Annotated in this window: 106 protein-coding genes, 1 tRNA gene and 1 pseudogene (1 of these 108 running past the window's edge); 59 read left to right on the top strand and 49 right to left on the bottom strand. The window is 41.5% G+C overall.

Features of this window, described 5'->3' with window-relative positions:
• The 20 genes from BLR84_RS28055 to BLR84_RS27960 form a co-directional block, all read left to right on the top strand.
• Nucleotides 1–253, top strand: the end of a protein-coding gene (locus BLR84_RS28055; protein WP_176852176.1) for an NADH-quinone oxidoreductase subunit D. Its footprint begins 959 nt before the window's first position; only the last 253 of its 1,212 coding nucleotides appear in the window; its start codon lies beyond the left edge, outside the window; the stop codon is at nucleotides 251–253.
• Nucleotides 246–770, top strand: coding sequence for an NADH-quinone oxidoreductase subunit NuoE family protein (gene nuoE / locus BLR84_RS28050; RefSeq protein WP_090473569.1), 525 nt, complete (start codon nucleotides 246–248; stop codon nucleotides 768–770). The genes BLR84_RS28055 and nuoE overlap by 8 nt, the downstream gene beginning before the upstream one ends.
• Before the next feature lie 117 nt (nucleotides 771–887).
• A complete protein-coding gene (nuoF, locus tag BLR84_RS28045; RefSeq protein WP_090473568.1) occupies nucleotides 888–2,252 on the top strand; it encodes an NADH-quinone oxidoreductase subunit NuoF in 1,365 nt (454 codons plus the stop codon).
• A gap of 177 nt (nucleotides 2,253–2,429) precedes the next feature.
• On the top strand, nucleotides 2,430–3,419 hold the full coding sequence (locus BLR84_RS28040; RefSeq protein ID WP_369829207.1) for an NADH-quinone oxidoreductase subunit G: 990 nt from the start codon (nucleotides 2,430–2,432) through the stop codon (nucleotides 3,417–3,419).
• A complete protein-coding gene (gene nuoH, locus BLR84_RS28035) occupies nucleotides 3,419–4,465 on the top strand; it encodes an NADH-quinone oxidoreductase subunit NuoH (RefSeq protein WP_090473566.1) in 1,047 nt (348 codons plus the stop codon). Before BLR84_RS28040 ends, nuoH begins: the two co-directional genes overlap by 1 nt.
• Before the next feature lie 4 nt (nucleotides 4,466–4,469).
• Nucleotides 4,470–4,967, top strand: a complete 498-nt coding sequence (locus BLR84_RS28030) for a NuoI/complex I 23 kDa subunit family protein (RefSeq protein ID WP_076375866.1) — start codon at nucleotides 4,470–4,472, stop codon at nucleotides 4,965–4,967.
• A gap of 58 nt (nucleotides 4,968–5,025) precedes the next feature.
• On the top strand, nucleotides 5,026–5,523 hold the full coding sequence (locus BLR84_RS28025; RefSeq protein WP_090473565.1) for an NADH-quinone oxidoreductase subunit J family protein: 498 nt from the start codon (nucleotides 5,026–5,028) through the stop codon (nucleotides 5,521–5,523).
• A gap of 2 nt (nucleotides 5,524–5,525) precedes the next feature.
• Entirely contained in the window at nucleotides 5,526–5,855 is a 330-nt protein-coding gene (gene nuoK, locus BLR84_RS28020) for an NADH-quinone oxidoreductase subunit NuoK (RefSeq protein WP_090473564.1), read from the top strand.
• 112 nt (nucleotides 5,856–5,967) lie between these two features.
• Nucleotides 5,968–7,884 carry an NADH-quinone oxidoreductase subunit L gene (nuoL, locus tag BLR84_RS28015; protein ID WP_090473563.1) on the top strand — a complete coding sequence of 639 codons (1,917 nt, stop codon included), beginning with the start codon at nucleotides 5,968–5,970 and terminating at the stop codon, nucleotides 7,882–7,884.
• Nucleotides 7,885–7,907: 23 nt separating this feature from the next.
• The gene (locus BLR84_RS28010; RefSeq protein ID WP_090473562.1) at nucleotides 7,908–9,380 is read left to right on the top strand and encodes a complex I subunit 4 family protein; all 1,473 of its coding nucleotides are present in this window, start codon (nucleotides 7,908–7,910) and stop codon (nucleotides 9,378–9,380) included.
• Nucleotides 9,381–9,460: 80 nt separating this feature from the next.
• Nucleotides 9,461–9,727 carry a four helix bundle protein gene (locus BLR84_RS28005; protein WP_218128518.1) on the top strand — a complete coding sequence of 89 codons (267 nt, stop codon included), beginning with the start codon at nucleotides 9,461–9,463 and terminating at the stop codon, nucleotides 9,725–9,727.
• 186 nt (nucleotides 9,728–9,913) lie between these two features.
• Nucleotides 9,914–11,290: an NADH-quinone oxidoreductase subunit N gene (locus BLR84_RS28000; RefSeq protein WP_090473561.1), complete on the top strand. Its 1,377-nt coding sequence runs from the start codon at nucleotides 9,914–9,916 to the stop codon at nucleotides 11,288–11,290.
• 57 nt (nucleotides 11,291–11,347) lie between these two features.
• On the top strand, nucleotides 11,348–11,989 hold the full coding sequence (locus BLR84_RS27995; RefSeq protein ID WP_090473560.1) for a DedA family protein: 642 nt from the start codon (nucleotides 11,348–11,350) through the stop codon (nucleotides 11,987–11,989).
• A gap of 19 nt (nucleotides 11,990–12,008) precedes the next feature.
• Nucleotides 12,009–12,554, top strand: coding sequence for an inorganic diphosphatase (locus tag BLR84_RS27990; protein ID WP_090473559.1), 546 nt, complete (start codon nucleotides 12,009–12,011; stop codon nucleotides 12,552–12,554).
• A gap of 7 nt (nucleotides 12,555–12,561) precedes the next feature.
• Nucleotides 12,562–13,902: a hemolysin family protein gene (locus BLR84_RS27985; RefSeq protein WP_090473558.1), complete on the top strand. Its 1,341-nt coding sequence runs from the start codon at nucleotides 12,562–12,564 to the stop codon at nucleotides 13,900–13,902.
• 88 nt (nucleotides 13,903–13,990) lie between these two features.
• A complete protein-coding gene (locus BLR84_RS27980; RefSeq protein WP_090473622.1) occupies nucleotides 13,991–14,698 on the top strand; it encodes a 16S rRNA (uracil(1498)-N(3))-methyltransferase in 708 nt (235 codons plus the stop codon).
• A complete protein-coding gene (locus tag BLR84_RS27975) occupies nucleotides 14,695–15,357 on the top strand; it encodes a DUF4159 domain-containing protein (RefSeq protein ID WP_255367064.1) in 663 nt (220 codons plus the stop codon). The genes BLR84_RS27980 and BLR84_RS27975 overlap by 4 nt, the downstream gene beginning before the upstream one ends.
• 113 nt (nucleotides 15,358–15,470) lie before the next feature.
• Complete coding sequence (locus tag BLR84_RS27970) at nucleotides 15,471–15,968, top strand: acyl-CoA carboxylase biotin carboxyl carrier protein subunit (RefSeq protein ID WP_090473557.1); 498 nt, start codon at nucleotides 15,471–15,473, stop codon at nucleotides 15,966–15,968.
• Nucleotides 15,969–16,095: 127 nt separating this feature from the next.
• Nucleotides 16,096–19,194 (top strand): SusC/RagA family TonB-linked outer membrane protein, encoded by a 3,099-nt coding sequence (locus BLR84_RS27965; RefSeq protein WP_090473556.1) that lies wholly within the window; start codon nucleotides 16,096–16,098, stop codon nucleotides 19,192–19,194.
• An 18-nt stretch (nucleotides 19,195–19,212) separates the two neighbouring features.
• Nucleotides 19,213–20,586: a RagB/SusD family nutrient uptake outer membrane protein gene (locus BLR84_RS27960; protein ID WP_090473555.1), complete on the top strand. Its 1,374-nt coding sequence runs from the start codon at nucleotides 19,213–19,215 to the stop codon at nucleotides 20,584–20,586.
• Nucleotides 20,587–20,905: 319 nt separating this feature from the next.
• Here the strand turns inward: BLR84_RS27960 and BLR84_RS27955 are convergent, their stop codons facing one another.
• Nucleotides 20,906–22,570 carry an SUMF1/EgtB/PvdO family nonheme iron enzyme gene (locus BLR84_RS27955; protein ID WP_090473554.1) on the bottom strand — a complete coding sequence of 555 codons (1,665 nt, stop codon included), beginning with the start codon at nucleotides 22,568–22,570 and terminating at the stop codon, nucleotides 20,906–20,908.
• 241 nt (nucleotides 22,571–22,811) lie between these two features.
• Between BLR84_RS27955 and porV the strand changes: the two genes are divergently transcribed.
• Together porV and ispF are read left to right on the top strand one after the other, a co-directional pair.
• Complete coding sequence (porV, locus tag BLR84_RS27950; protein ID WP_090473553.1) at nucleotides 22,812–23,993, top strand: type IX secretion system outer membrane channel protein PorV; 1,182 nt, start codon at nucleotides 22,812–22,814, stop codon at nucleotides 23,991–23,993.
• Complete coding sequence (gene ispF / locus BLR84_RS27945; protein WP_090473552.1) at nucleotides 23,993–24,475, top strand: 2-C-methyl-D-erythritol 2,4-cyclodiphosphate synthase; 483 nt, start codon at nucleotides 23,993–23,995, stop codon at nucleotides 24,473–24,475. The genes porV and ispF overlap by 1 nt, the downstream gene beginning before the upstream one ends.
• Nucleotides 24,476–24,490: 15 nt before the next feature.
• Here ispF and BLR84_RS27940 read toward each other — a convergent pair whose 3' ends face one another.
• From BLR84_RS27940 to BLR84_RS27925, 4 genes are all read right to left on the bottom strand, one after another.
• Nucleotides 24,491–26,401 carry an alpha-L-fucosidase gene (locus BLR84_RS27940; RefSeq protein WP_090473551.1) on the bottom strand — a complete coding sequence of 637 codons (1,911 nt, stop codon included), beginning with the start codon at nucleotides 26,399–26,401 and terminating at the stop codon, nucleotides 24,491–24,493.
• A gap of 299 nt (nucleotides 26,402–26,700) precedes the next feature.
• Nucleotides 26,701–30,084 carry a glycosyltransferase gene (locus BLR84_RS27935; RefSeq protein ID WP_090473550.1) on the bottom strand — a complete coding sequence of 1,128 codons (3,384 nt, stop codon included), beginning with the start codon at nucleotides 30,082–30,084 and terminating at the stop codon, nucleotides 26,701–26,703.
• Between the two features lie 66 nt (nucleotides 30,085–30,150).
• Nucleotides 30,151–30,312, bottom strand: a complete 162-nt coding sequence (locus BLR84_RS27930) for a FeoB-associated Cys-rich membrane protein (protein WP_090473549.1) — start codon at nucleotides 30,310–30,312, stop codon at nucleotides 30,151–30,153.
• A 68-nt stretch (nucleotides 30,313–30,380) separates the two neighbouring features.
• Complete coding sequence (locus BLR84_RS27925) at nucleotides 30,381–31,574, bottom strand: ATP-grasp domain-containing protein (RefSeq protein WP_090473548.1); 1,194 nt, start codon at nucleotides 31,572–31,574, stop codon at nucleotides 30,381–30,383.
• Between the two features lie 501 nt (nucleotides 31,575–32,075).
• On the opposite strand from BLR84_RS27925, the gene BLR84_RS27920 reads away from it, so the two are divergent.
• The 3 genes from BLR84_RS27920 to BLR84_RS27910 are packed head-to-tail and all read left to right on the top strand — an operon-like array spanning nucleotide 32,076 to nucleotide 33,827.
• The gene (locus tag BLR84_RS27920; RefSeq protein WP_090473547.1) at nucleotides 32,076–33,083 is read left to right on the top strand and encodes an NAD(P)H-dependent glycerol-3-phosphate dehydrogenase; all 1,008 of its coding nucleotides are present in this window, start codon (nucleotides 32,076–32,078) and stop codon (nucleotides 33,081–33,083) included.
• 40 nt (nucleotides 33,084–33,123) lie between these two features.
• Complete coding sequence (locus BLR84_RS27915) at nucleotides 33,124–33,459, top strand: hypothetical protein (RefSeq protein WP_090473546.1); 336 nt, start codon at nucleotides 33,124–33,126, stop codon at nucleotides 33,457–33,459.
• Nucleotides 33,460–33,500: 41 nt separating this feature from the next.
• Entirely contained in the window at nucleotides 33,501–33,827 is a 327-nt protein-coding gene (locus BLR84_RS27910; RefSeq protein WP_090473545.1) for a hypothetical protein, read from the top strand.
• Between the two features lie 204 nt (nucleotides 33,828–34,031).
• On the opposite strand, the gene BLR84_RS27905 is transcribed toward BLR84_RS27910, so the two are convergent.
• Both BLR84_RS27905 and BLR84_RS27900 read right to left on the bottom strand, forming a co-directional pair.
• A complete protein-coding gene (locus tag BLR84_RS27905) occupies nucleotides 34,032–35,888 on the bottom strand; it encodes a DEAD/DEAH box helicase (RefSeq protein ID WP_090473544.1) in 1,857 nt (618 codons plus the stop codon).
• Nucleotides 35,889–36,124: 236 nt separating this feature from the next.
• Nucleotides 36,125–36,592: a DUF4293 domain-containing protein gene (locus tag BLR84_RS27900; protein WP_090473543.1), complete on the bottom strand. Its 468-nt coding sequence runs from the start codon at nucleotides 36,590–36,592 to the stop codon at nucleotides 36,125–36,127.
• A gap of 131 nt (nucleotides 36,593–36,723) precedes the next feature.
• Between BLR84_RS27900 and BLR84_RS27895 the strand changes: the two genes are divergently transcribed.
• Nucleotides 36,724–37,254 carry a DUF892 family protein gene (locus BLR84_RS27895; protein WP_090473542.1) on the top strand — a complete coding sequence of 177 codons (531 nt, stop codon included), beginning with the start codon at nucleotides 36,724–36,726 and terminating at the stop codon, nucleotides 37,252–37,254.
• Between the two features lie 108 nt (nucleotides 37,255–37,362).
• Here the strand turns inward: BLR84_RS27895 and BLR84_RS27890 are convergent, their stop codons facing one another.
• Entirely contained in the window at nucleotides 37,363–37,656 is a 294-nt protein-coding gene (locus BLR84_RS27890) for a hypothetical protein (protein ID WP_143014013.1), read from the bottom strand.
• A 241-nt stretch (nucleotides 37,657–37,897) separates the two neighbouring features.
• Here BLR84_RS27890 and truA point away from each other — a divergent pair, with 241 nt between their 5' ends.
• Together truA and BLR84_RS27880 are read left to right on the top strand one after the other, a co-directional pair.
• Complete coding sequence (gene truA / locus BLR84_RS27885) at nucleotides 37,898–38,710, top strand: tRNA pseudouridine(38-40) synthase TruA (protein ID WP_090473540.1); 813 nt, start codon at nucleotides 37,898–37,900, stop codon at nucleotides 38,708–38,710.
• Nucleotides 38,711–38,875: 165 nt separating this feature from the next.
• Nucleotides 38,876–40,624, top strand: a complete 1,749-nt coding sequence (locus tag BLR84_RS27880; RefSeq protein ID WP_090473620.1) for an ABC transporter ATP-binding protein — start codon at nucleotides 38,876–38,878, stop codon at nucleotides 40,622–40,624.
• 44 nt (nucleotides 40,625–40,668) lie between these two features.
• Here BLR84_RS27880 and BLR84_RS27875 read toward each other — a convergent pair whose 3' ends face one another.
• A complete protein-coding gene (locus BLR84_RS27875) occupies nucleotides 40,669–40,902 on the bottom strand; it encodes a hypothetical protein (RefSeq protein WP_090473539.1) in 234 nt (77 codons plus the stop codon).
• A gap of 248 nt (nucleotides 40,903–41,150) precedes the next feature.
• Here BLR84_RS27875 and BLR84_RS27870 point away from each other — a divergent pair, with 248 nt between their 5' ends.
• The 10 genes from BLR84_RS27870 (at nucleotide 41,151) to BLR84_RS27825 (ending at nucleotide 52,677) form a co-directional block, all read left to right on the top strand.
• A complete protein-coding gene (locus tag BLR84_RS27870; RefSeq protein WP_090473538.1) occupies nucleotides 41,151–42,029 on the top strand; it encodes a cell division protein FtsX in 879 nt (292 codons plus the stop codon).
• 86 nt (nucleotides 42,030–42,115) lie between these two features.
• On the top strand, nucleotides 42,116–42,382 hold the full coding sequence (locus BLR84_RS27865) for a DUF3098 domain-containing protein (RefSeq protein ID WP_090473537.1): 267 nt from the start codon (nucleotides 42,116–42,118) through the stop codon (nucleotides 42,380–42,382).
• Between the two features lie 34 nt (nucleotides 42,383–42,416).
• The gene (locus BLR84_RS27860; protein WP_090473536.1) at nucleotides 42,417–43,211 is read left to right on the top strand and encodes an undecaprenyl-diphosphate phosphatase; all 795 of its coding nucleotides are present in this window, start codon (nucleotides 42,417–42,419) and stop codon (nucleotides 43,209–43,211) included.
• A gap of 617 nt (nucleotides 43,212–43,828) precedes the next feature.
• Nucleotides 43,829–44,551, top strand: a complete 723-nt coding sequence (truB, locus tag BLR84_RS27855) for a tRNA pseudouridine(55) synthase TruB (RefSeq protein ID WP_255367063.1) — start codon at nucleotides 43,829–43,831, stop codon at nucleotides 44,549–44,551.
• 119 nt (nucleotides 44,552–44,670) lie between these two features.
• Complete coding sequence (locus BLR84_RS27850; RefSeq protein ID WP_090473535.1) at nucleotides 44,671–44,943, top strand: GIY-YIG nuclease family protein; 273 nt, start codon at nucleotides 44,671–44,673, stop codon at nucleotides 44,941–44,943.
• A 389-nt stretch (nucleotides 44,944–45,332) separates the two neighbouring features.
• Nucleotides 45,333–46,256, top strand: a complete 924-nt coding sequence (locus tag BLR84_RS27845; protein WP_090473534.1) for a bifunctional riboflavin kinase/FAD synthetase — start codon at nucleotides 45,333–45,335, stop codon at nucleotides 46,254–46,256.
• A gap of 172 nt (nucleotides 46,257–46,428) precedes the next feature.
• Nucleotides 46,429–49,737: a preprotein translocase subunit SecA gene (secA, locus tag BLR84_RS27840; protein WP_090473533.1), complete on the top strand. Its 3,309-nt coding sequence runs from the start codon at nucleotides 46,429–46,431 to the stop codon at nucleotides 49,735–49,737.
• Nucleotides 49,738–49,953: 216 nt separating this feature from the next.
• Nucleotides 49,954–50,415, top strand: a complete 462-nt coding sequence (locus BLR84_RS27835; protein WP_090473532.1) for an SPOR domain-containing protein — start codon at nucleotides 49,954–49,956, stop codon at nucleotides 50,413–50,415.
• Complete coding sequence (locus BLR84_RS27830) at nucleotides 50,408–51,592, top strand: M20 metallopeptidase family protein (protein WP_090473531.1); 1,185 nt, start codon at nucleotides 50,408–50,410, stop codon at nucleotides 51,590–51,592. The genes BLR84_RS27835 and BLR84_RS27830 overlap by 8 nt, the downstream gene beginning before the upstream one ends.
• 158 nt (nucleotides 51,593–51,750) lie before the next feature.
• Entirely contained in the window at nucleotides 51,751–52,677 is a 927-nt protein-coding gene (locus tag BLR84_RS27825; protein WP_090473530.1) for a hypothetical protein, read from the top strand.
• Between the two features lie 5 nt (nucleotides 52,678–52,682).
• On the opposite strand, the gene BLR84_RS27820 is transcribed toward BLR84_RS27825, so the two are convergent.
• Complete coding sequence (locus tag BLR84_RS27820) at nucleotides 52,683–53,690, bottom strand: AraC family transcriptional regulator (protein WP_090473529.1); 1,008 nt, start codon at nucleotides 53,688–53,690, stop codon at nucleotides 52,683–52,685.
• 83 nt (nucleotides 53,691–53,773) lie between these two features.
• On the opposite strand from BLR84_RS27820, the gene BLR84_RS27815 reads away from it, so the two are divergent.
• From BLR84_RS27815 to BLR84_RS27805, 3 genes are all read left to right on the top strand, one after another.
• Nucleotides 53,774–54,358, top strand: coding sequence for a nuclear transport factor 2 family protein (locus tag BLR84_RS27815; protein ID WP_255367062.1), 585 nt, complete (start codon nucleotides 53,774–53,776; stop codon nucleotides 54,356–54,358).
• 133 nt (nucleotides 54,359–54,491) lie between these two features.
• On the top strand, nucleotides 54,492–54,965 hold the full coding sequence (locus BLR84_RS27810) for a response regulator transcription factor (RefSeq protein WP_090473528.1): 474 nt from the start codon (nucleotides 54,492–54,494) through the stop codon (nucleotides 54,963–54,965).
• 118 nt (nucleotides 54,966–55,083) lie between these two features.
• Nucleotides 55,084–55,626, top strand: a complete 543-nt coding sequence (locus BLR84_RS27805; protein WP_090473527.1) for a DUF4199 domain-containing protein — start codon at nucleotides 55,084–55,086, stop codon at nucleotides 55,624–55,626.
• Nucleotides 55,627–55,782: 156 nt separating this feature from the next.
• On the opposite strand, the gene BLR84_RS27800 is transcribed toward BLR84_RS27805, so the two are convergent.
• The 12 genes from BLR84_RS27800 to BLR84_RS27745 all read right to left on the bottom strand — a co-directional run bounded on the left by BLR84_RS27800 (nucleotide 55,783) and on the right by BLR84_RS27745 (nucleotide 64,118).
• The gene (locus BLR84_RS27800; RefSeq protein ID WP_090473526.1) at nucleotides 55,783–56,076 is read right to left on the bottom strand and encodes a GIY-YIG nuclease family protein; all 294 of its coding nucleotides are present in this window, start codon (nucleotides 56,074–56,076) and stop codon (nucleotides 55,783–55,785) included.
• A gap of 192 nt (nucleotides 56,077–56,268) precedes the next feature.
• The gene (locus BLR84_RS27795) at nucleotides 56,269–56,631 is read right to left on the bottom strand and encodes an isochorismate lyase (RefSeq protein WP_255367061.1); all 363 of its coding nucleotides are present in this window, start codon (nucleotides 56,629–56,631) and stop codon (nucleotides 56,269–56,271) included.
• Nucleotides 56,632–56,633: 2 nt separating this feature from the next.
• A complete protein-coding gene (locus tag BLR84_RS27790; protein WP_090473525.1) occupies nucleotides 56,634–57,122 on the bottom strand; it encodes an OsmC family protein in 489 nt (162 codons plus the stop codon).
• Between the two features lie 131 nt (nucleotides 57,123–57,253).
• Nucleotides 57,254–57,853, bottom strand: coding sequence for a hypothetical protein (locus BLR84_RS27785; RefSeq protein ID WP_090473524.1), 600 nt, complete (start codon nucleotides 57,851–57,853; stop codon nucleotides 57,254–57,256).
• Nucleotides 57,854–57,995: 142 nt separating this feature from the next.
• Nucleotides 57,996–58,400 carry a tautomerase family protein gene (locus BLR84_RS27780; RefSeq protein ID WP_090473523.1) on the bottom strand — a complete coding sequence of 135 codons (405 nt, stop codon included), beginning with the start codon at nucleotides 58,398–58,400 and terminating at the stop codon, nucleotides 57,996–57,998.
• Nucleotides 58,401–58,593: 193 nt separating this feature from the next.
• A complete protein-coding gene (locus tag BLR84_RS27775; protein ID WP_090473522.1) occupies nucleotides 58,594–59,373 on the bottom strand; it encodes an N-acyl homoserine lactonase family protein in 780 nt (259 codons plus the stop codon).
• Between the two features lie 11 nt (nucleotides 59,374–59,384).
• Nucleotides 59,385–60,353, bottom strand: a complete 969-nt coding sequence (locus tag BLR84_RS27770) for a zinc-dependent alcohol dehydrogenase family protein (protein ID WP_090473521.1) — start codon at nucleotides 60,351–60,353, stop codon at nucleotides 59,385–59,387.
• On the bottom strand, nucleotides 60,353–61,360 hold the full coding sequence (locus BLR84_RS27765; protein ID WP_090473520.1) for an aldo/keto reductase: 1,008 nt from the start codon (nucleotides 61,358–61,360) through the stop codon (nucleotides 60,353–60,355). The genes BLR84_RS27770 and BLR84_RS27765 overlap by 1 nt, the downstream gene beginning before the upstream one ends.
• 181 nt (nucleotides 61,361–61,541) lie before the next feature.
• On the bottom strand, nucleotides 61,542–62,444 hold the full coding sequence (locus BLR84_RS27760) for a helix-turn-helix domain-containing protein (RefSeq protein ID WP_090473519.1): 903 nt from the start codon (nucleotides 62,442–62,444) through the stop codon (nucleotides 61,542–61,544).
• 75 nt (nucleotides 62,445–62,519) lie between these two features.
• Nucleotides 62,520–62,966 (bottom strand): nuclear transport factor 2 family protein, encoded by a 447-nt coding sequence (locus tag BLR84_RS27755; RefSeq protein WP_090473518.1) that lies wholly within the window; start codon nucleotides 62,964–62,966, stop codon nucleotides 62,520–62,522.
• An 80-nt stretch (nucleotides 62,967–63,046) separates the two neighbouring features.
• Nucleotides 63,047–63,658, bottom strand: coding sequence for a hypothetical protein (locus tag BLR84_RS27750; protein WP_090473517.1), 612 nt, complete (start codon nucleotides 63,656–63,658; stop codon nucleotides 63,047–63,049).
• Nucleotides 63,642–64,118, bottom strand: a complete 477-nt coding sequence (locus BLR84_RS27745; RefSeq protein WP_090473516.1) for an RNA polymerase sigma factor — start codon at nucleotides 64,116–64,118, stop codon at nucleotides 63,642–63,644. The genes BLR84_RS27750 and BLR84_RS27745 overlap by 17 nt, the downstream gene beginning before the upstream one ends.
• 167 nt (nucleotides 64,119–64,285) lie before the next feature.
• Between BLR84_RS27745 and BLR84_RS27740 the strand changes: the two genes are divergently transcribed.
• The 3 genes from BLR84_RS27740 to BLR84_RS27730 all read left to right on the top strand — a co-directional run bounded on the left by BLR84_RS27740 (nucleotide 64,286) and on the right by BLR84_RS27730 (nucleotide 66,876).
• Nucleotides 64,286–65,527, top strand: coding sequence for an RNA polymerase sigma factor (locus tag BLR84_RS27740; protein WP_218128517.1), 1,242 nt, complete (start codon nucleotides 64,286–64,288; stop codon nucleotides 65,525–65,527).
• Between the two features lie 122 nt (nucleotides 65,528–65,649).
• Nucleotides 65,650–65,997, top strand: a complete 348-nt coding sequence (locus BLR84_RS27735; protein WP_090473515.1) for a TfoX/Sxy family protein — start codon at nucleotides 65,650–65,652, stop codon at nucleotides 65,995–65,997.
• Nucleotides 65,998–66,174: 177 nt separating this feature from the next.
• A complete protein-coding gene (locus BLR84_RS27730; protein WP_090473514.1) occupies nucleotides 66,175–66,876 on the top strand; it encodes an NUDIX hydrolase in 702 nt (233 codons plus the stop codon).
• Between the two features lie 245 nt (nucleotides 66,877–67,121).
• Here the strand turns inward: BLR84_RS27730 and BLR84_RS27725 are convergent, their stop codons facing one another.
• The 6 genes and pseudogenes from BLR84_RS27725 to BLR84_RS30640 all read right to left on the bottom strand — a co-directional run.
• Nucleotides 67,122–68,333 carry an efflux RND transporter periplasmic adaptor subunit gene (locus BLR84_RS27725; RefSeq protein ID WP_090473513.1) on the bottom strand — a complete coding sequence of 404 codons (1,212 nt, stop codon included), beginning with the start codon at nucleotides 68,331–68,333 and terminating at the stop codon, nucleotides 67,122–67,124.
• Nucleotide 68,334: 1 nt separating this feature from the next.
• Nucleotides 68,335–72,711: a CusA/CzcA family heavy metal efflux RND transporter gene (locus BLR84_RS27720; RefSeq protein ID WP_090473512.1), complete on the bottom strand. Its 4,377-nt coding sequence runs from the start codon at nucleotides 72,709–72,711 to the stop codon at nucleotides 68,335–68,337.
• Between the two features lie 79 nt (nucleotides 72,712–72,790).
• Nucleotides 72,791–73,105 (bottom strand): DUF6660 family protein, encoded by a 315-nt coding sequence (locus BLR84_RS29825; RefSeq protein WP_143014012.1) that lies wholly within the window; start codon nucleotides 73,103–73,105, stop codon nucleotides 72,791–72,793.
• A gap of 196 nt (nucleotides 73,106–73,301) precedes the next feature.
• On the bottom strand, nucleotides 73,302–76,475 hold the full coding sequence (locus BLR84_RS27715) for a TonB-dependent receptor (protein WP_090473511.1): 3,174 nt from the start codon (nucleotides 76,473–76,475) through the stop codon (nucleotides 73,302–73,304).
• Between the two features lie 371 nt (nucleotides 76,476–76,846).
• On the bottom strand, nucleotides 76,847–77,092 hold the full coding sequence (locus BLR84_RS27710) for a GIY-YIG nuclease family protein (protein WP_090473510.1): 246 nt from the start codon (nucleotides 77,090–77,092) through the stop codon (nucleotides 76,847–76,849).
• A gap of 86 nt (nucleotides 77,093–77,178) precedes the next feature.
• Nucleotides 77,179–77,367 (bottom strand): annotated as a pseudogene (locus BLR84_RS30640) (GIY-YIG nuclease family protein); the annotation flags it as partial.
• Between the two features lie 335 nt (nucleotides 77,368–77,702).
• Between BLR84_RS30640 and BLR84_RS27695 the strand changes: the two are divergent.
• Nucleotides 77,703–78,959 carry a tyrosine-type recombinase/integrase gene (locus tag BLR84_RS27695; protein ID WP_090473509.1) on the top strand — a complete coding sequence of 419 codons (1,257 nt, stop codon included), beginning with the start codon at nucleotides 77,703–77,705 and terminating at the stop codon, nucleotides 78,957–78,959.
• A 96-nt stretch (nucleotides 78,960–79,055) separates the two neighbouring features.
• Complete coding sequence (locus BLR84_RS27690; protein WP_090473508.1) at nucleotides 79,056–80,312, top strand: site-specific integrase; 1,257 nt, start codon at nucleotides 79,056–79,058, stop codon at nucleotides 80,310–80,312.
• A gap of 59 nt (nucleotides 80,313–80,371) precedes the next feature.
• Here the strand turns inward: BLR84_RS27690 and BLR84_RS27685 are convergent, their stop codons facing one another.
• On the bottom strand, nucleotides 80,372–81,604 hold the full coding sequence (locus tag BLR84_RS27685; protein ID WP_090473507.1) for a site-specific integrase: 1,233 nt from the start codon (nucleotides 81,602–81,604) through the stop codon (nucleotides 80,372–80,374).
• A 26-nt stretch (nucleotides 81,605–81,630) separates the two neighbouring features.
• Complete coding sequence (locus BLR84_RS27680; protein ID WP_090473615.1) at nucleotides 81,631–81,918, bottom strand: helix-turn-helix domain-containing protein; 288 nt, start codon at nucleotides 81,916–81,918, stop codon at nucleotides 81,631–81,633.
• A gap of 122 nt (nucleotides 81,919–82,040) precedes the next feature.
• On the opposite strand from BLR84_RS27680, the gene BLR84_RS27675 reads away from it, so the two are divergent.
• Nucleotides 82,041–82,256, top strand: coding sequence for a helix-turn-helix domain-containing protein (locus tag BLR84_RS27675; protein ID WP_090473506.1), 216 nt, complete (start codon nucleotides 82,041–82,043; stop codon nucleotides 82,254–82,256).
• Nucleotides 82,257–82,313: 57 nt separating this feature from the next.
• Here the strand turns inward: BLR84_RS27675 and BLR84_RS27670 are convergent, their stop codons facing one another.
• Complete coding sequence (locus BLR84_RS27670; protein ID WP_090473505.1) at nucleotides 82,314–83,009, bottom strand: hypothetical protein; 696 nt, start codon at nucleotides 83,007–83,009, stop codon at nucleotides 82,314–82,316.
• 126 nt (nucleotides 83,010–83,135) lie between these two features.
• A complete protein-coding gene (locus tag BLR84_RS27665) occupies nucleotides 83,136–84,050 on the bottom strand; it encodes a hypothetical protein (protein WP_090473504.1) in 915 nt (304 codons plus the stop codon).
• Nucleotides 84,051–84,200: 150 nt separating this feature from the next.
• Between BLR84_RS27665 and BLR84_RS27660 the strand changes: the two genes are divergently transcribed.
• On the top strand, nucleotides 84,201–84,827 hold the full coding sequence (locus BLR84_RS27660; protein WP_090473503.1) for a sigma-70 RNA polymerase sigma factor region 4 domain-containing protein: 627 nt from the start codon (nucleotides 84,201–84,203) through the stop codon (nucleotides 84,825–84,827).
• Between the two features lie 40 nt (nucleotides 84,828–84,867).
• On the top strand, nucleotides 84,868–85,527 hold the full coding sequence (locus BLR84_RS27655) for a hypothetical protein (protein ID WP_143014010.1): 660 nt from the start codon (nucleotides 84,868–84,870) through the stop codon (nucleotides 85,525–85,527).
• Between the two features lie 212 nt (nucleotides 85,528–85,739).
• Here BLR84_RS27655 and BLR84_RS27650 read toward each other — a convergent pair whose 3' ends face one another.
• The 5 genes from BLR84_RS27650 to BLR84_RS27630 form a co-directional block, all read right to left on the bottom strand.
• Nucleotides 85,740–86,648, bottom strand: coding sequence for a DUF5655 domain-containing protein (locus BLR84_RS27650; protein WP_090473501.1), 909 nt, complete (start codon nucleotides 86,646–86,648; stop codon nucleotides 85,740–85,742).
• 118 nt (nucleotides 86,649–86,766) lie between these two features.
• A complete protein-coding gene (locus BLR84_RS27645; protein ID WP_090473500.1) occupies nucleotides 86,767–88,563 on the bottom strand; it encodes a DUF262 domain-containing protein in 1,797 nt (598 codons plus the stop codon).
• Nucleotides 88,560–89,396: a hypothetical protein gene (locus BLR84_RS27640; protein WP_090473499.1), complete on the bottom strand. Its 837-nt coding sequence runs from the start codon at nucleotides 89,394–89,396 to the stop codon at nucleotides 88,560–88,562. The genes BLR84_RS27645 and BLR84_RS27640 overlap by 4 nt, the downstream gene beginning before the upstream one ends.
• Nucleotides 89,397–89,410: 14 nt before the next feature.
• Nucleotides 89,411–90,802: a restriction endonuclease subunit S gene (locus tag BLR84_RS27635; protein ID WP_176852175.1), complete on the bottom strand. Its 1,392-nt coding sequence runs from the start codon at nucleotides 90,800–90,802 to the stop codon at nucleotides 89,411–89,413.
• A gap of 32 nt (nucleotides 90,803–90,834) precedes the next feature.
• Nucleotides 90,835–92,940, bottom strand: coding sequence for a type I restriction enzyme HsdR N-terminal domain-containing protein (locus BLR84_RS27630; protein ID WP_090473497.1), 2,106 nt, complete (start codon nucleotides 92,938–92,940; stop codon nucleotides 90,835–90,837).
• Nucleotides 92,941–93,506: 566 nt separating this feature from the next.
• Here BLR84_RS27630 and BLR84_RS27625 point away from each other — a divergent pair.
• Genes BLR84_RS27625 through BLR84_RS27610 form a run of 4 tightly spaced genes read left to right on the top strand, consistent with a single transcriptional unit; the run spans nucleotide 93,507 to nucleotide 100,737 of the window.
• Nucleotides 93,507–94,502 (top strand): ComEC/Rec2 family competence protein, encoded by a 996-nt coding sequence (locus tag BLR84_RS27625; protein ID WP_090473496.1) that lies wholly within the window; start codon nucleotides 93,507–93,509, stop codon nucleotides 94,500–94,502.
• Nucleotides 94,486–96,882, top strand: coding sequence for an RNA-directed DNA polymerase (locus BLR84_RS27620; protein WP_090473495.1), 2,397 nt, complete (start codon nucleotides 94,486–94,488; stop codon nucleotides 96,880–96,882). The genes BLR84_RS27625 and BLR84_RS27620 overlap by 17 nt, the downstream gene beginning before the upstream one ends.
• 2 nt (nucleotides 96,883–96,884) lie before the next feature.
• On the top strand, nucleotides 96,885–98,324 hold the full coding sequence (locus tag BLR84_RS27615) for a DNA polymerase (protein WP_090473494.1): 1,440 nt from the start codon (nucleotides 96,885–96,887) through the stop codon (nucleotides 98,322–98,324).
• A 40-nt stretch (nucleotides 98,325–98,364) separates the two neighbouring features.
• Nucleotides 98,365–100,737 (top strand): hypothetical protein, encoded by a 2,373-nt coding sequence (locus BLR84_RS27610; RefSeq protein ID WP_090473493.1) that lies wholly within the window; start codon nucleotides 98,365–98,367, stop codon nucleotides 100,735–100,737.
• A 376-nt stretch (nucleotides 100,738–101,113) separates the two neighbouring features.
• Here the strand turns inward: BLR84_RS27610 and BLR84_RS27605 are convergent.
• Nucleotides 101,114–101,187 (bottom strand) — tRNA-Ala (locus BLR84_RS27605).
• A gap of 722 nt (nucleotides 101,188–101,909) precedes the next feature.
• Here BLR84_RS27605 and BLR84_RS27595 point away from each other — a divergent pair.
• The 4 genes from BLR84_RS27595 (at nucleotide 101,910) to BLR84_RS30170 (ending at nucleotide 103,854) form a co-directional block, all read left to right on the top strand.
• Nucleotides 101,910–103,106: an MFS transporter gene (locus tag BLR84_RS27595; RefSeq protein WP_255367060.1), complete on the top strand. Its 1,197-nt coding sequence runs from the start codon at nucleotides 101,910–101,912 to the stop codon at nucleotides 103,104–103,106.
• A gap of 217 nt (nucleotides 103,107–103,323) precedes the next feature.
• A complete protein-coding gene (locus tag BLR84_RS30175; RefSeq protein WP_176852174.1) occupies nucleotides 103,324–103,494 on the top strand; it encodes a hypothetical protein in 171 nt (56 codons plus the stop codon).
• 29 nt (nucleotides 103,495–103,523) lie between these two features.
• Nucleotides 103,524–103,652: a hypothetical protein gene (locus BLR84_RS30465; RefSeq protein WP_255367059.1), complete on the top strand. Its 129-nt coding sequence runs from the start codon at nucleotides 103,524–103,526 to the stop codon at nucleotides 103,650–103,652.
• 40 nt (nucleotides 103,653–103,692) lie between these two features.
• Entirely contained in the window at nucleotides 103,693–103,854 is a 162-nt protein-coding gene (locus BLR84_RS30170) for a hypothetical protein (protein WP_176852173.1), read from the top strand.
• Between the two features lie 52 nt (nucleotides 103,855–103,906).
• On the opposite strand, the gene lpxB is transcribed toward BLR84_RS30170, so the two are convergent.
• From lpxB to rpmB, 9 genes are all read right to left on the bottom strand, one after another.
• On the bottom strand, nucleotides 103,907–105,019 hold the full coding sequence (gene lpxB / locus BLR84_RS27590; RefSeq protein WP_090473491.1) for a lipid-A-disaccharide synthase: 1,113 nt from the start codon (nucleotides 105,017–105,019) through the stop codon (nucleotides 103,907–103,909).
• Nucleotides 105,016–105,285: a hypothetical protein gene (locus BLR84_RS27585; protein ID WP_090473490.1), complete on the bottom strand. Its 270-nt coding sequence runs from the start codon at nucleotides 105,283–105,285 to the stop codon at nucleotides 105,016–105,018. The genes lpxB and BLR84_RS27585 overlap by 4 nt, the downstream gene beginning before the upstream one ends.
• The gene (gene surE / locus BLR84_RS27580; RefSeq protein WP_090473489.1) at nucleotides 105,278–106,051 is read right to left on the bottom strand and encodes a 5'/3'-nucleotidase SurE; all 774 of its coding nucleotides are present in this window, start codon (nucleotides 106,049–106,051) and stop codon (nucleotides 105,278–105,280) included. Before surE ends, BLR84_RS27585 begins: the two co-directional genes overlap by 8 nt.
• A 196-nt stretch (nucleotides 106,052–106,247) precedes the next feature.
• Nucleotides 106,248–107,897 (bottom strand): bacillithiol biosynthesis cysteine-adding enzyme BshC, encoded by a 1,650-nt coding sequence (bshC, locus tag BLR84_RS27575; RefSeq protein ID WP_090473488.1) that lies wholly within the window; start codon nucleotides 107,895–107,897, stop codon nucleotides 106,248–106,250.
• A gap of 46 nt (nucleotides 107,898–107,943) precedes the next feature.
• The gene (gene rimO / locus BLR84_RS27570; RefSeq protein ID WP_090473487.1) at nucleotides 107,944–109,281 is read right to left on the bottom strand and encodes a 30S ribosomal protein S12 methylthiotransferase RimO; all 1,338 of its coding nucleotides are present in this window, start codon (nucleotides 109,279–109,281) and stop codon (nucleotides 107,944–107,946) included.
• A 124-nt stretch (nucleotides 109,282–109,405) separates the two neighbouring features.
• Complete coding sequence (ftsY, locus tag BLR84_RS27565) at nucleotides 109,406–110,371, bottom strand: signal recognition particle-docking protein FtsY (RefSeq protein WP_090473486.1); 966 nt, start codon at nucleotides 110,369–110,371, stop codon at nucleotides 109,406–109,408.
• Nucleotides 110,372–110,547: 176 nt separating this feature from the next.
• On the bottom strand, nucleotides 110,548–110,712 hold the full coding sequence (locus BLR84_RS27560; RefSeq protein ID WP_076376000.1) for a DUF4295 domain-containing protein: 165 nt from the start codon (nucleotides 110,710–110,712) through the stop codon (nucleotides 110,548–110,550).
• Between the two features lie 82 nt (nucleotides 110,713–110,794).
• On the bottom strand, nucleotides 110,795–110,977 hold the full coding sequence (gene rpmG, locus BLR84_RS27555) for a 50S ribosomal protein L33 (RefSeq protein ID WP_022830075.1): 183 nt from the start codon (nucleotides 110,975–110,977) through the stop codon (nucleotides 110,795–110,797).
• Between the two features lie 108 nt (nucleotides 110,978–111,085).
• A complete protein-coding gene (gene rpmB, locus BLR84_RS27550; protein WP_090473485.1) occupies nucleotides 111,086–111,319 on the bottom strand; it encodes a 50S ribosomal protein L28 in 234 nt (77 codons plus the stop codon).
• Nucleotides 111,320–111,560: 241 nt separating this feature from the next.
• Here rpmB and acs point away from each other — a divergent pair, with 241 nt between their 5' ends.
• Entirely contained in the window at nucleotides 111,561–113,462 is a 1,902-nt protein-coding gene (gene acs, locus BLR84_RS27545) for an acetate--CoA ligase (protein WP_090473484.1), read from the top strand.
• A 49-nt stretch (nucleotides 113,463–113,511) separates the two neighbouring features.
• Nucleotides 113,512–114,093, top strand: coding sequence for a hypothetical protein (locus tag BLR84_RS27540; RefSeq protein ID WP_143014009.1), 582 nt, complete (start codon nucleotides 113,512–113,514; stop codon nucleotides 114,091–114,093).
• Here BLR84_RS27540 and BLR84_RS27535 read toward each other — a convergent pair whose 3' ends face one another.
• On the bottom strand, nucleotides 114,094–114,540 hold the full coding sequence (locus BLR84_RS27535) for a DoxX family protein (RefSeq protein WP_090473482.1): 447 nt from the start codon (nucleotides 114,538–114,540) through the stop codon (nucleotides 114,094–114,096).
• A gap of 58 nt (nucleotides 114,541–114,598) precedes the next feature.
• The gene (locus tag BLR84_RS27530; RefSeq protein WP_090473481.1) at nucleotides 114,599–115,165 is read right to left on the bottom strand and encodes a Crp/Fnr family transcriptional regulator; all 567 of its coding nucleotides are present in this window, start codon (nucleotides 115,163–115,165) and stop codon (nucleotides 114,599–114,601) included.
• Between the last annotated feature and the right edge of the window lie 178 nt (nucleotides 115,166–115,343).

Genomic DNA, 115,343 nt, shown 5'->3' with positions numbered 1-115,343 from the left:
TCACTTTAAAATTGTGATGGGCGAAATTCCTACTCCGAATACCGAAGTATATCATTCGGTAGAAGGTGCCAATGGCGAGCTGGGCTTTTATCTGGTGAACGATGGTGGGCGCAGCCCATACCGTTTGCATTTCCGCAGACCAAGCTTTATCAATTACCAGATGTATGCGCCAATGAGCCGTGGTATGTTATTATCAGACGCTATTATTAATATGAGTAGTTTAAACGTTATAGCCGGAGAGTTAGATGCTTAAAGTGGAAGATACTCAGGTGCCGGTTGATTTTTCGCCGGAACTGATCAGTAAATTTGATGATATCGTAAGCCGTTATCCGCTGGGGAAACAAAAATCGGGCTTACTGCCGATACTGCACCTGGTACAGGCCGAATTTGGCTGGACAAGTGTACCTGCAATGGATAAGGTGGCTGCCTATTTGGAGATATTACCAATTGAGGTATATGAAGTAGCTTCATTTTATAGCATGTACTTTTTACGCCCGCAGGGTAAATATGTATTGGAAGTTTGCCGTACCAGCGGTTGCTGCCTGGTAGGTGCCGAAAAAATCATGGATCATATTGAGCAGAAGCTGGGGGTAAAAGAGGGTGAAGTTACTGCCGATGGCCTGTTTAGCTGGCGCGGTGTAGAATGTTTGGCCGCTTGCGGTTTTGGTCCGGTTTTACAAATTGGCCCTGAATATACTTTTTACGAGAATTTAACTAACGATTCGGTAGATAAATTGATCGGCGATTTAACAGCAGGAAAAAGAGATTAAGGATTTAAAGACAAAGGATTAAGGACTAAAAATCTGGGTTTAGAATTTAGTAATTAAAGTTTAGAATTTAGAGACTAGTATTTAGCTTTTAGAATTTAGAGATTAGAATTTAAACAAATGGGTCGCAAATTATTATTAGAACATATAAACGTACCCGGCATCAACACTTTTGATGTTTACCGCTCCAAGGGTGGTTACGCTTCTGTTGAAAAAGCTTTGAAAACCATGTCGCCAGAGGCGGTGGTTGAAGAAGTGAAGAAATCGGGCTTGCGTGGCCGTGGTGGCGCGGGTTTCCCAACGGGTATGAAGTGGAGCTTTTTGGCTAAGCCAGAGGGTGTGGCACGTTACCTGGTTTGCAACGCTGATGAATCGGAACCCGGTACTTTTAAAGACCGCTACCTGATGACCTATATTCCTCACCTGCTCATTGAGGGTATGATCACATCGAGTTTTGCATTAGGCGCCAATACTTCATTTATCTACGTTCGCGGCGAAATGATGCCGCAGATCAGGATCCTGGAAAAAGCCATTGCCGAAGCAAAAGCAAAAGGGTTTTTAGGTAAAAATATTTTAGGCTCGGGTTATGATCTGGAGCTTTATGTACAGCCCGGTGGTGGTGCCTACATTTGCGGTGAAGAAACCGCTTTGCTGGAATCATTGGAAGGCAAACGTGGTAACCCGCGTATTAAACCACCATTCCCGGCTATTGCTGGTTTATATGGTTGCCCAACGGTAGTAAACAACGTAGAATCGATAGCAGCAGTAGTACCTATCATAAACGAAGGTGGCGACGAATACGCTAAACTAGGTATCGGCAGGAGTACAGGAACCAAGCTGATATCAGCTGGTGGTAACCTGAAAAAACCTGGTGTTTACGAAATTGATCTGGGTTTACCTGTTGAAGAGTTTTTATATTCTGACGAATATTGTGGTGGTATTGCCAACGGCAAACGCCTGAAAGCGGTTGTTGCGGGTGGTTCATCAGTACCTATTTTACCAGCTAATCTTATTCTGAAAACCATTAATAACGAACCTCGCTTAATGAGCTACGAATCATTGGCTGATGGTGGTTTTGTAACGGGTACCATGATGGGTTCGGGTGGTTTTATTGCTTACGATGAGGATGCTTGTATCGTTCGTAATACCTGGAACTTTGCCCGTTTTTATCATCATGAAAGCTGCGGACAATGTTCGCCATGCCGTGAAGGTACGGGATGGATGGAAAAAGTATTGCACCGTTTAGAGTACGGTCATGGTAAACAAAGTGATATGGACCTGTTGGTTGATATCTCTAAAAAAATTGAAGGAAACACGATTTGTCCGCTGGGCGACGCGGCAGCATGGCCGGTGGCCAGCGCTATCCGCCACTTCAGGGATGAGTTTGAATGGCACGTGACTAATGCAAACGAAGCAACAACAAGGAATTACGGTTTAGCACATTACGCAGATCCGTTGCCGAAATTGGAATCTGTAGCTGGATAAAAAATAAAACCACGCGTCATTGCGAGGTACGAAGCAATCCCCGATTTACAGAGTCGTTCTGTATAGTATAGAGATTGCTTCGTACCTCGCAATGACGGGAAGAAGATAAGTTTCTAAAACCTTAGGATTTAGAAAGTAGAATTTAGAGTTTATACAAGGACGTTATATAAAATGTCAATGAAAGTAACCATAGACGGAATACCCGTTGAAGTAGAACCGGGAACAAGCATTCTGAATGCCGCAAGGCAGATCGGGGGCGATATTGTTCCACCTGCGATGTGCTATTACTCCAAGCTGGAAGGCAGTGGCGGTAAATGCCGTACCTGTTTGGTTAAGGTAAGCAAAGGCTCTGAAAAAGATCCGCGCCCGATGCCTAAACTGGTAGCATCATGCCGTACCACGGTAATGGATGGTATGGAAGTGCAAAATATTACCTCGCCCGAAGTGATTGAAGCCCGCAAAGGTGTGGTTGAAATGTTATTGATCAATCACCCGCTGGATTGCCCGGTATGTGACCAGGCTGGTGAATGCCATTTGCAAGACTTAGGTTTTGAACATGGCGCTGCTAAAACCCGTTACGAGTTTGACCGTCGTACATTCGAAAAGATTGATATCGGCGATAAGATACAGTTACACATGACCCGTTGCATCCTTTGCTACCGTTGTGTGTTCACCGCCGATCAGATCACCAATACTCGTTTACATGGTATCCTGAACAGGGGCGATCATTCGGAGATCTCCACTTATATATCAAAAGCTATTGATAACGATTTTTCAGGCAACGTGATCGACGTTTGTCCGGTAGGAGCGTTAACCGATAAAACTTTCCGCTTTAAAAACAGGGTATGGTTTACCAAACCAGTAGATGCGCATCGTGATTGCGATAAATGCTGTGGTAAAACTACTTTATGGTACAAAGGCGAGGATGTGATCAGGGTAACCGGCCGTAAAGATGTTTATGGCGAGGTAGAAGAGTTTATTTGCAATACCTGCCGTTTTGATAAAAAGAAAACAGCCGACTGGGTAATTGAAGGCCCACGCAAGATATCGCATAAATCAGTGATCAGCTCAAATCACTACGAATTTATACCGCTGCCGGTGGTTAAAACCAACCCGGTACTGATGGAAGCGAATAAAGAACAATTTGAACGAGACACACGCTTATAATGGGATCGACTGCAGATATACTGATTAAAATTGGCCTGATACTGATCATTTTCGTTATCAGCCTGGTGATGGCTATGTACTCCACCTATGCCGAACGTAAAGTTGCCGCGTTTTTCCAGGATAGGATAGGCCCTAACCGTGCCGGTCCATGGGGTATTTTACAACCTCTGGCCGATGGTGGCAAAATGTTTTTAAAAGAAGAGATCATCCCAACCAATGCAACGCCTTTCCTGTTTATTGTTGGGCCTTCCCTGGCTATATTGACCGCCTGTATAGGTTCGGCTGTTATTCCATGGGGGCAAACAATGGTTATCGGCGGTCATAGTATTGATTTGCAGGTAACCGATATCAACGTAGGTGTACTGTACATTTTTGGCGTAGTATCATTAGGTGTGTATGGCGTAATGATAGGTGGCTGGGCATCAAACAATAAATACTCCTTATTGGGTGCTATCCGCGCGGCATCGCAAAATATCAGCTATGAAATTTCGATGGGTTTATCCATCATCGCTTTGCTGATGTTAACCGGTACTTTAAGCATGCGCGAAATTGCCGAGCAACAACACAGCTGGCACTGGAATGTATTAAGGCAGCCACTTGGTTTTATACTATTCATCGTATGCGCCTTTGCCGAAACTAACCGTACGCCCTTTGATTTGCCCGAGTGCGAAACTGAGCTGGTTGGCGGTTATCATACCGAATACTCCTCCATGAAATTAGGTTTTTACTTGTTTGCAGAGTATATCAATATGTTTATCTCATCGGCGGTTATGGCTACCTTATATTGGGGTGGTTACAACTATCCGGGTATGGACTGGGTATTGGCCCATACAGGTCCGGCTATAGGTCCGCTGATCGGGGTTGGTGTATTCTTTATAAAAATTATCTCATTCATCTTCTTTTTCATGTGGGTGCGCTGGACTATCCCACGTTTCCGTTATGATCAGTTGATGGATCTGGGTTGGAAAATATTGATACCATTGGCCATTGCCAACATTGTGCTTACCGGTATTGGTAGTACATTACTTACACACTTTGGATTTTAATAAAATGGAATCATTAAGCAATAAGAAAAAAGTACTGGAAGTAAAGCCACTCAATTTTATGGAGCGTGCTTACCTACCGGCTATTGTTAGTGGCCTGGCTACTACCATGAAGCACTTTTTCAAGAAACCGGTAACCATCAGTTATCCGGAAGAGAAGCGCGAATTTTCTGAGAACTTTCGTGGTATGCACTCCCTGAAACGTGATGAGAATGGTAAGGAACGCTGCACCGCCTGCGGATTGTGCGCGCTTTCATGCCCGGCCGAAGCCATCACCATGACGGCAGCAGAGCGCCAGCCAGGTGAAGAAAACCTGTACCGCGAAGAAAAGTATGCCGCTGTTTATGAAATAAACATGCTGCGTTGCATTTTCTGCGGATTGTGTGAAGAGGCTTGCCCTAAAGAAGCTATCTATCTTGACGGTGATATTGTACCTGCCGACTATTTGAGGAAGGATTTTATTTACGGTAAAGACAAATTAGTAGAGGCCCCCTTAAATCAATAAAGAAGTTTTATACCTTTGCCCAAACTTTAATGGGAAAGGGTATTTTGTAAATATAAACATGAGTACATTTTACTTCATCGCGTTTTTGTCCATATTCTTTTCGATACTGGTTATCTCGGCCAAAAACCCGGTACATAGTATCCTTTACCTGATACTTACCTTTTTTACGTTCACCATTCACTATATTTTATTGAATGCCCAGTTTCTGGCCATCGTTAACTTTATTGTGTACATGGGGGCTATCCTGGTATTGTTCCTGTACACGCTGATGCTCATCAACCTGAACAAGGAAAGTGAGCCAGTAAAGCCATTTATGATAAAAATAGCAGGTGTGTTTGGCGGAGGTATCCTGGCGGTAGCTTTGGCATCGTCATTAAAACTGATAGCCACATCAAACCCGGTGATATTAAAAAACCCTGACCTGGGCCTGGTGAAAAACCTGGGTAAAGTATTGTTTAATGAATTTTTATTGCCATTTGAGGTATCGTCTGTATTGCTGTTATCGGCAATGGTAGGCGCTGTTTTATTGGCTACTAAAGACCCTAAAACTGCATAATAATGGATAGTTTAACAAATACCCTACACGCGGTACCGCTTAATCATTATATATTATTAAGCGCCATTATTTTTTCGATAGGGGTAATGGGCGTATTGATACGCCGCAATGCTATCGTGATTTTCATGTCGGTTGAGCTGATGCTTAACGCGGTTAACCTATTGCTTACCGCTTTCTCGGTTTACCGGGGTGATGCCAGCGGACAGGTTTTCGTGTTCTTTATTATGGCATTAGCTGCCGCGGAAGTTGCGGTAGGATTAGCCATCATTGTGATGATCTATCGTAATACCAACTCGGTTGACATCAACGTACTGAACAGGCTGAAATGGTAGAGTGATTTTGGATTTCGGAATTTCGATTTCGGATCTGTCATCTATAAAAATATAAACGCGTTACGTAGAATACACGTATCACGTACAACATAAAACGTACAACGTATAAAACATGAATCAATACATCTGGCTTATTCCCATATTACCGTTAGCCGGTTTTATTATTAACGGACTTGGCCGCAATTCATTATCAAAAAACGTAATTGGCTTTATTGGCAGCCTGCTGGTACTGGTGTCTTTTGGTTTAAGCCTGGCAGTTTTCTTCCAGATCAAATCAAGCGGTCATCCTATTAATGTTACTTATTTCGATTGGATCTCTGTTGGTTCGCTTAAAATACATTTCGCGTTCCTGGTTGACCAGTTGAGTGCTATCATGCTGTTGATTATTACGGGGGTTGGCTTCCTCATCCACCTGTATTCGATAGGTTATATGCACGATGATAACGGTTTCGGTAAATTCTTTGCTTACCTGAACCTGTTCGTATTCTTTATGCTTTTACTAGTGATGGGTTCAAATTACCTTATCATGTTTATCGGTTGGGAAGGCGTAGGTTTATGCTCCTACCTGCTTATCGGTTTCTGGTATACCAATCCAAGCTATGCCGATGCCGCAAAAAAAGCCTTTGTAATGAACCGTATTGGCGACCTTGGCTTTTTGTTAGGTATATTTTTGATCATACATTTTTTTGGCAGCATTGATTTTGCTACCATATTTCCTAAGGCGGCGGCTTTAACTGGCGATCAAACAATACCCTTAACGGCTATAACTTTACTGCTTTTTGTAGGTGCTGTTGGTAAATCGGCCCAGTTGCCCTTATTTACCTGGCTACCCGATGCCATGGCCGGCCCAACACCGGTATCGGCGCTGATACACGCGGCTACCATGGTTACAGCTGGTGTATACATGATAGCGCGTTCCAATATTTTCTATTCCCTGTCTCCGTTTACTATGGAGGTAGTAGCCATCATTGGTTTGGCAACGGCATTGTTCGCTGCATTAATTGCATTAACACAAACAGATATTAAAAAGGTACTGGCCTATTCAACCGTATCGCAATTGGGCTATATGTTTTTAGGTTTGGGTGTTGGTGCTTACACAGGCGCTTTCTTCCACGTATTAACACACGCTTTCTTCAAAGCTTTATTATTCCTGGGCGCGGGCTCGGTGATCCATGCTATGAGTGGCGAGCAGGACATGCGCAAAATGGGTGGCTTGAAAGGTAAGATCAAAATAACCTTTGCTACCATGCTGATAGGTACTATCGCGATATCGGGTATCCCTCCATTTTCTGGTTTCTTTTCAAAAGACGAAATCCTAGCTCATGCTTATGCGCATAGCACCACATTTTATGTGATTGGTGTATTTACCGCTATGCTGACTTCATTCTATATGTTCCGGATGTTGTACCTTACTTTTTATGGAAAGTTCCGCGGTACACATGAGCAGGAGCACCATGTACATGAGTCGCCGGCAACCATCACTATCCCGTTAATTGTACTGGCCATTCTTTCGATGATCGGTGGTATGATCGGTGTGCCCGAAGTTTTGGGCGGTCACCATGAGCTGGAACATTTCCTGGCGCCGGTGTTCGAGAAGTCAAATGCTATTTTGGGCGAACATCATTTACAGGCCAATACAGAATTTATACTGATGGGTACATCGGTACTGGTAGCTTTAATCGCGTTGGCTTATGCTTACTTTAAATATGTAAAGGGCGGAAGTCTGCCGGTAGCAGATACCGAAGAGCGTCCGGCACTGACCAGCATATCCTATAACAAATTTTATATCGATGAGCTGTATGATCTAATCATCCGTAAACCTTTGGATTTTCTTTCCACTTTCTTTTATAACGTGGTGGAACGCCTGGGTATTGATGGTTTGGTGAATGGATTAGGCAAGGGTACTATTGAAACCAGTAAAGGTTTGCGCTTACTGCAAACCGGTAATGTGGGTTTCTACATATTTATCATGGTACTTGGAATTATTGCTGTATTGGCGTATAGCATATTTGGATTAACTAAAATATAAACGATAAGCGTTTACCATATAACATGACCGTTAGTATATTAATATTTTTACCAGTAGTAGCCGCAGTTATAGTAGCCTTATTAAAAAACGGGACCGCTAAACACGCTGCATTATTTTTCTCAGTTGCCGAACTGGTAATTGCCGGCTTATTTTTAAGCAAGTTTATACCCGATGCAACCACCCAGTTTGCTATTGATGTACCATGGATACCAAAATTTGGTATTTACTTTAGTGCCGGTATCGATGGTATCAGCATGGTGATGGTATTGTTAACCACGTTGCTTGTACCGCTTATTGTTTTATCAACCTACCAGCACAAGTATAACAACGAAGGCGCTTTTTACGGGTTGATACTGTTTATGCAGGCTGGTTTGCTGGTAGTGTTTACCGCTTTAGACGGATTTTTGTTCTACGTAGGCTGGGAAGCAGCATTGATCCCGATCTACTTTATATGTGCCCTGTGGGGTGGCGAAAACCGTATCCGCATTACCATTAAGTTTTTTATATACACGTTTGCCGGTTCATTATTCATGCTGGTAGGTATCATTTACCTGTACCTGCAATCGCCGGGCAAAACATATGATATTCATGAGTTTTACCGTATTGGTTTGGATGCTAAACACCAGTCGCTGGTGTTTTGGGCATTTTTCCTGGCCTTCGCTATCAAAATGCCTTTGTTCCCATTCCATACCTGGCAACCGGATACTTATACCGAAGCGCCAACAGCGGGTACTATGCTGTTATCGGGTATTATGCTTAAGATGGGCATCTATGGTGTTATCCGCTGGTTAATACCAAATGCACCACTTGGCTTTGCTCATTGGCAAGCCCTGGTCATGATATTAGCGGTGATTGGTATCATATATGCTTCGCTGATCGCCTTTAACCAAAAAGATGGCAAACGCTTAGTCGCCTATTCATCCATTGCACACGTTGGCTTAATAGCTGCTGGTATATTTGCCTGGACATCGGTAGGTGTTCAGGGAGCCATGATCCAGATGCTCAGCCACGGTATCAACGTGGTAGGTATGTTCTTTATCTGGGATATCATTAGCCGTAGGTTAAATACCCGTGATATCAGCCAGCTTGGTGGCATTGCCAAAGTTGCGCCAAAATTTTCAATAGCTTTTTTAATTATAGTGCTGGGGACAGTAGGCTTGCCTTTAACCAACGGTTTCGTGGGCGAGTTTTTACTGCTTAACGGTGTGTTTGAATACAGCGCCTATCATTATTTCAATATTGCATTGGGAGCAGTTGCCGGCTTAACCATCATTTTTGGCGCGGTATATATGCTGCGGATGTACAAAAATGTAATGCAGGGTGAAACCAACGAGCTAACCGCTACTTTTACCGATATTAGTGGATCTGAAAAACTGACCTTATGTATTATTTGCGTGCTGATCATCGCAATAGGTGTTTATCCGCATCCAATCCTGCACATATCAGAGGCAGCGGTAAATAATTTAATACATTCAATAAACATTAAACAATATTAAAGGAAACTCTAAACTCTAATTTCTAAACTCTAAATAAAAGTAATTTCTAAAATAGGGATGATTAAATTTTAAGGTTTGAAATGGATGCTAAAGAAAATAATGTCAAGAAGTATAATTTAGAGGATAGGACATTTGACTTTGCTAATAGTTGTAAGGAGTTTTTAAAAACAATAGATAGAAATATACATAACGTTGAATATTATAAACAGCTTATTCGCTCATCTGGTTCGGTAGCTGCAAACTTTATTGAAGCTAATGAGAGTTTTAGCCGCAACGATTTTTCAACATCGGGTGAAGATTTGCCGGAAGGAAGCAAAAGAAAGCATATTGTGGCTCAAATTGATTGACGTAAATGAATCACAGGCATTAAAAAGAGATTCGTTAATTCAGGAAGCGACGGAATTGATGAAAATTTTTGGAGCGATACTTGAAAAATTGAAGAATACTAATTAAAAAAATAATTACAACTAATAAGTTCGATTTTAGAGCTTAGGATTTAGAGCTTAGAATTTAGGATTTAGAATTTCACATAAATGAATACTTTAATCATCATATCTGTTTTACCAATAGTGCTTTTGTATCTCGGCTTATATAAGGCTACAAAATCATTATTACCGGTTACTATTATTGGTTTGCTGGCGGCCTTAGGTTTAGCCATTGCCCAATGGAATAATGTTGCCTTGCCTATATATCACGGTATGATGATGTTTGATAATTTTGCTATCGCGTTTTCGGGGATCACCATTATTGCAACTATACTTATCCTGATGTTGTCAAAAGGATATTTTGACAGGATAAGTAAACATATTGCAGAGTACTATGCTATTATTTTGTTTTCGTTGGCAGGTATTATTGTGATGGTATCGTTCTATAACCTGGTGATGCTGTTTATCGGCATCGAGATCATGTCAGTAAGCTTATACATATTGGCAGGTATCAAGAAAAGTGATTTTGCATCGAACGAAGCGGCTTTAAAATACTTTTTGATGGGCGCTTTTTCAACAGGATTCCTGTTGTTTGGTATCACGTTATTGTACGGCACAACAGGTTCATTTAGCCTGGAAGTGATCCGCGACTGGGTTTTGGCCCATCCGCATGCCGACCCGATGTTTTACACCGGTATAGTATTGATCATTGTTGGTCTTTGCTTTAAAGTAGGCGCTGCCCCTTTCCACTTCTGGACACCGGATGTGTATGAAGGTGCACCAACGCTGATCACCGCGTTCATGTCAACCGTGGTTAAAACCGCGGGCTTTGCCGCTTTCCTGCGCTTGTTCTCGGCCTGTTTTGCGCCATTGTCTGATTTTTGGGTACCTGTCATATTGGTTATTACCGTTATTACTTTGTTTATCGGTAACATCACCGCCCTGTATCAGCAAAGCTTTAAACGCATGCTGGCTTTTTCGAGTATATCACATGCCGGCTACTTGCTTTTTGCTATTGTAGCTTTAGGCTCAGGCTCGGCTAATTCAGTATTTATTTACGCGACAGCATACTCTATAGCTTCGATCATTGCGTTTGGAAGTTTGATACTGGTACAGCAACAAAGTGGTAGCGATAATTTTGAAAGCTTTAATGGCTTAGCAAAAAGTAACCCTTTTCTGGCATTTGTGTTAACTATTGCCATGCTTTCACTGGCTGGTATACCACTTACCGCAGGCTTTATGGGTAAGTTTTTCATGTTCTCCGGGGCACTGGCCAAATATCATGTTTGGTTGGTTATTATAGCAGTAGTAAATGCAATTATCAGTATTTTTTACTATTTCAGGGTTATTATCGCCATGTATTTCCGCACGGCTGATCGTACCGAACTGGTGGTGCCTGCTTACTATAAAATAGTATTTATCATCTCGGCGCTGGTAACTATTCTTATCGGTGTTTACCCTGATTTTATTGCCAGGTTCATTTAATCAATAACTGGATAACTGCAAATTGATTTAATATTTGTAGTTTTACAGATATAGTGAATGGAAAGTTTTTGGGAATACCTTCAAAATTTAACGGACGCTCAATCCATTATAAGCAGGGGGGGCTTTTATCTCTTGCTTGTTGTTGTGTTTGCTGAAACCGGCCTATTTTTTGGTTTTTTTTTACCGGGAGATTATCTGCTGTTCATGGCAGGCCTGCTGTGTGCGGCAGGGAAGGTTGATGTAACTATATCCACATTGGTTTTATCGCTTATTGGTGCCGGAGTATTAGGTAACTTTGCTGGCTATTGGTTCGGATATCGAACGGGGCCGGTATTGTTCAATAAAAATGATTCCCTGTTCTTTAAAAAACGATACGTGACACTGGCCAGCGATTTTTATAATAAGTATGGTGGCATGGCTTTGATTTTAGGCAGATTTTTCCCTATAGTTAGAACATTTGCCCCTATATTTGCAGGTGTGGTAAAGGTTGATATAAAGAGGTTTACTTTATTTAACTTTATAGGCAGTGTAACCTGGGTATGCGCGTTTACCCTGAGCGGCTTTTTTCTGGGAAAACGCTTTCCGCAGTTAAAAGATTATCTGCAGTACATTGTTTTAGGATTGATCATAGCTACTTCTATTCCGTTGATAGTAGCTTATGTAAGAAAGAAAATATTAGAAGCAAAAGAAAATAAATAATATAAATAGAATATACTAAATGAGTACACAACACCCCTGGCACCAGGTTTCTCCTGGCGAAAATATCCCTGAAATTGTTAATGCAATCATCGAAATCCCTAAAGGTTCAAAAGCCAAATATGAAATTGATAAAGATTCAGGTTTATTAAAGCTTGATCGTGTTTTATTTTCGTCGGTAATGTACCCTGCAAACTATGGTTTTATCCCGCAAACTTATTGTGATGATAAAGATCCGCTGGACATCCTGGTGTTATGCTCTATTGACGTATTCCCCATGTCGATCATCGAGGCCAAAGTTGTAGGTGTGATGCACATGGTTGATAATGGCGAGCAGGATGATAAGATCATTGCAGTAGCCAAAAATGACATGTCAGTAAATTATATCAACGACCTGAATGAGCTGCCCCCGCATGCCATGACCGAGATCGTTCGTTTCTTTAAAGATTACAAAAAGCTGGAAGGTAAAAACGTAACCATTGAACATTTATTGGGTTTACGTTACGCACATAAGGTGATACAAGAAAGTTTGGAACTGTATAAGACTACATTTCCTGTCACGCAATAATTAATAGATGGACCCCGCGCATTACGAAATAAGTACTTTTTATTTAATTGCAACCGTATTCCTGGTTTTGCTCAACGGTTTTTTTGTAGCCGCAGAGTTTGCCATGGTAAGGGTACGGGGTTCACAAATTGAAATAAAGGCCAAATCAGGAAGTGGAGTTGCCAAGGTTGCTCGCGGCATATTACACAACCTGGATGGTTACCTGGCTGCAACACAATTAGGCATCACTATAGCATCACTGGCATTAGGTGTTGTGGGTGAAGAAGTAGCCACTAATATTGTGATCAGGGGCTTTCTGGCCATTGGAATAACGCTTTCCAGTGGTTTTATTACTGCCAGTCATATTTTAGCTTTTACCTTTATTACGGTATTGCATATTGTATTTGGTGAACTTGCTCCTAAATCAATAGCCATTCAAAAATCGGTACGTACCGTGCTGGCGGTTTCTCTTCCACTTAGGTTTTTCTTTGTGTTTTTCAAACCTTTGATATGGTTGTTAAATGGGTTTGCTAATTTTATTTTGAGGCTTTTAGGTATTAATACTTTAGAAGGCGGAGAAGCTCATCACAGCTCCGAAGAATTACAATACCTGCTTGAACAAGGTAAAGAATCAGGCGCTTTAGATTCAAACGAACATGAACTGATCCAGAACGTGTTTGATTTTAACGAGCGTGTGGTTAAGAACATCATGGTGCCCCGTACAAAAATATCAGGCATTGATATCAGTTCTACCAAAGAAGAACTGCTGGATATGATCATCACCGAAGGATATTCACGCATGCCTGTTTATGATGATGTGATCGATAAGATCATTGGAATTGTACACGCCAAAGATATCTTACCGTTGTTGGCCCGGAATGAGGAGATCGTGTTAAAAAACATTATCCGCAAGCCCTATTTTATTCCTGAAACCAAGAAGATCAATGATCTGATGGCCGAATTGCAGCAGAAACGGATTCAGATAGCTATTGTGCTTGATGAATTTGGTGGCACAGCGGGTATGGTTACGTTGGAAGATATTGTAGAAGAACTGGTGGGCGAGATACAGGATGAGTACGATGAGGAAAAACCTATTGTTGAAAAAGTGAACGACCGGGAATTTATCGTGAATGCGCTTGCCCCTATATATGATGTGAATGAACATCTGCCGCATGATCTTCCGGAAGATGGCGACTTTGATACGGTATCGGGATGGCTTGGAGATATATTTGGCAAGATCCCAGACGTAGGCGAACAAAAAGAATCAAACGGATATAATATTACCGTGTTGCGTAAATCCGATCAAAACATCGAATCAGTTAAATTAGAGTTGCTGATAAATGAAGAAGATGCGGTAGATTTACACTGAGTGATGCTGAAAGCTTAAGGCTGAAAGCACAAAGCTTTATGTATTCAGACTTTTGGCTTTAAGCCTTAAGCTTTCAGCTTTTGATTTTATGCTTTTTTATACACCTGATATAGCACCCTCGCACCCGCAATATTTTCTTAGTGAAGAAGAAAGCAAGCATGCTATCCGTGTATTGCGGCTGGAGGCAGGCAGCGAAGTACAACTGATTGACGGCCGTGGCGGCTTTTATACCGCGGTGATACAGGATGCCCATCCTAAGCGTACCATACTGCAAATTACTTCGGTTACAGAAAACTATAACAAACGTAACCATTACCTGCACTTAGCAGTAGCCCCTACCAAAAATATTGAACGCCTGGAGTGGTTTCTGGAGAAAGCCACCGAGATTGGTATTGATGAGGTATCATTGATCATCACTCAACGATCAGAGCGTAAGGAAGCTAAGGTTGATCGTTTAAACAAGATCATTACAGCGGCTATAAAACAGTCTATTAAAGCTTACCATCCGGTTTTAAATGAACCGGTAAAGTTAAATGAACTTTTATCGCGCCCGTTTGATGGACAAAAGTTTATCGCACATTGCGAACCAGGCGATAAACTTAACCTGCGTGATGAGTTACTGCCACATGGCCGTTACCTGATATTGATAGGACCTGAAGGTGATTTTACCCCCGCCGAAATTGAAAGTGCTTTGCAAAACGGTTTTAAACCCATAACTTTAGGTGAAAGCCGCCTGCGTACCGAAACAGCAGCACTCGAAGCCTGTTTTGAGGTGAACTTTTTAAATCGCATATGAAAATAGCTAAAATTTTTTGTTTTGCTTTTGCTGCCATTATATTCATGAGTAGCTTTAACAATCCTGCTTACAAAATTGCACGGCTTAAATATAGCGGCGGTGGCGACTGGTACGGCGATAGAACCGCATTGCCCAACCTGATCAAATTTTGCAACGAAAATTTAAAAACCAACTTTGAGGCCGATGACGATGTAGTAGAAGTAGGCAGCGCTTCGTTGTTTAATTATCCCTTTACCTTTATGACAGGTCATGGCAACGTGATATTTACCGATCAGGAGGCGCGCAATCTGCGCAAGTATTTAACCGGAGGCGGTTTTCTGCATATCGACGATAATTATGGTTTTGATAAATTTATTCGTCCGCAAATGAAAAAGGTTTTCCCGGAGCTTGATTTTGTAGAATTGCCGGTTAATCATCTCATCTATCATCAAAAATATCCCTTCCCCAATGGCCTGCCTAAAATTCATGAACATGATGGTAAACGGGCGCAGGGCTTCGGGCTTATTTACAAAGGCAGACTAGTGTGTTTTTATACCTATGAGTGCGATCTGGGCAATGGCTGGGAAGATTATGGCACCTATGCCGGCGATACGCAGGAAGCCCGCTTAAAAGCCTTAAAAATGGGCGCAAATCTTATTCAATATATATTTACTCAATAAAAACACCAGATAGGTGTTTTATATAATTGTTATTGAGGATAATAATTGATAACTTTATAATGGTTGTTTCCTAAAAACAGCTTTTAACCACTTTATCCTAATATTCAAAACGAATGTATCAACTCAAGGTAAATAATCGGCATGATATTGAAGTTAACCGGACAGGGGAGAACCTGTTGGTGAACAATGCCAAAATTGAGCCAGATATTAAGCATATTGGAGAGGGGATCTATCACGTTATTGAAAACAACAGATCGTATAGGGTAGAAGTGGTTAGTTTTAACAGCTCTGATAAAACTGCCGAGATTAAAATAAACGCCAATACTTATTCCATAACCGCCAAAGATCAATTTGATGTATTGCTGGATAAACTGGGCTTAAGTAGCCTGAACAGCACGAGGGTGAGTGAAATAAAAGCCCCGATGCCTGGTATGGTACTTAAAGTTTTTGCCTCTGAAGGCGATGAGGTTAAAAAGGGTGATAACCTGTTGGTGCTTGAGGCTATGAAAATGGAAAACATCATCAAATCGCCGGCGGATGTTTCTATAAGGAGTATAAAAGTAAAGGCAGGTGATAAAGTAGAGAAGGGACAGATCCTGATGGGATTTTAATAAACTCACCTACTTTTTGGACACTATTTGATGTAAATCGCAAAAAAGCTAACGTTTTTTTATGGTTTTTATTGTTTATTTATTCATTTTTTATTAAATTACTTTTCTCAATTTAATATTTCACTATATGAAGAAAAATTTACTAACAATTTTGTTGTTGTTTTCTTGTATTACATTTGGTTTAGCACAAAGCCGTGTTATTACAGGTAAAATAACAGATCAGAAAGACGGTTCGCCCTTACCTGGGGTAAGTGTAACTGTAAAAGGGGCTCAGGGAGTTGGCACTCAAACCGGTGTAAATGGCACATACAGCCTTACGGTTCCGGCTACTGCAAAGGTGCTGGTTTTTAGATTCCTTGGATTTAAGGAAACCGAACTTCCTATCAATGGAAAACCGTTAAATGTACAACTGGAGTCAGATTCTAAACAACTTACCGAAGTTGTAGTAGTTGGTTATGGTTCACAACAGAGACAGGCTATAACCGGATCTATCGCTACAGTATCATCAAAAGAGATACAGAATACTCCGGTAACTACACTTGAGCAAGCCATACAAGGTAAAGCGGCAGGTGTAAACATCCAGGCCAATAATGGTAAACTGGGACAGGGTATCAAAATAAGCATCCGTGGTACTGCTTCCATTTCGGCAGGTACACAACCTTTAGTAGTAATTGACGGTATTGTTACCACCAGTACTGATATCTCAACAACAACGGCCGGTACAGATCCGCTTGCGGATATCAACTTTAATGATGTTGAATCCGTTCAGATCCTGAAAGATGCGTCGGCTACGGCTATATACGGTGCACGTGCATCAAATGGTGTACTACTCATTACTACAAAAAAGGGTAAGGCAGGTGATGCCAAGGTTAACTTTTCAGCGCAATGGGGCACAAGCAAGCCTTCGCGCCATCGCGAGTTTTTAAATAGTACCCAATGGATGGCCTTAGAAGAGCGTGCTGCTATTGGTGCTGGTAAACAAGACTTTTTAAATCCGGATTTGGGTTACGCTACAGTTGAAGATGCTATAGCTGACGAAAAAGCATTTGTGGAAAGTAGATTTACCCGGTATGCAGCGGGCAGTACGGATTGGGGTAAAACCAATACCGACTGGGAGAAACAGGCTTTTCAACATGCTCCGCAATCCATATATGACTTGAATATATCCGGCGGTAACGAAAAAACAACCTATTACATCGGTGGTCAATATCTTGATCAAACAGGTATACTTAAAGGGAATGGCTTCATCAGGATGTCGGGCCGTATAAACCTGAATACCAAGGTATATAAGAACCTGGATGTAGGTATGAATTTAAACTTTACCCATACTTTAAACAAGCGTATTGATAATGATAACTCGTTTGGCACGCCATTGCAAATTGTTGCATTGTCGCCAATTACTCCTATCATCGATCCCCGTAGTGGTTTAATAAGTGGCACTCCTCCGGGGCAGTCAGGTAATTATCCGGTTTATTATAATCCTTTAATTAATGTTGATAATGCTTATTTCCATACCAATGTTTACCGCACGTTAGGTAATGTATATGGCAACTGGCAGATCCTCAAAAAACTTTCATTCCGGTCGGAATTTGGTGTAGATCAAACTAACCAGAATGAGGACTCCTACCAGGGTGTAGCCACTTTGAGAAATAGCGGGCAACCGAATGGATTTGGTGAAAATACCCAAACTACCGTGTCGCATTTTACGGTGAACAATTACTTTACTTATAAGGATACTTTCGGGGCGGATAATACCTTAGATGCAACGGCAGGTACAAGTTATGAGTATTATAATAATGCGGGTAACGATATTCAGGGTCAGCAATTTCCTTCAGACGCGTATAAGCAAATTATTGACGCGGCTGTAAAATCTGGAGGCTACTCCAAACGGTCTGAATATAGTTTTGTATCCTATTTTGCAAGAGCCAACTATGCTTACAAGAGTAAATACTTGTTAACAGTAAGTGCTACTGCTCAGGGATCTTCCAGATTCAGCGAAAAAAACCGCTATGGTTATTTCCCTGCTGCGTCTGCCGGTTGGGTACTGAGTCAGGAAGATTTTTTGAAGGACTCCAAAACTTTCAGCAATTTAAAGTTGAAAGCCAGCTATGGTTTAACTGGTAATGGTAATATTGGTAATTATGCTTCATTAGGCTTATTTTATGGCGATGCCGGCTACAATGGTGTACCGGGTCAGCGTTTTTATCAATTGGCTAATCCTAATCTGAAATGGGAAACCACAGCGCAACTTGATTTGGGTTTAGAGGTAGGCTTTTTTAATAACCGTTTAAATGCGACGTTTGATTATTACAACAAAAGTACCCGTGACCTTTTGCTTGACGTAAACGTACCTCAAACATTGGGTATTGCCACGCAAACACAAAATTTGGGTAAATTGTATAATCGGGGCTATGAGATAACCGTATCATCGGACAATTTTGTTGGCAAATTTAAATGGACAACCGCTTTTAACCTGGCTTATCTTAAAAATAAAGTTACGTATGTTAATGGACAGATTATTGGTACAAATGATTTAAACAGGGTAATTGAAGGACAACAGATAGGCGTATTTTACGGACCGGAGTATGCCGGTGTAGATCCGGCTAATGGCGATGCCTTGTATTATAAAAACACCAAAGATGCCAGCGGAAAAGTAATTGACCGCAGCACAACCAATAATTACAATCAGGCATCAAGTGTGGTATTAGGTAACCCAATACCAAGCGTTACAGGTGGTATAACCAATACATTTAACTATGCCGGTTTTGATCTGGCTGTTACCTTCCAGGGTTCATTCGGAAATAAGATCTACAATAGCGGAGGCCAGTATATGAGCGCGAGTGCCAGTAATGGATTTGATAACCAAACCGTTGATCAGTTAAAGTATTGGGACAAACCAGGTGATATCACCAATATACCCGAACCTCGTTTGTTTTATTCTAACGGTACCAGTCCTTCCAGCCGGTATCTGTCTGGCGGTTCATACGTGCGTTGTAAAACGGTTGCTTTTGGTTATAACATCCCTAAAAGTGTGTTGTCAAAAATTAAACTGGATAGAGCAAGGGTATTTGTTAACGCTTACAACCTGTTCCTGATAACCAAGTATAAAGGCTGGGATCCGGAAGTTAACGCCGATTATCAGGCAAGTACTATCAATCAGGGTGTTGATTTTTACTCGGCTCCACAACCGCGTACAATTACTTTTGGTGTTAACGTAGGATTGTAATATTTAATAATTGTAGAGATGAAAAAACTTAGATCATATATAAAAATCATTACGGTTGTTAGCGCCATAACAGCATTAACCGCTTGTAAAAAACAATTAGACTTAAAACCACATGACCAGATAGATGCTACCGATGCTATCACAACCGATAAAGATGTACAAAGTAACCTGATAGGTGCATATAACCGGGCTGGGTTATCATATATTTATGGGGGCGATGTTTTTTTAATGCCCGACCTGATGGCAAGCCAAAGCGTAGTTAAATGGAGTGGGACTTTTCAGGATCTTACCGAAATGGTAAACCAGCGAGTAACTATAAACAACGGTTATGTTGATAATTATTGGTTGGATGCTTACCGGGTAAATAATCAGGCTAATTATGTATTGGCTAACCTGGATAAGGCAACCGCAGCCAATAAAAACTCATACGAAGGGCAAGCCAAATTTTTGCGCGGATTAATGTATTTTGATATGGCCCGCTTATTTGGTAAATCATGGAATGATGGCGATCCTAATGTTAATTTAGCGGTGCCGATAGTATTGAAACCAACAACAGTTATCGGGACTGACTCTTATCCATCACGGTCAACTGTAGCGCAGGTATACGCCCAGGCTATAGCCGATCTTACGGATGCTGAAACAAAACTGACTACTTCAACTTCTTTTTACGCCAATACTTATGCTGCATCAGCCATACTTGCCAGAATATATTTACAACAGGGACAATATGCAAAAGCCGTTACAGAAGCTACAAAAGTTATTAGCAGTGGGGCATACAGTTTGGTTGCCAACTATGCCGATGAATTTCCTTTTCCTAACCAAAATGCGGTTCATGTTGATAATACAACAGAAGATATTTTTGCCATACAGGTAACCGCTCAGCAAGGCGTAAATGACCTGAATACCTTTTACGCTTCGTCTGATTATGCAGGCCGTGGTGATATTTCAGTTAGGTCAACCTTCCTGGATGAATTTGAAGAAGGAGACGGACGGCTTGCTGTTTACAACGAGGATTCCGGTGGTTCATTACAGGTTGATAAATTTGATAATTTATACGGCAATGTACGCGTAATACGCCTGGCTGAGTTATACTTGATACGGGCCGAAGCAAACTTCCGTCTGGGCACATCAACAGGTGCAACACCTGTTGAGGATATCAACGTGATCAGAGCCCGGGCAGGTCTAACCGCGCTAACTTCTGTTACCCTTGATCAGATCTTGAAAGAAAGGCGATTAGAGCTGGCTTTTGAAGGTGGTTTCTTTTTGCATGATGCCAAGCGTTTGAAACAAAATGTAGGTGCTTTGCCTTATACCTCTCCAAGGTTGGTATTCCCTATACCCTTGTTAGAAATAAACGCTAACAAGAACCTGAAACAAAATGATGGTTATTAATTAACCTGATTTATAAAACAAAATAAAAAAACCGGCCTATCATAAGGCCGGTTTTTTTATTAGTTAAAGAGAGAGTTTTATCAGGTTACCATATCTGGCTTACGAACAGAAAAATAAAAGCAAGCAGATTATAGACCGCCCAATAATCTTTTATTATAGAGATAGTGGTTTATTATAATGTTATGAATTCAGGACTACCGGCTTCTTCACAAATGGGACAATATGCTTAAAGGCCGATGCCCGTAAATGTAGTTATAAACAGAAGATGCCGTTCAGTTATTGAACGGCATCTTCTGTTTAGGATTATAATGATCTTGTGTTATCTCGACTTGAAAGTTTTAGCTTTTTTAACCCCATAATGAGGTTTGCCGGTAGGGTAGATTTCAGGTGCGCCAACCAAGGTCATCGCGCAGCGGAAACCAACTTCGGCACTGGCCTCATCCTGATCCATAAAACGGCGGCTGGCCGGATTTAACCAATAAGCCATATCGTTCCAGGAACCTCCCTTGTAAACTTTTGAACGGTTGTTAACAAGCGTAGTATTTCCGTACAAGGACAGGTTAACGGTGTCTTTATCGCCCCTCAAATCGGGATTAAATGCTTTACCCGAATTGCGGACAGCTAATTGTGCATTCGCACTTGCAGCATTAGCAGCAGCCACGCTGCCATTAGCTGCCGGGGCAGCTGTTGTTGCATTGATTGAATCCGGGCGTTGACCTTGTAAGGCTAAAAGCTCACTGTATTTTAATTTTCTGTTGGCTTTTGCCGGATCTTTGATCGGGCGACCGTATTTATCTTTGGCGTAAAGGCCTTTTGATGGGTCGGCTAAACGTTTATTGGTGTATTCGTTACCACGGAACGGGTTAAAGTCATCAAACTCTTCAAATGAGGTTTGGCGGTAAGTATCGGCAACCCATTCGTTTACATTACCAGCCATGTTATACAAACCAAAATCGTTTGGTGCATATGAACGTACCGGCGCGGTGATATCCGCCTTATCATTCAGGTAACCTCCAACACCAGCATTATCACCGGCACCGCGTTTAAAGTTGGCCATTATTAAACCCCGGGTTTTACTCTTGGCAGAGCGTACACCCAGGCCATTCCATGGATACATTTTACCGTCGTCGATATTTTCAAATTGGGTATTGCCTGCCAAAGCCAGTGCAGCGTATTCCCATTCGGCCTCTGATGGCAGGCGGTAGCCTTGTTTCAGTATACCATCTTCCATCCGTACGGGCCTTACGGGTTTACCACCTTTGCCTGCACCTGCCGGCGCGTTCGGACTCAGGTCTGGCATCATTTTCTTTCCGTCAAAACCAGGTCCTCTTTGCTGACCGTTAAGGTACATGTCGTTATTGTAAGGTTCTGCTGATGCAGCTGATTGTCCATTTTTGCCACCATTCAAATCTTTCCAGGCTACCATACGGCCCGACTCGCGTAAGATATTCTCATTGGTACGGTCGGTACGCCATTGGCAATAGTCCTGCGCCTGATCCCAGGTTACGCCCACTACAGGGTAATCCTGAAACGCTGGGTGACGCAAATAGTTATCTACGTAAGGCTCATTGTATGATAATGGTTTACGCCATACCAAAGTATCGGGCAAAGCATCGTAATATAACTCCCTGTCATTTGGAAAAGTAATAGCCGTCCAGTGCAGATAATCAAGCCAATCCTGATTGGATACTTCGGTTTCATCCATATAAAATGAAGGAACGGTTACCCTGCGTTTTACATTATTATAGTCGTAAGCAACATCCTGGTCTGCACTGCCACCCATCACAAAAGTACCACCTTCAATGGGCACCAAACCGGGCCCTGGTGAGGGATGGGTTTGCCTGAATCGTACATAACCACCATTGTTTTTGTCGTTATAAGTGATCCCGGTTTTTTGCGAAGTTTCGTGTTGTTTACTGCAGCTGCTTACCACGGCACTTACAGCCAACAGCACGAAAGCAGTTTTAGTAAAAAGTATTTTCATATTTTTACGGTTATATTATAAGGTAAATTTAGAAAAAAATGGGTATAATGCTACTGCGCATAAACCATTATTCAAAATAATTCAAACTATTATCAGACATTTGAACGAAAATTTGTTGAAATTAGTTGCACCAGTTTGCTTTTTTTGATTGAGCAATTATTGCAATAGTTCTTAAAAAATGCTGAGTAAAATTTTGGGCGTACCTGTATATGAATTAAATTATTAAAGCTAAATTCACCCAATGAAGTTGTCTACCTTTCGCTATTTTGTTTATTCCGTGCTCTTTCTGCTACCAGTTTCGGTTATTGCACAAACCCCAGTAGGCACAAGTACTGATGGTAGCAGTATCAGGGCAATACCTGTTCAGGTACCTTTTTTAAATATATCTCCGGATTCGCGCTCAGGGGCAATGGGTGATGCTGGTGTTGCTATCTCGCCAGATGTTAACGCGAATTTCTGGAACCCGTCTAAACTCGCATTTCTGGAGAGCAATGATGCGCTTTCATTATCTTATAGCCCCTGGTTACGACACCTGGTACCCGATATCAGCCTTTCATATCTGAGCTATGCCCATAAATTAAATGACCGTAATACCATAGGAGCGTCTATGCGCTATTTTAATTACGGCTCGGTACAATTAACTGACGATCAGTCAAATGATCAGGGTACTTACACCCCTAATGAGTTTTCGATAGATGGTTCATTTGCCCGTAAATTTGGAGAGAATCTCTCCTTAGGATTAACGCTGCGGTATATACGCTCAAGCATATCAAGTATATCTTTTGCGCAGGGATCGGGACAGGTTAACAAACCAGGTAACGCGATTGCTGCAGATGTGTCATTATTCTACAAAAAACCGTATGGCAGTGCAAATCTTTTTGCCTTTGGCGCGCATATCTCCAACATCGGTACAAAAATAGGCTACAGTGATGTGGGGCCGAAATACTTTTTACCCACCAATTTAAAATTAGGTGTGGCCAATACCTGGGAGCTTGATGAAACCAATGAGCTGACCGCCACTTTTGATATTAATAAATTATTGGTGCCTACACCTCCTATACGTGATGCAAACGGAAATATCATCAAAGGACATGATGATGATGTATCTGTACCAGCCGGTATCTTCCAGTCATTTGGTGATGCTCCGGGTGGCTTTAGTGAAGAGTTGAAAGAGATTAGCTTCTCTCCGGGTGTTGAATACTGGTATAACCATCAATTTGCGGTTAGGGCCGGATATTTTTATGAAAACCCGGATAAGGGCGACAGGCACTACCTTACCCTGGGTTTAGGTATGAAGTATAATATCTTTAATTTCGATTTTTCATACCTGGCGGCCAGTCAGCAAAATAGCCCTTTGGCTAATACGTTGCGCTTTACCTTGTCGGCAAATTTTGGTGGTATATCAAACGTGGGTAGAAGATAATGGGTAAAATAAAAGTAGGTTTTGGGTTTGATGTACATCAGTTAAAAGAGCAGCACCCATTTGTTTTAGGCGGTGTAAAGTTAGAGCATCATTCTGGTGCTTATGGGCATTCAGATGCCGATGTATTGTTACATGCTATTTGCGATGCCTTGCTGGGAGCAGCTAATTTGCGCGATATCGGATTTCATTTCTCCAATACAGATAATCGCTGGAAAGGGATCAGTAGTCTGGTACTGTTACAGCATGTGGTGGTACTGATCAAAGAAAAAGGTTTTACTATTGGCAATATTGATGCGATGGTGTGCCTTGAAGCCCCCAAGATAAACCCGCATATACCAGCCATGAAGACCTATATAGCCGAAGCCGCGTCTATCAGCGAGGAAGATATATCCATTAAAGCAACCACTAATGAACAAATGGGCTTTATTGGCCGCGAAGAGGGTGTAGTAGCCTATGCGGTTTGCCTTATTGAGCGCGATTAAGATAGTTGTATTTCCTTATTCTGAGCCTACAGGTATTAGTCGCACCTCTAATATCTTCATTAAGCCAGCTTTCTTTATTTCAACCGGTGCAATAGTTAGGCTATGTACGCCCGGTTCCAGCGTAACGGTTCCCAATACCTGTTCTTTAACCTGTGCGCCTTTAGGTATGGCATCAATGCTGCCTTTTACTTTAAGGGTGCCAATACTCAACTCATAAGTGCCGTCATCAACATTATCTGCTACGTACTTTAAAAGTATTTTATAAGTAGCAGGTTCAATTAGTCTGAAGTCCCAATTTACAGATTGATGAGTATTTTTCCAACCTTCTACGTAGTAGCTGTTTGTTTTTCCATCGCCAAAACCAAAGCCTTTACCTTCCAGCCGTGCATCAAATGCCAATAGACGATTGGTTGTTTCACGACTTGCTAACAGGCGCAAAGTATCTGTTTCTATTGACCCTGTTGTTTCCATTAACAGAACCGTGTTACTGGTATCAGGAGCTTGAACAGGTAAATGAATAGCTATATCAAGCGGATCGATCCGGGTAAATTGTAACTCTTTTTTATCAGCCAGCAGCCACACTTTATTAACCTTGCTTTTTAAGCCTCCTACTATCAATTTGCCATTTTTGGGCCAGTTAAATACGTGCAGATAGAGCAGGTTGTTTTTTCTTGTTGATACACCCCAGCTTTGATAGGGTAAAGGGGTTTTGGTAGTTTGATAGATACTTGCCGAGTTTTTGCTCATCCACCGGCCTATGCCCTGCAAAATGGCCGTATCCTCAGGCGCAAATTCTCCATTGCCCATGGGACCTATATTCATCAGCAGGTTGCCTCCGCGCGATGCTGCTTTGGCTAATAACCGGATAAAAAAGCCGACAGGTTTATGGCTTTTATCAAATTTTGAGTAGCCATATGATTCATTGGTAGTAGGTATAGCTTCCCAGTCGCCACTTGCCGGGAAAAACTCTGCGGGGCGGTCGCCGGTGTTTTTATAATCGCCCATCTGTAAATTGCCGTTTCCCCGTACCAGTCTTCCGTTCACTACAATGTTAGGGTCGGTTTCACGGATAGCCTTCAGGATACGGATGTTTTCTGATAGCGGTAGTTTTTGCGGTGTATCAAACCACAATATATCCGGATGATATTTGGTGATGAGCTCTTTTATCTGCGGGATGGCCTTTTTATTGACATAATTAACCGCTTTAGGCAATAACTCCGGGTGCAGATCATACCAGTCGCGCCCGCCAAATAAATTCAGATCGCCTCCCGGGTTTTGGTAATCCCAATCGTTACCCGGCGCATCCGGATGTTCCCAGTCAAAAGCATGCGAATAATAAAAGCCGAACTTAATGCCGTATTTTTTGCATGCTGCAGCCAGATCAACCATAGGGTCGTGTTTCCAGGTGGTTTGTTTAACCACATTGTAGTCGGATACCTGCGAATTGTACATGGCAAAACCATCATGATGCTTGGCCGTAATGATCAGATATCGCATTCCTGCATATTTGGCTGCCTGTACCCATTTATCGGGGTTAAATTTTACAGGATTAAACCGGTGCGCCAGTTCCAGGTAGGTTGAACGTGGTATTTTAGCCTTACGCATCAGGTGTTCGGCATAGCCGCCGGTATTTTTGCCATCCCATTCCCCGGCAGGTAATGAGTATATCCCCCAATGTATAAACATCCCAAAACGGGCATCACGCCACCAGGCAATCCGGGCGTCCCGTGTTTTCATCGATGCCGGCCACCAGCCATGCATAGCTTCCTCAATAGCCTTTTGATCACGTGTTTTAACGGTGTTGGCCATGGTTTTGTCCTCATCGCCTTTATCCTGAGCTACGGTTGTTAACGCGGATATACTGAAACATAAAATCAACAGGTATGAAAGCCAGGAAGGGCATACTGCAGGTATCTTATTGGTCATTGGTCAAAAATAGGTACCGACCAATATCGTTTAATTCTCAACTTATTTAATGGCAGAATTGAGCATATCTATACACTCGATTGGCATATGATCGTATTTTAGCTATTAGTATAATCGTAAAGCGGTAATAACTTTAACAGAGGGGGCATTGCGAAGAGCAAAGTAAGAGCCTCACCCAACCCTCTCCAAAGGAGAGGGCTTTAAACACTCATGTTATAATCTCCCCCTTTGGGGAGATTATAACATGAGGGCTTCGCCGTTTAGAGGGGGCTTTTCCCAATGACGCTTTGGAGGTCCTTTTAAACCTGATTTTCCTTTTCTTTCTCAACCTTAACGTTGCCTGTACGTTTGAGTACTCCCCAGCCGCTAAGCTCACCTTTTAAAGCTTTTCTGATAGATTTAAACAACACGTAATACATCAACTGGCGCCACATAAAGCGTTGTGGGATAATGTAAATAAGCTTTCGGTAATCCTCTTTTTCCATACGGAAAGCGATGATGCCCACAATAAAATCGATCAAAACAAAGGCTACATAGTAGAACAGCATTTTCTCGGGTTTGGCACCAAAAAGAGCGAATATCATCATCAGATCTGCCAGTGGCGAAAACAAGGGCAATATGATCTGGAAGATCAAAATGTTAGGCATGCCCACCATCCCGAAGAACTTATATTTTTTGTTAAACAGCGCGTCGCGGTTTTTCCAGAAGCTTTGTATTACACCAAAGCTCCAGCGGAAACGCTGTTTCAATAGCATATTCACTGTTTCTGGTGCTTCGGTATAGGCAATGGCATCGGCGCAATTTTTTACAATATAGCCTTGCTTTAATATACGCATGGTCAAATCGCAATCCTCGGCGAGCGTATCATAGGTAAAGCCGCCCGCTTTAAATATGGCCGATTTCCGGAACGCGCCAATAGCACCGGGTACTACGGTAATACTGTTGATGAGGTCAAATGCGCGGCGATCCATATTTTGAGCTGTAATGTACTCGATAGACTGCCAACGGGTTATAATATTGGTTTCGTTACCTACTTTTACCGTACCGGCTACCGCGCCAATCTCCTCATCGGTAAAATAGGTCATTAAATGATAAATGGCATCTGTTTTTAGCTGCGTATCAGCGTCGATACAAACCACATAATCATTTTTGGCATGAGTAATACCGAAGTTAAGGGCAGATGCCTTACCTCCGTTTGGTTTGGTCAGTATCTTAACCAGCGGATTGCCTTCATAAGCCGCAGAAACCACTTCAAATGTTTTATCTTTTGATCCGTCATCCACAAAAATGATCTCGAATGAAGAGTATTCTGTTTTTAATAAACTTTGTATCGTAGCAACAGCATTCACCTCCTCGTTGTAGGCAGGCACAATGATGCTCACCGGTGGCAACGGGAAATGATCACCACGTGCTTTTACCATCTTTTTATTTTCGCTATGTTGTCTTACAGCCAGTATGCCAATTAAAACAATACGGCCAATAGCCAGGAATATAGCCGATAAAAATATGTAGATCAGTATCCAGTTAACGTAATAATAACCGTGTACGGCAACATCATAAACCGGCCCCAGGATCCCTGTATGCGGGTCGTTCGGTATAGGTGGCATCAGATCAGCCTTGGTTTTGCCCAATACATCGGCAATGGTAGTAAACTGATATCCATGCGATTTAAAGAAGTGGATAATTTCGGGCAATGCTTTTACCGTTTCTTCGCGGGTATCGCCGCCGGCATCATGCAGCAATATCATTGATCCATTATCTTTTTGCCTGATGGTGCGAGCAATAATACTGTCGGCTGTAACACCAGGCTGCCAATCCCATGGATCAATAGATTCGCCAATGGTAATATAACTTTGCCTGCGGCTTTCCGCAACCGGGATAACCTCGGCCAGTGTTTGTGGCTCGGCATCTGCATTAAATGGTGGCCTGAACAGGATGGTACTTCGCCCGGTTATAGATTCAATGAGCTTACGGGTGGAGTTAAGCTCTAAAATAACACGGTCAAGACTGATGGTTGAAATATCCGGGTGGAAAAACGTATGGTTACCAATTTCATAACCTTCTTCATACTCGCGCCGCACCAATTGCATGTTTTTTTCGGCCATGGAGCCTACTACAAAGAAGGCCGCCGGTACATTTTCTTTTTTGAGGATATCTAAAATACGCGGCGTAAAGTCGGGATCGGGGCCATCATCAAAAGTTAAAACTACTTTTTTAGGCGCGTAACCATAGCGGCGTATCACGTACTTGGTAGGTAGTTTAATATACTGTTGATTGGTAATGGTATAACTGCTGGTATCCAGCTTTACATCTATCTGGCCGGTAGTAGGAGAGGTGATCAAGTCAAGTACCTCGCCTTCGCCGTCATAATCAACGTTCACCCGGTTGTTTAAGCCTACCGTGGTTAGCTTTTTTAGATCGATACCTGTTTTTCTTAAAGAATCGATCGAAAGATTTTTCTGGAAATACGACCATAAACGCGGATCCTCCGATCCCAGGCGCCACAAGGCCACACCGCCGGTAGCCCAATCATCGGCCATGCGGATCACGTTAAAATTGGTGGCGGCATCCGTAAAGTAAATGGTATGGTCAAGACTATCCTGGTCAAGGTAGGTAAAGTGCAGGTTGGCGGATAGGGGATCAAAAATGATCTTGCTTTGTTTTTCCTGCGCGGTACTGATGGCTTGTTGATAACCTATGGCGTGGCCAACACTCTTTTCGGGCCAATCGTATCCTCCTGCCGCAAAAGTTAAAATAACCTTTTCACTGGGTACCTTGCTGCAAACATCATCCAGTATTTGTTCAACCCAATGCTGGTTTGACAGGTCGCCGGCATTGGTGGCATCATAATGCTCATCAATGGCCATAACAAACAAAAAGTCGTTATAATGCTGCAACTTAACCAAATCATAAGCTTCATCATCGGCAATTACGTTTTGGGTTACCAGGAAGTTTTTGGCATGTAAGGCTTTGTAAAGCTCCTGCAAAAAGGTAAGGTACTCTTTACTGTTACGGTCTTTAATTTCATTAAAATCAACATTAATACCCTGGAATTTGTGTTTAGTGAGGCTGTTGATAATACTGCTGATAAAGCCGGTACGGAGCCTCTTGCTTTTAATGATCCGTTCAACGTCTTTAGTGTCAAAGCCACCGCTTACGTTATTGTAATTGACGTAGTTGGATAACATGATGAGCACCGGCTTATTGAACTTTTTATTGATATTGACAAGTCCGGTATCAATTTTAGTAATCACGGTATCAACTTTTGGGGCGATGGAAAAACCTTCGCTTACCACCATATCCAGGTGCCCCAGATTGGTGATCAATGAATTATAGGCCTGTGGATCCCAGGCCAGGTAAAAGGCTGCGTTAATACGGTCTTTATTATTCGGGTGTTTAAGCTGGTGCAAACGCCGGGTTCGCTCCATAGCCTCAATCTCGGATTTTTGTATATTGAAGTACTTGAACTTGGTCGACCTTTTTAACTGGTCAAGTTCCTCTTTCGACATTTTTTTTGGAGCCGGGTTCAGGTTAGGCAGATCGGGGTAGTAGGTTGACTTAATGGTAACAATTACAGCTATTATCCCAATGATGAGTACTGCAAGAAGTACGCGGCTTAGCCACTTGAATTTATTCCATCTACCTGGTGAATCGGCTTGAAAAACTTGCTTATTTGAAGACATTAAGTGAGTTTACTTCTAAATTTAAAAGTACGGGTTACAGATGAAGATTTAATGAATGATATTGCTTTATTTGTGTGTTTTGCCAGGTTCTATACCAGAAAAATCAACACCACATTTACAATTACCACCACATCCCTTTTTTGCGGTCAAACTCTTATACATCATACGGCTGATGTAAAAAATTGCGCCTGCAAAAAGAATAATTACTATAATGGTTTGAATATTCATGTCACAAAAATACTACATTTTTAATATATACCCTATTATACGTATAGACGTTCCGATTAGTATAAAGTTTAACGCTGTTGAAAGGCAATTGTTCCGCCAACCCAGTCAAAATTTTGATTATAACGCACGCCTATCATTTTACCGCGGCTAAGCCTGGCCAGGTTAATAGCCAATGTGGGTTTAGTATCACCGTCGGGCCATAAGTATAGCAAGCGTATCTCGGCCTTTACGCCGCCATCCGGAGCTTGTATCACCGGTTCATAGTTTACCTTTTGCTGTAATATCCAGTTCTCGGGATTTGTGATGTTTTTGATATCATCGGCGATAACGTCAATGATCACGCCCTGGCCGGCAAAGGAGAACAAGGGTTTAAGTACATAATTCTCCAGGTTGGCAGGTATTTGAGTTACCTCGTGTAAAAATTGTGTTTTGGGGATATGATCGCCATGCAGGTAAGGCATGGTAAATTTACTGATGCGGTAAAACCAGTTAGGGTGTGTTATCCACTCCACATCAAGCGGCTGGCGTATGTCAACTACCTGGTTAAAAATGTTGTCATCTCCCTCGATCTCATCAAATATCAGCCGGTTGTAAATACGCCTGATGCGTTTTTTTTCGCCATTTATCTCATAAAAAAGCTGATCGCCCTGTTGCTGCAGATCGCTTAAAGAAACAACCGGGATGCCCAGGTATCGCTGGGTGATGTAAAAATCAACCGCGGTTTTTTGTTCGGGAGCGTTCACATCCATCAACACCACCTCATCGGGCTGGTAGGGGCCGAGGATGGTTTTTTTTAACAGATCAAGGTAGGATTGTTCGTTAAACCCGCTAAAGTAGATGGTTTTGTCGGCATCGATATGGTAAACTTCGCGATAGGTATTACCCAAATGAACCTGGAAACCATACAGCGAAGGGAAACCCTGCAACTCGATCAACTTCGGAACGATCTGGCCATCCGTATCCTTACAAACCCCAAAATCAAGGGCGATGAAATGAGGATGGTCATTTTCATTGGGCAAGCGCCACTTAAGGGGGATGGAGCGTTCGGTAAGCTCCTTAAACCCGGGCTGCAAAATAGTATCGATGATGCTGTTGCCTGCCGCTACCAATCTGTCACGAAAATCATCGGTCAGAAAAATCGGTGTTTCGGCTACGCGGAAAGTTACAGGGTTGTGCAAGCCATCATTAAGACGGTTTAAAAAAGCCCCATATTTTTCTACCGTAAAATGTTCGTTAAATGTTTCTCTGGCTGATGGATCCATAGGTATAGGGTATAAAACAAACTTAACATTTTAAGGAGCAAGGAACAAGGATTTTTGGAGCAAGGATTTTTGGAACAGGGAGCAAGGACTTTTGGAATAAGGATAAATAGCTGAGGAGTGATATCGAATAATAAATTTTGAATTTCGAACACCGAAATCATTATTTCATATCCTGTACCTGATATTTAATGACATGGAATGCTTCGAATTATGGTTTACATGTAAACCCGCTTTTTAATGGTAAAATTTGTATAAGTTATTGATTGTTAATTATATAAATCGAAGTTAGCCATGAAAAGTGTAAACCATGTAAACCCACTTTTATAACCGGATGAACTACCATCTCAGAAATTATGCTTAAATCCATCTTTACTCCAAAAGTCCTTGTTCCTTACTCCCAAAGTTCTTGCTCCTTATTCCTTGTTCCAAAAATCCTTTCTCCTTTTACCTCAATTTTTCATTAATTTGCTTTGTCAATTAAAACCTGGCAATACTATATTAATGCAAAAAAATAAAAAGAAGATCGCGGTTGTTGGCGGAGGGAGCTGGGCTACAGCCAATATTAAAATGCTGGCTGATAATACCACAGAAAAGGAGATTTTTTGGTGGATGAGGAATGTGCAGGCGGTTGAGCATCTGCATAAATTTGGGCATAACCCGCATTATTTAAGTTCGGTTGAAATTAAATTACCAAAGCAAAATATCTCGGTTAATCTAAAAGAGATCATACAATATGCTGATATCATTTTGCTTAACGTACCGGCGGCATTCTTAAAAGACGCCCTGACCGGGATAACACCCAGCGACCTGGCTGGAAAGAAAATAGTATCAGCCATAAAAGGAATAGTGCCTGATGAGAACCTGATCATTGGCGAATTTTTAAACCGGAAGATGGGTGTTTCGTTTGATGATTTTATGGTAATCAGCGGCCCATGCCACGCGGAAGAGGTAGCGCTTGAAAAACTATCATACCTCACCATCGCATCGGGCGATACCGACCTGGCTGCCGAATTTGCCGGGATGATCAATACCCGTTATATCAAAACCATCGTATCCGATGATATATATGGCACCGAATACGGGGCTGTGTTAAAAAATGTGTATGCCATTGCCAGTGGTATTTGCCATGGCGTAGGTTATGGGGACAATTTCCAGGCAGTACTGATATCAAACGCTATACGTGAACTGGAACGCTTTGTTGACGCGGTGCACCCCATCAACAGGGATATCAAGGAATCGGCTTACCTGGGCGATCTGCTGGTTACGGCTTATTCTCAGTTTAGCCGCAATCGTACTTTTGGCAATATGATAGGTAAAGGGTATACGGTAACATCGGCCCAGCTGGAAATGAATATGATAGCCGAAGGATATTATGCAGTAAATTGCCTACATGAGGTGAATAAACAGTACAATGTAGATATGCCTATATGTGATGCTGTTTATGCCATTTTATATCAGAAAAGCCCTCCCGCACTGGAAATGAAGAATTTGGCCGAAAAATTGAGTTGATTATTTATTATATTAGTAATAAACTTAATTATAATCCCTTATGAAAAATCTATTCAAAATTGCCTTACTTGCTGTGTGTACATTTGTAATATCACCAGCTTTTTCACAAACTAAAACCAAGAAGGATACCAGCTTCTTTAAAAAAGTTGGTCACAAAACAGGCGAAGTAGCTACGAAAGTTGGTCACAAAACAGCCGAAGTGGCATCCAAAGGTGCGGCTGCCGTTGCTGATAAAAAGTATGCAGACAAAGTGGGGCCACGCGGACAAACCATTTACATTGACAAAAACTCTCACTACTTTTATGTAAATAAAAAAGGGAAACATGTTTATGTTAGCAAAGCTAAATTGAAAGACAAACCCGTTGAGAAAAAATAACAAAACCCGGCAGCTCGGGATATAGGTATAAAAAACTAAATATGAAACATAAAGCTTTATTGATCCCGGCAGTTGGATTGATATTATTGGTTTTTGCCTGCAACAGGGCTCCTGAGCACCAGGTTAACAAAAAATTGGTAGGTAAATGGCAATCGAAGGATGGTGAAACCAAGCTTGAAATAACCGATAAAGGATTTACGATGGATGATGGCAAACCTGTTACTGAAGATTATTTTGTAACGAATGATACCATCTTTACTTCTTACCAGGGTAGTAGGCCATTTACCAAATTCCTGATCAAAAATTTGGATGATCATAAGCTCACGCTGTTTTACCCAGACTCAGACCTGGTTGAGTTTTCTCGCTAAAAAAACAAAAGCCTTCATGCTGCGGATGCAGCTGAAGGCTTTGTTAACAAAACTAAACTAAAACTAATGCTTCTTTACCAGAGAAGCTACATGAAAAACTATTTTCTTTTAGAGTCAAGAAGTAAGAGTCAAGAATCAAGATGAAATCACACTGCTCATGGATTTCTGTCCTGATTCTTGGTTCTAATCTCTTGACTCTTTGAATTAGAATCTTCTGCGACGTTCCGGACGCTCTTCACGGCTTTTGCCAGAGAAATCACGGAAACCACCACCGGTGCTGCTTCTTTCGCTGCTGCCACGATGACCACCGCCTTCACGACGTTCGCCACCACGGTAACCACCGCCACCTTCGCGACGCTCGCCACCACGATATCCACCTTCACGACGCTCGCCACCGCCACGGTATCCACCGCCGCTGCTGCGATTATCACTGGTGCCTTCGCCAGATATTTCTATCCTAACCGGGCGTCCTTTGAATTCAATTTCTTTATAAGCGCTCATTACTTTCTCTACATCCTCATGTGGAACTTCGAAAAATGAATAAACACCTTTTACATCGATTTTACCAACGGTACGGCCACTTATTTTGGTAGTGTTACAAATGTAACCCAGCAGATCGCCACGGTTAAATTCATCAACAGAACCTAAGTTTATAAATAAACGGGTGTAAGCTGATTTGCCTCCTGGTGCGCGTTCGCCGCGGTCGTCCCTGTCTCTGGTACGGCCTTCTTCAGCGCTGGCATTCAGATCCGGAGCGTTTTCGTAATAATCAAGGAAGCGGTTAAATTCGATAGAAGCAAAACGTTTGATAAAATCTTCCTTGCTGATATCTTTAAACTCCTCGATGATGCGTGGCAGGTATTGTTCAATCTGCTCCTCGTTAACGGTTACGTTATGTACTTTATGTACAATCGAGAACAGTTGTTTTTCGCAAACGTCAAAACCTGTAGGGATCTCGGCTTTTGAAAACTTTTTACCAATTACACGCTCAATCTGGCGTATTTTACCTAATTCTTTACCGTTAACAATAGAGATAGATACACCGGTTTTACCTGCACGGGCTGTACGGCCGCTACGGTGGGTGTAGTTCTCGATCTCATCAGGTAACGAGTAGTTGATAACGTGGGTAACATCATTAACGTCGATACCACGGGCTGCAACGTCTGTAGCTATTAATAGCTGCAGGTTGCGCTCACGGTAACGTTTCATTACCTTGTCACGTTGTTGTTGTGATAAGTCACCATGTAAAGAATCGGCATTATAACCGTCTTTGATCAGGGCTTCTGCAATATCCTGGGTCTCGATCTTGGTACGGCAAAAAACAATACCAAAAATATCGGGGTTAAAATCAACAATACGTTTAAACGCGGCATACTTGTCACGGGCACGTACTATATAGTACTCATGCTCAATGTTGGCATTACCGGTGTTTTTGGTGCCCATAGTAAGCTCAAACGGATTCTCCATGTATTTTTTGGCGATCCGCCTAACTTCGGCAGGCATGGTGGCTGAGAACAGCCAGGTTTTTTTCTCGTCGGGCGTGGTAGATAAGATATTATCAATGTCTTCCTGAAAGCCCATATTGAGCATTTCATCAGCTTCATCCAATACTACGAATTTTACCTGCGAAAAATCTATCGCCTTGCGGTTGATGATATCAAGCATGCGACCTGGTGTGGCCACTACGATCTGTACACCGCGTTTAATCTGGCGTAACTGATCGGAAATGCTTGCACCACCATACACAGCAACAACGTGAACGTTGTTCATATGCTTGGCGTAATTTTTAATGTCGTTCGTGATCTGTAAACAAAGTTCACGTGTTGGGCATAAAACAAGTGCCTGTGGATGATTTTCTTCGAAATCCAACAGCTCTAATAATGGTAGGCCAAAGGCAGCAGTCTTACCGGTCCCGGTTTGGGCTAATCCGACAAAATCGTTGCTGCCTGTTAACAATACCGGAATTGACTGTTCCTGGATTGGCGTTGGGTTTTCAAACCCTAACTCAGAGATGGCATTAACAATATCATGACGGATTCCCAGTTGAATAAATGGGTTCATGAATTAAAATAACGAATTTGGCAACATCGCCAAATCGGGCGCAAAGATAGAAATTATATTTTTTAAATACAAGAGCAACGGCGTTTTTTAAAATTATCATAACTTTTTGATAATTTGAGAGTTAGCACAGGGTAGTATTGGCTTTATTTCTATATTTAATTAGAATTTTGATAATCAGTAAAAAGTGTTGTTCATGTTGCGACGGGAGTTTTTCGCCTTTTCCTAACAGGATCTGATTATCTGAGCCTGTCAGCAGATTTTACCAGTTTTTCATCGCGCTGTATACTTTTAGCCGCCAGTATCAGCAATACAATACTTAGCGAAGTAAGGAATAGTCCTATCCCCATAGTATGCGTATCAAGTTGTACACTTCCTATTGCTTTTTTTACTGTTTGGGCCATCCAAAAGCTGTAACCAATTAATACCAGTATGGCGCTGTAGCAAATAGCTATTTGTTGTTTGCGGTTTTTGTATAAAAAAATAACCACTAAGGGTATCAGGGCTACTACAGCGGTTATAGCGGTAAGAGCTGTAAAGGATTCTGTGCTTTGCTGGGCGCTGTTCACATCCTGGAATATGCCGGTAACCATAATACTTACCGGTTTGCCGGAAACATAAACGTTATGGGCCAATGGGAAAAAGAAAAGCGCGAACAGCACAAGGCTGGCAAATAACAGATAAATGCTTTGAATACGTTGCAGCATGATATTGAAAATTATAAGGGCAAATATAATTGTTTTAATTGTTGCCGTACTGCATTTTATTGTATCGTTTATTTTCTTTTTATGATAATTAATGCACTATATTTATAATTATTTTCTAATTAATTGTTGTGATGATCAAGCCCCCAGTTAACAACCTATCGCCCCAGGATGTAAAATTTGATGACGCTCATTTGAAAAAGATATTTTTGGAGCACCTGAATAGTATTTATTGTGGCAAGCAACACCTGATACAGTTTTTCAATGAAATTGAAGGGTTGGCTACATTGCAATTTTTAAAGAACGCGATAAAGGAATGTTGCGATGATGCTCAGGATCAACTGCAGCACCTGGATAGTATATTTAATTCCATCAATGAAGATCAGTCAAAAATTAGTGTTCTGGGTATGAAAGCCATGACGCTCGAGGCTTATATATCGGCTATTAAGGCAGGTAAAACACCAATGGAGCGCGACGTTTTTATTGTTTTTTATCTCCAACTGATAGAAGGTATTGAAGTTACTTATTTTAAAGTGCTGAGGAACCTGGCCAAAGCTATAGGCTATAGCAATACCTTTTTGGATAAACCATTTAACCAGGCTCTGGAAGATAAGATCATGTTTGAATCTATTTATAAAGAGTATATCAGTGAGCCGGCTCACTGATCAAAAGTTATTCTGAGGTTTCCGACTTTGGATAGCTATGTTCGTGCATTTTAAGTAAGGACAAAGCCTGGGTTAAAATAAAAACGCCCCGTTGTCGGGGCGTTTGCATTATGGGTGCGAGTATATTTTATAAACAACAGCCCCTACTGGCGACTGCCCCGGACCGCCATCAGTATATCCTTCCGAAATCAATGTCCCATTAGTAGGGTTAAGATCACCACCGGTGACCACTTCCGTATTTATCAAAGTGCTCCAGGCAACAAATTGACCTGAAGGTGTGTACCATGCATAGTTTCTTAATAAGGGAAGAGCAACCTTTTGTTTCACCTTTGGTGAAAATGAACTAAACAGCAATAGCATAGTCAATAACGATAGGCATAAAAGACCTCTAAATTTTTTCATTGGAATAATGTTTAAAGATTAAATAAATAGAAAATTATACAATAAAAATATGAAATATATATATGCAATACTTAGGAAACTTGCTATTTGATTTTCTTCAGTTGATTATTCACAAAACGCTTAAAACTCCACATAATCCCCTGTACTTAGCATGTTAACCTGTTCGTGTTTATCTTTCTACATATTTTTACTTTGACTAAATAATGAATACCCTTATGCGGCATATTATTAACTTTGCCGTGTGACCGCTAAACAACGTTATTTTATTGAACTGGCTTATGATGGTACCAATTACCATGGTTGGCAAATACAGCAAAATGCTGTAAGCGTACAGGAACTACTAAATAAGGCCCTGGCTACTATTTTGCGCCAGTCTGTTGAAACTATCGGTTGCGGTCGTACAGATACAGGTGTGCATGCCCGAGAGTTTTTCGCGCATTTTGATGTTGAGATTCATAGTCCATTGATCATAGGCGATAGTGAGAAAACAGAAAACCATGGACTATCGACCATCGACTATGGACTAAAAGTACGCAGCCTCAACTCTCTTCTTCCGCCTGATATCGGTATAAAAAATATCATCCCGGTTCATGAGAATGCTCACGCACGTTTTGATGCTACACAGCGTTCTTATCAATACCATATCCATTTTCATAAAGATCCATTTTTGCATGGCTATTCGTGGATGGTACGAGATGTGCCCGATGTGGTGTTGATGAACCAGGCGGCGGCTATCATCATGGAGTACACCGATTTTAGCTGTTTTAGTAAATCGAATACGCAGGTTAAAACCAATAATTGTAAAATAACCCGGGCCGAATGGGTAAAAACAGAACAGGGTATTGTTTTCCATATTTCGGCCGATAGGTTTTTGCGTAATATGGTACGGGCTATAGTAGGTACACTGATGATGGTAGGCAAGCACGAAATAGAGCCCGAAGCCGTACGCTCCATTATTGAAAGTAAAAACCGCTCAAATGCCGGTACAAGCGTGCCAGCCTGCGGCTTATATCTAACAGAAGTGGAATATCCGTATTTGCCCCTAACCCCCTGAAGGGGGAATAAAAATAGAGTACGAATTTTTAACTGTTTATAATTATACATTACATTTGATATAGTGGATAACGATAAAAAAAATACCGATCAAAAAACACCCCCTTCAGGGGGCGGGGGGGGCGTAACCGGAAAAGCGCTTGATTGGAAACTGTTAAAACGGGTGATGCATTATGTAAAGCCCTATAACAGCACATTTGTAATTTCGGCATTTTTAACCGTTTTCCTGGCAGCTGGAGCATTACTACAGCCTATCCTGATACAACACACCTTAGATAATGATATCCTGAATGATAATTACGACGGATTGTTGTTTATGGTAGGGTTGATGATAACGCAGCTCATCGTACTAACCATTGCCCAGTATTATCAAACCTATTTAACCAATGCCCTGGGGCAATCTGTTATCCGTGATCTGCGTATTGATATTTTTAATCACATTACCAGTCTGCGGCTTAAATACTTTGATCGTACGCCTATTGGTATGCTCATTACCCGTACCGTATCAGATCTGGAAACTATTGCCGATATCTTTTCAGAAGGGTTGATCTCCATCATGGGTGATATGCTGCTGGTATTTGCTGTGATAGGCTTTATGTTATATGAGGACTGGAAGCTGGCCCTCATCACCTTGATCCCAATGCCCTTCCTGTTTGCGTCGACCTATGTTTTTAAGGAAGCCATTAAGTCCTCCTTCCAGGAGGTTCGGACCCAGGTTGCCCGCTTGAATACTTTCCTGGCCGAGCATATTTCGGGCATCAGCATCATTCAGCTGTTTGCCCGCGAAGATCAGGAGATGCGGAAGTTTAAAGATGTTAACCTGAAATATCGCGATGCCAACATCCGCTCCAATTGGTATTATTCTATATTTTTCCCAGTGGTTGAAATTCTGTTTGCCATTTGTATGGGCTTGTTGGTATGGTATGGCTGCAAAAGGATGTTGTCTGATAGTCAGTTGGCTGCTATTTCGGCAAGACCGGGTGGTATTACTCCTGGCGTTATTACCGGCTTTATTGTATTGCTCAATATGTTGTTCAGGCCGATCCGTCAACTAGCCGATAAATTTAACACACTACAAATGGGCATGGTAGGTGCCGACAGGATATTTAAAGTATTGGACACCGACGAGGTTGCTGTAGATACCGGTGAGATCAATACAGGCAGACTTCACGGTGATATCGAGTTTAGCAAAGTATGGTTTGCCTATAATGATGAGAACTGGGTTTTGAAAGATATCAACTTCCACATTAAACCGGGTGAAACGCTGGCGCTGGTAGGGGCTACTGGCGCAGGTAAATCATCAACCATTAATATCCTGAACCGTTTTTACGAGATAGGGGCCGGCAATGTAAAAGTTGACGGGCACGATATTCGAGATTACCAGGTTGAGTTTTTACGCTCGCAGATTGCTACCGTGATACAGGATGTGTTTTTATTTACCGATACCATTGCCAATAACATCAGTCTGAATAATCAATCCATTACCCGCGAGCAGATCATAGCTGCCGCGAAAGATGTAGGTGCGCATGAATTTATTGAGCGCCTGCCCGGTGGCTACGACTATAATGTAATGGAAAGAGGCTCTACGCTTTCGGCAGGGCAATCACAACTGATATCCTTTATTAGGGCATTGGTGTATAATCCTGCTATTTTGGTTTTGGACGAAGCCACATCGTCTGTTGATACCGAAACCGAAATGCTGATCCAGAATGCGATCAACAAACTGATGCAGGGGCGCACGGCCATCGTGATAGCTCACCGCCTCTCCACCATACAAAACGCCGACCGTATTATTGTGCTTGACCATGGCGAGATCATGGAAAGCGGCACTCACCAGGAACTCCTCAAGATCGAAAATGGGCACTACCGTAAGCTATATGATCTGCAGTTTAATTCGGCAGGGATAGCGAGGTAGACCTCACCCAATCCTCTCCAAAGGAGAGGGCTATAAAAATGTTTTTAAGAAGTCCTCTCCTTTGGAGAGGATTTAGGAGAGGTTGGTGCTGTCTTTATCGGTTCAACAGGTTGCTCTTCTTTCTCGTGCTTTTTGGCAATGTCGCCGCCATGCGGTTTATCGGCATGATATTGTTTATCTTCTTTTCGCACTTTACTTTTGCCGCCGTTGTCATTTGGCCTTTTGGTAGGTGTGTCAGAAGGCGAAGGTTTGTTGGGTGAATTTGCTGGCTTTGTCATACTAAATGGAACAACAGGAGCAGGGTTTTTGTTTAATTTGTACGTTGCAGACGTTAATAAATGTTAAAACTATAGGTATAGCCGGTTAATAAACCATATTTATAACTAATAAACTTTTACCTTTAATGCAGGTTTGTTAATTTCGCACAAACACAGATGTGAGATGTGAGACGTTAGATCTAAGGCGGGCTTTAAAAATTAGCTGTCTTTTGTCTCATCTCTCATATCTCACGTCTCATATCTCAGACATGGAAGAATTTGAAGCAAGCGCGTCAGCAAAAAAAACAAAAACGATATACATATCAACCGTATTCGGTATAGCTATGGTGTTGTTAATGGTAGGGTTGTTAGGCCTGTTTTTGGTATATGCCAACAATATTTCACGCTATGTAAAAGAAAACATAGTGCTGAACATTTTTGTTGACGATGCCGCGCATGAAACCGATGTACTGCAGTTGCAAAAGCAGCTGGAAGGCAACGTGATGGTGAAACAAACCCAGTATGTAAGTAAAGAACTGGCCGCGCGCAATCTGCAAAAAGACCTGGGCGAAGATTTTGTGAAATTTTTGGGCTATAACCCCCTGTCGCAATCTATAGACGTTTATCTGAAGGCAGATTATACCAACAACAAGGATATTGAAAAATTCAAGACCGAATTGTTGAAGAATCCATTGATCAAAGAGGTTAAATACCAACAGTCTCTGGTTGATCAAATGAATCAGAATGTAACCTCCATCAGTTTGATCATCCTTATTTTTGCCGGCATATTCGTGGTATTATCAGTAGCGCTGATCAACAATACAATTCGCCTGGCTATTTACTCACAACGTTTCCTGATCAAATCCATGCAGCTGGTTGGAGCTACTAAAAGTTTTATCCGCAAGCCGTTTTTGCTGTATGGCATATGGCATGGTCTTTTGGGTGGATTGATCGCTATTATATTACTGGTAGGTACGCTGTATGTAGCTTATAGAAACATTCCCGACCTGGTTTTCCTGCAAAACTACACCGAATTTGGTATTGTGTTTTTAGGAGTAATAGGCCTGGGTATCTTTATATCTGGCTTCAGTACCTTTTTGGCAGTTAATAAATTTTTACGTTTAAAAATATACGACCTATATAGGTAAATTAAAGGCGAAAGGCTAAAACTGAAAGGTTCAAGCTTAAGCAAAATTCACTAACTCATTAATTCAATAATTCACCAATTAAAGATATGGCACAACCAGTTAAACCAGCTTCAACTGTAAAAGCAACACAGGCAGCAAAATCAACAGGTACCGAACCGGTACAATTCATATTTGATAAAAGCAATTACAGGCTGCTGATCATTAGCGTTGCTGTGGTAGCTTTTGGCTTTGTATTAATGGCAGGCACAACTGACATTTACAGCACTACCAAAATTGTAATAGCACCTATCGTTGTATTAGCAGGATTTGCCCTGGGCTTCTTCGCTATATTAAAAAAGCCAGCAACCAATTAATTACAATAGCTGATCCAATCCCAATCTACCCCTAATGAATATCATCCACGTTATTATCCTGGCTATAATTGAAGGGATAACAGAATTTTTGCCTGTATCATCAACCGGGCATATGATCATCGCTTCATCCGTAATGGGCATAGCCGCCGATCCTTTTGTTAAGCTTTTTACCATTGCTATACAGCTTGGCGCTATATTATCGGTAGTGGTTTTATACTACAAAAGATTTTTACAGTCGGTTAATTTTTACATCAAGTTATTGGTGGCCTTTATCCCCGCGGCCGTATTTGGGGTGCTATTTAGTAAAAAAATAGACGCCTTATTGGAGAGCGCGCTAACTGTAGGCATTACTTTATTTGTAGGTGGTATCATATTGTTGTTCGTAGACAAATGGTTCAACAAGCCAACTGTAAAAGCCGAAAAAGATATCAGCTATTTAACGGCGCTTAAAATCGGCTTTTTTCAGTGCCTGGCCATGATTCCCGGTACTTCACGGTCGGCGGCAACTATTGTTGGAGGGATGTCGCAAAAACTGACCCGCACCGCCGCGGCTGAATTCTCTTTCTTTTTAGCTGTACCTACCATGTTTGCAGCCACCGCCAAAAAGCTGTATGATTTTCATAAAGAGGGCCACATATTTACCGGCGAAGAAATTAAACTGCTGGCCATAGGTAACGTTATCGCGTTTATAGTAGCCATGCTGGCCATCAAAACATTTATTACTTTTTTAGAGCGTAAAGGTTTTGTGATATTCGGCTGGTACCGTATTGTTGTGGGCGCGGTTATTATCGGTTTAATATTGAGCGGCCATCAATTGCAAACCGTATAGTTTCTTAAAAACGTCCGACTTATAAAATTCAAACAGCCATCCTTCCGGAAAAACTTTTTAAACCTTTATTTTAACACTTTTCTGCTCGAAATGAGGGTGAAAACAGGTGAAAAATGCTCAAAAACTCATTCGAAATCATCGATTTTAACACTTTTTAACAAATTTTTAGCAGGTTTTATTTTCTTTAAAAAGTATTAAAAATCTGATATTTAATGAGTTAATAAGAATTTAGCTTGATTTTTAGCCCTTTTTGTTCCCTTGTTAAATAGTCCTGATTATGATTTTCAAACATGGTTGGTTTGATAGCTGAGTATCTTAAAGATACAAAAAATACAGGAGACTGGAAAAGAATAAAAAACGCGTCATTGCGAGGTACGAAGCAATCTCTATACTATACAGAGCGGCTCTACTAATCGGGGATTATTAATATTTTGATTGTTTTATATCTGTATTAATGAGCTCCCTGCGGTCGGTTATCTTCGTACCTCGCAATGACGCGCGGTGAGAATACGCCGCAGGCGAAGAGGGTGGCCAGGCACAGCAATGGTCGGGTGAGTCGCCTCCTGCGTTCTGCATTCCATACTATTTCCCTACCTTTGCCGCTTTAATAGCACCCATTGAAGAAAACATATACGCACATACAGGAATTTGCCGAAGGACAGTTGCTGCTGGTTAATAAACCCTACAATTGGACAAGCTTTGATGTGGTTGGCAAAATCCGCAATTCATTTAAGCCGCTTAAACTTAAAGTAGGGCATGCAGGTACGCTCGATCCGCTGGCTACCGGTTTGCTGATCATCTGCACCGGCAAAATGACCAAACAGATCGATACCTTCCAGGCCGAAGAAAAAGAATATACCGGTACTATGACATTGGGCGCCACCACGCCATCTTATGATATGGAGACCGAGCCCGATAATAAATTCGACATCAGCCAACTTACCGAAGAGCAGCTGCGTAATAACTGCAGGCAGTTTACCGGCGATATACAACAGTATCCGCCGGCACATTCGGCTATAAAAATTGACGGCGAGCGTCTGTATGAAAAAGCCCGCAGGGGCGAAGAGGTGGAATTGCGTTTACGCAATGTAACCATTAGCGAGTTTGAACTGACGCGTATTGAATTGCCCGAAGTTGATTTTAGAGTGGTGTGCAGCAAGGGTACTTACATCCGGTCGTTGGTGAATGATTTTGGGGCTACGCTTAATAACGGGGCTTATCTTTCCAAACTCAGGCGTACACGCAGCGGTAATTTCCGGGTAGAGGATGCCTGGGAAGTAATGGAACTGGTAACCATGATCAGGGAGTTGAAGACGGATGGTGGTGCATCGGTTGAATAATACCGTAAGCTTAAAAACCAATCTGTCATTTCGAACGAGCGGCCGGGGCAAAGAGGGCAGGGCGAGGAGAAATCTTTTGCGCCACGTTTACAATCAGGCCAAATTTGTACATTTAAAACATGCGGAATCATAACTACTATGTTTACATTACAACTAACCCTGATCGGACAGTACTGTATATTGGTGTTACAAATGATATCAGTGTAAGAATTATTCAACATACAGAAAACAAGGGCACAAAGCGATCATTTACCGGTAAATACTATTGCTACCTCTTGGTTTATTACGAGCATTTTACACACATTGAACATGCTATTGAAAGGGAAAAAGAGATTAAAAAGTGGAGGAGAGAAAAGAAAGAGGCTTTGATTGCCACAACAAATCCAAACTGAATATTTCTGAATGAGGAAGTAAGTGGGGAGTAAATGGAATTTTATGTATTATAAATAGTTGAATTCAATAAAAAAACCGTTGTCATTTCTACCGAAGTGAAAAATATTTTGCGATTGATATGTCCCGCGTAAAAGATTTCTCCTCGCGCCACTACGCTTTCCATCCCTCTGCTCGTTCGAAATGACATTGGGGTTTTTAATGTTAGCGGAAGAAATCTTCTACGCAAGATATGTCCCGCGCAAAAGATTTCTCCTCGTACCTCGTTCGAAATGACAGGGTGGGTATTTTTAAGATATAAAGCAACCAAACAATTACATCCCAAAGTCAAAATAATTGACTTTTATAGTCTTAACGGTCAAAAAATTAACTTTGTGTTTTTACGCATATCATGAGGGTTTACAATCATATTGACGAATTTACAGCGGTGAAAAACGCAGTAGTTACCATCGGTACTTTTGATGGTGTACACATCGGTCACCGTAAAATTATATCGGGGATAAAGGAAATAGCGGATAGCATAGGCGGCGAAACAGTTATTTTAACCTTCTTCCCGCATCCGCGCATGATACTGCACCCGGAGGATGAAAGCCTGAAACTGATCACCACCATTACCGAAAAAGCAGCTTTGATGGAGGATCTGGGCGTCGACCATTTGATCATCACCCCGTTTTCAAGAGATTTTTCGAACCAGACTGCCGAGAGCTATATCCGGGATGTGCTGGTGAATAAAATAGGGACTAAAAAAATTGTGATCGGTTATGATCACCGCTTCGGGAAAGATCGTCAGGGCGGCTTCGAAGATCTACAACGGCTTGGTCCTGTTTATGGTTTTGATGTGGTTGAAATACCCGAGCAGGACATCAACGAAGTAGCCATCAGTTCGACACGCATCCGCAACGCCTTATTGAATGGGGAAATAGACCTGGCCAATTCTTTCTTGGGTTATCCTTTCTTCATCACCGGCACCGTGATTCGCGGCGACCAGATCGGCAGGCAATTGGGTTATCCCACCGCTAATATCGTGGTAGAAGAAAAATATAAGCTTATCCCAACCGACGGTATTTTTGCCGTAACGGTCACTGTTGCAGGCGAAAGGTATAAGGGCATGGCCTATATTGGCAGCCGCCCAACGGTAAATGGCCTTACCCGGAACATCGAGGTCAATATTTTTGATTTCGACCAGGAGATCTATAACCAGGCTATCCGCATGGAGTTTCACCACTATGTACGCGGCGACGTTAAATTCGCCTCCCTTGATGAACTTAAGGTGCAGTTGGCCAGGGACAAAGAAGATGTATTAGCGCTGTTGTAACCCCTCCCAACCCTCCCCAAAGGAGAGGGCTTTTAACATTGAGCCAAGTTTTTTTAAAAAGTCTCCCCAACCGGGGGAGATTTAGAGGGGGTTTCGTACCTTTACCTGTCAATATGACTCAGTCGGTTGCCTTGGCGCAATTGTTGAGTTTGTTCGATTATATCAAAATAATATGTTAGATTTTATCAGTAAGCTTTTTGGAAGCAAATCAGAACGGGATGTAAAAGCGATACAGCCTATAGTTGAAAAAATTAAGGCTGAATTTGCAAAACTCGACAACATCAGCAATGATGAGCTTAGAGCTAAAACCATAGATTTTAAAGAAACCATAGCCCAGGGACTTTCAGGCATTGATAGCGAGATTCAAGCTATTAAAGACCGTACCGAAAATGAGCTGGATATGGACGTAAGCGAAAAAGTGGAGCTTTATACCCAGTTGGATAAACTGGAAAAAGACCGCAATAAAGAGCTGGAAGATATATTGTTAAATATACTGCCCGAAGCATTCGCGGTTGTTAAAGAAACTGCCCGCCGTTTTGCCGGTAATAAAACCATTGAAGTTACTGCCACCCAGTTTGATCGTGAACTGGCCGCGCGCAAAAACAACGTGATTATTAAAGGCGACCAGGCTATACACCACAATACCTGGCTTGCTGCCGGTAACGAGGTTACCTGGGATATGGTACACTATGATGTGCAGCTGATTGGTGGTATTGTACTGCACCAGGGTAAAATATCAGAGATGGCTACGGGTGAAGGTAAAACGCTGGTAGCCACGCTGCCTGCATACCTGAATGCGCTGGCTGGTCAGGGTGTTCACATTGTAACGGTGAATGATTACCTGGCCCGTCGTGATAGTGAGTGGATGGGCCCATTATATGAGTTCCACGGTTTATCGGTTGATTGTATCGATAAACATGAGCCAAATTCTGATGAGCGCCGCAAAGCTTATCTATCAGATATCACTTTTGGTACCAACAACGAATTCGGTTTTGATTACCTGCGTGACAATATGACACGTAGTCCGGAAGAGTTGGTACAACGTAAGTCACATTACGCCATGGTGGATGAGGTCGACTCCGTATTAATTGATGATGCCCGTACACCTTTAATTATATCAGGTCCAATACCTCGCGGTGATGAGCATGAGTTTTATGAGCTGAAACCACGTATTGAGCGTTTGGTTAACGCGCAAAAAGCCTATGTAAACGGCGTATTGAACGAAGCTAAAAAAGCTATTAACGAAGGTAATACCGATGTTGAAGGTGGTGGCTTAGCTTTATTACGTGCTTACCGTGGTTTACCAAAAAGCAAGGCTTTAATTAAGTTTTTGAGCGAAGGCGGTAACCGGACAATTTTGCAGAAAGTGGAAAACCACTACATGCAGGATCAGGGTAAGGATATGCCAAAGGTTGACGCGGAGCTTTTCTTTGTGATCGACGAAAAAAATAACCAGGTTGAACTGGCCGAAAAAGGTATCGAGCTGATCACCTCATCGGGCGAAGATCCTCACTTTTTTGTGATGCCTGATGTAGGTACCGAAATTGCTGAGATCGAAAAATCAAGCCTGGCTCCCGAAGAGAAAATTGCCCGCAAAGACGAGCTGATGCGTGATTTCTCCATCAAATCTGAACGTATCCACTCGGTTAACCAGTTATTAAAAGCGTATACCCTGTTTGAAAAAGATACAGAGTATATCCTGGACGAAGGCAAGGTGAAAATTGTGGATGAGCAAACCGGTCGTGTGTTAGACGGTCGTCGTTACTCTGATGGTTTACACCAGGCTATCGAAGCAAAAGAAAATGTAAAGGTAGAAGACGCGACACAAACCTTCGCTACCATTACCCTGCAAAACTACTTCCGTATGTACCACAAACTTTGCGGTATGACGGGTACTGCTGTTACAGAAGCAGGTGAGTTTTGGGAAATATACAAACTGGACGTGGTAGAGATACCAACCAATACCCCGGCAAGTCGTGCAGACAGGCAGGATCTGGTTTATCGTACCGTTCGTGAAAAATACAATGCCGTTGCCGATGAGATTGTGAAACTGACAGAAGCCGGTCGCCCGGTACTGGTAGGTACAACATCGGTTGAAATTTCGGAATTACTGAGCCGTATGCTGAAACTGCGCGGTATCAAACATAACGTACTGAACGCCAAAATGCACCAGAAAGAAGCCGATATTGTGGCCGAAGCTGGTAAAACAGGTACCGTGACCATCGCCACCAACATGGCTGGTCGTGGTACGGATATTAAGCTGGGCGCCGGTGTTAAAGATGCGGGTGGTTTGGCCATTGTAGGTACCGAGCGCCATGAGTCGCGCCGTGTTGACAGGCAGTTACGTGGTCGTGCAGGTCGTCAGGGTGACCCGGGTTCGTCTCAGTTCTTTGTATCGTTAGAGGATAACCTGATGCGTTTATTCGGATCAGAGCGTATATCTAACCTGATGGTACGTATGGGTATTGAAGAGGGCGAAGTAATTCAGCACTCCATGATCTCCAAATCAATTGAGCGTGCGCAGAAAAAGGTAGAAGAAAACAACTTTGGTATTCGTAAGCGTTTGCTGGAGTATGATGATGTGATGAACTCACAACGTACGGTGATCTATACCAAACGTAAAAACGCCCTGTTTGGCGAACGTTTAGACGTTGACCTGAGCAATACCATATTTGATGTGGTTGAAGATATTGTGACCGAATATAAAGAAGCAAACAACTACGAAGGCTTTACGCTGGAAGTGATCCGTTTGTTCTCGGTTGATATTGAACTGGACATTGAAGAGTTTGCAGCAAAAAATATTACTGCCCTTACCGACAGAACTTTCCAAACGGTAATGGACTTTTACAAACGCAAACAAGAAGCGGTAGCTCAACAGGCCTTCCCGGTACTGAAAGATGTATATGATACCCGTGGTCAGTATGTTGAAAATATTGTGGTTCCGTTTAGCGATGGTATCCACGGCATACAGGTTTCTGTACCATTGAAAAAGGCGGTAGAGAACCATGGGGTAGAGGTGTTTAAATCTTTTGAAAAGAACGTGACCCTTTACCTGATTGATGATGCCTGGAAAGAGCATTTGCGCGAGATGGATGAGTTAAAACAATCGGTACAGAACGCGGTTTATGAGCAAAAGGATCCACTATTGGTTTACAAGTTTGAAGCTTTTGAACTGTTTAGAGGAATGCTGGCTAATGTGAATAAAGAGATCGTAAGCTTCCTGTTCAGGGGCGGTATCCCGGTTCAGCAGCAACCGGATGAGATCAAAGAAGCCAGACCTGAGCCAAAACTTGATCTGCGTAAAATGAAAACCACCAAAGCCGAGCTGGTAAGCGAAAGCAATGGCATACCGATGGATGATTTCCGCGAACAGCAGAAAGCTACCCCGGTTAGGGTTGAAAACAAGATAGGTCGTAATGACCCTTGTCCTTGCGGTAGTGGTAAAAAATATAAAAACTGCCACGGCGTAGGGCAGAATTAAGAATACACAGTTTTGTCATCCGGAACGGAGTGAAGGATCTATTATTGAACTATGTATGTAGACGAATAGATTCTTCACTCCGTTCAGAATGACAAATCTTTTTTTAGATAAAAGGGCCTGTCATCCTGAGCTTGTCGAAGGATCGCGCGCAGAAGCCCGCCCACCATGCTTCGACGGGCTCAGCATGACAGGCTTTATTTTTAATAGAAACAGAAAATGAAAAAAGCAGTATTTGATCATCAAGCTAAACCAGCCTTTATCAAATACTGCATTTTTTTTGTGCTTTTGATAGCATCAACCCAGGTATTTGCGCAGCAAACACACGGCAGGGTTGAGGTGATTAGGGATCCCCTTGTGGATACGCTGATAGCCAAACGTTATGAGATGAGCAGCGCGAGTGGTGTTCCCGTCGCCTTTTCATCTTACGGTTACAGGGTGCAGTTCTTCAGCGGATCAAACCGCAAGGACGCCTACAATGCCCAGGCCAGACTGCAAAGCGAATATCCCGAGTTGCGTACCTATATCATTTATAACGAGCCAAATTTTAAGGTTCGTGCCGGCGATTTCAGGACACGCCTGGAAGCGCAGAAGCTAATGCAGGAATTGCGGGCCTCATTCCCGAGCCTGTTCATCATCTCAGAAAAAATAAATCTACCCAAAACGGATACCAATGATTAAAGAACAAATACAGGAATTATCCCAAAAAATATTTAATGATGTAGTGGCTAATCGCCGCCATTTGCATACCAATCCCGAGCTATCATTTCACGAGCAAAAAACATCTGCTTTTGTGGCTGGCAAGCTGGAAGAACTGGGCTTAACCTACGAAAAAATGGCTGATACGGGCTTGGTAGCTTTAATCAAAGGCGATTTACCATCCAACAATGTCGTAGCCCTTCGTGCCGATATGGACGCGCTGCCTATTATTGAGGCTAATGATGTGCCATACAAATCACAGAACGTTGGCGTTATGCACGCCTGCGGTCACGATGCGCATACTTCATCGTTATTAGGCACCGCCCGTATTTTAACAGAGCTGAAAAGCCAGTTTGCGGGTACAGTAAAGCTGATATTTCAACCTGCCGAGGAAAAACTGCCCGGTGGGGCCAGTATCATGATCAAAGAAGGGGTGTTGGAAAATCCTAAACCGCAAGCCGTATTAGGGCAGCACGTAATGCCTTTAATTGATGCCGGTAAGGTAGGTTTCAGGGCAGGTAAGTATATGGCCTCGACTGATGAGATCTATGTTACGGTGAAAGGTAAAGGAGGCCACGGAGCCCAACCACAACAAAATATCGACCCGGTAATTATTACCGCACATATATTAACCGCGCTGCAACAGGTAGTAAGTCGTTTTGCTGATCCAAAAAGCCCGTCGGTATTGTCATTTGGCAAGGTGATTGCCAACGGCGCTACCAATGTGATCCCGAACGAGGTTTACCTGGAAGGCACCTTCCGCACCATGGATGAGAAATGGCGCGAAGAGGCCCACAAACGCATGAAAAAAATGGCCGAAGGGATCGCCGAAAGCATGGGCGGCAGCTGCGATTTTAATATTATGCGTGGTTATCCCTTCCTGATCAACGAAGAAGTGCTAACTGCCGCAACCCGTGGCCATGCCGAAGATTACCTGGGTAAAGAAAACGTGCTCGACCTGGATATCTGGATGGCTGCCGAAGATTTTGCCTACTACTCGCAAGTTGCCGACAGCTGTTTTTACCGCCTGGGAACCCGTAACGAAAGCCGCGGTATTACCTCATCGGTACACACACCAACCTTTGATGTGGAAGAGGATGCGTTTAAGATCAGCACCGGTTTAATGGCTTACCTGGCTATTAAGCAGCTGGGGAATTAACACACGCCTGTCATGCCGAACTTGTTTCGGCATCCCACAAGTAAGGTGTACAGCATACTGGCAAGGCCTATCTGATGGGATCCTGAAACAAGTTCAGGATGACTCTGGGAGACTTTTGGATTACAGATAACATTTGAATATTGAACATCAATACCTTGATGAAAAAAACAATAATAGCGCTGGTATTAATCATTGCCTCGAGTTCTTCTTTCGCGCAGCAGATCAAGCGTTTTAATCCCGATACGATACGTACTATTGTTATCGACTCGTTGGTTGATATCAAATCGCACAGGCTAAACGCGCAGGATTTTATTGATGCCGTACTGGCCGATACCAGTTTTTACAAGGCTTTTCAAAACATGAAACGCTACGGTTTTACCGCCGAGAACCGCATTTTTACTTACGATAAAAAGAACAAGGTTGATGGTAAAATATACCGCAAGATCATCCACAGCAATGCTGCCGGCAAACACCGGATGGAGTATATAGCCAAAGCGGATAGCGGTAACGTGTTTAAAAAGAACGGTAAATACCAACTATATACCGTAGAGATGTTCGACTATATTTTCATGAACGCCTATAACTCCGACTTTACCAAAGGCGATGCGCTGCCAGGATCAGGAGGTAAAAATGAATCGTATAAAGACAAACTTAAAACACTCATTTTTACCCCGGGGCGTAAGGTAAAAGGGATCCCTTTTATCAGCAGCAAAACCGAGATATTCGCGGGCGATATGCGTGGGTACTATTACTACGAATTTGCGCGTGGGAAGTACCTGGATACTATCCCGGTTTACCGTTTCAGGGTACGGTGCAAGCCCAGCACATCAGACGGTGATACCATGATCAAGGAAATGACCACCATATTTGATGAGCGCACCTTCCAAATATTGGGCCGATATATCGATATGAAGTTCAGCAATATGTTTGTTGATTTTAATGTGCAGATGAACATCGAGCTCAATAATTTCGGTGGTGAACTGCTGCCCACTAAAATAACCTACCAGGGCAACTGGAATATCCCTTTTCATAAAGAAGAACGCGCCAGCTTTTTAATTGTACATAAGGATTACAAAAAGGAATAAGCCAATCAATTATAATTCTTCTGATAAATGGCCGGGGTAATCCCTGTCCACCGTTTAAAGGTGCGGGTAAAAGCGCTTAGCTCGTTATAACCCAGCATGTAGGATATTTCCTTAACCGGATAGGAACCTGCTTTTAAATAGTTAATGGCCAGTGATTTGCGCACCTCATCAGCCACCTGCTGAAAGTTAATGCCTTCTTCTTTGAGTTTCCGTTGCAAAGTTCGCGCGCTGATATTAAAGTTGGCCGCTATATCTTCCAACGATACGATGCCTAAATAAGAGTTGGCCAGCAAATAATTATGGATCCGGTTTTTGAGCGTTTGTTTTTCAGCCAGCGCATCTTTCAGCGGACTTACCTTTTGGAGTAAGATCTGCTGTAGTTCATAGTTAGCGGTGATGATCTGCTCGTCCCAGTATTTTTTATCAAAGGTGAGGGTGTTAGTAGCGGCATTCATAACCGGCTTGCAGCGCATTACGCGTTCATATTCCGCAATGTTATCAATTGGCCTGCCGTAGCTGATAGCCCGCGGACTTATCTTTTTCATCATCAATCCATCCAGTTCATGTACCACAAAAACCATCAACAGGTCAAGTGTTTGTACCGATGTAGTAGAGCTTTGCCAATCAGGTGAAGTTGGGATAAATTCTACCGAAAAAGAATCTTCATTTTGCCTTACATTCAAAGTAAATGCTGTGGTGATTAAATGGGTTAACGATGCGGCAATAGTTAAGGCATTACCAACGGTTTCGCTGCTCTTAATGATCTCGCCAACAATACCCAGTGCCGATAGCTGCAACGACTCACCAAAGTGCAGGCCAAATAAATCATCCTTACTTAAATGAATAGCGTTGAGCCATAAGTCGCCCACCTGTTTGGGGCTAAGCGGCTGTTTATCCGTTTGCAACTGGGCCGTGGATATGTTTGATAAACGGCACAATGTTTCGGGAGACAGGTCGCGTTGTACAGCGTAGGCCAGTAAACTTATTGTTAGTTTTTTAAGCTGATCTTCCATGATTTTTTGATTGCTGTACTAATGTACCTGTAGTAAATGGCACTGCCAAAAAATGGCGTAATGTGGTAAGCAGATGTCGCGTAATGGTAAGTTATAAGCTGGCTTTCCGGGCGACCTTTGGTTTATCAAAAAGAAAGGAAAACACCATGTCGCTATTTAAAACAAAGCATTTATCAATCAAAATGACCGGTGTGCTATGCCTGTTGGCCACCATTGGCTACAGCCAGACACAACTAACAAATTCTATTCATCAAACAACAACAAGTAACATGAAAAACGAAGTAAAACAAGTAGTAACCGATTTTTTAAACGCCGTACAAGTGGCAGATATTGAAAAATTAAACACCCTGTTACATCCTGATGTGCAGTGGAGCCAGCCAGGTAACAGTCGCATTTCGGGCATTAAACATTCCAGTAATGAGGTGTTTCAGATGGTAGGCAAAATGTTTGAACTATCTGCCAATACCTTAAAGCTCACCGATATCAAATCCATCTGTGTTAGTGGTAACAAAGTGGCCTGCCTGCTGCACTGGAATGCCGCCCAGCCTGCCGGTGGTATTTTGGATGTAGATAATATTGATGTGTACACCGTGGAGAATGGCAAGATCATCAAGGTTGAAGTATTTACCGCTGATGAAGCTAAAGAAGAAATGTTCTGGGGCGATTGAAATCTTTATACCATTAGGTTATCCACAGAGACGCATCGTAGGCGTCTCTTTTTGTTTGATACTTATAATGAGGGGTTTAATATCTGTTTAAAATAGCTTATTTTTAAGATGAAATCAGCAAACCGGCATTATCATGACATTTAAGTTATTTATCAAAAACAAGCGTATTGTGCTATATGGCGCCGCGTTGGCTGTGCTTTTGTTTTTATTGAAATGGCTCGAGTTTCATTTTATTATTATCAGTAACGCTTATGAGGTTTATGTAGGTGCCATAGCTGTGCTCTTTACTTTGCTTGGGATCTGGCTTGCCTTAAAATTGACTAAGCCCAAAGTTGAAATGGTGGTAGTTGAAAAACCAGTTTATATCAGTAACGTGTCTGACTTTTCTCCAAATCAGCATGAATTGACCCGTCTTAATCTGAGCCGGCGTGAGCTGGAAGTATTGGAGTTGATGGCCGAAGGGCTAAGTAATCAGGAAATATCCGCACGTTTGTTTGTATCGTTAAATACCATTAAAACGCACTCATCAAACCTGTTTGATAAAATGGAAGTAAAACGCCGGACGCAGGCTATTGAAATGGCTAAAAGATTGTGCATTATACCCTAATAAAGCTCATACTTTGGTATGAAATGATGTTTCGTTCATCAAAATCACCCAAAAGTATGACCGTAAAAAGTTTTTGATCGCTCAACTTTGTCCTGTTAAACCAATTAAAATAAACATCATGAAAAAAAATGTACTTGTTTTTGGAGCAATCGCAGGAATCATCACAGCAGGATGGATGATGGTTGCGGTTGTTGGCCACTACAATAACTCAAACTTTGAGGGCAGTATGTGGATGGGCTACGTATCTATGATCGTGGCCTTTTCCTTTATTTTTGTCGCTGTCAAAAATTTTAGGGATAAATATAATAATGGCGCTATCTCCTTTGGGAAGGCTTTTAAAATGGGGCTTTACATCGCGTTGGTGGGTTCAACCATATATGTACTGACATGGCTGGTTGCGTATTATTGTTTCATGCCCGATTTTATGGATAAATATGTGGCGCACGTTATCTCCAAAGCACAAGCGAGTGGGGCCAGCCAGGCCGAGATCGCCCGGCAAAAGGAGCAAATGGCAGGTTATGCCGCTATGTATAAAAATCCGCTGGGGGTGATCGTGCTTACCTATATGGAGATTTTGCCTGTGGGCCTGGTTATCGCTTTAATAGCCGCATTGATCTTAAAACGCAAGCCTGCTACTGAGGTGGGGATACCTGCTGTTTAATAATTTTTAGGTCTCTTTTGCGGGAGGATATATTTCGCGAAACTCTGAAGAAGAAAAGGCATCCTTAAAGGATAAAACAAGGTGTCATGCTGAGCCCGTCGAAGCATGGTGGGCGGCCTCTGTTCACGACGCTTCGACGAGCTCAGGGTGACAGGCCTATTTGTTTTTAAAGGTTTTCGCTAATTCTGGCAATAGATCCCAATTGCCATTTATAATAGCCTCTTTCTTTTCGCGCCGCCAGCCTTTTACTTGTTTTTCAAAAGCGATTGCCTGATTGACGTCATTAAACACTTCATTAAAAACAAGTGTTACAGGTAGGCGTTTATAAGTATAACACTTTGGGTTTTCGCCTGATTGGTGTTCTATTAATCTTCTTTCGATGTTGTTGGTTATTCCTGTATAATAGGTGCCGTCGCTACAACGCAATATATAAACATGATAATGGTTCATCAATTTAAAGATAGCTAATCGTCTTGGTAAAAATAGAAAAACGGGTGTCATGGAGCCCCGTCGAAGCATGGGGGGCAGGCCTCTGCGCACGCCCTTCGACAAGCTCAGGGTGACAGGCCTTTTGTACACGGTATCTACGATATATTATAATCAGAGACGCATGTGATGCGTCTCTACAAAAAAGCCGGATCTTTAATGATGGGCCTTCCAGGTTTTTAGTTCCTCGGCAATAAAATGGTTTACCAGGTCGGCGTACATTTTTTCTATCGCGTCGGGGCAAAGTCCTTCTGCTTGTGCCCAGGACCTTCTTTCGGCAAGCATGGCTTTAAACCGCTCGGGCGAGGCTACGTCAGTGGGGTTTCTTTTGAATTTGGCAGCCGCTTGTACATACTTAAACCGGCGACCTATTAATGCGATCACCAGCCTGTCTATAGCGTCAATTTCCCGACGTATATCGGTCATGTCCCGGCATTCGTCGGGTAGGTTGCTGGTGGTCATCTTTTTATACTTATAGGAGGGCTTAGCTTCGTTATTTTTCAGTGTAGCAACGATCATTTTTATATGGCCAGATCTTCCTCCGTAACAACCTGGTAGCGCGCTTCATGCAGGATAGGGAAATTGCAGGAGTTAGCAATAAAACACATTTTATTAGCTTCCTTATGCAGTTCCTCGGCTTTGTCAATCATCGCCCTGTCCATAATGGTAATCACCGGTCTTAACAGTATCACGGTAAAGCAGCCGCTTCCGTTCCTGTTCTCAAGCATTACGCCTTCGGCATTGTCTTCATAGGCGGTTACCACAACTCCCACTGTAGTGCACAAATGCAGGTACCACAGCATATGACAAGAAGAAACCGCCGCAACCAGCAGGTCCTCGGGACTGTGCTTTGATCTGTCGCCACGAAAATTTGGATCTGATGAACCTAAGATACACTGTTTGCCATCAATGTTGATCTCGTGACATCGTTCATAAGCCCGGTAATCTTTAGTTCCGTCACCTGTATTACCGGTCCAGGTTACGTTTGTTTGATAATGATGATTTTTCATTAGATAATTTGTTTTTTAATCGCAATGAAGCTATCATGAGCCGATTTATCCATTCTGGTGTGAGCGGTAGCTCATGATGGTTTCATAGTGTAATATAAAGTAGGGTCGGCAGGACTCAAACCCGTTTCCTGCTATCGTTTTTTAATTAAGTTATATCCGCTAACCAGCATATAAAAGCCATAAGCAGAAGTGGCCAGGGCTACTCCAATACCCATTATGGTTAAATCAAGCGCCTGGGTATACTGGTGACCGGCCATCAGGATGATACCGGTTAAGGCTGCCAGGCAGGTCCAGGTGGCTAAATAATAGTCGATTGTTCTGTTGAACACTTTTGCCATGGGGTAAAAGTGCAAACCAACAATCAGGGCAATGGCGGGTAACGTAAACTGTTGATATCCCAACACCAGCAGTATAACCGAAATAATGGGTATGGCCGTTCCTTCAATACCAAAAATGATCCCGAAACGGGTAGCCATCATTTTACCTTCGGCCGCATCGCTGTCGCCGGTAAATTTGGGAAATCTTTGCGCAGCTATTAATATTGTAATGCCGTATACCACAAATATGACACTGAAAATAGAAAAAAGGATCAACACCGCGTGATGATCATAATGCTCCAGGCCGCCCTGTGCTATACCCGCCCACATCATGGTAAAAAGGGCCATGAGCAATAAGCCCCCACCAATACTGCGGATAGCTATTCTTGGTAAAATTTGTGGTTCAATTGCCATGGTTTTAATTATTTACGCTGATTAATGATAAAGTGATACAACAACAAACTATCTGTTCTTTACAAAACTACAGGTGGTTAGCGGTAATAAATTGTATAAAAACGACATATAAGCAGGAGCAATGCTGCTATGCCTGCTATTTTTACTCTGCAGTTTTAATATGGCTCAGGTTTTGAATTTTACCCTCGCCGAACGACCAGTTTTCTTTGCCGCCGTTTTCTACCAGTGTGATGATCACATCATTGATCAGTACAGGGGTTTGGGCTGCTATTTTACCGGCGATGGCGGCGTATAGTTTTTCTTTTTGTTGATAGGTGCGGCCCGAGCCTGCCGTTATCTGCACGTACACCATATTGCCGCTGTGCGCTATACCCAGATAGTTTTTGGGGTAGTATAATTGCGAGGCCTCCAGCTCTTCAATAACATGAAAGTAATCATCCAGGGGTACATTAAATTCTGCCATTAATGATTCATGTACCGCCTTGGATATTTTGTCCTTGGCATCAGTAGCCAATGTTTTCAATAAGCTTATTCGTACAAAAGGCATAAAACTAAATTATGGATAAATATTATACTAACTTATTTTAGATAAGTTTTTTAGCATTTTGTTACTTCTTAATGACAAAAACGTACTGATTTAGCACAATAATTACCTTGCCTGATTTTTTACATGCCGTAAATAACGGCATGTCTGTTTTGCTTGTTTAAACGTATAAGTTTTATCTATAACGGGGTTGCTATCAATAAAATTCAGGATATACTTTAAGCGCTTTAGCCTGCTTTTCATCATGCCCAAAAATGGGGAAGGCCTTATGCTCAGCAGCAATAGCTTGTATCTTTTTTAATGATGGGGCTGCCAGTTCCGGATCCGGTGCAGCATAGGGTATATTATTCCTGAAGTTAGCTTCTGTTAGCGCGGCATCGATACAAAGCAACACATAACTGGAACTTGCTGTATTGATGAGTACCGACTGATGACCGGGTGAGTGGCCCGGCGTTGATATCAACCGGATATTATCGCACAGCTGGTAGTCGCCATCAATTACCTGGTAGTTCATATCCCTGATACGGCATGCCGGCGGCGAATAATTTTCATCGTCTAAAATAGCCAACTCATTTTGTTGTACCAGAATGGGGGTACGGGTTTCCAGGAAATAGGGGTTCCCGCCGGAATGGTCGCTGTGAAAATGTGTAGCGATCACCAGTTTGATATCTTCCGGTTGGTAGCCAACACGTTTAAGCAGATTGGGGATGCGGTGTTCCTCCTTCATATACATGTACAACAATCCGTCGAGCGGTGTGCCCTTGTAAAAATCGGGATTGTTCAGAAAAACTTCGGCAAAGCCTGTGTCTATCAGGATAGGCCCATCGCTGGTATCCAGTAAATAAATGCAAAGCGGCGAATGGATCATTTGGGGGTTATCGGCCCCCAGATCGGTATTGAAGAAAAACGCCTTAAGTATCCCATGGCCTGCCGGGATGATGTACAACTTATTTACGACAAGATCTTTGCTGAGCATACGGTTAATGTTTAAAATTTAAACAGCACTTTTCCTTCTTTTTTTGCTTCAACGGCGGTTTTGATAGCCTCCTGGTAATTATCAAGTGGAAAGCTCGCGGCAACTTCCATTTTAAATTGAGGATCACCAATAATGGTTACCAGCGAATTTATGATACTGGCCTTTTGTTCGGCAGTTTTACTTTCCAGGTAAGCCCTGATACCGAATCCGTTGATGGAGATATTTTTGTAAAGCACATCGGCGCTGTAAAGCTGTATGGGGTCAGGGCTTAAGCGGCTGTAAATGATCAGTCGGCCGCCGGGTTGCAGGCATTTTAAAACATCGCTGCCGGTTTTGCCACCTACCGCGTCCAAAGCTACGTGAGCGCCTTTACCTTCGGTTACCTGTTGGACGTATTCGATCAGGTCATCTTTATTTACATTAATAACATGAGCACCATAAGCGGTTAAAGTAGCTGTATTTTTATCATCCCTCACGGTAGCTATTACATTTATGCTGCGCAGCTTGGCTATTTGTATGATCAATTTTGATACGACTGAATTACCCGCGGTGATCAATAGCCAGTCGCCAGTCTTCAAGTCTGCCCGCTCCAGTAAACCCCAGGCGGTAATCGGGTTTAGCGCAAACTGAATGGCTTTATCTACCGGAAAATCATCGGGTAGCACCAGTACATCATCCTTTGACAAGGCTACATATTCGGCCCAGGCATTCCGACTGAAAAAAGATACGAGGGCGCCAACCGGCAGATCGACACCTGGGCCTGTGCTTTCAATAATGCCGGCCCCTTCCAGTCCCGCTATCTGCGGTAACTCGGGCTTGACCCGGTAATTACCACTGATGAAGAAAAAATCAGAAGGGTTTATTGGGCTGCCCAGGGGTTTTACAATTACCTGATTTTCCTTTGTTGTGGGTTTGTCAAACTGTTTTAATAACAACACATTTTGAGGGTCACCCGTTTCTTCAAAATAGATGGCTTTCATTATAGGTTAGTTAGTTTTAAAGAGGCTTCATTATAGCGGCCGCCGGTATCAGGGTATTTTAACAACAAGGCGCCTATTTCCTGCAAATCGGCAGTGGATAATTTTACATCAACGGCACCGGCATTTTCCTGCAGGTACTTACGTTTTTTGGTGCCAGGGATAGGTATAATATCATCGCCCTGTGCCAATACCCAGGCTAAAGCCAGTTGTGCAGGTGTGGCGTTTTTTTGTTGGGCAATATCGGCAAAGGCATGAGCTAGTTTTTGGTTATTGTCCCAATTGTCCTCGCTAAAACGGGGCAGCATCCTGCGGAAGTCATCAGCCGCTAATTCGTCTTTACTTACCGTGTTGGTTACCAAGCCACGGGCCAGCGGACTGTAAGGTACCAGCGAAATATTCAGTTCGCGCAGGGTGGACAGGATATCACCTTCTACATCACGGCTCAGTAAAGAGTATTCGCTTTGCAGTGCGGCTATCGGGTGAACCGCATGTGCCTTGCGAATGCTGGCCGCGGACGCTTCTGACAGGCCCAGGTAACGTACTTTCCCTTCTTTAACCAGCTCGGCCATAGCGCCAACCATTTCTTCCACAGGTACATTAGGATCGATGCGGTGCGCATAGTACAGGTCGATGGTGTCGATACCTAAACGTTTCAGGCTTCCTTCCACCGCGTTTTTGATATGGGCGGGTGATCCGTCGAAATAAATATTTGAATTTCCGCTGCCTGCGTAAGGAGCATTGGGATCACGGTACCTGAAACCAAATTTGGTAGCGATAAATACTTTATCGCGATTGGTTTTAAGTACTTTCGATATCAGTTCTTCGTTTTTACCGTCGGCGTACATATCGGCCGTATCCCAAAAGTTGATGCCCAGGTCGAGCGCCAGGTTAAGGGTGGCTATAGACTCTTCATTATCAATGGGGCCATAGGCAAAGCTCATACCCATGCAACCCAGGCCAATGGCCGATAATTTTTCGTTGGTGTTTCCTAAATTTCTGTATTCCATAGTGTTTCTGTTTTGATAATACAAATATATAGCGCCCACGAACCGTGCCGTTTACACTTATCAAACCAAAACCTATAAAATTCAAACAATTAGCCTCACCTATATCCTCTCCAAAGGAGAGGACTTCAACTTCGCTTTTTGAACCCTCTCCTTTGGAGAGGAGGGTGAAGTTCTCAAACAATTAAACGCGGAAGGCTTTTGGATTGAGTGTGGTTTGTTTTTTAAAGAAGTTATTAAAGTAGGCCGGGTATTCAAAGCCCAGGCTGTAGGCAATATCAGCCACGTTCCAGTCGGTATAGCGGAGCAGGGCCTTGGCTTCTTTGGCCACGCGTTCGGCAATGTGCATACTGGTGGTTTTGCCGGTGATCTCTTTCACCGCCCGGTTCAAATGATTCACATGTACCGATAAACGGCCGGCATAATCGGCAGCGGTACGCAGCTTCAACGCATAATTGGGCGAATCGATAGGGAATTGGCGCTCCAGCAGCTCCATAAATAAATTGGCTATGCGCGATGAAGCGTTGCTGTGTTTAAAAAAAGAATCGGCCGGTTTTAGTTTAAGCGCCTCGTGTACAATAAGGTTTACATAATTACGCAGCAGATCATATTTATACATATAATCGCTATCGATCTCATCCAACATTTTGCAAAATATATCGCTGATGATCTTCACTTGTTCATCATTAACAAAATAAACCGGACTGCCGCCTACTTTAAACAAAGGCGAATCAATAAAACTTTCGCTGCGGTTGTTACTGCTAATAAAATCTTCAGTAAAGAGGCAAAAATAGCCGGTTTGCTGTACCGGGGCTGCCTCCCAGGAGTAGGGGATGGTTGGATTTGAGAATACCAGGGCACATTTATCAAACGTGATGCCCTTATCGGCATAATACAAGGTGCCTCCTCCGATGCTCAATGATATTTTATAAAAATCGCGACGGTGATAGCTGGTCAGGTTATGACAGATCTCGCCACGGGGGTATACATTAAAGTGCCCGGCGCCACGTTGATTATCTGCCAGGGGCATCATCTTCATGGCGGGATGACCTTCGTAAAATTCTTCGATTGTTTCGGTTGGATGCATACTCAAAGTTATGAAATTCAAATAACCGGGAAGATGACCGCAATGGATATGCGGCTATCACCATAAATCTTTACATTAAGATTGCAGCTTGGCCAATCGTTCTTTAGCCCGTTGAGGCAGACCTGTGTTGCCGCTTTGCTTATCGTAGTTCAATTGAAGATGAGTGATGAGCCAGATGCCGTTTTGCTTTTCCAGTTTAGTATGGTAAGTTCCGGAAATTGTCCATACATCGTCGTCCATAAAATGATCGGCCTTGCCCACATAATCTGCATCGGCCTGGTTGCCGTGAAGTTTTACCCTGAACTCGGAGATCTGATGATGGGTAGAGTCAAAACCCGGCATAAAATGCGACCAGATATCTATAATTTCCTGGGGTGTTTGTACAGAAGGTTCACCGCCCACCATTGAAGTATAGTCGTACAAAACAGTTTCCGCCATTACATTGTGCACTGATTCCCAGTCACGGGCATCAACGCTATTGAATAAATTTGTAATTGCTTGTATTATTTTATTGCCTTCCATACCCCTTTAGATGTTAAAATATTGAATTTGTTTCAAACTTAAACCTAATTAATTAATAATTTATCAATATCGGCTATGCATCATTCCAGGTGCCCGGTTTGAGTTAGCTGATCATTAATAGTTTGTAGTTTTTCGATAATAGTTGCCCACTCGGCACGTTGCTTTTTGACTCTTCGTGGAATCAGATAGAAATAAGCGAAAGCCATCCATGCGAATAAACAAATATACGCAACACTTCCCCAAATAGCACCCATTTTTATAACCGGCTCAATCATAAATAAAGTCACACCAACAAATAGGGTGATCAGGTACAGTTTTACTAATTTGGTTTCAACAATTTCCTGTTTCCTTTTGATGGCCAATAACTCCTTTAAATAAGCAAAACTATCGGCCTCGGCATGGCTTTTAAACAAATCTAATAATAAACCATTGGAAATCAATAGATAAGCCACGAAGCCGGTAATGGTAAGCAAACCACCTATAACGGTGGTAATCATAGAGGAATGATAGCCGTAATAGAGGAAAACTATATAATAAATAGTTACGGCTATCAGTAAGCCATTTGTCCAAAGCAATTTATTCCTCGTTTTTTTCTTCAGCCGGCCTGATTTTTTAATAACCTCCTTTATATCAGGCTTAGCAACAACATCCTGCTGTTGCCAAATGGCTTTAAAATCAATATTGGTGCTCATACTTTTTGAATTTTTGGGAGAGCTTTTCTTTTATCCGGTAAACTTTTACCCTGATGTTGGTTTCGGAAAGGCCTACGATGTTCGCGATTTCGGCTTGTTTAACATCCTCCAGTTCCAATGAAATAATAATACGATCGATCTCGGGCAGTTCGGCAATACATTTGTACAGCAGTTGCACCTGGCTATCAGTGTCTGGCGGTGGTTTATCTTCCAGTTGAACCGGCATTTCGCCCTTGGGCATTTTACTTTGCTTTTCCAGTTGCCTTAAACAGTGGTTGGAGGCTATACGATATATCCAGGTACCGATGGTCGATTCATTGCGAAACTGCGATAACTTTTGCCATACCGTAATAAAAGTTTCCTGGGTAACATCCTGCGCCCAGTCATGATCATTCATATATCCCATACACAGGCGGAATATCTTGCTGTAATAAGTGTCGTATATTTCTTCGAATGACATGTTTTGAACTCCAGTCCAATGTTTATGCGCTGTTAGATACCAAATTTTTTAAAATGCTACACTTTTATAAAAGTATTAATGATAGATTGTAAAGTTTGCGCCACTCTTTCAAAAGTTTAAACAGGGACGCCAGAAATACGTTTATATTAGGATCATGATAAACCAATATGGCTGCCGATATTAATAAACAAGAGTTATTACCCCATTTGTTCCGTACCGAATACCGCAAAATAGCTTCGGTGCTTTATAAGCATTTTGGTTTTGAATACCCCGAAATTGCTGAAGATATTGCCAGCGACACTTTTTTAACCGCATCAGAAGTATGGAGTTTAAAAGGATTGCCCGATAACCCGGTAGCCTGGTTATATACCGTGGCCCGCAACAAGGCCAAAGATTATCTGAGACGCGATAAACTATTTGCTCAAAAGATCACCAGCAACCTGCAGGCAGCTTATGAAGGTCCTGAAGAAATGGTGATAGATCTGTCGGACGAGCACATTCGGGATAGCCAGCTCCAACTGATGTTCGCCATCTGCCAGCCCATACTGCCCGCCGAAGCCCAGATAGGTTTGGCACTCCGGATCCTTTGCGGTTTTGGCATCAACGAAATAGCCGACGCCTTTTTATCCAACAAAGAGAGCATTAACAAAAGGCTGTTCAGGGCGAAGGAAAAACTGCGCGAGGAAAATGTAAAGATCGAATTTCCACCGCCAGCCCAGATCAGCACCAGGATACAGCCGGTTTTAACCACATTGTACCTGCTATTTAACGAAGGCTATTATTCCAGCAGTAAAGATACTACCCTGCGTAAAGATCTTTGCCTGGAGGCCCTGCGCCTGGCCGTTTTATTAACCGAAAATAAAAGCACCAATTTGCCCGATACCAACGCGCTTATTGCCCTCATGTGTTTTCACGCTTCGCGCTTTGAGGCTCGTACTGACGAGCACGGAGAAATGATACGCTATGATGAACAGGATACCGGCTTATGGAATACAGAGCTGATAGCAAGAGGTAATGCTTACCTGCACAGGGCATCGCAGGGTGACCAATTAGGTAAATATCACCTGGAAGCAGGTATTGCTTACTGGCATACCATTAATACCGATACACCCCAAAAGTGGGAGAACATATTACAATTATATAACGGCCTGCTGCAAATTGCTTATTCACCCATTGCCGCCCTTAACCGCACTTACGCGCTTTCCAGGGCCAGGGGGAAACAGGAAGCTATAACCGAAGCCGAAAAATTACAGTTGACTGGTAATCATTTGTATCATGTTTTACTGGGACACCTGTATACCGGGATTGATCAGCAGGAGGCTATAAAACATTTACGAACCGCGTTGAAACAGGCGAAAACAACCACCGAGAAAAACCGGATTCGTAAGGACCTGCAAAAATTGGAATAGTTTTGGAAAAGAATCAAGATATTAGAGTCAAGAATTAAGAGCTAATCTAAATGCGCTCAATGATGATTAGTCCTTGGTTTTAATCTTGATTCTTGACTCTAATATCTTGACTCTCAAAAACTATGGCATATGACGAATTATTAGCTAACCGGATACGGGAAGCCCTGAGCGAACAAGAGCAGGTAAATGAAGTAAAGATGTTTCAGGGTTTGTGCTTTATGGTTAATGATAAAATGTGCGTTTGCATACGCAACCAGGATATGCTGTGCCGCATAGGCAACGAGCAGGCGGCTATCGCATTGGAAAATGATAATTGCCGCCAGATGGTACACGGGAGCCGGGTGATGAAAGATTTTGTTTTTGTGGAGGCAGAAAACCTGCGCACAGCGAAAGATTTTGACCATTGGATAAACCTTTGTCTGCAGTTTAACAAGATCGCGAAACCATCCAAAAAGAAGAAAAATAGTTGAAATACCTCTCCATAACTGTTTTTTATACAATTATATCACGTTGATTAATAATTTTTTCCTACTTTACTTCATCGATTGGCATCTAACTTTTTAGATTTTTTTTGGAATTTCTTTTATTTATGCTTATATCGAATGTAATTCTATCTTTGTTTTTTATTATAATTCGGATTATATAAGATGCTAAAATACTCTAAACAGACCAGGTTATTGCTGGCTGTTGACTGCATTATTTTTGGATTTGACGGAGAAGTTTTAAAACTATTACTGATCAAAAGGGGATTTCAGCCCGAGAAAGGGAACTGGAGCCTGATGGGTGGTTTTGTGCAGGGCAGCGAAAGTATTGACCAGGCGGCTAACCGTATCCTAAAACAATTAACCGGGCTGGAGGGGGTATACCTGGAGCAGCTATATACCTTTGGCGAACCTAACCGCGACCCTATGGAACGTACCGTTTCTGTAGCGTACTTCGCGCTTATTGATATACAAAAGTATCAAACTCAGATCAGTTCAGATTATCATGCCGAATGGTTCCAGCTAAAACGGACACCCAAGCTGATATTTGACCAGCAGGAAATGTTGGAGCAGGCCAAAAAACGCATCCGCTATAAAGCGGCCATGCACCCTATATTGTTTGAGCTTTTGCCTACCAAATTTACCATTCCCCAGCTGCAAACGCTTTATGAATGTGTTTTTAATACCACTATTGATAAGCGAAATTTCAGCAAAAGAGTGCTGGCAACCGGGCTGCTCATTAAGCTGACCGATAAAGATAAAGCAGGCTCAAAAAGAGGCGCCTATTATTACCAGCTCAACATGCAGAATTACTACGCCAAATTCCAGGCTTTCATGAATTTTATCCCAAATCCGGATACACTTTAACTTTTATACTTCTTAAAGTTTTTTAATTAGTCGAGCGCTTTCTGGCAAAATAAATAAAAGTGATTTCAACAATCATTAACTGAAAATATTAAACCCAATGTCATTTCGAACGAGGTACGAGGAGAAATCTTTTACGATTCGCATTTGGAACCTTGCATTACGCAGAAGATTTCTCCTCACTCCACTGCTTTGTCCATCGCTGTTTGTCGAAATGACATAGAGGTTTTCTTATTTAGGCCCAATAATTAATCATCATCCGCTCCGCCTTCAGCTTTTGACTCCAGGTAGAATGCTCCCTTTAGCGCTGCTTTGGCATTAGCTGGTAAACTGGTCATCGGTTTAATTTCTACATAACCCAGTTCCATTACACCGGTTGCAACCTCGGCCTTTTTAAAGCTGTAGCTGGTTGCTTTACCTCGTCCGGTTTGCTCATCGGTCACTATATAGATATATTGTCTGCCGCCGGAACGCACAACCGCATCAACCGGAACAGCCGGTACAGGGTGACTGCCTATATTGATGAGGGCGGTAACATACATTCCCGGGATCAGGTTTTTATGCTGCCGGTTATCGATCTCAGCATGAACAATAACACCCTTGCTTTCATTTTCAAAAGATTTATTAATGCCATTGATCTTCCCGGTGATCATCATGTCGCCCTGATTGGTAAGTTGAAAATTTACTTTCTGGCCGAGCTTTACCTGCATCAGATCCTTTTCAAATACGGTAAGGTCGCAATGGATCTTGGAATTATCCACCACTTCCATGATGGATGTGCCCGGCTGTACAAACGCGCCTGTATTGGCCGAGATTTTACCCACGGTTCCGGTGATGGGCGAAACTACAGGAAAACTGGAAACAATATGACCACTGTTAATACGATCTGGACTGATGCTTAATTGCCTGAGCTGACTTTCAAAGGCCTTGATCCGTGAAAGTTCGGCATTATAAGTAGCCTGTGCCGATTGAAATGATTTGCCTGTTCCGGCACCGGCGTCCTGTAACTGGCGCTGCCGGTTAAACTCTGCCTGTACATAGGTAAAATTGCTTTTGGCCGCCAGGTAATCCTGCTGTATTTTGATAAGGTCCTGGTTGCTGATGGTGGCCAATACCTGGCCGCGTTTAACCTGCTGCCCTTCGAGCACACTGATATGCCCGATCACCCCGCCCGAAAGGATGCTTACATCCGCCTTGTTTTGCGGAGGAACAGCCAGCTGCCCGTTTGCCTTGATTACCGCGTCAAGGTTCTTTTGCGGGATAGTACCTACTTCGATGCCCACATTTTTCATTTGGGCCCCAGTAAGCATCAGGTTATCTGGTTTGGCGGTTTTTACTTTGGTTTCCTCTTGTGGTTTATCACTTTCCTTTTTTGACGAACTGCCCGAACAGGCAGCCAGCACGCCGGTACCCAAAATGATCAGTACCGGGATAGCGTATTTATATTTTTGAATCTGCATTTTATTTTCCTTTGATATATTGAATTTGTATGGCCGACTGATTTAAGCGACTTACCGTTTCGAGGTAGGCAAGCCTGGTTTGTATAGCTGCTGATGTATTCTGGATATATTCGATATAACCTATCTCTCCCAGATTGAAGGATACCTGCGCTATTCTTAACTGTTCATCGGCTTGCTTTAATCCGCCGGAAGTATAATATTCTACCGCCTGTCTGAATTTTTGATATTGCTGTAGCTCTTGTTCATATTGGGTGCGGAGCTGCTGGCGGGTTTGGTGATAATTGATCTCGGCTACCTGGGTCGCTATTTTTTCGGAACGGATCCGTGCCGTGTAAGCCTTGCTGAAAACAGGCACAGCAATACCCACCTGGAAACCACCGATTCGCGTACCCGGCGAATAGCTCCGGTTGATATTGGCCGGATTAAACCCCGCGATGAGCAACTGTTGGTTATATCCCAAAGTAAAATCGGGCATGAGCCGCGATTTTTCGACTGCTACCTTTGCTCGGGCCACTTCAATTTGCTGAAGGCCCAGGCCTACCTGTGGGTTATCGGCTACATTGGCCGTATCAGAGCGGAGATCAAGCAGTATGGGCAAAGCGCTTTCGCTCACAACTACCGGTTCAGCCATATTCAATAATTGCTGTAATGCCAACTCATTACTGCGTAGGTCGGCTTGTGTGCCTATCCGGAGGGCTTGAATTTCCTGATACTTATTACGGGCACTGATCACTTCCAGCGCGGATGTTTCGCCTGTTTTTCGTCGTACCTCCGCTTTTTTTACAAAGCCGGAGTAAATGCTATCCTGATGGTCCAAAACCCTTAGCATTTCCCGGTTCAGAAGGTAAGCATACCAGGCGCCGCGTACCTGCCTGATGATATCAGCCTTCGTGACCGCACCCGAACTTTCGACCAACCGGGTTTGCTGATCCAATAATTTTCGCTGGTTTTTATAAAAGCCCGGCCAGGCAATGTTTTGGCTTATGCCGATGCTGTTATCAATATTGCCGCCGCTGGTAGGATCCTGGGTAAGCAGAAATTCGGTCTTAGGCAGATCGGCTGATGATTTTTGTAAAGCCCGGGCCTGATCAACGGATAATCCTGCAGAACGTACCCTCAGATTTTGATTTAGTGCTTTGGCTATCGCGCTATCCAGCGTTAATGGTGGATTGCTTTGCGCATTTGCCTTAGGTGCACCGATTATAGCCAGTATGCCTGTAATTAAAATAGCAGCGACAGCCTTGGGCAATTTTATTTTGCTTACCTCTTTTCTATTAAACAGCAGGTAAAGGCAAGGCAATACAAACAGGGTTAAAAATGTGGCGGTAACCAGGCCACCTATTACCACGGTAGCCAGTGGTTTTTGCACTTCGGCACCAGCGCTTGATGACAGGGCCATAGGCAGGAAACCCAGCGAGGCCACAGAGGCGGTCATAAGTACCGGGCGCAATCTTGTTTTGGTGCCTTCCAGTACACGGTCATAAATATTGCTCATGCCCTCTTCTTTCAGTTGATTGAAATAGCCGATGAGCACAATACCATTAAGCACGGCCACCCCAAACAGGGCAATAAATCCCACCCCTGCCGAGATGCTAAAAGGCATACCGCGAAGCAATAAAGCAGCTATGCCACCCATGGAGGCCAATGGAACGGCCGTGAAAATGAGCAGGCTTTCCTTAACCGAGCGAAATGTGACATACAGCAATACCAGTATAAACAGCAATGCCGCAGGCACCGCTATGCCCAGCCGGCTTTTTGCCGCTTGCAGGTTCTGAAACTGCCCGCCATAGGTCATATAATAACCACCGGGTAGTTTTATCCGGCCAGCCAGTTTATTTTGAATCTCCGTTACGGTTGATTCCACATCGCGGCCCTCCACATTAAAACCTACGTAGATGCGGCGCCTGCCATCCTCACGGGAGATCTGGGCAGGAGCATCTTTGATACTGATATCGGCTACCTGGTTCAGCGGTACTTTATTACCCGATGGGAGTGGGATCAGCAGATTTTCCACATTGGCAATGTTTTCGCGCAGGTTGCGGTCCATGCGTACCACCATATCAAAACGCTTCTCACCTTCAAATACCACACCTGCCACATTACCGGCAAAGGCTGTTTTTAGGATTAGATTCACGTCGCTGATATTTAAGCCATACTGGGCCATCCTATCACGGTTATAGGATACCTGTATCTGCGGCAAGCCGATCACTTTTTCGATATAAGGCTCGGTTACACCTTTTACCGTTGAGATCTCCTTCGCTATTTTACCGGCCTCATCAGCCAAAACATCCAAATCTTCCCCATATATCTTAATGGCTACGTCCTGCCTGATGCCCGTCATCAGCTCATTAAAACGCATTTGCATGGGTTGTGAAATAGAGGCGTGGATGCCGGGGAGCTCTTCCAACACGGCTTCCATTTTTGCGGACATTTCCTCCCTGGTCGCAGCGCTTTTCCATTCGGACTTTGGTTTCATCGCCAGCATCATATCTGCCCGTTCAATAGGCATAGGATCGGTTGGTATCTCGGAACTGCCGATCCGGGTAACCGCCTGTTTGATTTCCGGGAAACGGTCCTTCAATAATTTCTCCGCTTTCCCGAAGGTCTTGACCACTTCAGAAAGGGAGGTGCCCTGCATCATGGAGATCTCTACAGTGAGGTCGCCCTCTTCAAGAGTAGGGATAAACTCACCGCCCATGCGGCTGAATGCCCATATCGAGATGCCAAATAATATAAAAACTACTGCTATGGTCAGCATCTTCATCTTTAACACAACTATCAGCGCCCGCTGATAGATTCGCTGTAAGAAATTGATGATATGATCGGAAATATTGGTTTTATGTACTGTTTTCTTACTCAGGAACAGGGCGCTGGCCATGGGTACATAAGTGAGCGATAGGATAAAAGCGCCCAAAATAGCAAAGGCCACAGTTTGAGCCATCGGCCGGAACATTTTACCTTCAATACCAATGAGCGACAGTAGGGGAAGATAAACGATGAGGATAATGATCTGCCCAAAAGCGGCAGATTTCATGAGCTTGCCGGCGCTGTTTTGTACCTCGGTATCCATTTGTTCGGTACTCAGCTTTTCGATAGCATTCTTCTGATATTGGCCGCTGGTAATATGATGTACCACGCTTTCTACAATAATCACCGCGCCGTCTACAATAAGTCCGAAGTCGATAGCGCCTAAACTCATCAGGTTGCCCGAAACGCCAAACAATCGCATCATTAAAAACGCGAACAGCATAGCCAGCGGAATAACAGAAGCTACCACCAAACCTGCCCTGAAATTGCCCAACAGGAGCACCAATACAAAAATAACGATCAGCGCACCTTCCAGCAGGTTTCGTTTTACGGTGCCGATTGCCCGGTCTACCAGTTCGGTACGGTCAATAAAAGGCTCAATAGTCACGCCTTCGGGTAGCGATTTTTTGATCTGCACCATCCGCTCTTTTACGTTTTTGATCACCTGGCTAAAGTTTTCGCCTTTCAGCATCAGGGTTACACCGGCCACTACTTCGCCCTGGCCATTCCGGGTTACCGCGCCATAGCGGGTGGCACTGCCAAACTGCACCATGGCAATATCCCGTATCAAAACGGGCGAACCTTTTACATTTTTAACAACAATTTTTTTGATGTCATCCAGGGATTTCACCTGCCCCAGGCCACGGATAAAGTAAGCGTTGTTGAGCTGTTCGATGTAAGAGCCACCTGTGTTTTCATTGTTTTTTTGAAGGGCGGTATAAACATCGGGAATGGTAAGCCCCAGTGAGTTAAGTTTATCATTATCCAGTGCCACTTCGTATTGTTTAACAAAGCCGCCCCAACCGCTTACTTCGGCAACGCCTACAGTACCGGCTAATTGTGTACGTACCAACCAATCCTGGATGGTGCGGAGATCGGTAGCAGTATACTTTTGCTCGTAGCCTTTTTGGGGATGGATCACATACTGGTAAATTTCCCCAAGCCCGGTTGTTATCGGCGCCAGCATAGGCTGACCAAGGTCGGTGGGGATATTGCTTTCAGCTTCTTTTAATTGAGCCGTTACCTGTTGTCGTGCCCAGTATATATCAATATTGTCTTTAAAAACTAGGGTTATAACGGATATTCCCGAACGAGAGATAGACCGTTTTTCGACTATCCCGGCAATATTTGCCATAGATAGTTCAATGGGAGCGGTAATAAATTGCTCTACTTCCTGTGCGCCCAGATTGGGTGCCTGCGTAATGATCTGTACCTGGTTATTGGTAATATCGGGTTGCGCGTCGACTGGTAAATTGACAGCGGAATAGATCCCGGCAATCACCAGCAGCAGCGTCATGATCCCAATAGTTACCTTGTTCCGGATAGAGAACGCGATAATATGATCAAACATGAAATTTTATTAAATTAATGCGACAATCCATGCCTCGTCATGCGTGATGACGGGCAAAAAAATTAAAAGGAAATTCGTATTAACTTAATCGCGGCGGCTGCCAGATAGCGATGTCCTGCTCAGATAAAGCAGGAATGATCAGATCGGGATATGGAATAAAAGTATTTTGTTGAAATGATAGAGCTTGTACTTCGAGAAGTATGTCTCTAACACTTGAACAGCAGGAGCAAGAACAAAGAGGAGTACAAGCCTCGCGGGAGCAAGCTTCGTTGCCATCATGCGCCTGCCTGATGGTTAGGTGCGATTGAGCCAATACAGCATCATCCCTGTCCTGGCACGGCATTACCGAGAGGAGGGAAATGTATAAGCTTATGATGATGGCCAAATATTTCATCGGTGACAAAGTTAGATTATTTATGCTAAAAACTCAATGGATATTATTGGAGGTTAAGAAAGAGAGTAGGTTCAAAAAGGTTTGCTTCATTAAAAAAGGCTTTACGAAATCGTAAAGCCTTTTTTGTTATTGTGGAGAATATTGGAAATTGAGTTAATGATGATCTCTTAACTGTCAATTTTTATAATCCTGTTCACTAAAAGCCATATCTTAACCCAACCTGGAATTGGTAAGGATTGCCGCTTAAAGAAGATACACCGGCATTGGTATTTACGGCATAAGCATATTGTTTGTTTACAGCGTCGAAGCTTTTAATGGTGTAAATTGAAGTTGTAGTAAGATTATGGTTTACACCCCAATTCTTATCTAATAAGTTACTAACGTTAAACAGATCGACAGATATCTCCACGTATTGTTTCTTGAAAAACGCTATTCTTTTGATAAGTCTCAGGTCGATCACCCCGTAAAATGGATTAACACCACCGTTGCGTTCCGCAATTTTACCAAAGCTATTTTTAATGTAGTCCTTCATCCCTTTTTCAACTTTGGGGTTATTCAATATCGCATTGATGCCATCTTTTAAATATTGCGGGGTAGATGCGGAGTTGGGGTCATAAATGTAGGCCAGATCATTGCTTGCCACAAAGTCGCCATTAACGTTGCCGTTTACAACCAATGAATACCGGGTACCGCTGATGCCGGAGAATCGTAAACCAGCGCTAAAACCATGAAATGTTGGCGAGCTGCCATAAAACACAATCTTATTCCTGAACTGATTATCCGAATAATTCATAGTGCTCAAATTACGCGGGTCATCTTTTACGTATTGTACCAGCGTCGCTGTGTTCGCCACGTTTCCGTTGTAAGAGGTATTGTCTTTGGTTTGGTTCCAGGTATAGGAGAAAGATACTTCACCTTGTTTATAATACCTGTAATCGGCGTCAATAACAAATGCCATTTGATTTACCTTGCCTACACTTTCAAGTTCCAGCACCCGGCCCACTGCTGTAGTTTTTCTACCCTGTGTCCAATCTGCCGAACCGTTAGTCGGGTTAATGGTATTCGCCGGAACATATACTCCGCGGTTATCCTCAGCCGCGATCCGGAAATAAGGCTGATCCACGATATTCTTGTCCAGATAAGTGTAGTTGTTGCGCCCTAAGCTTACATAGGCACTCGCGGTAACGCGAAAGTTTTGTGCGAAGAAGTGGGAGTATGATGCATTAGCTTTATATACCGTTGGTACCTTGGCATCCTTACCGTTCATATTAATGGTTGCCAGCTTAGGTATCGCTGGGTTGTTCAGTAGGTCCTGGCCAGGTGCACTATTGGGATCTTTGCGGTAAGCTGGAAAGTTTGGCGTAGGTACCTGGCTGCCCGTAAGATCAACACTTAAGATATGCGAACCATCAAACAGCATGTTATTAATCATGGAGTAGGGGTTGAGCGCAGAACCTAAAATACCGCCACCAAGCCTGATGATATCCTTCCCGTTTTGACCTAAATCCCAGGTAGCCTGTATCCTGGGTTGTACTTGCAGGGTAGCAAGCTTATTTGAAGTATTTAATCCTAAAGTGTTATAAACTACCTGGTTAAAGTTTGCCTTGTCCAGGTAATCAGTATAATCTACACGGATACCAGCCGTCAGGTCAAATCCTGGGAATAATGAGGTTTGAACCTGTGCATACAAGTTTGGCGCAAGAATGTTGAATTTGATATTATGATCTGGTGAAACATAAATATCTCTTGCATAACGGTATGGGGTAAGGTTGTTAAAATTAGTCAGCCCCGTAAAGTAAAAACGTCCGTTTGTTTCGCTACCATAGATGGAATTCTGGTTGGTAAAAGATAAACCACCACCAAAGGTAAAGTTATATTTGCCCTTGGTCCAGTATACATTATCGGTAAGCTGCGCTACATTATTATTGAAATAATCGCCGCCATAACGTTGCCCGCCTAATTGTATGGCAGTTGAATAAGTTGACCCATCAGCAGCTGTGGAAGAAATATTCTGTACAATGGCGCGTGGAATATTGTCTGCAGGCAATTGGCTGTTAGCAAACATTTTGTTGTATTCCCAATAATGCTGTATTTTAAGTTCGTTGGTTAGCGTAGGGCTTAATATACTACGTAACGACGCCATCACACTGTTATTGATACTTTTTCGGGTACTGTAAACCTCATAGATATTAATGGCTGTATTATCACCATCCGATTGGTTATCCAGATCGTAAATAAAGTTATCACGGATTGTAAATAAATTTTTAGAGTTGATCTGCCAATCGATCCGGGCGAAACCCGCATGGGTGTTTTTAAATTTATCAAACTGGCCAAATTGTGGGGAATTAGCAACACCATATTTGCTCCTTGCTATGGATAAAAAGTTATCCAACGTGGCCTGGGTTACATTGTTTCGTTTTTCATCGTCTGCAGATTGTATGTTGGCAATGTACAATGGCCGGGAGTCGGCCTGGTGATCCCAGGCAATAAAGAACTGTGCTTTATCCTTAACGATAGGGCCGCCAAGCGAAAATCCATATTGATAAGTAGAAAAGGCCTGGTTTCGTTTTAATCCGTTTAATCCGTAAGGGCTTGAAAGCCAGTTTGCACGGGCATAAGTGAACGCGCTTCCGGAAAGTACGTTGGTACCTGATTTTGTTACCGTACTGATGGTTCCCCCGCCAGCGTTACCATAGGTTACATCGTAGGCATTGGTAACCACCTGGAATTCCCGCACGGCTTCCAGCGATATAGAATAGGCACCGGTTGGCTGGCCGCCTGAAATAGTTCCGCGCGCGGCCATCCCATCAATGGTATAATTGGTTGCTGATCCCAGCTGACCATTCAGGCTGCTGCCAGAACTAAGTGGCGACAAATCTGCCAGTGTTGTAAAATTACGCCCGTTTACCGGTAGCTTTGCAATATCCTTAGCGGTAACAGCTGTGGAAGAGCCTATATTTTCAATCTTGTTGCGTGACGTAGCTGATTTAATTTCAACTACATTTAGCTCCTGAACTTTGTCTTCCATCACAAACGAAACCTGGAGCAAATCGCCCTGGTTAAGTGAAAAGCCGGTTTGTTGTTGTGTAGCCATACCTACAACTGCTACGGTAATGCTGTAGGGTGTACCCAATGGAAGTTCTTTTAAAAGAAACGTCCCTTTTGAAGTTGATTTGGCTTTAATGGTAAAGCCTGTTGATTCATTTTTTACGGTTATGGTTGCATCGGGTAAGGGGGTACCGCCAGGACCTGATATTTTACCGGAAATACCGGCCAAATTTGTTTGTGCCATACCTGCCGTGACAAACAGGAAGCAGGCTACACCCAGAAGGCATATTTTTTTCAGAATACTTTTGTATAAGATTAACATTTCATGAGTTTTAGTTAATCGCAAAAGTGTTTGTATTATATTAACAAGGTGTTTGAGGAATATTAACCTTATAACATTTTTGTTACATAGTTGCCAAATCATTACTATAGTCTGGTGGCAACATTAAAACTCTTAAAATTTAGCTATCATTATTAACTATTTCGCATCAAAAGCATCATCCTTTAATTTATACAGGCTTTGATTGTACAGGATGGCATGAGCTACTTCAGGTTACTTGTTTTAGGGGGCAAGGTGTTCGTGTTTTTGCTTAAAAAAAATCAGTCTTTTAGAACTTAATCTAAAAGACTGATTATCAAGTGGAGAATATCGGAGTCGAACCGATGACCTTCCCGAATATCATTCGGGACGCTCTATCCAGCAATTAATATTTCAATATATTTTCTGCTTTTCTTTCTCTTGATCTCCGTTTCCCGGCCTATTGCTGCGGCACGGGTAGGATAGGTTTCCTGATGCTTCAATACCCAATCGCTGGCTTTCTTGGTTGATTTTGAGCCAGAATTATTATGTCTGAAGAGCCTGTTTTGTAAATCTTCTGTGTGACCAACATAATATTGATCTAAAGCTGACGAATAAAGAATATAGACATAGAATTCCATAAAAAAAGCCCACTTTGGAGTGGGCCTGTGTGGTGGAGAATATCGGAGTCGAACCGATGACCTTCCCGAATATCATTCGGGACGCTCTATCCAGCAATTAATATTTCAATATATTTTCTGCTTTTCTTTCTCTTGATCTCCGTTTCCCGGCCTATTGCTGCGGCACGGGTAGGATAGGTTTCCTGATGCTTCAATACCCAATCGCTGGCTTTCTTGGTTGATTTTGAGCCAGAATTATTATGTCTGAAGAGCCTGTTTTGTAAATTTTCTGTGTGACCAACATAATATTTCTAAAGCTGACGAATAAAGAATATAGACATAGAATTCCATAAAAAAAAGCCCACTTTGGAGTGGGCCTGTGTGGTGGAGAATATCGGAGTCGAACCGATGACCTCTTGCATGCCATCCGAATATGGACAAACTTAAAATGGTTTAAAATAGTTATAAATATCATTGATAATCAGTATTTTATGATATTTATATGACCTGTTGACTATTGTTTTTTTGCTCATTATAACTATCTTTGTTTTATCAATGGTTTATCACAAGACTTTAGATAAACTATAGCATGACGGTTTGCATGCCAGGATAATATAAATTTTTAATAGCTATGGAAATAGCAATTAAGTCCATTCTTTGGACCTATAGAGAAATATTAGAGACTGAAAAAAATTATGTAATTGGCGAACATGAAGTAAGGATCCGGTTAAGTCAAAACCGGGACTCCAAATACTTATCAACCGGCTATAGCAGCTCAGTTGACAATTGGGATGCTGCCCAAGGACTTCCCAAGATGAGCCATCCTCATTATGTGGCATTGATAACTCGAATAAAGAAATTTCTCGATGATATCAATTACGAAATAAAATCAGCAGAAAAGGCTGGCCGCTTAATTACTCATGTCGAAATTAAAGCCCGGTTAAATAATCAGCTTAAACAATCGGTCGTTGTTGGTAAGCCCAGTAAAATTTTGGCTTATATCAAGTATTTAATCGACTATTATGATTCCGTTGATAACCCCGGCTATGCAAATGTGTTCTATAATAATAGGCTGACTGTAAAAAAGCTTTTGAAAGACAAGGATAAGATGTTCGTCGCCTTTACAAAGGCGGATCATGAAGCTTATGCAAAACAAATAGCAGGAACTTCGGAATCAACGCAAAGCCATTATCTACGGACATATTATAGAATATGGAATCTTGCCATAAAAGATGGATTGGCAATGCAGGACCATCATCCTAAAAACGTCATTAATTTTAAGGCTTATAAGCGCATCCGGACGAAGAAACGTTCTATCAAATCTGATTTTTGGGAACGGATTATGAAACTTAGACTGGCGAAAGGCACAAGGATATACCGTTCTCATTTATTGATGCAATTCATGTACTATTCGAGAGGTATGAACTTCAATGATATGCTTAAGTTGAAGAAAGAGCAATTTGTCAATGATGGGATTCAATATAAACGTTCAAAAAACAAAAGGAAGTATGATTTTGAATTACACCCTAAAGCAGTTGATGTCATTAAAATATTTGAAATATTTTTTGAGCAATCAGACGCCGGGTTTATTTTCCCTTTCCTTATGGCGGAACACGACACGGCACGAAAAATTGACGCAAGGATTGATTCAGCTTTAAAAGATTTCAATGAGGATTCGCAAGCAATGGCAGAAGCTGTTGGTTGGAAAAAGAAATTTACCTCCAATGCATTAAGACATGGTTTTGCCAGTCATTTGAATGAAAAAAACGTTGATATCAAAATCATTCAGGATGCACTAGGCCATGAGACACAATCCCAGACAAAAGTCTACCTGGATGACATTGACGATAGTATTATTGCCAACGCAATAAAGGAAGCCTTAAAATAATTTTAAGGCTGGTTGACAGGGTTGTGAGCTGTCGGTTACGTACAAACCTTGTCTATTATTTGCTCCTGGGTTTACTTAGGGGCAAATAATAGATTTATGGAAATTTTTATCAAACCAGTCCTCTGGACTTATAGAAGAATTACAAAAGGAAGGAAAAACCTCGTTGAGGGAGAATATGGCGTCAGGATAAGAATGACACAAGCCCGGGCTAATACCTACATTTCAATTAGTTTTAGCAGTTCACTCAAAGAATGGGATAATAAAAATAATTATCCGCGATTAACACATCCAAAATATAAGGAACTTGCTGTCAGGATTGATAAAATTATAGATGATATTCAGTTTGAAATAAAGTTGGCAGAAAGGGCCGGCAGATACTTGACCCCTAAGCAAATCAAAGCAGCAGTTACGGATAGCGGCCAAAGCTTTACAAAGGTCAATAAGCCCAATAAGATCCTGGCTTATATTCAAACGATCGTTGATCAATACGAAGAATCAGAGAATCATGGGTATGCGGATATCTTCCGGAACTGCAAGGTTAGTATTCAGAAATTGCTCAACAATAAGGATTGCATGTTCGTAGAATTTACCAAAGCACATCATGAAGCCTATGAACGACATCTCTCAAAGAAATCCGAGTCTACTAAAAGTATTTATCTGAGGACGCTTTACCGGGTTTGGAACCTTGCTATTGCGGACGAGATCGTAACCAAAGAGTACCATCCCAAAAAATACATAAAATTTAAGGTCTATAAAAGGATTCGCACCAAGAAGCGATCTATCAAATCCAGTTATTTCCAAAGCATATTAAAACTAAGTTTTCCGGAAGACAGCCGGGAATACAGATCACATCTGTTATTACAGTTTATGTATTATGCCAGAGGTATCAATTTCAATGATATGTTAAAACTGAAATCCGGCAACATTCAAAACAACGGCCTGATCTATAAACGTTCAAAAAACAAAAGGGATTATAACTTTGAAATGCATCCCAAAGCGATCAAGATCGTAAATACATTTCTAACCTACCCTGTTCAATCTGATGCAGGATATATCTTTCCATTTATCTTCCAAACACATGATACCGCAAGAAAGATCCATACCCGTATTAAATCAGCCTTAAAAGATTTTAATGAAGATGCCAAAGTTATCGCCAATACTGTCGGATGGGAGATCCAGTTCACTTCAAATTCTCTAAGGCACGGTTTTGCAAGTCATCTAAATGAAGCGAACGTCGGCATCAGGATTATTCAGGAGGCTTTAGGGCATGAAACCCAATTACAGACTCAAACGTATCTCGACGATATAGATGGTAGCGTTGTTACCGAAGCAATAAATAAAGCATTATTGTAAATGCTATTTTAACCATCAATAGCTTTGCGGAAGAGGAGAAACAATCGGTATGATAAATTTCAATCGGTTTCCTCTTCCGTTAGAAAGAGCTCCTGGCCAACATATTTTTTCTTTAGTGGCTTCATGTCTCTGCTGACCTTGGTATCGGTTATGCGTGCATATAATTGGGTCGTATTAATACTTTTATGCCCAAGCATTTGTCCTACAGTTTCAATCGGAACCCCGTTGGTAAGTGTTACGGTAGTTGCAAAAGTGTGACGGGCGCAATGAAAAGTCAGCCGTTTTGTCCAGCCCATCATGCTGGTTATATCTTTGAGGTAGGCATTAGCCTTTTGATTACTTATTTTAGGCAGGATAAAATCTTCATCCAGAATTCGCGGATAATCTTTATAGTGTTCAACAAGACGCAACGCCGGGCTCAATAGGGGAACTCTTACACGATTGTTATTTTTCGTCCTGTAGGTCTGAATCCAAAGTCCGCCATCCTCGCCTTTTAATATATCGGCCCTTTTTAGCTTAACCGTATCGGCATAGGAAAGACCAGTGTAGCAACTAAAAAGAAATAAATCCCTTACAACATTCAGCCGTCTCTTCCTGAACCGCCTTTTTGCAAGCTCATTAAGTTCATTGCTGGTCAGATATTCCCGATGCACTTCTTCATGCCTTACCCGATAGGCGATGAATGGATCACGTTTTACCCATCCAATCTCATACGCTATTTTTATAACAGTCCTTAATTTTTTGACCATCTGTATAGCCGTATTAATCTTAACGCCGTAGTCCGTTTTAAGGTAGTACTCGAAATCACGTACAAACCGATAATCTATCTCGTCCAAACGAATATCGTCGGCTTTATTTTTCATAGCGACATACTTTTTAATAACCCTATAAACCATCTTGTATTTGGCAAGTGTTCCGGGAGTATAATCCTTCCCCAGTAGCCCAGCTATTTGATTTGTATGATAGCTCCACGCCTCTGACAGCATTTTTGGCGGATCAATTTCCTCGCCCTGCATCAGCTTACGAATATGTACTGCCTGAAATGGCTTTCCCGAAGTGTAGAGTTCAAGCCTGCAGGAATAAGCTCTTGTGTAGAGCACATCCAGCCAGGCATTGGTAATACGGGCCTCCTCTTTATTTCCCCTGATCCGTTTAGTCTGACTGTTCCATTCTTCACGCAGGCACCTCTTTCCGGTTGACCATTCCTCGCGCTGTCCATTAATGTTCAGCCGAATGTAGATGTGCAATAAAGTATTCAGCTTATTTTTGGGTGCCTTCAGAAGAAAAAGCACACTGAATGTCTGCGACTGCGCAGGCGTTATAACTTCTTTTTCGGGCTTTTTTTTTCAGCCCCGGAAAGCATTTTGTCAATATCCTCTGCCTTATAAAAGAAGATCTTACCGACTTTATTATGGCTTATGGTTCCGGCGACCCGCATATTCTGCAAAGTTCCGGCAGATATATTTAAAAGCTTTCGCACGTCTTTACTCCTAAGCCACTTTTGCTGTTGCAGAGTTTGCGCTTCCTTGAGCGGTTTTAAGATTTCGAACAGCTCATTTTTGAAATTCTCAAGGTCCTTTTTGGTCAATAAATCGTCTGGGGTCACATTCAAATGTTTAGAAAAACTGGACAAATGTAACGAAAAATAGGACATAAAAAATGAAATTGTTTAGACTTCCCAAACATCTGTACATTAAACTCATAAAATAATCCAGAAAAACGTTATTCATGACAGAGTTCGGCCTTTATCTTGCAAAAAAATCCGTTAATAAAGCGGAGATTTCCCGTAAGACAGGAATAGGCAAATCAAGATTAAGCGAACTATCCATGAATCCCTCGGCAAGGTTAAGAGCAGACGAGCTATATTTGATCGCCCTGGCAATTGATTCAGACCCGGCCGAAATTTTAAGCCACTTATTTAAGGGGCTAAAGCTCAAGGAATAATCTGATAAGAATATGTTAGGTCGGTATTAAAGCGAAAGTGGTATTTCTGCCACTGTATTAATTTAGATTTTTGATTTCTTCCAAAATTTTTCGAACGAGAAATGGGATTTCTCCTTTTAACATTTCTTCATAAACGACCTTTTGCGCGTTAAATGTGTCAATTGCGACACATAGATCGTCTGACACTTGATAATCGTTTGAATAGTTTTTTATCAGGAAATCATGAAGAATCTCACAAAACATTCCCAGTTCATCTTTTTTGAAGCCACGAATTTGTGGTACTAACCAAATTGCGCCTATTTCGGTTTTTCCATTTCGTTCGTGAGAAAACAATAAGCTAGGATTTAGGTACAAAGGGAAATCATCTACGGCAAAAACCTTATGAACCTTTTGAACTGTAACGAATTTTGATATTTTGATTGGTCTAATGTCGTCGAAATTGAAGTCTTTGAAGTTATTTAGAATATCGATATTTTGTTGAAACATTGACCTTACCTTTTTGTCTTCCGTACTTTCTCGTTTATTGGTAAGCTCTTCAATTTTAATTTCGTAAAAATCATTTTTATAATGTTTAAAAACATTATAAATACAACTTGTACTAGTCACCCAATAATTTCCTCCTTTTGAGTCTTCATCGTTCTTGGCCTTTTCTTTAGCTACTCTATTTTTTAGTTTGTACGCGAATCTCTTCTTTGCGTTGTCATTGGATTTCCGTCTAAAATCAACTAACTCTTTAATAGCTATTTTTTGCATTGCTTTGATATGAAATTATCTGTTTCTCAATATGTTTACTATAGCTTTAATGAACAGTTCAAAGAATCTATCATCTTTCGATAGGTAAGCAAGACATTATCGAATAGGTGTAAATTATTGCAAGTTTCATCTCTTAAAAAATGCACTAAATTGCTTATTCCAGCCTTCAATGTTATTATGAACGATCCTTTTTAGAAAGGCTGGATTGGCTTTTGCGTTTTGTTTATTCAATTCAGCTCCCGTCTTAAAAAGAGAATGTCGAAAAATGAATGTAGCATTGCCTGTCTTGAGGTTTTCGAAAATGACCAGGTCATCTTTCGTATATTCAAACATCAGGTATTCATCAAAGCCACCTAAGCCTATCGTTACGTCGGAAGGTTCCATTTCTTTCAGCATGGCGAAACGATAACTATTACCCTGGAATGATCCTTCCCGGTCATGATCTACGAATTCCTTATCCACCAGCTCTAACTTTTGCGCCACGGTCAAATTACCTGACGACAACATCTTCTTGTGTTCAATCTTGGTAACCGGCACGATCGGTTCAAAAATATTATCGTAGATCATAAAATATGCGCCTAAAGCTATCGCCATATTCATAGCAGCGCCCGCTTTCATATAAAGGGCAGGATCATCCTTCATTTTGAAGGCCGGGAAATGAAGTATAACCTCCTTTTGTGGGGTTTCAGCTTTTTCAAGCGCTAAATGATACTGATGTAAAAGTTCCTTTTCCCAAATATGGAATTCCCTGTTATAATCTATTTCTTTTTCAAAACGCTTACTATAATAGTGAATGTGTTTCCAAATACTCTCTTTGCTCTCTGGCTGTTTCCGCACATATTTCCCTTTTGTGTTTTCCCTGAGCGAGCTCTTCTTACCGGTAACTGTCAGTGTTGTTGTATGTCCATTGATTAGGTCAAAAAGCCCGGGGTGGCTTTTACCTAGTTCAGTCAACGAACGCACACCGAAACCAATGTAAAAGGTTTTGCCTTCATCTACTACTCCTTTAAGGTACTTGCTGGGATTCAAAACACGATTCATAGCCTATTATTATGTTATTAAAGTGTATAAGGTTGACGATCTGCCGAATTCCTTATTTTTATTTCTATTTTTAACATTAATACTTTCAAGCGTGACATATGCAAATCATGATTTTGTCACGCTTCGCGGTAATTACTTACAGTAAGACCCTTGAAATCTGGACTTATCAATCTTTCTGACTCGCATTTACTTGAAGCTTTATGCACAAGTGATGATGATCATTTATTGTACAATGAATTCGTAAAACGATTTTTACCGGATGTGCAGTCCGAGTGTGAGAAGGTATGCAAAAGCAGAAAGATCGATAGCCATGCAGGGATGCAAATTGCACATGAAACCTTCGAACGTGTAAGGAAGTATAAGTCTTTCAAGAAAGACCTGGTTAAGATCCCTGATGAAAGAAAGGGCATATTGATATATTTGAACCGGGTCTCTTTAAGTTTATTTAATGATTTTCACAAACGATGTCAAAGTAAAGAGATCCATCATAAAAGTTATTTTGATGATATCATTCCGGCAGAAATACCGAGCGCAAGCGCTAATGATCTTAAAAGAAAAAAAGATCTGGCGGTTTTGATGCTTAAAAAATTGAATGCAAAAGAACAAAAAGTATTATTAACCGATATAGAATATAAGCGTCAACATAAGTATCTACCAGATGATGTCTTAGATATCTTAGCAATAGAGTTAAATGTTAAATCAGGTTCAATCAGAAAGATAAGAGAACGTGCCATACAAAAAATTAAAAAAGCTATCGACGAGTTCAACCAAGGGTGAGGAAACACCTTATACAATGGAGGACTTTGAGAAAGGCCTAATGTTGGCAGGTCTTCTCAGGCCGAACTCCATACAGGAACTTAATGAGCGGGAACAAGTAGAAAAATACGAGTCGGAAAATGTGGCCAACGCGAAGCCCATTTACTTCAAACGGGTTGTACTCGCTGCAGAGATCGTTGCCAAGTTACATACCGAGCCTTCTTTAGGAAAAGTAAAATTCCAAAAGCTGGTATTCTTATGCGAGCACGTGGCTGGGATGGAATTGACCGAGCGTTATACCAAACAAGCGGCAGGACCATTTGATAACAAATTCATGCACTCAGTCGGCAAAGAGTTCAAAAAAAATAACTGGTTTTCGATCGAACAAACCTTTACCGATAATTATACGCGGTATAAGTTCTTGCCAATGGAAAACATGGAAGGTTATAAACACTATTACGATAATTATTTTAAGGACGTTGACGATAAAATCCAATACATTATAGAACTATTCCGAAAGCAAAAGACTGATCAAACAGAGTTAGCAGCTACAGTCTTCGCTTGTACACTTGAATTATCGGCCCAACAGAGTTCAATTAACAAAGACACGCTTTTAGAACTTTTTTATGATTGGTCTGAAGGTAAAAAAAGGTTCACTCCGACCGATGTACTCGCTTCTTACGATTGGCTCCAAAAAGTGGGTATAATTGCGAAAGCTTGAAATAATTTAATAATGTAAAACTGAATGCCGTTTCGAGCTAAGTATGGTTACCTCGCCGTATTGGGTGCATTTATGCCATAAGTCCAACACACCTTGTGGTGATTGTCGTGGACTAATTACAGGCTTTTGATCCTTAAATCTTTAACAACCTTCCTATTGACATATATAAACCCTTAGATTTATTACAATAAACTTTGCCTCATAAAAGGTACTTATGCGATAGCCTGTTTAACGAGGCTCATAATGTATTCTAAATGTTCAGTATCTCTTATCGTTAATTCATAATCTCCATTTCCATTGTGGCCTTTAAGCATCGATACATCCCTCATTAAATTTAGAGAGTCATTTAACTGCCCCTTTTTTAAATTAATCCAAAATTTAATAGAGTTTGATTGCAGTTCGACATCTACAATATTGGTTTTGGTTTTAAAGGCTATATAAGTTTTCTTAGGCACTACTTCAATGTTGTCGGAGAGGTTCAGTAAAGCATTTTTGAAAGATTCATAAAGCTCTTTTACTTCGTCGGATTTATTACTGATATGATCCTCTTCTGTATAGACCTTTATTTCTTTGGCGACATGCTTGAGTGTTTCACTTTGTGTTGCTATTTGTTTTATACTTGGTGCTGCTACCGATTTCTTTATACTGTCAATTAGTACCGCGCCATTCTCATACATTTTTATTTCCCATAACTCAATTGCAAGGTCCTTAAAGTTTGTAGCCTGCTTTTGATTTTCGGTAAATGATGTAGATACAAAAGCCACTTTGGTCTGACTCCAATCTATATCATCTCTTTTTAAATTCTGTTTTAGACTTTCGTTATACTCGACTATAAAATCAGCTTTGTATTCCAGCATTAAATTAAGATAAGACAACCCTTGGTCAACAACACTATGGTTTTTATCTCTTTTATATTCGATGATGATAAAAGATCCAGCCTCAGGATCGAACGCTAAAGTATCAATCCGTTTGTTTTTAATGGTGAACTCCGATTTAACTAACTTTAAGCCCATAATGGAATGGAGATTGGATTCAAAAAGTTGTTGAATGTCTCTTTCCAATTTAAAAGGCACTTCCTTTAACTGAGTAAGCGATTTGTGATTGTATTGGTATAGGTTCATTGTAATTTTAGTAAGTCAAGTTTTTAAGACTTCTTTATGTAAATTATTGGAATATTAAAGCTACATATTGAACCCCATTGTTATTTGCTATTCAACATACATAGTTTAAAATAAAATGCTACTGCATATGCCATATCTCTTTTACTAATCCCCTTAGTACCTTGTCTCTCTTTTCAATAAATGTATTTATATCGTCTATTTCAATTTCATTTACCATTTCGGGAAGATAGTTGTGTTTGGTAAGAAATTTAAGCCGCCTTGAAATGTTTAAACCATTAAATTGTTCGGCATGATTTCGCCTAATTAGTACATAATTTGCTACAGAGTCTATTTTCTTTAAATAGAGGGTATCCCCCTCAGGCTCTCCATTGTTATCTAAAAAATATATAGAGCATAAAATATAGGAAATTTGTTTTTTACTTCTAAGTAAACTTTCAAATGACACGTCATCATCCGCAAAATAATATAGAATTCTTGCGAAAAAATAATGGTAAAATCCCCAATTATTCATTACTTGTAAAGGCTCAAAAGCGGTCAAGTTATTACCTGTTATTTCAAGTAGTTTTGTTTTTAAGATCGATTGTAGCTCTGACAATTCGGAATTACGTATTTCCCTGACTAAATCATAGATGTAATTTCTGATTGTGCTTTGTGTAATTGCTTTATTTTGAAAGGTTCTAAAAACAGTATAATTATCAATAAACCTATTTACTGTATAGATTTTTTGATTCATCGATTCCTCGCTATCAATTTTGGAAATGGGTGATAAGAAAAGGGGATAAGATAACGAATCTGCTATGGTATAGAAATTGGCAATATACAGGCTTTCAAAATCCTCGCAAGGTTCATTCTTATAAGAATATAAGTTAATGTAAATACTAGAATAAAAATCAAAATCAGATTTGATAAAATAATAATAATCATCAGACTTTTTTAAGAATATTCTTGCAGTGTTACTCTTAACCCAAGAATGAAACTGGGTGCCAATTTGTTCAAAATCTAAATTTTCAGATCCCTTTGTTTTAGATCGTTGTGTTTCTGCATACTTAGCTCTCAACCAATTTCTAAAAAAGTCCAAATCGCTATCTGTTCCAATTGCTGATTTTATATCAAAGACTCGTTCTTTCCAAAAAACGTTCATCTCCTCGCTTTTTGTATCATCATCGATCATGGAAAGTAGATATCCTTTTAAGATTTCGGTTGGATTAAGGCTTAACCCTCTATCATTCATAGTCTCAAAAATAGTATACGCACTTTCCATGCTAAATGCTCTTATCTCAACTAAAACAACATTATTCAAAAGCCATTCGATAAAAATAGGGAGCTTAACGTTATCGTATAAATCTTCTGGGAATAAAATAGTTATGTCTTCATATCTTTCAATTATGTTTTGAATAGATTCATCTTTTGAAGGTTTCGCTGAGTTTTCAAGGTTTTCTTCTAGTTCTTCGACATCTTCAAATATCGTGTCAGGGTTATCGATAAGGTGTTGAATTACTTTAGCCCTAGACTCAACATTCAGTATTAAAGTGTCCTTTGCACCTCTACGCACAAATAGATGCTTTCTAATATCAGTTTTTAATTCTTCCTTCAAACCCAAATCATTTTGGGCGTGTAATAAATAGATAAGTAGAAGAGTAAAAGAGGTTAACCGTTGTTGTCCGTCAACAATTGAAAGTTCCTTTTTATCATCACATAATACAATAGGCCCCATGTAATAGCTTCCGTACTCCTCATAAGTTTCTAAAGTATCGCCTGGTTTGTAGTTCTTTTCAAATGCTGTAGCAAGATCGCTTATTAATGCTTCGATCTGCTTTCTTTGCCAGCGATATTCCCTTTGAAAAGAATCAATCCTAAACCTGTTATCGCTTAATATATTAGCAAGACTTCTGTCTTTAGCTTCTACAAATCTCATATCAGTTCTTTAATTAAGGGTTTTTGAAGATAGAACGCATTCTCATAAATACCAAGGTTAGCAGTAATTGGATCTAATTCTCCATGGAATAATTTGCAACGCAGTTGATATAACAATTCGATAATCACTTTACTTACTAGTTCATAGTTGTTAGAGAAATAAAGATGCTTAATAGGATTGATGGTAATCGAATTTGGTGGTTCTTTATAACCTACGCCATCTCGAAGTGGCTGTACAATAATAATGTCAGGCTTTTTGGGATTCATTTCCAAAAAACAAGCGTCTAAATATTGCTTTTTTTCCGCTGGGATAGCGATATAATCAATATGGGAATGCAAATCATTAAGTGACCAATCGAAAAGCTCAACAATATGGATAGTTTGACTTGTTCTCTTAGTTATGATTTGACAAACCCATCTTTTTTGTGTTTTGGGCAAATTTCTTTTAAATTCTACCATATAATCATGGTGACCAAATGATATAACCTTCTGAGGCAAAGGGTTTTTAAATAGATTGATTGTTGAAAAGGATATTCGTTCAACTTCATTGGGTATGGTATGCGCTTCTAGTTCAAAATGCAATTGACTTAAATAATTACGGAATCGTAGCGCATCGTCATCTCGTCCACGTAATAAAGCAATGATTTTATCCTTATATCGATTAGGGTTGAGTTTTATATAATCAATAATGGCGCGATCTGATGTGCGATCTACTGACTCGTCATAAAAGTCTTTCATGTACCAAGCATTAAATGGAAGCCACGACTTGATAAACATTGTAAAATAATCCAGCTCCGCTTGCCTAATCCAGTTCTCTAAATATACGTTAGCCATTATACCAATTGTGATTAAGTGTTTAGTTTAATATAATCCATTGCATCTTCTTCACCCTCTTCAATAGCAATTTCTACAGCATTTTTGGCTGTCTTTAAAAGTTTTTCCGATTCAAGTCTAAGCTTTTCTGACTCTTCTATAGTTTCTCTAATTTGACTTTGAATCTCAGGTGGTGCTTTCCATATAATAAATTCATCGATATCAGCGGGATATAATTCAATTTGCCCGGAGGACCCTTTAAAATATTTCTCAACCTGTAGCTTCCCAATAATAGAGTTTAATTGCACAGATAAAAAAACAGGATCTAAATCCTTAGTCCTTAATATAGTTACATGATTATCAGGCAAAGCAAGTTCATTTCTCATATATACTGCACTCCGACCAATCGTTCCAACACCAGTGCCATTTATTAGAACATCATTTTTTCTGATAATAAGCTCGGCCGCTTTGTCTTGTACCATTCCTAAGCGATTGTCGGAATAATCTATCCGATTTTCCCTTATATGCTTTGAATTTAATACGGGAAGACCCAAAGGAGAATCCGTGTATACAGGTTGTGTACCTCTTTTATTAATGATTAAATGTGACCGAAGTTTTGTCGCTTGGCCTGTTTTGAAAATATGTTTTTCTAAATCATCATACTTAGGTTGATAATATTCAGCATCGAGTCTACCCGTTTCCCAAAAGCTTTCTTTAAAAGATTTAACGTTTACAGCTCTGCTATTATATAGCAAATTTTGGAGTTTTAGTTCTTCTAATAATATGATTTCAGCTTGTTTGTAAATGATTTTCGAATCCTCAATATTTTCGAATCCTTTTACTACGATTTTTTCTATGACTTTTTGAAACGTCTCTGAGAATATTGGCACTAAAATATTCTTTATACTACCTTTATTCAGGTGTAATTGACCAGTTGCTCCAGTGATATATTTATTTATAAATGTTTGTCCAATCGTAGTACTAAGATATTGTGCCAAAAAATAAGGATTAACTATAGTATTTCTTAAAACTGTAACCTCAGAGACCGTCGCATATTTACCTTTTCTAAAAAAAACATCAACTTTTCCAATTGAACCGAAACCAATAGAAGAAATCATAACATCGTTTGATTTCAAATAAAAAATATCTTTTTCACTTCTGACTTTTAATAGGCTATCCTCATCCAGCCATTTGTAATTTAATTCACCCGACCGTATTACTGGTACTGTGCCGTCAATGTCATAGGTAGGCGTTTTACCGCTTGTTATTTTACATATATTCTCAAGTGTGTCGAATTTTTTTTCTATTATCTTTTTTTCATAGTACAAAACTTTTTTTAGAAAATACTCGCTATCTAATCTTAAAAATTCATTTGTTGCTCTGTATTCACTATAGTTTAAAACACTGACTTCAAGCCCTTTTAACAACGTCTTATATCGACTTTCATTAAAAGGGCTGTTTAAAAAAAACTTAGCTGTTCTTTTTTGGCAAATTCTATAAAAGCTTCTGCTATGCCATCTTTAGTAAGTCCATCGTGGTTATACAAATCGTGCTTTACCATTAGATGACCGTGTCTATCTAATAAATATTCATTTAAGTCTGTTGGATTCTCATCGTAAATATTCAAGGGTTCAGCTGATTCTTGTACCCCCTCTGTAATTTTAGCTTTTTGAGGATAATCCTTTTTACGTACATAAATTTTTTCACCACTATTATCTTTGCTAGGCTCCTGCATAGTCCCAAAAAAGATAGGATAGTCATCCTTCCGCGGGCATAGTGGACCAGCATCTGGGTCATCGTTCCACTTTTGTGCCAAAAGGACAGAGGTTTTTGTACCTGTATGTGGTTTGAAAAAGTTACCGTGAAAACCAACCACACCCAGTATTCGGCAGTGTTCAGAAATAAATTCCCGAACGCCCTTATCGCTACTGTTATTAAATCTTCCTTGTGGTAATACTATCGCTAGCCGGCCTCCGGGTTTTAGAAAATCCAGGTTACGCTCAATAAATAATATATCGCGGCCAACTGCGGTTTGATATTTTCCATTAGGCTTTTTCCCCAATTCATATTTGGCCAGCATTCTGCTTTCTTTAATATCTCCTGCAAAAGGGGGATTAGCCATCAGAATATCAAATTGAAAGTCACGGTTAACATAACTTTCATTTTCCTTGGTTTCGGTTTTTATTTTACGATGTTTCCTTAAATTTTTCCAGCCATTAGCGTAAGTATCTAACCAATCTTCGTCCTTGGTTTTTTCAGTCCACCGCTCATAATCTAATGTGTTTAGATGCAAGACATTTGTTTGCCCATCGCCAGCTATAAGATTTAAACATCGAGCTACTCGTACTGCTTTTTCATCAAAATCTATTGCAAAAACATTATTTTGCACATAGTCTAATACCCGAGGAATTGGCGGTTTGGTAGTCATCATATCATCATCGGTAATTCCTTCTTCTTTATGAATTTGATTTTTCACGTAAAAAAAAGTGTGAACCGGAAAACCACAACTCCCTGCCGCAGTATCTATCATTGTTTCGCTCTCTTTGGGGTTGAGCATTTTTACGCACATGTCAATCCCATACCGAGGTGTAAAATATTGTCCTTTTTCTCCTTTGCTACTTTTATTAATAAGATACTCGAAAGCTTCATCTACTACATCAAGGTTAGAGTTAAAAAGCTTTACCTTTTCTAAAGAAGATATGCAAATTGCCAAATGCGAGGGAGACAATATAAGCTTAGTTCCATCTGGAAATACACCTTGCCATTTCGTGTTAGCAAGATTGAATAATTGTTGAATTTTGTCTTTCAATTCAACCTCAGTATCTCCATGATTCCTAAATTCCAAATAACGCTTGCGGTTTCTGCCACTTTCCATCTCGTCATATAGCTTCGTAAATATTAATTTGAATAATTCTTCAAATACATCTACTCCGGCGTTAGCCAAGACTTCGTCCTCCATTTCCAGTACCAAATCCTTTAACGATTTCTTTTCTGTTACTAAGCGATCATTCTGTTTGAGATCGTCCAAAGTCCAAGGCTCGTTTAGTAGATCCGCGAGTTTTTGGGTTGCTTTAGGTATAGCAGGTATATATTCAAAATAATTAGGGTCTTTCCGATGATAATACGAAATACTTTCGCCGTTAGACCAAACACCAATTGGCGCACCGGTGGCATTACAGTAAGAGTGCAATTGCTCTTTCCCATCTTTTAGTTTAGGTTTTTTGATTTCAACCATGATATACACAGCCCTGGAATCTACCTTGCCGAATACTACGATGTCAGCCCGTTTTTTTTCCCTGCCAAAAGTAACTGCATATTCCAATTCCATACGTTCGTACGCGTACCCATATTCAGCATGCAAAAGGATTAAAAACAATTGCCTTACTACTTCTTCTGGCGTAAGTTTTATTTCCCTTTGACGTACAGAACAAATAGCATAGGGGATTTTATTGCCTTTTTTGTCGTCTTTGAGTACGATACTTTGTTCCAGTTGCTGGATGTGATTTTCAGTAAACTGAGTTAGTTTATAATTAGAATCTTTAAGAATTTTTTGGAGTACAGTCATTGCTTCAGTAGAGTATTTATAATAAGGTATTGCTATTAATTATCTTGATTCTGATTTACAACATTAATAGCATTTTAGGCTAACTAATGTACAGATTTTAGATATTAATAACTTAATTATTTGGCACGATGTAATAATTAACAAACATTAATTCCAGTTTGTGGATATATGCAAAAATAGAAAAATACAGATGGTAACCGGACAAAAGTTTGGTAAGTAGATCAACTGCGCAAACCCTTTACTTGAAATGGAAGAACATGCTTCTGTCTATCCAAGGAGCTGCACGACCTTTTCTTGCACCTCATCCACTATTCTCCAATATTTAACTATATAATGCTATAAATGCAGCAAACAGGTTCATGCCTAAATGGAATTATTTTTTGATCGTTCTTTTCCATTTTTTCAGGTCACTGGAATTTTCCGCTTCAATAGCATTGGTGATCAGTTTTTCTATCATAAAGGGTTCATGCATATTATTATGTATAGGTTCAAAAAGTTGCAAATACAATTTAAAGGCGTACTTTTAGAATTATCTAAACTTATCGTATGTTAATTTCTAAAACGCCATGGATGTTAAGGTTTTAAAAGCTGGGTCCGGCGATTGTATTTTAATACAGCACCAAAATCATAATATCCTGATCGACGGCGGAAACGATTCCGTGTACTTGCTGATCCAGATAGACGAGATTTATAAAAAGGGTCAGGCTATAGACCTTTTAATTATTACCCATCACGATGACGACCACATTAAGGGTATCATTGATCTGTTAAAGTTAGTTGTTGACGGAAAATACGGTGAGAACTTCATTCGCCAAGCCATTTTTAATTCGCCCAGGCTGATCAGCGGCAAGATTCTGCCAATTGACGATCGCTCGCTTTCCTATAAACAAGCCCACGATGTCGAAGATCTGTTGCTGAAGATCCAATCAAAATGGACAAAAACAACAAATGACACTAAACCAATTGTATTTGAAGACCTGACATTAACTTTTTTATCACCTATTTCAGAAGATCTTGATACTTACAGCCAACAGACAGGCGCTTATCTCAGCAGTGATTTTAAATGTGACTGGAAATCACCAATGGCCGTTTTAGAGCGTTTTATTGACGACGACAGTCAAGATATCTCTCTTCCAAATAGAACCAGTATCGTTATTCTTTTGGAGTGTGAAGGGAAGCGCATTCTATTGCCAGGAGATACTACCCCTGGTCGTATGGAGCAGATTATCAACAAACTGGCAGCAGAAAGCGAACACGGGCGAGCTGCCTTTGACTATGTGAAGTTGCCTCATCATGCCAGTTATCGTAGTCTTAATAAAAATATTGTCGAAAAAATAGCTTGCACTAAGTTCATCATTAGCACAAATAGTAAAAAACACTATCTGCCCAATAAGCGCGCCTTACTCAAAATCTATAAATTTTTAAAACGTGAGGATGAGCAAATCGAATTTCTGTTCAACTATGAAGAATCTTTAAATAATCTGGAGATCACGGAGGCGGAAAAAAAGAAATACAGGATAAAACTGACCGGTAATAATCGCAATTATGGGATCGGTATCTGAAAAACTCAAGGCCTGCGGGGTAAAGATCAACACGTTGATCAAAGGGGTTCCAGGCTTCGGCTCAGGCATACTGTACCTGACCCCTAATTTCGTTGACTACAATTATATTTTAACGGCCAGGCATGTCTTTCAGGAAACCGCGGTATCGGCTTTCGCTTACCCCCATGTAGGTGATATTGAGATCTGTTATTCAGAAAAAGGCAAACTCACCCGGCTTGAACTGATCAAAAAAAATGTTGTCAAAGACAAGTTGATCGTCTTTGATGAAGATTTCGCAATCCTCATCGTCAAAAAGATCGATACGATCGCTTTCCGGCAAATTTTGGTTTCTAATGAGCTACAGGAGGAAGAACAAGACTTTTTTTCCTGGGCAACATTTTCCGCCAATAAAGATGAGCTCCATCGTTTCGATTTGCAGCGAAATGACCCTGAGCGGAAGCGCCTGAAACTCGCAGGCCATGTCGACCCAAAATATTTGCCCGGCATGTCCGGCGCAGGCGTGTTTCATGCCGAGAAAAGTGTACTATATGGCATCATCACTTCCTATCCAAATGAAGAGCTTCAAAATGATACAGTCGATTGCGCATCGATCTCTTTTGTTGAAATAAATGCGAAACTCAAATCTTCGAAATTAGTTGAACTGGACATCAAATCATCGGGGCATAAAAGAGAGGTTGGTACTGAAGTGGTCGATATTCATCAAGCATTCATTAACAATGTTTGTCTAGATCTCGAAATGGCCAGGAAGCGCCTGAAAACAGACATTGCGGATGATTGGTATTACGATCCATTAAAATATATTGACCTGCTTAACCAAAGTTATCTTTTTGAGCAGCTGGAGCCCTATTTTGGTAAAAATGACTATACAGCTAAAGAAGCCGAACGTTTTTATGTTCCAAAGAAAAAATTCACCTTAAGACTGGCATTGGTATCTCCGTTCATTGACCGCGTTTTGTATATGGCGACGGTCGGAACATTGGCTGATAAGCTGGACCGGGCAATGATTTCCAATGTTTACTCTGCCCGTTACAACCGTTTTTCTGAAAAACAATTGATCTTGAATGGTGTGGAGCAATGGAAAAAAATGCAGTACCGCCTGGCCGAACTGGCTGTTTTGAAGAATGGTGGAGGAAATTTCAAATATGGCTGCCTAATTGAAATTGACTTGCTGAACTTTTATGATAACATCAATAAAAGCCTATTGCATGAAAAGATCCTAAGAGTTTGCGAAAACGACAACGAACACAACGCCGCCAAATTACTTAGTGTCATCTTGCATAAATTCTCTACTAAGGAACTGGGCCTGCCGCAAAACAGCGATGCCTCCTCCTTACTGGCTTCGTTTTATCTGAACCAGGTAGATATATTTATGAGTCACCATGCACCCGCTTATTTCAGGTTTATGGATGACATCCGCATATTTTGTAAAGATAAATACGAGGCTCGGAAAGTATTACAAACCTTCGAGTTTGAACTTAGGCGCTGTTATCTATCCGTTAATTCTCAGAAAACTGAAATATACACACTGGTCGATGGTGAAACTCAGGTATTGGGACCAAACGAAAAAAGGAGGAGTCAATTAAAACACAAATTCGACGTTGATCTTAACAAGATTGCTCGGTTACGTCATTCTCAAAACCACCAATATCTGAACGAAGCGTTCCACGGCTGCATCACTCTGCTAAAAGAGAATTTGATCCCTGGAGATGATATTTCACCTGAGGAGGCGGCCAGAAAATTAAACTACGCCTTTAACACCATATCTTCCTTAGCAGTTCGGGGAATCAATTTAGAAGCTGGAACAACAGAGTTCAGGGATCTGATCCTCAAGGCGGCAGCAAGCTTGACCGATAAGCCCTGGTTAACACCGGAAGTAAGTCGTGTACTCAGCCTCCTGTCAACTACTGAGATAAAGTCCTATTTTTTGGATACATTAAAGAAAATAGTATTGAAGGATAAATACAATACCTATTCTTTTCAAACTTATCAGATCTGGCTGCTCTTGGCTAAACATAAATGCGAGGTGTCGGCCTTAAAGAAATTCGCGATCAAGCAGATCGAAAAAAATGATGATACGAACAAAGCGGTTATTGCGGCTATGGTCATTTACATGTGCTCGGTCGATAATGGCTACCGCAGAGTTATACTGAGAAAATTCTCGGAAGGTTTTACCCATGGCTATTTTGAAAACCGTGTCGCACTAATTGCATTAAGAGCATTTAAAACAGAGATCATTGATGCTAGCAAGATAGATTCAACTCTTACCAAAGCGCACGCCTTTACGCATAGATTCAAGAACAAAGACCTTGTTTTCGTCCAAGGCTTCGAGGAAGATGAAGAGGATGAAATAGATCCGTTAGAACAATTATATTCCATTTGATCATGAAAAGATTTGTTGTCATGTTTATTAAATCCGGATGGCATGCCTTGGATATAGATGATTTTTCTGACTACTGCGACCTGATTGACGCTTTACCTCAAAACACATTAGTCACTTTTCAATCGGCTGATCTAATCAGGTATCTGAAGTCCTCGGATGGGAGGAGGCGACTGCCTGCTATCATTGATTTGGAATGTTTCGATAAACAAATGTCCCAGGAAGGTAAAGAGTTCCGAAAATACAAGGCATGGAAGGCGCTTAGCTTCCTCAATTATCATAAGATAGTGGATTCTGATTTTGAATTTAAACAGGAAACTTTCAAGTTGCTTCTGGAACATTTGGCTACTTTGTACCTACAGCTGTTAAACAAAGATGAGGAGGAGAAAATCCGGTTTGAAACGGTAGAAACAAAGATTAATAAGATCATTTACAAACGGCAGTCTCTTGGTGTCCGCATAGATTTGGAACTAGCTAAAAAACGGTGTGGTGAGCTGGAAGAAGAAATATATCATATCAAAAATGTTTTGCAGCAGGACTTCCGGGTCTTTTCACCAGATAACGAAGAGGAACAGCTTCATTATCTCGCATCAAAGGGCTACAACCTGATCAAATCCCCTCTTTTTACTTTCAAAGCGCGCAGGAAAGACGATGAAGTATGCAGATTGTTTTACGAAATGCTGCGGAACCAACGCGATCTGGATAGTTTTTTATACATGCTGACCCATTGGGGGGGAGCACAGCGAACTTACCCGACCTATCTGGGCTTTGGTTCGATCACTTCGAGGATCATCCTGAGGGAGCCTTCTTTGCAGAATATGCGTAAGCGAAATAGGACAGTAATCGTTCCTGATGAGCGGACGAAGCTGCTTTATATTGACTACTCGCAATTTGAAGCCGGAATTTTAGCCTCGTTAAGTAAGGATCCGTTGCTGCTCAAATTATATGAAGTAGATATTTATAAACACCTCGCCAAAAATGTACTGGGTGACGAAGAAAATCGTTCAGATGCCAAGATCATATTCTATCGCTATATGTACGGCGACACATCCTTAGATACTAAAGCGAAAAATTACTTCCAGCGATTCAGACAACTGGCGGCGTTTAAAAAGAGTATTGATGACGAAATTCGGGTTTCTAAAAAGATCGGCACTTCATGCGGCAACTACAGATTCCGGAACGATGACGATGAACATACCTGGTCGCTCAGCCACCGCATTCAGGCAACGGCTTCATTGATTTATAAAAATGCGGTGATCCGGGTGGCTGACGAACTTCCATCTGCCAAATTTTTAGTTCCCATGCATGATGGCACTCTATACCAGATAGAAACTTCTAGGTACTTATACACTAAAATTCGGATAGAAGAGATCTACAAAGAAGAATTTAAAAAGATGTGCCCAGAGATAGAACCGCTAATTACCTGCTCAGAATCTTTTGAGTAAAACCTTTGCGGTAAATTTACGCAACAATAAATCTTTACACATGAGTAAAACCATCTCCTATGCTGTTTCAATAAGAAAAATAGCTGAAAATATCAATCCAGAATGGACACTGGATGATTGGTTTCAATGGCCGCCTAATATGTTCGCACTTTGTGCGCAAATACTTAATCGGACGGGTCTCTATAAGGCAACTTTAATGAATACCGATTGGTGGAATCGTAAAGATTGGGAAAAAGAAATCGATGAATTAGGAAAACAATGGATTAAACATACAAGTAACCGACTTTTGGGGAACTCGGATCGTTCTAAGTTCAGGGAAACGGGGCTTCTAAAGGAATGGTACGATACATTGAAAAAGGATTGGGATAATGAAAATGACCCAACCGATGTAGATCATCTTAGAGCATTAGGGAATCTTTATAAGGGGCCAGAAGATCGTGATAAAACAAGCGAAGGTATTAGAATGCTGGGAGAAGCATTGATACAGATTTATATTTTGGCAGATTCAAGTTGCTCAGGATTAGGCTTTTTAGGACAACATTTAAAAAAGGAAAATCTCGAAAATCGAATATTCATGGCCACCGCCAATTTGTTGCTTAATAATACCGGCTCCTTAAGTACTACGGCTAAATTTCATGGGGTGGTCGTGCCAAAAATGCGAACTCCACAGTCGGGATTGATAACTCGATCTTTAGGCCATCATCTGACTTTTCACACTACTGAGGTCGAAGTGGTTTGGCGCACCTTTCCTCGTTTAGAGGATGGAAACAAAAGTCTTAATATTTTGGCAGTACCATATCCTTGGGATGTTGAACCGACGGACTTTATAGTCGTACCTGATAATTATCACCCGGTACGTTATTTTATGGGTAATATTAAAAAAGACATTCACAAAGAATTTCTTCTCGGGTTAGTACGAAAAGTGTGGGAATTAGCTGAGAGTAATAATCATGTCGATATAATTGTATTGCCAGAAATGGCGCTTTCGGAAATTCAATATAATTATTTGCTGGCCGAATTTAAGTCCGCTTTTCAAAACCAAAATGGCTCTATGCAACTGCCTGCAATTGTAACAGGAATCATGAAAAAGAATCTAAAGCAAACCGGCTACGCAGGAGTGGATGAACCTTTTCAAAATGAAGTGCGGATGGAAGTCTTTTTTTCAGGAAATTGGTACACCACCACACAGCGTAAACACCATCGCTGGCAGCTAGATCGCCAACAAATCCACCAGTATGAACTAGAAGCTCATCTTGCTGCAGATCGTCGTTGGTTTGAGTATAGCTCCATAGCTCAGCGACGTCTTACAATTTTGGCACCGAATTCCTGGATGGCATTGACGGCGCTAATCTGTGAAGATCTTGCACGACAGGAACCTGTTGGTGAAGTAATCCGAGGAATTGGTCCGACGCTGCTTATGGCCTTGTTGAGTGACGGGCCGCAATTGACCAGTAGATGGCCGGCTAGATATGCAAATGTTTTAGCGGATGATCCTGGCACCGCAGTGTTATCATTAACATCACTGGGCATGGCGCAAAGGTCTAAAGCCCCAAAAGATGTTCCGTCCTTACCCGAACCGGTGGTCGGTCTCTGGAAAGATATGTTTAGCGGCTGGAAGCAATTAGCGATGCCTAAACAATTTCAGGCATTACTCTTCACCGTCACAGCAAAATTTGAAGAAGAGTTTACTTTGGATGCGCGTTCGGACGGAAGATCGGCGGCAGTATTTCAATTAGAGAATATCGACCCTAAACGGATCGAAATCAAATCGGCTGAACTTCCAAAATCAAGTGTAACGGAAGCACCTGATTCAAAGACTGAGAGAGATGAGAAATTCAATAACATTCGCGAATTATCTGCCGTGCAATTCGCTGCGGATGCTATTCTTGATATGTTATGCTGCAAAAATTTTAGCGGAAATGACTTTGACAAAGCAACCAGGTTGATTTTACATTTACTTGCTGGCGAGGAATCATTACCACCATCTTATCAGCATTTTCGCGAACGAATCGTTTCCCGAATTGAGCAAGCTTGGGAAGACCCAGCAAAACTTGGTACAGCCGCGTCTGCAGGAAAGCAAGGAAATGTTAAAATGAGCATAGCAGCTAAAGATCTGCGAAAACTAATTAATATCTGCCATGGTGATACAGAATTGAAAACAGCTGATCTTTACGACTTACTCATTCAAAATTGTCACGAAATGTTGCTAGAGGCCGGCCGAAAACCTGAGGAAAATCTTACGCCTTTAACTATCCTATATAATCTTCATAATCGCGTAACCAGCTGGCACCCGGCAGAAAAGGATTGCTTCGAAATCGATGGGCTAGATGTTTCCCGGGCTCAGAAAATGAAAGCAGTCATTATGAGTCATATCAATGAAAAACGAAAACAAGAAGCCATTGGGTCAGAATAGTTAGATTTTTTTATAAAATAAGTGGTGCTGAAAGTACTGCAAAGGCATCAACAACCGGTTATCGAGTTACTTGATAATAATGTTGCAAAGAAATTCCGATGACATCTTTAGGATTTAAGGAGTTTAGCAAAGACGAGTTTTACCTTTGTTTTACTTTCAAATCAATGCTAATAATCCTACCAAAATTAAATTGACCTCTTGCATACAATTTAAGATATTTATTTTTATTAAATAACTGTAAATCAATTAATTGTATAGATTTTTTTTAAATTATATCAGGCAAAATAAAGGGGTTACATAATGCAATGTTAAGTTCAAAACCCGTGATAAAGCATAAAAAAAGCACTTACAAATACGTAAGTGCTTGATAATCAGGTGGAGAATATCGGAGTCGAACCGATGACCTCTTGCATGCCATGCAAGCGCTCTAGCCAGCTGAGCTAATCCCCCGTTTCGGGTTGCAAATATATTATATTAAGTAATAAAATGAAACCTAAAATGATTATTTTATTTCATGGTCAAAGTCACTTTAATTCGGGAAGGTGTATCACTTTGGTTAAATCTCAACAAAACCTCTTAAAATAAGTAAAGCCCCTGATGGGCAGGGGCCTTTACTAACCAATTATAAACCTAAATTATGAGAAGACTTTTTTATCGTTTTTATTATGGTGTAAAAATAACACTAAGTTTTTAAATTCACCAATTTTATTTTGTAATTTTTTTGTAACATTTATCAAATACTCATCTATTTCGTATTTGATTATCAAAAATACTAATAAAACTTTAATAATGTGATAATTTTTTAATTTTTTTATCACAGTTTGTATTAGTAGCAAATTGACAGGTCAATTATTTAATAAACTAATTCAGTTTTATCTAAAAAATTTACTTTCAATAGAATTTTTTGTTAAAAAAATGTTAAAAAACATATTTAATATAAAATTCACTCATTTTTTGTCACATTTTTCTTTAAAAAATCAATAAATTATTAAAAAATTCATTTTAATAAGCCTATTTTTCAAAAAAGTAATTATAAATCAATTCTTTTTATCAAAATATAAAACTCCATAAATTCCATCTTATTGTTTAGTGTGAAAGAAAAATTACTTTAAACAGGCATCATTTTAAAAATGCTTTGTCACTTTTGCAGCGGATTTTATATTTTATTGATCATGACAACTACCGATACCTCTAAAGAACATCCGCATTTAACACCGCTTACTTTATGGATCATGACCATAGCCACGGGGTTAGTGGTGGCCAATATCTATTATAATCAACCTCTGCTTGCCGATATCGCGCACACTTTTGGTATAACCGATAAAAAAGCACAGCAATTATCCCTGTTTACTCAAATTGGCTATGCCTGCGGCTTATTATTTATAGTGCCCCTGGCAGATATGGTGAAACGCAAACGACTGATATTGTTAGATTTTATACTGGTTATTTTCGCTTTACTGGTCAGCGCGCTTGCTCCATCAATATTGGTATTAACCATTGCCGGTTTTTTATTGGGTTTATCCTCTATTATACCACAATTATTGATACCGATGGTAGCGCATCTGGCCAAACCACACCAGCGGGGCAAAAAGCTAGGTTTTGTAATGAGTGGGTTGCTGATAGGGATATTGCTTTCCCGTACGCTAAGCGGTTTTATTGGTCAGCATTTTGGATGGCGGAGCATGTATTATATAGCAACCGGCTTAATGGCGGCTATGTGGCTGATGATATTTTTCTTTTTACCCGAGGTGCAGCCTGATTATAAAGGGAACTATAGAAAGCTGATGACCTCGCTCATCCATTTAATAAAAACACAGCCGAAACTGCGCATGGCTTCTTTCAGAGGGGCCTTATGCTTTGCTGGTTTTAGCGCTTTTTGGACTACCCTGGTGTTTTTATTAAAACAGCCCCAGTTCAACGAAGGGAGTGCGGCAGCGGGCGCCTTTGGACTTGTTGGCGCCTTTGGTGCGCTGGCAGCCGGATTGATGGGGCGCCTGAGCGATAAAATGAATCCATATAAGCTATCGGGCTATACTTTATTGTTGGTGCTGATCTCCTACATTATCTTTTACTTTTCAAGCAGCAGTATCGCCGGGCTCATTATCGGGGTAATTGTTTTGGATATGGGTGTGCAGGCTACGCATATCTCTAACCAGTCTATCATTTTTGCATTGATACCAGAGGCCCGTAACCGGCTCAACACGGTATACATGGTGTCTTATTTCGTGGGCGGTGCGTCTGGGACGTTCCTGGCCAGCTTGCTCTGGAACAACTACGGATGGGCAGGGGTATGTGCTATTGGCGGTGGCTTAGCGCTTATAGCCTTAATAGCGCACTTCATTAACTATAAGGAAAACGTCCGGAATTAGTATTACTGTACGGAGATGGGCGGTTAGCGTACGCTTTTGGGAGTTCGTACAAGGAGGTTGTACTAAAAAAAACAGAAATTTTTATTATGGTGAAAGTATCTTAAATACAGCTATTTACATAGTATTGTAATTTTTTTTACAGATTTTAATGACTTTTTTGAGGCGTAATCAATTTTTTGGCACTGATTTGGAATACTAGTTATTAAATGTAACTGTTATGAAAGCTATAAAGAAAACCATTAAGGAAGAAGAGAAAGAATGGGAGAATCCGGTAGAGCCTACAAAAACATCAGATGAACGTGATGAAGAACAGATACTAAGGCAATACAAGGAAGCCAAACGCAGGAAAGATAATCTGACCGAAGACGACGATACAAAGAAAAACTAAAGATATTTAAAACACGAAAAACTAGAACTATGAAGACCACTAAAAAACCATCAATCAGCAAGTTAATAACCAATTTTGATAACCAGTTAAAAAGGATCATCATGAACGATCTGAAAGCTATTAAAGCTAAAACACCGTTATTGCCAACTGCTGCTTAATTGCACACAAACTATACTAACCTGCAACACCAACATATCTATGAAAAATCATAAAACACCATTGGCAAGTAAATTAATTGCACGCTTTGAGAATCAGTTGTTAGATATTTTATTAGAGGATTTTAGAAATTTCAGAGCGAAAAATAGCTTCAAACAAAGCAATCAACAGACAGCTAAACAACAAACATTGTCAGCTGCCTGATCCATATATACATTATACCTATGAAAAGATAGAGCCCTGCGAAAACAGGGCTTTATTTGTTTTGAGCATATTTGATGATCAGCCCTGCCGTTTTTTCCGATGCGCCGGGTTGGCCCATACGCTTATCCAGTTCAGCATAATCAGCCAGCACTGTTTGCCTATGGTCTTTATTATTTACCAGCAGGTCAATCTCTGCGCTGATCCTGGCTGCGGTACAATCTTCCTGTATCAGTTCCTTTACCACACCCTTATTCATGATCAGGTTAACCAGCGATATAAATTCTAATTTAACTAACATGCGTGCTACGGCAATGGTGAGTGCATTGCCTTTGTAAACAACCACCTGCGGTACATGAAACAAAGCTGTTTCCAGTGTGGCTGTGCCCGATGCTACAACAGCCGCATGTGCGTGGCTCAGTAAGTTATAGGTGGCATCAAATAATACAGGTATATTTTTCCCATTTAAAAACTGATCATAATAATCCTGTTTAAAAGAGGGGGCGCCGGCTATTACAAATTGATGATCCGGAAAGCGTTCAACAATACCCATCATTTCGGGCAGCAGGTTACTGATCTCCTGTTTACGGCTACCGGGTAACAGGGCAATGATTTTTTTACCGGCAAGCTGGTGTTGTTGCAAAAAATCGGGATCAGCTTTAAACGCAGCAATGGCATCCAGCAGGGGGTTACCTACGTAATCAACTTCCATGCCCCAGCTTTTGTAAAAATCCACTTCAAAAGGCAGGATGCAGAAGAGATGGTTCACTATCTTTTTAATCTTTAATACCCGTTTCTGGTTCCAGGCCCAAACTTTGGGCGAGATATAATAATTTACTTTTAAGCCGATGGTTTGCGCATAGGCAGCAATCTTGAGGTTAAAGCCGGGTAAATCAATGAGGATAAGTACATTAGGTTGCCATTCATGAATATCCTGCTTGCACTGTTTGATGTTTTTGAGGATGGCTGGTAAATTCACGATCACTTCTACCAGGCCCATATAGGCCATTTCGCGGTAGTGTTTTACCTGGGTACCACCTTCGGCCAGCATCAGATCGCCGCCAAAAAAACGGAACTCCGCATCCGGGTCGAGCGCTTTTAAGGCTTTCATTAAATTTGCCCCATGCATATCGCCCGAGGCCTCACCGGCTACCAGGTAATATTTCATCGTATGGGCTGCAATTTAAATACAAATATCGCGAGCATAAATAAAAACGTGACCGCGGCTATACCGATCACCGTTTTATCCAGCTTTTTTTTAGCGTACCACCTGATAATTAAAAGATTTAAACCAATAGCCACCAGGTAGGGGGTACCTGGTTTATTAAACAATAAAAAATTACCTCTTAACAGGAACAGAAAAATGAACAGACTTATGGCAGGTAATATAGCCCCGTAAATTGTACCTGCTATTACTGTATTGTGCTTAAACATTGAATTTCCAATTATTTAAATAAGGGATGGCATGATGCGCGGTCATATCAAACTGAACGGGCACTACAGATACATAGTTGTGCTCCAGGGCCCAAACGTCGGTATCTTCGCCGCCATCATTTAATTGAAAAACACCGGTTAACCAATAATATGGTCGTTTATGTGGGTCAATCCTTTCATCAAATTCCTCCGCCCATTTGGCAGCTGCCTGGCGGCACACTTTGATGCCCTTTAAATGCGGGGTATTCGGGAAATTTACATTCAGCAGCGTGGCCTGTGGTAAACCGTGAGCCAGAACCTGTAAAGCCAACTCCTTAACGTATTTGATACAGTGACTAAAATCGGCCTGCAGGGTGTAATCATCTAAAGAAAACCCAATGGATGGGATACCCTCAATAGCACCTTCAACAGCGGCCGACATGGTGCCGGAGTACAACACGTTGATAGAGTTATTTAAACCATGGTTGATGCCGGATACACACAGATCGGGCTTCTGGCCTTTGAATATTTTATTGACGGCCAGTTTTACACAATCAACAGGTGTGCCTGAGCAGCGGTACATTTCAATACCTTCGTAAAGATCTACCTTATCCAAACGTAGTGGTTTACCTATGGTGATGGCGTGACCCATGCCTGATTGCGGACTATCCGGCGCTACTACTACTACCCGTCCGATGTCGCCCATGGCTTCCATCAGCACTTTTATACCGGGGGCAGTTATGCCGTCGTCGTTTACAACAAGTATGGTTGGTTTCGCTTTATTCATGCTGCGAAATTACTGATATTTTGGGGGAAACCTCTCCTAAATCCTCTCCACAGGGGAGGACTTCAAAAGCATTTTAAAACCTCCCCATTGCCTGTGTCCTCACAGGCAACAATGCAAATCGTCTGTGAAGACACAGACGATGGTTGAAAAAGCATTATTAAATAAAGCCCTCTCCTTTGGGGAGGGTTGGGTGGGGTTATTCTGTTAGAATAGTAAACACAAAATCAAGCGGTTCAAAATGACGGATGAGTTCTTCAACAAATGATTGTCCCCATTTTACATACATTAAACCAAAATTCTCGGTGCGTTCCTGCAGGCTGTCTTTCGGGAAGAGTTCTGCCTTAACTGTCGATAGCTGCTCCAGCCGTACATCATAGTTGCGTTTTTCGGCACGGATCAGTTTCTTTTCGAGGTTATCAACTGCGTGTTTCAGGCGGGCCTGTACAGCAGCGGCTGAGGACGACAGTGTTGGATCGATCTTATAGGAGCGCAGTTTTATCTTTTCAAAAACGGCGGTCAGTTCGCGCCATTCTCCTTCCAAAGAAAGGTTATGGTCGCTATGTTTTTTTATCCATTCGGTTTGCAGGGCATCTGTTTGCTTAAACAGGGCAGCCACATTCAGATCCATGCGCTCAATTTTGGCGGCTTGTTCTTTACGAACCACTAATGCCGAATTGCGTAAAATCAGGATAGGAAAATCGACTTTATAAAAATCAAAATTTGATTTCAGTTCCAGCCAGTATACTACTTCGGCGCCACCGCCTATGTAGGCGATGTTGGGTAGGATGCATTCCTGGTAAAGCGGGCGCATCACCACATTGGGACTAAAACGCTCGGGTGATGTGGCAATTTCCTGCTTTAGTTCTGCTTCGGTAAAGCGGATCTCGGTGTTCATTACCTGGTAGCTGTCCTGTTCAAAAACTATACGTTCGCGCAACTGGTCTTTCAGGTAAAAAAAGTTGATCTCGCGTGGATTAACCTGTATATGCACACCCAATTTTTGCAATTGCTCGTTGGTGGCAGTTATATTTTTAAAGCTGTTTTGATTGATGATATCCTGCTCCATGATGGGAGCAAACTGCTGCTTAAACTCGTGATCGTCGGCATCGATGATCACCAGGCCGTACTGACCAAACAACGCATTTACCAGGTAGCGGGTAGCATCGGCCAGTTTATCAAAACGGGTATAGGCTGTTTCTACAATTTCGGCCAGCTCCTTGGAGTGGCCTTCCATGCCCAAAACGCCCTTATATTGGTTAAGCGCCTGGCGCATGGTATCCGGATTGATACGCCCGGTAGCGCCCGATGCTTCGTACCACCAATGTACTTTTTTGCCGCCAATGTTGGTATAATTGATCTCGGCAAAGTCATGGTCTTCACTGGCCATCCAGTAAACGGGTACAAAGTTTTTATCGGGGTGGGCTGCTTTTAATTGCTGGGCTAATTTTATCGCGGTAGCAATTTTATAAAGGAAATATAAGGGACCTGCAAAAATATTAAGCTGGTGACCGGTTGTTATGGTATAGGTATTATTGAGTTTTAGGAGTTGTAAGTTTTGAGTTACGAGTGGTTGTACGTTATACGTTGTAAGTTCTACGTTAGCTTCATCACTTCCGGACTTTCCGACTTCCAGACTTCCGGACTCAATTCCATATTGCTTTGACAGTACACGGTGCAAAATCTCACGATCGGCAACAACTTTCTTGTTTTTCAACAGCTCGGCAAAGTCGGCCATATCCGGGCGGTAACTGTAAAAAGGTTTCAGATCTGCCCGGTTTTCGAGGTAATCAATAACCGTAGGCGAAAAAAATCCGGTGTTTTTATAGCTTGTACAGGAGGCTTCCATTAGTCCAAATGTAAAATCATTAGTGGTAATGCGCCACAAATTAGCATTATTTTACAATTTGTCCATAAAGGTCAAAGTCTTCGGCACTGTTAACTTTCACATTTACAAAGCTTCCAACGGTTGCGTAATCAATGCTGGCATCAATCAATACTTCGTTATCTACCTCGGGCGAATCAAATTCGGTACGGCCCACAAAGTAATCACCATCCTTTTTGTCGATCAGTACTTTAAATGTATGGCCAACTTTTTCCTGGTTTTTATCAAACGAAATGCCCTGCTGAATTTCCATAATGGCATCGGCACGATCCTGTTTTACTTCAGCAGGTACATCGTCAACCAATGAGAAAGCATGTGTTTTTTCTTCGTGCGAGTAGGTGAAACAGCCTAAGCGATCAAATTTTGTTTCTTCAACCCATTGCATCATTTCTTCAAAATCGCGCTCAGTTTCGCCGGGATAGCCGGTTATTAAGGTAGTACGCATCGCAATGCCGGGTACCTTGTCGCGGATCTCGTTGACTACATCTATTGTTTTTTGTTTGGTAAGCCCGCGGCGCATCGATTTCAGCATATTATCGCTGATGTGCTGCAAAGGCATATCCATGTATTTACAGATATTATCGCGCTCGTTCATCACATCCAGTATCTCCATCGGGAAGCCGGAAGGGTAAGCATACTGCAGCCTGATCCATTCTACACCGTTTACATCACTCAGGCGGCGCAATAATTCATCCAGGTTACGTTTGCCATATAGATCAAGACCGTAATAGGTGAGGTCCTGGGCAATTAGTATCAATTCCTTAGTGCCGTTTTTAACCAGGGCCTGTGCATCTTTAACCAATTGGTCAATAGGTGTGCTCAGGTGTTTACCGCGCATCAGCGGGATAGCGCAGAAGGAACATGGGCGGTTACAGCCTTCGGCTATTTTAAAATAAGCGAAATGTGATGGGGTGGTGAGCAAACGCTCGCCTATCAGTTCGTGTTTATAATCAGCACCAACAGAATGTAACAGGTTTTGCAGATCATTGGTACCAAAATAAGCATCCACATTAGTGATCTCGGCTTCCAGCTCGGGTTTATAACGCTCACTGAGGCAGCCGGTTACAATTACTTTCCCTACTTTGCCTTGTTCTTTCAGTTCGCTGTATTGCAAAATGGTATCGATAGATTCCTGCTTGGCATTATCAATAAAGCCGCAGGTATTGATCACCACGATATCGTTTTTTCCAACTTTATCGGCCTCATGCACCACATCAAACTGATTGCCTTTAAGCTGGCCCATCAATATCTCAGAGTCGTATATGTTTTTGGAGCAGCCCAAAGTAACCACGTTTACACGTTGTTTAACTGGTTTTGCCGTTGGCTTTGAAATTTCTTTTGTTTTCATAACACACAAATCATTGCAATAACTATAATGTCATTGCGAGGAACGAAGCAATCGCGAACTATGTATAAAGAATGCAAGGGAAGAGATTGCTTCGTCGTTCCTCCTCGCAATGACATATTTTATATTATTGTTTGAATAAACTATTTACAAACTCGGTCCTGTCAAACAGCTGTAAGTGTTCTACTCCTTCGCCCACACCTATATATTTTACAGGGATCTTAAACTGATCTGATATCCCGATCACTACACCGCCTTTAGCTGTACCATCTAATTTGGTTAAAGCCAGGGCATTAACCGCAGTAGCTTCGGTAAATTGCTTACATTGTTCTATGGCGTTTTGCCCGGTTGAGGCATCCAGTACCAGCAATATCTCATGCGGTGCCCCTGGGATTACCTTTTGCATCACATTTTTGATCTTGGTCAACTCGTTCATTAAGCCTACTTTATTATGCAAACGACCGGCGGTATCAATAATAGCTACGTCATCGCCATTGGCAACGGCGGATGTCAAGGTATCATATGCCACAGAGGCCGGATCGGAACCCATAGGCTGAGCCACTACTTTTACGCCAACACGCTCGCCCCAAAGTTTGATCTGGTCCACAGCTGCTGCACGGAAGGTATCCGCGGCGCCTAAAACAACCTGGTTACCGGCTTGCTTTAACTTATGAGCCAGCTTACCTATGGTGGTAGTTTTACCCACACCGTTAACACCAACCACCATAATTACATAGGGCTTGTGGTTGCCATACTCCAGGTTGCGGAAATCGTTACTGTTATTTTCGGCCAGTAATTGCTGTATCTCGTCTTTCAGCAGGGTATTCAGCTCGCTGGTACCTACATATTTATCACGGGCTACGCGAGCCTGTATACGCTCAATTATTTTTAGGGTGGTACTTACGCCCACGTCTGAGGTTACCAGTACTTCTTCCAGCTCATCCAAAACGTCATCATCAACGGTTGATTTACCGGCAATTACCTTGGTGATCTTTGAAAAAAAGTTATCCTTGGTTTTTTCTAAACTGGTATCAAGCGCCTGCTGTTCCTGCTGCGTATTTTCCTTTTTCTTAAAAAAATCAAATAATCCCATAATTTTCTTTCGATGTGCAGATTACAAATGTGCAAATTTCAAATTTCAGATGTGCAGATTAAAATTATCGAGTGAATTTCTCATCATTTGCACATCTGCACATTTGAAATCTGCACATCAACAAAAAAAGCCCTCTCGTAAAAACAAGACGGCTTCTATATTTTGATCGGCAGTTATTACAGTGTTTTACCTGCAATTGCATCCTTAACAAAATCGTTAGGGACAATTTGTGTTTTAAATGAATAAGCACCAGTTTTTGGTGATTTATTCATGGTGATCACTTTTGAATATTCTTTGCCTTTACCTGCTACTTTCAGTGTTGCAACTACTTTCTTTGCCATGTTGTTTAATTATTGAGTTAGTGAATTATTGAATTAGTGATTTCAGCTTTAAACTTAATCAACCATCAATTGAATCAACTAATTATTTAATCTCTTTGTGAACGGTTACTTTACGTAAAACCGGGTTGAATTTTTTCAATTCTAACCTTTCAGTTGTATTTTTTTTGTTCTTAGTGGTAATATAGCGAGACATGCCTGGCATACCGCTTGTTTTGTGTTCAGTACATTCTAAAATTACCTGAACCCTGTTGCCTTTTTTTGCCATTTTCTTTTTATGTTGTACGTGTCACCTCACGGCTTACGTAATTTTTCAAATTATATTCTGCACGCTTTCCATTTCACGCATAGCGTAAAACATCAAACGTACGCCCTACTAAATGTATCCTTTTTTTACAAATTTATTGATACAAGCGGTAATACCATTTTTAGTGATGGTTTTAACAGCTGATGTAGATACCTTTAAGGTAATCCATTTATCTTCTTCAGGGATATAAAACTTTTTAAGTTTTAAGTTAGGATGAAACCTGCGTTTTGTTTTAACGTTTGAGTTAGAAACGTTATTACCTACAATAGATCCTTTTCCTGTTAGATCACAAATTCTTGACATGACAAATATTTTTAATTATCAACCCTTTATTCAAAAAGAGTTTGCAAATATCAGACTTTTAAATCAAATATTCAAGGGTGTTTTTAAAATATTTCAAATTCTTTTTAAAAGCGGTCATTCCCTTTGGTTTCAACTCATTACCGCCAATGAAATTACTTCTTAAATTTTTTTAATAAGTGGAGTTTTTTAATTTACACTTAACACATAAATTACTAATTTACGCCCACCATTTTAACCAAGTATGAAGATTACATCATTTGACGAGTATAAGCAGGTTTACCAGCAAAGTGTTGAACAGCCTGAGCAATTTTGGGCCGGTATTGCCGATAATTTTTACTGGCACAAGAAGTGGGATAAGGTGCTGGACTGGAACTTTAAGGAACCCAACGTAAAATGGTTCCAGGGAGCAAAACTCAACATTACCGAAAACTGTTTGGACCGCCACCTGGAAACTCTGGGCGATAAACCCGCTATTATATGGGAGCCAAATGACCCGCAGGAAGATCACCGCATATTAACTTATCGCCAGCTGCATGATAAGGTTTGCCAGTTTGCCAATGTGCTTAAAAACAACGGCGCTAAAAAAGGCGACCGTATTTGTATATATATGCCCATGGTGCCCGAGTTGGCCATCGCGGTTTTGGCCTGTGCGCGTATTGGTGCCATCCACTCGGTGGTGTTTGGTGGCTTTTCGGCACAATCTATAGCTGATAGGATCAATGATGCAGAGTGTAATATCGTGATAACTGCCGATGGCGGTTTTCGTGGTAATAAAGATATCCCTTTAAAAAATGTGATAGACGATGCCCTGGTTCAGTGCAAGTCGGTTCAAAAAGTAATTGTATTAACCCGCAGTCGTACACCAGTGTCGATGATCAAAGGCCGTGATGTTTGGTGGGAAGATGAAGTGAAAAAAGTAGAAACCCAGGGTAACCCGCAATGCCCGGTTGAAATAATGGATGCCGAGGATATGCTGTTTATCCTGTATACTTCCGGCTCAACCGGTAAACCAAAAGGCGTGGTACATACCTGTGGGGGCTACATGGTGTATGCCGGCTATACCTTTGCAAACGTATTCCAGTATAATCAAGGTGAGGTGTATTTTTGTACTGCTGATATCGGCTGGATCACCGGGCACTCTTATATAGCTTATGGTCCGCTATCGCAAGGCGCCACTACATTAATGTTCGAGGGGGTACCTACCTACCCGGATGCCGGTAGGTTCTGGGAAATAGTTGATAAGTATAAAGTAAACATATTATATACCGCGCCAACAGCCATCCGCTCGTTGATGAGCTTTGGGGAAGAGCCGTTGAAAGGTAAAGACCTGAGTTCATTGAAAAAATTGGGATCTGTAGGTGAACCTATCAATGAAGAAGCCTGGCATTGGTTTGATGAAAAGATTGGTCATGGCAACTGTCCGATTGCTGATACCTGGTGGCAAACAGAAACCGGTGGTTTAATGATATCGCCCATCTGTAATGTAACGCCAACCAAACCGGGTTATGCTACTTTACCGCTGCCCGGCATTCAGCCTGTATTGGTTGATGAGAACGGTAAAGAGATAGAAGGCAACGGTGTGAGCGGTAACCTTTGTATCAAATTCCCATGGCCCGGGATGCTGCGCACCACTTATGGCGATCATGAGCGTTGCCGCACCACTTATTTTGCTACTTACGAAAACCTGTATTTTACTGGTGATGGTTGCCTGCGCGATGAGGATGGTTATTACCGTATAACTGGTCGTGTGGATGACGTGCTGAATGTATCTGGTCACCGTATTGGTACTGCCGAGGTAGAGAATGCTATCAATATGCATAGCAGTGTAGTGGAATCAGCTGTGGTGGGTTATCCGCATGATATTAAAGGACAGGGCGTTTATGCCTTTGTGGTGTGCCCCGATCAGCATGGTGACGAAGAACTTAACCGCAAGGATATCATCATGACCGTAGCGCGTATCATCGGCGCCATTGCCAAACCCGATAAGATCCAGTTTGTAACCGGGCTGCCTAAAACCCGCTCAGGCAAGATCATGCGCCGTATTTTGCGCAAGATAGCCGAAGGCGATACCTCTAATTTAGGGGACACTTCGACACTGCTTGATCCGGCTGTAGTGGATGAGATAAAAGCAGGAGCATTGTAGGTTAAGAAGCAAGAAATAAGAATCAGGAATCAAGAAAAAACAAATGCAAATGATAAGAAGATGGGAAATAAGGAAGATAAGTTCCCAATCCTTTTTTCTTATCGTTTGCATTTTTATCCTTCTATCTGTAGCTGGTTTAGCATTTACGATAAAACCCTCCGGCAAATACCGGCTCGATTTTTTTACCAAACACAACCAGTTCTACCTTTGCGATTCGGCTTATAAAAGCAATACCGGTTCTAATACTTTCTGGACGCCAGAAGCCTACCACGACAGACTGGGGGTTGATTATGATATCCTGGGTATAGGTATTGAAAGTTACGGCCATGTAAAAGCTGATCTGGAAATATTGGACAGTGCCGATCCTCAGACGGATTTCGGCCAATATAATCATGTGGTAGAGGCTGGCATCACCATTCAATCGGGTTTGTTGCAGGTGCTCAATTTCCCGGATTATAAATCATACCTCAAGCTCATCATCAAACCTGGCAAATATCGCGTAAGGGTTTATTCGTCTGGTTTAGGCAATGTGGATACTGAGGCTGACGAAGGGCAGGATCATTATAAAATAACAATGTGGCCCGACAGTCGCATGGAACGCAAAGTACTCAAGCAGTTGGTGAAAAAATAACTACAACAAACAGCTCCAGTAAACCCAGGCTATAAACAACAGCTGCAAGGGTATCCGGAACCGTAAATACTCCGGACCGGGGCCATCAAAAGTGGCTTTTTCCATATTGATATGTTTTATAGCGGCATTGATATTGGCCGGGGTAAGCACCATAAAAAACAGGATTAGGCACCAGGCTGCCAGTGTACGCGTAGCCGGAATAAGTAAACCTGCCGCAGCTGCTATTTCTATCACACCGGTAATATATACCACTTGTTTTTTGTAGGGGATAAATGAGGGCAGCATCAGCATCATGCCCTTTGTAAATTTAAAGTGCCCGAGAGCCGTAAAGGCCATCATCACAGCCATAGCTATATGGGCGGATAGTTTTATATTAAAGTCACCGGATAATTTAGTAACCACCAGGCCTATACCAAAGGTGGCCAGTAATACGATCAATACTTTCATGTGTGTTTTATTTGATGCAAATGTGGAGATACGCCTGGTAGCAAACAATGAACCTGAGTTAAGTAATGCGACGGCGGATCCTGCTCAATCCCTGTGGTGTAACGCCAATATACGAGGCAATATATTTTAAAGGGATTTGCCTGATGAGGTGTGGCTGTTCGGTAAATAAGTTCAGATAACGTTGTTCGGCGCTGTCATTTAACAGGGATAGCTCGCGTTTGGATTTGGCCAGGAAGATGGCTTCGCTGGCATGGCGACCAATGGTTTGGCCAACCTCCGTCTCCTTGTAAATCTCTTGCAGATCATCATAAGTTAATCGCCATAACGTGGTATCAGTCAATGTCTGGATCTGATAGTGCGATGGCTGCCGGGTTAAAAAGGAGTCATAAGCGCTGATAAAGCTATTGGCAAAAGCAAAGGTGAAAGTTACATCATTCTCATCTTTGGGAATGTAGTAACGCACCATACCCGTTTCCATAAACGACAGATAATTCTCCGTTTGCCCTGTTTTTAAAAGCACCGCTTTCTTTGGAAATTCATGCCTGGTCAACTTCGACGAAAACAGCTGCCAATCCCTGTTGCTCAGGGGAACAATACGCTCCAGGTATTCCCGTATTTTTTCCATAAAGGTGAAGATAAGCACTGTGGATTATATTTTACCATTTTGTGGTGTCATGCTGAGGTTTAAATACTTGGCTATTTATAAAAAATATGTCATTGCGATTTCTATGATACAAACAAATGCTTTTGGTAAGGTACTTGGTTTTTAATAACAGCGAAGATTCGATGGATGATTTTATTTC

This window comes from Mucilaginibacter sp. OK268, assembly GCF_900103125.1.
Classification (GTDB): domain Bacteria; phylum Bacteroidota; class Bacteroidia; order Sphingobacteriales; family Sphingobacteriaceae; genus Mucilaginibacter.
This window is presented reverse-complemented; position numbering and strand designations above follow the sequence as displayed.

Bases quoted from the DNA above. Each gene is read 5' to 3' on its own strand.
- nuoE (WP_090473569.1), top strand. From the start codon at position 246: ATGCTTAAAGTGGAAGATACTCAGGTGCCGGTTGATTTTTCGCCGGAA.
- nuoF (WP_090473568.1), top strand. From the start codon at position 888: ATGGGTCGCAAATTATTATTAGAACATATAAACGTACCCGGCATCAAC.
- BLR84_RS28040 (WP_369829207.1), top strand. From the start codon at position 2,430: ATGAAAGTAACCATAGACGGAATACCCGTTGAAGTAGAACCGGGAACA.
- nuoH (WP_090473566.1), top strand. From the start codon at position 3,419: ATGGGATCGACTGCAGATATACTGATTAAAATTGGCCTGATACTGATC.
- BLR84_RS28030 (WP_076375866.1), top strand. From the start codon at position 4,470: ATGGAATCATTAAGCAATAAGAAAAAAGTACTGGAAGTAAAGCCACTC.
- BLR84_RS28025 (WP_090473565.1), top strand. From the start codon at position 5,026: ATGAGTACATTTTACTTCATCGCGTTTTTGTCCATATTCTTTTCGATA.
- nuoK (WP_090473564.1), top strand. From the start codon at position 5,526: ATGGATAGTTTAACAAATACCCTACACGCGGTACCGCTTAATCATTAT.
- nuoL (WP_090473563.1), top strand. From the start codon at position 5,968: ATGAATCAATACATCTGGCTTATTCCCATATTACCGTTAGCCGGTTTT.
- BLR84_RS28010 (WP_090473562.1), top strand. From the start codon at position 7,908: ATGACCGTTAGTATATTAATATTTTTACCAGTAGTAGCCGCAGTTATA.
- BLR84_RS28005 (WP_218128518.1), top strand. From the start codon at position 9,461: ATGGATGCTAAAGAAAATAATGTCAAGAAGTATAATTTAGAGGATAGG.
- BLR84_RS28000 (WP_090473561.1), top strand. From the start codon at position 9,914: ATGAATACTTTAATCATCATATCTGTTTTACCAATAGTGCTTTTGTAT.
- BLR84_RS27995 (WP_090473560.1), top strand. From the start codon at position 11,348: ATGGAAAGTTTTTGGGAATACCTTCAAAATTTAACGGACGCTCAATCC.
- BLR84_RS27990 (WP_090473559.1), top strand. From the start codon at position 12,009: ATGAGTACACAACACCCCTGGCACCAGGTTTCTCCTGGCGAAAATATC.
- BLR84_RS27985 (WP_090473558.1), top strand. From the start codon at position 12,562: ATGGACCCCGCGCATTACGAAATAAGTACTTTTTATTTAATTGCAACC.
- BLR84_RS27980 (WP_090473622.1), top strand. From the start codon at position 13,991: ATGCTTTTTTATACACCTGATATAGCACCCTCGCACCCGCAATATTTT.
- BLR84_RS27975 (WP_255367064.1), top strand. From the start codon at position 14,695: ATGAAAATAGCTAAAATTTTTTGTTTTGCTTTTGCTGCCATTATATTC.
- BLR84_RS27970 (WP_090473557.1), top strand. From the start codon at position 15,471: ATGTATCAACTCAAGGTAAATAATCGGCATGATATTGAAGTTAACCGG.
- BLR84_RS27965 (WP_090473556.1), top strand. From the start codon at position 16,096: ATGAAGAAAAATTTACTAACAATTTTGTTGTTGTTTTCTTGTATTACA.
- BLR84_RS27960 (WP_090473555.1), top strand. From the start codon at position 19,213: ATGAAAAAACTTAGATCATATATAAAAATCATTACGGTTGTTAGCGCC.
- BLR84_RS27955 (WP_090473554.1), bottom strand. From the start codon at position 22,570: ATGAAAATACTTTTTACTAAAACTGCTTTCGTGCTGTTGGCTGTAAGT.
- porV (WP_090473553.1), top strand. From the start codon at position 22,812: ATGAAGTTGTCTACCTTTCGCTATTTTGTTTATTCCGTGCTCTTTCTG.
- ispF (WP_090473552.1), top strand. From the start codon at position 23,993: ATGGGTAAAATAAAAGTAGGTTTTGGGTTTGATGTACATCAGTTAAAA.
- BLR84_RS27940 (WP_090473551.1), bottom strand. From the start codon at position 26,401: ATGACCAATAAGATACCTGCAGTATGCCCTTCCTGGCTTTCATACCTG.
- BLR84_RS27935 (WP_090473550.1), bottom strand. From the start codon at position 30,084: ATGTCTTCAAATAAGCAAGTTTTTCAAGCCGATTCACCAGGTAGATGG.
- BLR84_RS27930 (WP_090473549.1), bottom strand. From the start codon at position 30,312: ATGAATATTCAAACCATTATAGTAATTATTCTTTTTGCAGGCGCAATT.
- BLR84_RS27925 (WP_090473548.1), bottom strand. From the start codon at position 31,574: ATGGATCCATCAGCCAGAGAAACATTTAACGAACATTTTACGGTAGAA.
- BLR84_RS27920 (WP_090473547.1), top strand. From the start codon at position 32,076: ATGCAAAAAAATAAAAAGAAGATCGCGGTTGTTGGCGGAGGGAGCTGG.
- BLR84_RS27915 (WP_090473546.1), top strand. From the start codon at position 33,124: ATGAAAAATCTATTCAAAATTGCCTTACTTGCTGTGTGTACATTTGTA.
- BLR84_RS27910 (WP_090473545.1), top strand. From the start codon at position 33,501: ATGAAACATAAAGCTTTATTGATCCCGGCAGTTGGATTGATATTATTG.
- BLR84_RS27905 (WP_090473544.1), bottom strand. From the start codon at position 35,888: ATGAACCCATTTATTCAACTGGGAATCCGTCATGATATTGTTAATGCC.
- BLR84_RS27900 (WP_090473543.1), bottom strand. From the start codon at position 36,592: ATGCTGCAACGTATTCAAAGCATTTATCTGTTATTTGCCAGCCTTGTG.
- BLR84_RS27895 (WP_090473542.1), top strand. From the start codon at position 36,724: ATGATCAAGCCCCCAGTTAACAACCTATCGCCCCAGGATGTAAAATTT.
- BLR84_RS27890 (WP_143014013.1), bottom strand. From the start codon at position 37,656: ATGAAAAAATTTAGAGGTCTTTTATGCCTATCGTTATTGACTATGCTA.
- BLR84_RS27880 (WP_090473620.1), top strand. From the start codon at position 38,876: ATGCATTATGTAAAGCCCTATAACAGCACATTTGTAATTTCGGCATTT.
- BLR84_RS27875 (WP_090473539.1), bottom strand. From the start codon at position 40,902: ATGACAAAGCCAGCAAATTCACCCAACAAACCTTCGCCTTCTGACACA.
- BLR84_RS27870 (WP_090473538.1), top strand. From the start codon at position 41,151: ATGGAAGAATTTGAAGCAAGCGCGTCAGCAAAAAAAACAAAAACGATA.
- BLR84_RS27865 (WP_090473537.1), top strand. From the start codon at position 42,116: ATGGCACAACCAGTTAAACCAGCTTCAACTGTAAAAGCAACACAGGCA.
- BLR84_RS27860 (WP_090473536.1), top strand. From the start codon at position 42,417: ATGAATATCATCCACGTTATTATCCTGGCTATAATTGAAGGGATAACA.
- BLR84_RS27850 (WP_090473535.1), top strand. From the start codon at position 44,671: ATGCGGAATCATAACTACTATGTTTACATTACAACTAACCCTGATCGG.
- BLR84_RS27845 (WP_090473534.1), top strand. From the start codon at position 45,333: ATGAGGGTTTACAATCATATTGACGAATTTACAGCGGTGAAAAACGCA.
- secA (WP_090473533.1), top strand. From the start codon at position 46,429: ATGTTAGATTTTATCAGTAAGCTTTTTGGAAGCAAATCAGAACGGGAT.
- BLR84_RS27835 (WP_090473532.1), top strand. From the start codon at position 49,954: ATGAAAAAAGCAGTATTTGATCATCAAGCTAAACCAGCCTTTATCAAA.
- BLR84_RS27830 (WP_090473531.1), top strand. From the start codon at position 50,408: ATGATTAAAGAACAAATACAGGAATTATCCCAAAAAATATTTAATGAT.
- BLR84_RS27825 (WP_090473530.1), top strand. From the start codon at position 51,751: ATGAAAAAAACAATAATAGCGCTGGTATTAATCATTGCCTCGAGTTCT.
- BLR84_RS27820 (WP_090473529.1), bottom strand. From the start codon at position 53,690: ATGGAAGATCAGCTTAAAAAACTAACAATAAGTTTACTGGCCTACGCT.
- BLR84_RS27815 (WP_255367062.1), top strand. From the start codon at position 53,774: ATGGTAAGTTATAAGCTGGCTTTCCGGGCGACCTTTGGTTTATCAAAA.
- BLR84_RS27810 (WP_090473528.1), top strand. From the start codon at position 54,492: ATGACATTTAAGTTATTTATCAAAAACAAGCGTATTGTGCTATATGGC.
- BLR84_RS27805 (WP_090473527.1), top strand. From the start codon at position 55,084: ATGAAAAAAAATGTACTTGTTTTTGGAGCAATCGCAGGAATCATCACA.
- BLR84_RS27800 (WP_090473526.1), bottom strand. From the start codon at position 56,076: ATGAACCATTATCATGTTTATATATTGCGTTGTAGCGACGGCACCTAT.
- BLR84_RS27795 (WP_255367061.1), bottom strand. From the start codon at position 56,631: ATGATCGTTGCTACACTGAAAAATAACGAAGCTAAGCCCTCCTATAAG.
- BLR84_RS27790 (WP_090473525.1), bottom strand. From the start codon at position 57,122: ATGAAAAATCATCATTATCAAACAAACGTAACCTGGACCGGTAATACA.
- BLR84_RS27785 (WP_090473524.1), bottom strand. From the start codon at position 57,853: ATGGCAATTGAACCACAAATTTTACCAAGAATAGCTATCCGCAGTATT.
- BLR84_RS27780 (WP_090473523.1), bottom strand. From the start codon at position 58,400: ATGCCTTTTGTACGAATAAGCTTATTGAAAACATTGGCTACTGATGCC.
- BLR84_RS27775 (WP_090473522.1), bottom strand. From the start codon at position 59,373: ATGCTCAGCAAAGATCTTGTCGTAAATAAGTTGTACATCATCCCGGCA.
- BLR84_RS27770 (WP_090473521.1), bottom strand. From the start codon at position 60,353: ATGAAAGCCATCTATTTTGAAGAAACGGGTGACCCTCAAAATGTGTTG.
- BLR84_RS27765 (WP_090473520.1), bottom strand. From the start codon at position 61,360: ATGGAATACAGAAATTTAGGAAACACCAACGAAAAATTATCGGCCATT.
- BLR84_RS27760 (WP_090473519.1), bottom strand. From the start codon at position 62,444: ATGCATCCAACCGAAACAATCGAAGAATTTTACGAAGGTCATCCCGCC.
- BLR84_RS27755 (WP_090473518.1), bottom strand. From the start codon at position 62,966: ATGGAAGGCAATAAAATAATACAAGCAATTACAAATTTATTCAATAGC.
- BLR84_RS27750 (WP_090473517.1), bottom strand. From the start codon at position 63,658: ATGAGCACCAATATTGATTTTAAAGCCATTTGGCAACAGCAGGATGTT.
- BLR84_RS27745 (WP_090473516.1), bottom strand. From the start codon at position 64,118: ATGTCATTCGAAGAAATATACGACACTTATTACAGCAAGATATTCCGC.
- BLR84_RS27740 (WP_218128517.1), top strand. From the start codon at position 64,286: ATGGCTGCCGATATTAATAAACAAGAGTTATTACCCCATTTGTTCCGT.
- BLR84_RS27735 (WP_090473515.1), top strand. From the start codon at position 65,650: ATGGCATATGACGAATTATTAGCTAACCGGATACGGGAAGCCCTGAGC.
- BLR84_RS27730 (WP_090473514.1), top strand. From the start codon at position 66,175: ATGCTAAAATACTCTAAACAGACCAGGTTATTGCTGGCTGTTGACTGC.
- BLR84_RS27725 (WP_090473513.1), bottom strand. From the start codon at position 68,333: ATGCAGATTCAAAAATATAAATACGCTATCCCGGTACTGATCATTTTG.
- BLR84_RS27720 (WP_090473512.1), bottom strand. From the start codon at position 72,711: ATGTTTGATCATATTATCGCGTTCTCTATCCGGAACAAGGTAACTATT.
- BLR84_RS29825 (WP_143014012.1), bottom strand. From the start codon at position 73,105: ATGAAATATTTGGCCATCATCATAAGCTTATACATTTCCCTCCTCTCG.
- BLR84_RS27715 (WP_090473511.1), bottom strand. From the start codon at position 76,475: ATGTTAATCTTATACAAAAGTATTCTGAAAAAAATATGCCTTCTGGGT.
- BLR84_RS27710 (WP_090473510.1), bottom strand. From the start codon at position 77,092: ATGGAATTCTATGTCTATATTCTTTATTCGTCAGCTTTAGATCAATAT.
- BLR84_RS27695 (WP_090473509.1), top strand. From the start codon at position 77,703: ATGGAAATAGCAATTAAGTCCATTCTTTGGACCTATAGAGAAATATTA.
- BLR84_RS27690 (WP_090473508.1), top strand. From the start codon at position 79,056: ATGGAAATTTTTATCAAACCAGTCCTCTGGACTTATAGAAGAATTACA.
- BLR84_RS27675 (WP_090473506.1), top strand. From the start codon at position 82,041: ATGACAGAGTTCGGCCTTTATCTTGCAAAAAAATCCGTTAATAAAGCG.
- BLR84_RS27670 (WP_090473505.1), bottom strand. From the start codon at position 83,009: ATGCAAAAAATAGCTATTAAAGAGTTAGTTGATTTTAGACGGAAATCC.
- BLR84_RS27665 (WP_090473504.1), bottom strand. From the start codon at position 84,050: ATGAATCGTGTTTTGAATCCCAGCAAGTACCTTAAAGGAGTAGTAGAT.
- BLR84_RS27655 (WP_143014010.1), top strand. From the start codon at position 84,868: ATGTTGGCAGGTCTTCTCAGGCCGAACTCCATACAGGAACTTAATGAG.
- BLR84_RS27650 (WP_090473501.1), bottom strand. From the start codon at position 86,648: ATGAACCTATACCAATACAATCACAAATCGCTTACTCAGTTAAAGGAA.
- BLR84_RS27645 (WP_090473500.1), bottom strand. From the start codon at position 88,563: ATGAGATTTGTAGAAGCTAAAGACAGAAGTCTTGCTAATATATTAAGC.
- BLR84_RS27640 (WP_090473499.1), bottom strand. From the start codon at position 89,396: ATGGCTAACGTATATTTAGAGAACTGGATTAGGCAAGCGGAGCTGGAT.
- BLR84_RS27630 (WP_090473497.1), bottom strand. From the start codon at position 92,940: ATGACTGTACTCCAAAAAATTCTTAAAGATTCTAATTATAAACTAACT.
- BLR84_RS27625 (WP_090473496.1), top strand. From the start codon at position 93,507: ATGGATGTTAAGGTTTTAAAAGCTGGGTCCGGCGATTGTATTTTAATA.
- BLR84_RS27620 (WP_090473495.1), top strand. From the start codon at position 94,486: ATGGGATCGGTATCTGAAAAACTCAAGGCCTGCGGGGTAAAGATCAAC.
- BLR84_RS27615 (WP_090473494.1), top strand. From the start codon at position 96,885: ATGAAAAGATTTGTTGTCATGTTTATTAAATCCGGATGGCATGCCTTG.
- BLR84_RS27610 (WP_090473493.1), top strand. From the start codon at position 98,365: ATGAGTAAAACCATCTCCTATGCTGTTTCAATAAGAAAAATAGCTGAA.
- BLR84_RS27595 (WP_255367060.1), top strand. From the start codon at position 101,910: ATGACAACTACCGATACCTCTAAAGAACATCCGCATTTAACACCGCTT.
- BLR84_RS30175 (WP_176852174.1), top strand. From the start codon at position 103,324: ATGAAAGCTATAAAGAAAACCATTAAGGAAGAAGAGAAAGAATGGGAG.
- BLR84_RS30465 (WP_255367059.1), top strand. From the start codon at position 103,524: ATGAAGACCACTAAAAAACCATCAATCAGCAAGTTAATAACCAATTTT.
- BLR84_RS30170 (WP_176852173.1), top strand. From the start codon at position 103,693: ATGAAAAATCATAAAACACCATTGGCAAGTAAATTAATTGCACGCTTT.
- lpxB (WP_090473491.1), bottom strand. From the start codon at position 105,019: ATGAAATATTACCTGGTAGCCGGTGAGGCCTCGGGCGATATGCATGGG.
- BLR84_RS27585 (WP_090473490.1), bottom strand. From the start codon at position 105,285: ATGTTTAAGCACAATACAGTAATAGCAGGTACAATTTACGGGGCTATA.
- surE (WP_090473489.1), bottom strand. From the start codon at position 106,051: ATGAATAAAGCGAAACCAACCATACTTGTTGTAAACGACGACGGCATA.
- bshC (WP_090473488.1), bottom strand. From the start codon at position 107,897: ATGGAAGCCTCCTGTACAAGCTATAAAAACACCGGATTTTTTTCGCCT.
- rimO (WP_090473487.1), bottom strand. From the start codon at position 109,281: ATGAAAACAAAAGAAATTTCAAAGCCAACGGCAAAACCAGTTAAACAA.
- ftsY (WP_090473486.1), bottom strand. From the start codon at position 110,371: ATGGGATTATTTGATTTTTTTAAGAAAAAGGAAAATACGCAGCAGGAA.
- BLR84_RS27560 (WP_076376000.1), bottom strand. From the start codon at position 110,712: ATGGCAAAGAAAGTAGTTGCAACACTGAAAGTAGCAGGTAAAGGCAAA.
- rpmG (WP_022830075.1), bottom strand. From the start codon at position 110,977: ATGGCAAAAAAAGGCAACAGGGTTCAGGTAATTTTAGAATGTACTGAA.
- rpmB (WP_090473485.1), bottom strand. From the start codon at position 111,319: ATGTCAAGAATTTGTGATCTAACAGGAAAAGGATCTATTGTAGGTAAT.
- acs (WP_090473484.1), top strand. From the start codon at position 111,561: ATGAAGATTACATCATTTGACGAGTATAAGCAGGTTTACCAGCAAAGT.
- BLR84_RS27540 (WP_143014009.1), top strand. From the start codon at position 113,512: ATGATAAGAAGATGGGAAATAAGGAAGATAAGTTCCCAATCCTTTTTT.
- BLR84_RS27535 (WP_090473482.1), bottom strand. From the start codon at position 114,540: ATGAAAGTATTGATCGTATTACTGGCCACCTTTGGTATAGGCCTGGTG.
- BLR84_RS27530 (WP_090473481.1), bottom strand. From the start codon at position 115,165: ATGGAAAAAATACGGGAATACCTGGAGCGTATTGTTCCCCTGAGCAAC.